Raw genomic sequence first — 113,174 nt, forward strand, 5'->3', positions numbered from 1 at the left:
AGTCATCGGGTTGTCTTTCGATCTCTTTGATCAGATAAGCGAGAATGTTTTGCTTGCTGATGGGTTGATTGGCGGAGAGCACCTGAATAATGCCCTTACCGAGCAAGTTGTAGATTTGTTCACGGTACGTCTCGATATCTTTATCGTTGAGACCGTAAAGGGTGTAATCGATCATGGAATTTTACCGCTGATGAAATTTAAAGCGCCAGCCGAAGCTGGCAGAGAAGCCATATAAAAAATAAAATCGTGCAAATTCCACTTAGGGTGATATCCAGGTGGAAGGTTAACGATAGCGTAGTAAGAATATTCCTATCAATAGGCAGCGGCAATCTGGATGGCTAATTAGGAAAATCCTCAGGTCGTTGCCCTGGCCTGACGGGCAGATCCTGAGGAAACCTGAACGGTGCGGCAGTGCGGATTTAATCTTCTGTTTGTGCGCCCAAACTCTCGGGCAGCAGCTGTGCCAGCAGCAGGTCCAGGGTCAGCATCAGCCCGTAGCGAGCAGCGCTGCCGCCACTGAGCGTCAATACCTTATCTGCCAGCGTCGCCAGCGTGCTACCTGCCGGGGTCAGGGCGATGCGATAAGCCCCCGTGGCGCCGGCCAGCCTGGCGGCATTGAGCAAATCGGTATTTTCCCCACTCATCGACAGCAATATCACGCACTGCTGTGTGCTCAGAGTAGAGGCGGTCATGCGCATCAGTGCCGCATCCTGGCAGGCAAAGGCAGGGTAGCCCAAACCCACCAGGCGTTGTTGCAGCTCGTTGACGTACAGCGCCATGCTGTTTACGCCAAAAATATGCACACTTTTGGACTGGCTCACCTGTTGGCTGGCGTCGATTAACGCCGAATGCTCTACCTGTTGCAGCTGTTGATGCAGCGTAGTCTCCACGTCGTTGACGCGTTGCAGCCACAAACGCGGAGGCCCATTGGGCGTGGATTGGATGCTCAAATAGCGTGAGCCACTGACGCTGGCCTGCGCCAGCTTCATACGCAGATCGCGAATATCATCACAACCGATGGTTTTGGCGAAGCGGGTGATAGTCGCCGGACTGACCCCAGCCTGACTGGCCAGCAGCTCTATAGTGGCGGAAGAGGCGAAGGCGATATCGTCCAGAATGGTTTGTGCGACCTTGGCTTCCTGCTGACTGAATTGGTTTTGCCGCGCGCGGATCTGATAGACGATGTCGCCGATATCTTCACAGCCGATGGATTTGGCAAAGCGACTTAAAGTCGTGGGGCTGACGCCGGGCAGTTTGCCAATACCGGCGGCTGAGGCGAAGGCGATATCCATGCCGCCCAGCACGGGTTGTGCTACTGCTGCCGGCTGGTTTGCCGGCACAGGTTGGGTACGCATCAGCGAGATAAAGTCGTTAAGATCCTGGCAGCCCAGGGTTTTAGCAAAATGAGCGACGATCTCGGTACTGACGCCCGCTCGCTCCGCCAGCTGTTCAATGGTCGCCGTTGAAGTGAAGCTGAGGTTGTCCAGGATGGTCCGGGCAATTTTCGCCTCCTGGCGGCTGAACGGACTCTGGCGAAACTGAATGTGGTAAACGAGATCCATGACTGCAGTGTCCCTTCTGTTATGCCAACCGGCACCTGTGCTTCAAGCTAGCCTGTTTTTCGCACGGCATAAAGCGATAACCCGTAGAATAAGCCAATGAAAATAATTTTCAATATACCCAGTGGGAAAACACGACGCTGCTCTCAATGTTTATTTGCTGGTTATTTATCCTGCTGTTTTTAAACGATAAAACTCTAAATTGAAATTTTTCGTCGGGCATAACTCGATCGCTGATCACAGTGTTGAAAAAAATTTTCATGACGATTTTTCTATAATGGTATGTTTTTAAACAATTAAATAAAAATCATAATCAAATCGTATGGATCTAAGGTATTTACAAGCGTGTTACATAGCTGTTTTATATTTGAACAGCCGTGGTGGCTAACAACCGGGACACTGAAAAATGCAAACAATCGTCTTATGCTGCGCCGCAGGAATGTCTACCAGCATGCTGGTACAAAAAATGAAAATCGAAGCCCAAAAACGGGCGCTGGATATCGAGATTGAAGCTGTACCGGTAGCGGATTTTGAACGTATCGTCGGCCGGGCGGATATCGTCCTGTTGGGGCCGCAGGTTAAATATGAACATGCGCGGCTTGCTGAACTGGCGGCGCCCTTGGGCAAAACCGTGGCGGTTATCGACATGATGGATTACGGCACCATGCGCGGCGACAAGGTACTGGACAAGGCGCTCGGCCTGCTGGCCTGAAAATCCTTCGGGAACCAGGCTTCTCACATTCGTTTATTTATTGATTTATTGCGGGTTATATCACTGACCCGCAGTGGGATCACCGTGCCTGTCATCAGGCGGGGGAGGGAATGATGGATTTGGAAACTAGCGTGATGGAATTGCTGGTTCATGCCGGCAGTGCGCGAAGTTCGCTGCTTTCTGCATTGCAATTAGCGCGTCGCGGTGAATTTGAGGCCGCTGGCGACAGGCTGGAAGAGGCGAAGGCCGCTATCGGCCGGGCACATGGCATGCAGATGGAGCTGATTGGTATGGATGAAGGCTGTGGAAAGGTACCGGTCAGTCTAATTCTGGTGCACGCGCAGGATCATTTGATGAATGCGATGCTGATCCAGGATCTGGCCACCGACATGATCGAACTTTATCGTCGTTTACCCCAGGGGACAGGCAATGACTAAAATCACCGTAATCGGCGGGGGCAGCAGCTACACGCCGGAGCTGGTCGAAGGATTGATCGCGCATTATCAGGATGTTCCGTTAACCGAGCTGGCACTGGTCGACGTGGAATCCGGCCGTGAGAAAGTGGGCATCATTGCCGAATTGACCAAAAGAATGCTCAAGCGCAACGGGCTGGAGCAGGTAGTGGTTTCGGTGCATTTCACACTGGAGCCGGCCATTCGCGGCGCCAGTTTTGTACTGACCCAACTGCGGGTGGGGCAACTGGCCGCCCGTGCTGCCGATGAGCGTCTGGGGCTGAAATACCAGCGGCTGGGGCAGGAAACCACCGGTATTGGCGGCTTCGCCAAGGCACTGCGTACCATTCCGGTCATGCTGGAAGTGGCGCGCATGGTAGAAGCTGTGGCGCCGGATGCCTGGATTATCAACTTCACCAATCCGGCCGGGATCGTCACCGAAGCGGTCTCACGTTACAGCAAGGCGAAGATTATTGGTCTGTGCAACGTGCCGATTACCATGCACCACATGATCGCCGATATGTTGAAAGCACCGCACGATCAGGTGGATCTGCGTTTCGCTGGGCTGAACCATATGGTGTGGGTGCATCAGGTCACACAAAGCGGCAAGGATGTGACCGCCAAAGTGCTGGAGATGCTGAGCAATGGCGAAACGCTGTCAATGAACAACATCAAAGACCTGCCTTGGCCACCGGCATTTTTGCAGGCGCTGGGAGCGATCCCTTGTCCGTATCACCGCTATTTTTATCAAACCGCCGGCATGCTGGAAGAAGAGATGGAAGCGGCCGCGGCTCAGGGCACTCGCGCCGAACAGGTAATGAAGGTTGAGGCGGAGCTGTTTGTCTTGTATGCCGACCCGACACTGGATAAAAAACCGGAGCAACTGAGCTTTCGTGGCGGTGCCTTCTATTCTGAGGTGGCGGTCGAATTGATCCGCGCCATTCACAATAACAGCGGCAAGGTGCTGGTGGTGAATACCCGTAATAACGGCGCCATTCAGGGCCTGCCGGATGATGCGGTGATTGAAACCAACTGTGTGATCGATGCGCAAGGCGCTCACCCGCTGAGTTTCGGCCCGTTGCCACTGGCCATGAACGGCTTGACCCAGCAGGTTAAAGATTTTGAACGGCTGACCATAGAGGCGGCGGTGCATGGCGATCGTCAGAGTGCGCTGTTGGCGCTGGTGGTGAACCCGCTGATTGGCGGTGTCGGCATCGCACAACCCTTGCTGGACGAAGTGTTGAGCCTTAACCAGGCCTATTTACCGCAGTTTAATTAAGTCGATATTCCATAATAACAATCACGACAGCCGGCTTTGCCGGGCAGGGGGGATGATGGCGGGTCTAAATAGCATTCTGGAACGTTACGTGTTGCCGACGGCGTTAAAAATCGCCGGGCAAAAACATATTTTGTCAGTGCGGGACGGCATAATTCTCAACATGCCGTTTATGTTAATCGGGTCATTTTTCCTGATCTTCGCTTATTTACCGATCCCCAGCTACGCCAATCTGATGGGCGAGGTGTTTGGTGCAGCATGGCGGGACAAGTTGCTGTATCCGGTCAAGGCGACTTACGACATCATGGCGATTATCTCCAGCTTTGGTATTGCCTATCGGCTGGCGGAGAAATACCGCGGGATGGATCCGCTCAGTACCGGTGCAGTTTCGCTGGTGGCGTTTATCATGACCATTCCCCAGCATACGCTGTTTGCGCCGGTGAAAGGGGCTGCGGAGCAAATTGTTAAAGGCGTGCTGCCGATGAATTTTATCGGTAGTCAGGGACTGTTTGTGGCAATCGTTGTGGCACTACTGTCGACGGAAATCTACCGTTTTGTGCATAACCGTAATCTGGTGATCAACATGCCGGAAGGGGTACCGCCGGCGGTGGCGAAATCTTTCCTGGCGCTGATCCCGGGGTTCTGCGTGCTGGCAGTGATCTTGTTGTTGCGGTTGATCGTTGAGGCCACGCCGTTTGGCGATATCAATACCATGATCGCCACCCTGATCGGCATTCCAATGCATCACGTGGGGGGAACGCTGCCGGGGATGATTTTCTCGGTGATCCTGATCGGCCTGCTGTGGACGCTGGGGCTGCATGGTGACGCCATTGTACTGGTGTTTATTCAACCGGTGTGGCTGGCGAATATGTCAGAAAACCTGGTGGCGTTTCAGAGCAATCAGCCGATCCCACACATTATTACCCAGCAATTTTACGACCTGTGGATTGCGCCCGGCGGCACGGGTGCTCTGTTGGGGTTGGTGATCTTTATGCTGTTGCGCAGCCGTAGTGCACAGATGAAACAGTTGGGGAAAATCGCCGCACCGGGTTGTCTGTTTAATATCAGCGAACCTATGGTGTTCGGGATCCCGCTGGTGATGAACCCGTACTTCTTCCTGCCGTTTATCCTGACCCCGGTGGTGCTGGTGATCGTGACCTACAGCGCGATGGCGACCGGATTGGTAACACCTCCGGTGGGGATTGCCTTGCCGTTCACCACACCGATTTTCATCAGTGGCTATCTGGCGACCGGTGGCCATATTTCGGGAACGGTGATCCAGGTGGTCAATCTATTGATTTCAATGGCAATTTACTATCCCTTCTTCCGTGCCTGGGATAAGCAAAAATACCGTGAAGAAAATCAGGCGGCGGTGCCAGTACCAAACGCCGTGGCTGATGAGCAACCGCAGACACCATAAAATAGGCACTTTCTGCGGCGGTGATCGTACAGGTCGCCGTCGCAGCAAGGGAATGAAAAAGGGTTTACACACGACTTGTTACATTATAACAACGTTAATTTTTGCCACCGCAGCAACGCCCGCCTAAATTGCCTGTCAGATAACCATCCAGCAGCAGGAGAGAGAAAACTCTCAACAATAACCTGTATCTGGCAAACGGTTATGAATTCACTTTGGCAAGAATGGTATCAACAATGCAGAAGTTCCGACGCTGGACCCAGTTACAGGTCTCTTTCTTTATCGCTTTCTATCTCGGTGTGTTGCTCAATATCCCCATATTTTACCGCCGGTATCAGCAACTTCATTATGACAATTTATTGTCGATCGGCATTGAAGTGGTCGCCGCCTTCTGCCTGGTGTGTTTCATCACGCTACTGATCTCGTTTTTGGGGCGCAGACTGTTCCGTATTTTGGCTTCGCTATTGGTACTGAGTTCGGTTGCTGCCAGCTACTACATGGTGCTATTCCATGTCGATATTGGTTACGGCATTCTGGCGGCGGTGATGACCACTGACGTTGACTTGTCCAGGGAGTCGGTGGGCTGGCATTTTGGCGTGTGGGTGGTGCTGGTTAGCCTGTTGCCGTTGCTGCTGATTTGGTTGGTGCCGATGCATGAGGCCAGTTATAAGCGCGGTAACCACCTGGCTTGGTTCAAAAAGGGCGGAGTTATGCTGAGCGCTGCACTGCTGTGCTGGTTACCACTGAAACTCATGGGCCAGGTGCAGGACCGCCACGATCGGGATAATAATCAAATGATGGCCAGCTATGGTGGCGTGGTGGCCGGCAGTTATTCACCGTCCAACTGGCTCTCGGCGTTGGGGCTGTTGACCTACAGCTCATACAGTCAGGCAGAGGACAGCCGTAATCTGTTTGATCCGGCGGCACATTTTACCTATCAAGCGCCAAAAGACGTGAATGATCTGTATGTGGTGTTTGTGATCGGCGAAAGCGCCAGACGTGACCATATGGGCATTTACGGTTACCAGCGTGACAACACGCCGAATCTGGATAAGGAAACCAACCTTGCGGTGTTGCAAGGGTATTCCTGCGACACCTCGACCAAACTCTCGCTACGTTGCATGTTCGTGCGAGAAGGCGGTGCGTCGGAAGCCCCCGAGCGGACGCTGAAGGAAATGAACGTGTTCTCAGTGCTGAAAAAGCAGGGCTTTTCCTCAGAGCTGTTCTCGATGCAGAGTGAAGCCTGGTTTTATAACAAAACCCAGGCGGATGATTACGCGCTCAGAGAAAGTATTCAGGCGGAAAAACGCAATGCCGGCAAACCTGTGGATGATATTGCGTTGATTGATGAGTTGCGGGATTCGTTAGATCGTCACCCGCAGGGCAAGCACTTGGTGATCCTGCATACCAAAGGCTCGCACTATATATACACCGAGCGCTACCCTCGCGCTTTCGCCCGCCACCAGCCGGAATGCCAGGGTATTGACGACACTTGCTCTACGCAATCGATGGTTAACTCTTACGACAACAGCCTGCTGTATACCGATTACGTCCTTGAGCAGGTTTTCAATCAGTTGCGTAATCGTAATGCCATCGTGTTCTACGCTTCGGATCACGGTGAGTCGATCTCGGAAAATATGCATTTTCACGGTACCCCGCGTGATCATGCACCAAAGGCGCAGCGCACCGTTCCGATCATGGTCTGGGCATCTGACAAGTTTCTCAGCCAGCCGGATCATCAGGCGGCCTTTAAGCAGTTGAAAGCGCTGCAGCAGGCAAAAACGCCGGTTTTCCACGAGAAGCTGTTCGACAGTATTCTCGGCTGCATCGGCTATACCTCACCGGACGGCGGCATTGTGAAACAGCATAACTGGTGTCAGGTTAACTGAGCCCATTGCAGAATGACTAACCGCCGCAAGGCGGTTTTTTTACATTTGAATAAGGCCGGTTTTTATTGGCTAAGCTATGCTGAGGTCGGGTTAAAAGTGAGGTATGACGGTGAAAGCATTAACTATCGTGGGAAATGACCTACGTCTAAAGATCCTGACGGACGAGAATACGGACATTGTTCATCGTTACTTCCAGGAGAACCAGCAGCACCTTTCCCCCTGGGAGCCGAAGCGACCTGCCGATTTTTACAGTGCAGAGGTGATCCACCAGCGGTTGTGGCACGCGCAGCGGGATGCCGAGCAGGGAGTGGCTTATCAGTTTGGCATTATCAATGGCACCGGCACGGAGATGTTGGGCGCCTGCAACTTTTCCAATATAGCTCGTGGTCCCTTTCAGGCCTGCCATCTGGGGTATTCAATAGCTGCCTGCCATCAAGGCAAGGGGATAATGACCCTGGCGCTCACTACGGCCCTTGACTACATGTTGGCTGAACTGGATCTGCATCGCATTATGGCCGCTTATATTCCGACCAATGCTCGCAGCGAAAAGCTGTTGTTGCGCCTGGGGTTTGAGAAAGAAGGTTACGCGAAATCCTATCTTAAAATTGCCGGCCGCTGGCAAGATCACGTATTGACCTCGTTGATTAACCCACGGCACGCAGAGTAACCCTCCGGCGTTGATAGCCAAAAAAAAGCCACCCGCAGGTGGCTTGTTGTCAGAACGTTGTTTAGTCCAGTTTTGGATGCTGGTCGATCAACGTCTGTTTTTTCTTTTCCAACTCGGAAATCTGCTCGTTGATGTCATCGACTTTCTGTTCGATGTTATCGTAGTTTTCCTGCAGCAGCTCTTTGGCTTCCGAACGATCCGAGGCGGCCGGGGTAGCACCACGCAGCGGCTTATTGGCGGTTTCCTTCATATACAGGCCGGTGATCAAACCGATCACGGCGACCACCATCAGGTAGTAGGCCGGCATATACAGGTTCCCGGAAGATTCGACCAACCAGGCGGCTACCGTGGGTGTCGCACCGGCAACCAGTACCGAAATGTTAAACGAAATTGCCAACGCGCTGTAACGAATGTGTGTTGGGAACATCGCCGGCAGGATCGAAGCCATGACGCCGGTGAAGCAGTTCAACAGCACCGCCAGCACCAACAGGCCGACGAAGATCAGGCCGATCACATTACTGTTGATCAAAATAAAGCACGGAATAGCCAGCGCCAGCAGGCCGATACTGCCGCCAATAATAAACGGCTTACGGCCGATACGGTCACTGGTCAGGCCGATGACCGGTTGCACAAACAACATGCCGATCATGACGGCGATAATGATCAGGACGCCGTGGTCTTCCGAGTAGTGCAGGTTATGCGACAGGTAGCTCGGCATGTAGGTCAGCAACATGTAATAGGTCACGTTGGTCGAAATCACGATACCGACGCACACCAGCAGGCTTCTCCAGTGCTTGGCCGCGATCTCTTTAAACGAGGTTCTCGGCGGATTTTCGATGGCGTTGCGGTCTTCTTTCTCCATCTTTTCCACGTGCTGCTGGAACGCCGGAGTTTCTTCCAGCGCATGACGCAGGTACAGGCCGATCAGACCTAATGGTGCGGCGATGAAGAACGGAATACGCCAGCCCCAGTCGAGGAAGTTAGCTTCACCGACGATACTGGAAATCAGCACCACGACGCCGGCACCCAGCACGAAGCCGGCAATCGAGCCGAAATCAAGCCAACTGCCCATAAAACCACGCTTTCGGTCCGGGGAGTATTCGGCGACAAAGATCGCTGCGCCGGAGTATTCGCCACCGACCGAGAAGCCCTGTGCCAGCTTGGCTACCAACAGCAGCACCGGTGCCCAAATACCGATCGACGCATAAGAGGGGATCAGACCGATACAGAAGGTGCTCACCGCCATAATAATAATGGTGATGGAAAGGACTTTTTGTCGACCGAACTTATCGCCCATCGAACCAAAGAAGATGCCACCTAACGGACGTACCAGGAAGGGAACGGAAAAGGTTGCCAGTGCGGCAATCATCTGTACGCCGGGAGTGGCGCCAGGGAAAAAGACTTGCCCAAGGGCGTAGGCGACAAAGCCGTAAACACCAAAGTCGAACCATTCCATTGCGTTGCCCAATGCAGCCGCGGTGATCGCCTTTTTCAGTTTGCTGTCGTCAATAATGGTGATGTCATTAATCAACATCGGCTTATGTCGTTTTTTTCTTAACTTCATATAATCATCCCTTAATCAATTCTAGTCGTACGTGAATTCGCGATCCTTCTGCCCAGTTATCAGTTTGGTTAATCTAAACGCTATGCGCAGAGATCCCCCATTGCCATTTTTTGTGTGATGCGAATCACGTAATGTTTCAATTTTCACCGGGAATATGTCATTTAGGTGACTAATTATTTTGCATCTATAGCTTAACGTTATATCTGATGGCGATCAAATTTAGCAGTTTATCTTATGGATTTGCACCAATTTAGCGCATAAACAGGTTAACTATTGTGCATTTTGCTGGTTTTTTGTCTGGTGGGGGATGCGTTAAGTATAGGAACAACTGCAGCAAAAAACGGCAAAATTAATGCATTTTTCGGGCGAAGAAAAAGGCCTGACGCAGACGCCAGGCCGGCGAATTATTGCGGGGAACCGCCAAATTCTAAATAGAGTTGTGCCAGATTTTGGTATTGGCTAAAGCGATTTTCATCCAGCGTCTGCTCCGCCTGCCTGCGACGGTTTTGTGCATCCAGCCAGAAGGTGATAGGGACGGCACCTTGCCGGTAACGGCTCTCATTTAAGCGCTCAGATTTGCGTGCCAACGCCAACGAAGCCTGCAAGTGTTTTTCCTGTGCCATCAGTTGCGTACGCAACGACAAGGCATCGTCTACATCGGCCATGGCTTTATACAGCGCCTGTTTGAATTCCAGCACCTGCAGATCGTAGTCGCTGCGGGCGATTTTGATATCAACGTCCATTTTCCGCCACTCAAGGAACGGTAACGTTAGTCCTGCGCTCACCGAGGCCAACGGATTGCGCAGAAATTCCAGCAATGCGCTACTGCTGCTACCCAATGAACCTGTCAGGCTAAAGGCCGGATAGTACTGAGTGCGTTTCACATCGACGTTGGCCAGTGCTTCGCGCAATCGCAGTTCTTTGGCGCTGATATCCGGGCGGTGGCGCAGCACGCTGGCCGGGATACCGGCGTTGATTTGCGGCAGCGGACCGGTCGGCAAACCACCGGGTTCCACCAGCGCATTGCCCGGGGGGGTGCCCAGTAATACCGTCTGTTCGTTCAACGCCTGCTGACGCTCACGCAGCAGAGCCAGATGACTGCTTTCCTGATTGATCAGATTTTGCTCGGCATCCACCACGTCCAGTGAAGAGATGCTGCCGGCACGATAGCGGGCATTGACCAACTGTAAGGTCTGCCGGGTATAAGCGATATTTTGCTGACTGACGCTGATCCGTTGGTTGATAAAGCCTATGCGCCAGTAATTTTTGCTGGCGTTGGCGAGCAAGGCCAAACGCGCACTTTGCAAATCCTGTTGGGTGGCCTGACTGGCCCATTCTGCGGCGTCACGCTGTCGCGCCAGTTTGCCCCACAGATCGACCTCGTAGCTGACGCCAAGGTTGGCGCTGCTGCTTTTATTCCAGGGTGATGAATTGGCAAGGGCGTTGCTGGCTTGGCTATTGAGCGTAGCATTGACGCTTGGCTCGGTGGCGATATCGGTCTGTTGTGCCGTCAATTGGGCGCGGTAAACGCGCAGCGCGGCAGCGGCCAGGTCGTTATTGGCCAGCATGACCTGTTGCAACCAACGGTCTAACTGGGGATCGTGGAAATCGTGCCAGTCAAAAGGCACCGGCGTAGCGGCGGCATCGCTGCTGCCCGGCCATTGGGACGGGTAGTCTACCTTCACTGGCGGATATTCGCTTTTCAGCGCGTTGCCGCAGCCGGTACTGAGCAGGGCGGCGAGGCATAACGCCAGGGGGGATAAAATTTTCATAAGTTACTCGCTGGCCAGTGAAATGACCGGATCCATCCGCGCCGCTTTGCGGGCCGGGAGATAACCGAAGATCATGCCGATCAAGGTGGAGCAGAAGAAGGCTACCGCGGCGGCCTGCCAGGAATAGATAGCGGTGAGCATGCCGCCCGCCAGCAGGGTAAACAGCGAGCCGGCGGCGAAGGACAGCAAAATGCCCAGCACCCCGCCGATCAGGCAGACCAGCACGGCCTCAATCATAAATTGCTGCATAATGTCGCTGCGACGTGCGCCTACAGCCATACGCACGCCAATTTCATGCGTCCGTTCGGTCACCGAGACCAGCATGATGTTCATCACGCCAAGGCTGCCGATAATCAGAGAAATTGAGGCCACCATCAGGATCAGCAGGCTGAGGGTCATTGAGGTGTGTTCGATCGATTTACGGTACTTGTCGAGGTTGAACAGCATAAAGTCTTTAACGCCGTGGCGCTGGGTCAGCAACTGGCTAATGGCGGCGACGGCAGCCTCGTTGGCGACGTCATCTTTCAACCGGACACTGATGCTGCTCAGCGTGGTTTTGCCCACCATGCGATACATCACGGTGCTATAGGGCATCCACACTCTGATACGGTTGGGGGCCGAGTCCTGGTTACTTTGCACCACGCCAATCACCCGGGCCGGCACGGCACCAAGAAACACAATTTGGCCCAGCGGCTCTACGCCGAAATCACCGAACAATGACTGACGGGCGTTTTCGTCAATGATCACTTCCTGCAGCGCATTACGATCATCCCGGAAGTTGCGACCTTGCACCAGCGTGAAACCGTTAACACGTAAATAATCGCGTCCAACGCCGCTGATCGACGCATTGGCTGACTTGCTGCGAAAGTGAATGCTGTCCGAGGCCGTGACTTCAGGACTGACGCTGTCGACAAAGCTTTGACTGGCCAGCGCGTCGGCATCTGCCGGAACCAGAGTACGGATGCTGTCGATGGCGTCATCAAAAAAATCACGGCCGGGGTAGATGCTGACCACGTTGGTGCCGAGACTTTTAATACTCTCCAGCGTGCGTTGTTTGGCGCCTTCGCCCAGCGCGACCACCGTCACGACCGCAGCAATGCCGAAAATAATGCCGGTCATGGTCAGAGCGGTACGCAGGCGGTGGGCATTCATGGCTTTCAGCGCCATTTGCAGCGACTCACGGGTACGATCGAGCAGACTCTGCCAGTAGCCTTGTGCCGCCGGTGGGGTCTTTTGCATCTTAGGCAGTGGGGCCGTCGTTTGACGGCCGCTGTCGGCGACGATCTCACCGTCCTGCAGTTCGATGATGCGTTGTGCGTGCTGCGCCACCTTCATATCGTGGGTGACGATCACGACGGTATGGCCACGCTGATTAAGTTCGCTGAGGATCTCCAGTACTTCCTGGCCGGAACGGGAGTCCAGGGCACCGGTGGGCTCATCCGCCAGGATGATTTCAGCACCGTTGATTAGCGAACGAGCGATACTGACGCGCTGTTGCTGGCCACCGGAGAGCTGCCCAGGTTTATGGTGCTCACGGCCTTCCAGCCCCAGTCGGGCCAACAGTTGCGCCGCGTGCAGACGGCGTTGATCACGCTTGCTGTTGGCGTAAATCGCGGGGATTTCGACGTTGCCCAGCGCACTGATATCCGGCATCAGATGATAACGCTGGAAGATAAAACCGATATGCTCACGACGTAGCCTGGCCAATTGATCCGGCGACAGGTGAGCCGCATTTTGGCCGTTGATGTAATAGTCACCCTGGTCCGGTACGTCCAGACAGCCGATGATGTTCATCAGCGTGGATTTGCCAGAGCCTGAAGCGCCTATGATAGCGACCAACTCCCCGGCAGCGATACTCAGGTTGATGTTTTTCAACACGGTCAGCGGCTGGCTGCTGTTGGTGTAGGTGCGGCCGATGCCTTTCAGCTCAATGATAGTGTTCACAGTGAGAGGCCTTCCTCGCTTGGCCTGGCACTTTCCTGCACCAGCACCACGTTTTCACCCGCCTTCAACCCGGACAGGATTTGAATATCGACGTTATTGGTGATGCCGGTTTTCACCTCGCGCATTTCCAACCGATTGTCCGCGGTCAGCACCTGCACCTGCTGTTTTTTATCCGCGGTTTTATGCACCGCCTGGATCGGTACTAACAGCGCGTTTTTTGCCTCACCGAGCAGTAATGAAACCTGAGCCGTCATGGCGATCCGCAAGCGATTATCCGGGTTAGGTACGTCCAGCAGTGCGTTGTAATACACCGAGGCGTTGGAGGTGCCGGAGCCGGAGGACGAACTGCCGCCGGAGATTGAGTCGTCTTTCATCACCGATTCCGGCGCCAGCTCGACGGTGCGCAGCGTGGCGTCGTAACGTTTGTCCGGTTCGGAGAAAATGGTGAAGTAGGCTTTTTGCCCCTGCGAAACGCGGGTAATGTCGGCCTCGGAAATCTGCGCCTTAATGGTCATCACATCCAACTGCGCCAGTTTGACGATGGTGGGGGCGCTCTGGTTGGCATTCACCGTTTGGCCCTGTTGAGTAATCACCGCAATGACGATGCCGTCCATCGGAGCCAGGATTCGGGTGTAACTCAGGTCGACCTTTTTCTTGTCCACCTCAATCTGCGCTTGCACGATGCGTGCATTTAACGCGATCAGTTCGGCGCGGGTGGCGGCGAGTGTGGCTTCCGCCGCCTCAAAATCTTCGCGGGAGCCGGCTTCATCACTCAACATGCGTTTCTGGCGCTTAAAGCGAGACTCGACCTGTTTCAATAGCGCCTGTTTAGCCTGTAAATCCGCCTTGGCGACGTTCAGCGCCGCTTCGGCATTACGCAGATCGTTACGTTGCGGCAGATCGTCGATGTCGGCGATAGGCTGGCCCTTGGTGACCCGGTCGCCCAGTTTAACCTTCAGGGATTTGACCTGGCCGGAAACCTGCGCCCCGACATTGACCCGTTCTATTGCATCAAGCTTGCCGGTGGCCAGTACAGCATTTTCTATATCGCCCAGACGAGCCGGTGCCGTGACCGAGGCGGTCTGAGAGGGGCTTTGCAAAGAGAACACGGCCACCAGGGCAAGTATGACCAGCAAGGCGCCGGCCAGGATAAACGCCAAACGGCGCGGAGTGACTTTCATAGTGTTATCCATAACAGAAAACGATGATCCCAGAAGGCGCTATAGTGGCATCCAGCGCTTTAACTAACAATAAACACGCTGCAGACGGGCGATAAAATGGCGATGGTTAATGATCACTATCTGAAAGCAATCCCACGCTGCAGGTTAAATAGGCGAAAATATAAGATTTCTCTGCAAAATCAGCCATTCATAGGTCAATAACTTGAACCCGTAGCATTAATATGGATAATACCAACCCGAAGCAACGGAATGCGCTATTAACTCAGTTGGCAGAGTGGTTGGTTTTAAAATGCTTTTTTGGCTACAAAATTGATAGACGCGGGTTCGAGTCCTGCATAGCGCGCCAGCTTCCTTTCGTGAACTGTTACCGTAAAGTGCACCCGGGTTGATTTGCACTATCGGCTCCTTATTGGGTTTTTCGGGTGTGCTTTGCCGTAACCGTTTCCTCTCCTTTCTTTATGTTTTCTTCTGTTCCATCGATCTTTGCTAAACTGTAATCAGGCAGGTATGCTGCCCGGCAACAGGGAGATCGCTATGTCTGAGTCCGATCAACTGCAGGAATTATTGCAACGCGTAGCGGCACTTGAAGCCCGCGAACAGTCGCTGACCGCCGCCTCCAATGCCTATCAGGCGATTATCACTACCATGCTCGGCAACCTGGAGAAACAGGACCGTGACAAGATTATTGCGATGATCGACCAGGCGCATGAACTTGCCTATGCTCGCGCCATTCAGCGCTGCAATGAGCCGCAAAAGCAAAAAATCAAGCAGGCTGACGATATCGCTCAGCGGATGTTTATGTTTGCCCAAGGTAAAAACTCCCTGCAACGTTAGCCAGCACAGGTATAACAGTTGTCGATTTTAAATTGCATAACTGATCTACCTGGGCAAACTGTACCTGTGTTAGTTTGAGGAATGATTATTGATAGCAATAATGTCCCCCAGGCATAAGGTTGTAGCGATGGACGCGATTAAAAGCATCTTGGTAAAAGAAATCGAGCGGATCAATCGGCAGGAAGGGCGCGACGGCAAGCTGCGTTTTAACAGCGAATTTGCCCGCGATCACCGTTACCTGTGCCTCGCCATGTTTGCCGGCTATTTTGCCGTGATCGCCGTGATGTATCAGGTCCCCTACATGGGTTTCATCTCCTTTTTGGCTTTTACCGCCTTCGTGTTGTTCATGTTCGCTATGCTGCTGATTGAAATCAAACCGGTGTATCGTTTCGAGGACATCGGCGTGCTGGATCTGCGCGTATGTTATAACGGCGAGTGGTATTTCACTCGCGCACTGTCGCCGCAGTCGGTGAAGGCGCTTTTGGATGAGCCGTCGATCGGTGCTGCGATGAAAACCCGGATGCAGGAAATCATCGCCAATAAGGGCGAGATTGATTTCTATGACGTTTACGATCTGGCGTATTCAAAGAAGCCACAGGATGAGCAGCCGCAGGTGGCGGTGCTTAACTGAAGGGTTTCCGCCTGCGCGGTTGTCGATTATACTCACGCATTGAAGCCCGTTAAGCGTGAGGAATTTACGATGAGTGATGACATTTTCGATTTTGATATCGATGCCGAATTGGCGCAAGCAGAAGAGAAAGCGGCGCAGAAAGTCAAAGAACTGCCAGAAATCCTTGAGGATGAGGCGGACTGCGAAGGCTGCAAGATCTGATTGCCATCGTTAATAAAGAACCGCTGCGGCGGTTTTTTTATGCCCAAAATCCGTGTTTCAGGCAAAAAAAAAGCCCGTTTCAGGCGGGCCAACACTTAAGTAGTATGAGGGTTTATTTTTATTACCGACTGCGCTTAGCATACGCGTAATGGTCGGCAAGAGATGTGGGCGTATTGTAACAAAATAGTTGTTGTTGTGTTCCCGTGTTACGCCCACCAGGTCAACGATTAATCCAGCACAAATCCCCAAATCAGCAGCGCCGCCACGGTAACCAGGCAGAGCGTGGAGACGGTTATCAGTATTTTTCCCAGAATGTCTTTTTCTTGTTGCTGCTGTGCCACGTTAAAATTATCCAATTAAGAGCCTGTGGACCAAATCGGCGATACCCAGATCCAGCACTATGACCGTCAGTGCAATCCCCAGCATGGCTGATAGAAATCGAGTTTTACTGTTCAAATCAATACCCATCACCGCGATGCAGTGTTCCCAGAGTAAAGGTTAAACCGCCGGGGCTGAACGCCCGCTTTTGATAATTACAGAGTTTAAGAACCTTTCCAGGACCATAAGTTCCGTCTGTTTTGAGGGGGCCGCTGCGTGTGTTGCTCCGCAGCGGCTGGTGATGCGGAAAAATCAGTCAGTAACAATTCTTACGCCAATTTTACTGATGGCGTTGCCATCCATTTCGGCGATGGTCCAGGTCAGACCATCCCATTCTACCTGGTCGCCGACCACGGGCTCGCCGCCAATCAGTTTAAGGACGAATTGCCCCAGTGTTTGTTGTTCGTCCACGCCTTCCTGCAGGTTAAGCCCATACACCTGTGAAATATCGCTCAGGCGTGCGTCCGACTGCAGGATAAAGTCACCGAAGAAACGCTCATCCATGGTGACCACCGGCGCCTGGCTAAACAGTTTGCCCAGCACCGGTAAGTCATGTTCGTGGCCGATAACGCACAGAATGTCATCTTCACGCAGTCGCGTACTACCGCTGGGGTGCAACAACTCTTTGCCACGGAACAATGCGGCAATGCGCGTGCCCGGCGGCATTTTCAGCTCACGCAGTGCAGCACCCACACACCAGTTTTCTGACGACAGCTGATAAACAAACTGTTCCCATTGGTTTTCAGGGTGTACGTCCAACCCAACCCGCGAAATTGGCGCCAGTGCCGGCGGCACGATTACCTTGGCTTTCTTCGCGGCGAACGACAGCGTGGTGCCTTGCAGTAACAGTGAGACCAGTACCACAAAGAAGGCCACGTTGAAGAACAGCTGAGCATTCGGCAATCCGGCCATCATCGGGAAGACGGCCAGAATGACCGGCACGGCACCGCGCAGGCCAACCCATGAGATAAAGCTGCGTTCACGCAGGGTAAAACTGCGGAACGGCAACAGCCCGATAAACACCGAAAGCGGTCGGGCGAACAAAATCATCCACAGCGACAGCAGCAGGGCAGGGATGGCGATAGGCAACAACTCGTGCGGATTGAGCAGCAGCCCCAGCACCAGGAACATGCCGATTTGGCTCAGCCAGGCCAGTCCGTCGAAGGTCTGGACAATACCGTGCCGGTTGCGGATCGGGCGATTGCCCAGCATCAGGCCGCACAGGTAGACCGCCAGAATGCCGCTGCCGTCCAGCGCGGTGGTCAGGGCAAAAATCAAAATGCCACCGCTGACGGCCAACAGCGGATACAGGCCTTCCGCCAGTTTTATGTGGTTGATTAGCGTCAACAGCAGCCAACCGCCGCCGAGGCCAAAGACAATCCCCATGCCGAACTGCTGCAGCAAATGGAGCGGGAACATCCAGCTCAGCGTGGTTTCGCCGGCGGAGATCATCGCAATCAGGGTGATGGTAAGAAACACCGCCATCGGATCGTTGCTACCGGATTCGATTTCCAGCGTGGCGCTGACGCGGTCGTTAAGCCCTTTACCGCCCAGCAGTGAAAATACCGCGGCGGCATCGGTAGAACCGATAATGGCGCCAATCAGCATGCCCTGCAGCAAGTCGAGGTTGAACAGCCAGGCGGCAGCCAGCCCGGTAAGCCCGGCGGTGATCACCACGCCGACGGTGGCGAGGGAAAGTGCCGGCCAGAGTGCCACGCGGAATGAGCTGACACGGGTGCGCATACCACCGTCCAGCAGGATCACGGCCAGTGCCAGGTTACTGACCAGATAGGCCACAGGGTAATTGCTGAAAACGATACCGCCAGGGCCATCGACCCCCGCCAGCATGCCGATAGCCAGGAAGATCACCAGAATGGGGATCCCCAGGCGTGAGGAAAATGAACTGAGAAGAATACTTGCTCCCACCAACACGGCACCGATGATGAACAAACTGTTAATGGTGCTGGCATCCAAAATAACGTTCTCCTGCAGGCTGGGGGAAAGGCGTTGCGCGCGGGCGCAGATACCCCATGATGATAGCCTGTTTTTTAGGTAAAACGCCAAGGCTGATTTACAAAACAGTTTGGCATTTATTGTCATTTAAGAAGGAAAGCGTGAGGAAGTGGGGATAAATCGGTGAACTTCTTACTTTTATCTATATTTATCAGCTTGCTGTGGTTCTGTCCTGACAATAAATCTCAATTTCCATTGCGATGGTGGAGGAAAAACCATTAAACCCCCGTCAGGAGGCTTAATGGTTTGCAGGCGTGGTGTGATTAATGATCGAGTGATTGCAAAGCCCGCTTGATCAGCTCGGCAGCCAGTTTGCGTTCTGACTCCGAAATACCGTCAAGGTTAAGGCTGGAAAGCTCGGTGACCAGAATACTGCGGTCCTTGCCGCCGATCGACGCATCCAGTGCGGACAGCAATCGGCCAAGAATTTTTAGCAGGGTGGCGTTTTCTGGTACGGCTTCCGGAGCCGAAGTGTCTTTATCAGTCATTAAAAATCCTCTCTGTCGTGACGGAAGGGAGATACTGCAAACATTGTCGTAATGATAGCGACAACGCCGTCCCTCAGGGTTCATTGAGCCCAATCGCTACCGTAAGGCAGGGATGTGGATTTCCACTTATGCGTTGTAGTTATAACAACTAGCGGCAATATGCTCCAGCATAACTTTGCCTTAACTTTCACCTTCAGGGTGAGCAATGTGTGCTCAGTGGCTCAAATAGGCTGAGGTACGGGTATGCGAAATCATGATATCGGTTAAGGCGTACAGACGTATGACAGCAAACGGCCCAGCATACTGGGCCATTGGCTTATTGCGGTTTTCCGGAGAACAGGAACCGCAGCAGGGGAATGCGTTTGTGCAGCTCATATAAGACGAAGGCACAGGAGAAGACAAACACCAGGCCGAGCACGAAACCCAGCAGATTATTGTCGATATACGGCGTCACAAAAGCGCCATATATCAAGGTCAGTGGGTGGTGCACCAGATATATAAAGAGCGATGCATTGACCAGATAAGTGATTCGGGGTGAGTGATAGTTCAGCAGGTTATGTCCGAATGAGAAAACCACGTTCGCCATCAGGATCCCCAGCAGGGTTTTGATCACCACTTCCAGCTCGAACATATAGCTGCTGTGGGCCAGATACTTCTGATTTAGCATGTAGGCAATGAACAACAGCAGCGAACCGAGCAGCGACCAGAGTGAGGGTTTGAGAAAAATCTCTTTCAGCCACACATACTTAAAGGCGTAAGCACCCAGGATGAAGAACGGCAGGTAGAACATGGTCTCCATCACCACGAAATTGAACAGGCCATTGGAGAGTAAATGCGGTGCGAAAATTAAAATAATGCGGTGCGCGGCCGAATAGAATAAAGCATAAATAAGAAAGAGCAGTGAGATATTTCCTAATCCAGTCATTTTATTTATTGGATAGGGAAGGGTATTGCTTTTAATCGCCTTGATTTTTTTGAACAGATAAAAACAAAGGGTGGTCAGCAATGTCAGGGTTAATAAAAACCACAGATGAGAAACCAGTTCCCAAACTGTGACATTTATTTTCTGATAGAGCGAAAAATTTTCCCAGCCGTTTAATTTATCGGTGAAGTATTTCAGCATGAAAAACTGTGGCACCGTAATTAACGGGATCGAGCTCAGCAGCGGGATCGCCACCCGTTCCAGCCTGACCTTCAACCACTTATGGCGCTCATAGCGCTCGTAGAGCATGTACGAGAAGTAGCCGGAAATCACGAAGAACACCTGCATGCGGAAGGCATGGATGAAGTCGTTCAGCACCGTTAGCGAGAAGGAAGGCGTAGCGCTGTTTACCGCCCAGGCGTGGCTGGAATAGATCAGGGACAGATGAAAAGGGATGCCGAGCAACATCAAATAAGCCCGGATCGAATCGAGGAAAAACTCTCGTTGGTTGCTGCCTTTAGTCATAGGTTACCGCTGGTGATTTTATCGAATGGTCATTAACACGCTTAATAAGTCGGCAATGGTTAAATCGAACCTCAAACCCTACTATAGCGTTTCACATTTTTCCATAGCGTCTTGTTGCGGGGCTTGCTACGCTGGTGTTTAGTCAGCTGCTTAAACTATGAGCCATAAACATGAACCATCCATTTATCATGTTGTCGGAAAGCTGAATAATCCATTAATATGGATTTAAATGATTTGAGCACACGAATAGGGGGGGATGTGCTAGTTAATATATTATCCAAGAAACCACGCGCCGCGAGCGTACGTTGGTTAGGTGCGACCGTATTGTTCACGCTGTTTACTTCGCCGGCATGGGCTTTTTCTATTGATGATGTGGCCAAGCAGGCACAGGATCTGGCAGGAAAAGGCTTTGAGGCTCCGAAGAGCAACCTTCCTTCTCAATTCCGTGAGATGAAATTCGCGGACTATCAGCAAATTCAGTTCAATCACGATAAAGCCTATTGGAGCAAGCTGAAAACCCCATTCAAGCTTGAGTTTTATCATCAGGGGATGTACTTCGACACGCCGGTGAAAATCAATGAAGTCACCTCGACCACCGTGAAGCAGATTAAGTACAACCCGGACTACTTCAACTTTGGTTCGGTGAAGCACGATCCGGATTCGGTAAAAAACCTCGGCTTTGCCGGTTTCAAGGTGATTTATCCGATCAACAGTGCGGACAAGAACGACGAAATTATGAGCCTGCTGGGCGCGAGTTACTTCCGCGTGGTGGGTAAAGGGCAGGTTTACGGTATTTCCGCACGTGGCCTGGCGATTGATACTGCATTGCCGTCCGGTGAAGAGTTCCCGCGTTTCCGCGAATTCTGGGTTGAACGTCCGAAGCAGGGCGACAAACATCTGGTGATTTACGCGCTGCTGGATTCACCGCGTGCTACCGGGGCTTACCGTTTTGTGGTCTATCCGGGCCGCGATACCACGGTGGACGTCGAGTCTAAAGTGTTCCTGCGCGACAAGGTCGGCAAACTGGGTATGGCACCGCTGACCAGCATGTACCTGTTCGGGCCAAACCAGCCTTCGCCGACGCTGAACTATCGTCCGGCGCTGCATGACTCTAACGGTCTGTCTATCCATGCCGGCAACGGCGAATGGATCTGGCGTCCGCTGAATAATCCGAAGCACCTGTCCGTCAGCACCTATCAGGTCGAGAACCCGAAAGGTTTCGGTCTGCTGCAGCGTGGCCGTAACTTCAAGGATTACGAAGATCTGGACGACCGTTACGATCTGCGTCCAAGCGCCTGGATCGAACCGCGTGGCGACTGGGGCAAGGGGAAAGTTGAGCTGGTGGAGATCCCAACGGCGGATGAGACCAATGACAACATCGTGGCCTTCTGGACTCCGGACGTGTTGCCGGATGCCAAAACGCCGCTGGCACTAAACTATCGCCTGCATTTCACCCGTGACGAAGACAAACTGCATTCGCAGGACATTGCCTACGTCAGCCAGACCATGCGTTCTACCGGTGATGTGAAGCAGTCTAACCTGATCCGCGAGCCAGACGGCAGCGTGGCATTCCTGGTTGACTTCGTTGGCCCGGTACTGAAAGGTCTGGACGCGGCGACACCGGTTGCCGCTCAGGTGAGCATCGGTGACAACGGTGAAATGGTAGAAAACAATGTCCGCTATAATCCAGTGACCAAAGGCTGGCGTCTGACGGTGCGTCTGAAAGTGAAAGACGACAAGAAGCCGGTAGAAATGCGCGCAGCGCTGGTCAATGGTGATAAGACCCTGTCGGAAACCTGGAGCTATCAGCTACCTGCCAATGAATAAGCCTACTCAACTTGCCCAGGATTATCTTGCGGCAATGCCTCTGACTGCTCAGCAGTCAGAGGCGCTTAAACCCCAGCCGGGAGCGGATGACGCCCAGGCACTGGAGGCGCTGCATCGCAAGATGGGCGCCGCCGATGCCAACGTCAATACGCTGTCGGCGGATGACGTGGCGCTGGCCTCGGTCAAGGCGCGTATCGAAAGCGCCTGGCCAGATGCGGTCAGCGACGACGATTTTGACAATGACGTGGAAGGCCGCAGTATTCTGAAGGCCACGCCGCCGATTAAACGCACCAGCATGTTCCCGGAAGCCTGGCGCACCAACCCGGTGGCGCGCTTCTGGGATTCTCTGCTGGGGCGCTCGCCGCACAACCGTCATGCTTCCAAAGAGGAAGCCGCCGCGGAAAACCGCTGGCGCGTGGTCGGTTCGATGCGCCGTTATGTGCTGTTGGTGCTGATGCTGGTGCAGACCGGTATCGCTACCTGGTACATGAAAACCATCTTGCCATATCAGGGCTGGGCGCTGATCGATCCGCTGGCGATGCTGGACCAGGATCTGATGCAATCGGTGCTGCAACTGCTGCCTTACGTGTTGCAAACCGGCATTCTGATCCTGTTCGCCATTCTGTTCTGTTGGGTATCGGCCGGGTTCTGGACCGCGCTGATGGGCTTCCTGCAGTTGCTGATCGGCAAAGACAAATACAGTATCTCTTCCACCATCAAGGGCGATGAGCCAATCAATCCGGCGCACCGCACCGCGTTGATCATGCCGATCTGTAACGAAGACGTCGAACGGGTGTTTGCCGGCCTGCGTGCGACCTATGAGTCGGTTGCCGTCACCGGTCAGCTCGAACATTTCGATATCTACGTGCTGAGCGACAGCTACGACCCGGATATTTGCATGGCGGAACAGAAGGCCTGGATGGAACTGTGCCGTGACGTAGAAGGTCATGGCCGTATCTTCTATCGCCGCCGTCGTCGCCGTGTGAAACGTAAAAGCGGAAACATCGACGACTTCTGCCGTCGCTGGGGTGGCGAGTACAGCTACATGGTGATCCTGGATGCCGACAGCGTGATGAGCGGTGAGTGTCTCACCGGTCTGGTGCGCCTGATGGAAGCCAATCCGAACGCCGGTATCATCCAGTCTGCGCCGAAAGCCTCAGGTATGGATACGTTGTATGCTCGCGTGCAGCAGTTTGCTACCCGCGTTTACGGGCCGCTGTTTACCGCCGGTCTGCACTTCTGGCAGTTGGGTGAGTCGCACTACTGGGGTCACAACGCGATTATCCGCGTGAAGCCGTTTATCGAACACTGTGCGCTGGCACCGCTGCCGGGCGAAGGCTCCTTTGCCGGTTCCATCTTGTCGCATGACTTTGTGGAAGCCGCGCTGATGCGCCGTGCCGGTTGGGGCGTGTGGATTGCTTATGATCTGCCGGGCAGCTATGAAGAATTGCCGCCGAACCTGCTGGACGAACTGAAGCGTGACCGTCGCTGGTGCCACGGTAACCTGATGAACTTCCGCCTGTTCCTGGTGAAAGGCATGCACCCGGTGCACCGTGCGGTGTTCCTGACCGGCGTGATGTCATACCTGTCTGCACCGCTGTGGTTTATGTTCCTGGCGTTGTCCACTGCGTTGCAGGTGGTGCATACCCTGATGGAACCGCAGTACTTCCTGCAGCCACGTCAGCTGTTCCCGGTCTGGCCGCAGTGGCGTCCTGAACTGGCGATAGCGCTGTTCTCTACCACTCTGGTGCTGTTGTTCCTGCCTAAGCTGCTCAGTATCGTGCTGATCTGGGCGAAAGGTGCCAAGGAATACGGTGGGGGCGTGCGTCTGTTCCTGTCAATGCTGCTGGAAATGCTGTTCTCGGTGCTGTTGGCACCGGTACGTATGCTATTCCATACGGTGTTCGTGGTCAGTGCCTTCCTCGGTTGGGAAGTGGTGTGGAACTCTCCGCAGCGTGACGACGATGACACGCCATGGAGCGAAGCCTTCAAACGCCACGGTTCACAGATGCTGCTCGGTCTGGTTTGGGCCGGTGGTATGGCCTGGCTGGATCTGCGCTTCCTGTGGTGGTTGTCGCCGATCGTGTTCTCGCTGATCCTGTCACCGATCGTTTCGTCTCTGTCGAGCCGGGCGACGCTGGGTATCAAAAGCAAGCGAGCCAAACTGTTCCTGATCCCGGAAGAGTACTCTCCGCCGCGCGAACTGCTGGCGACCGAAGAGTATTTGCAGCTTAACCGTGAACGTGCTCTGGCCAATGGCTTTATGCACGCGGTGGTTAACCCGTCGTTCAATGCTTTGGCGGCTGCGCTGGCGACCGCGCGTCACCACCTGCGGGGTGCTATCGAGCACAATCGTGAAGAGCGGGTGAACGAGGCATTGCAACTGGGGCCGGAGAAGCTGGTGAAGGGCAAACGCCTGGAGCTGTTAAGCGATCCCGTTGCGTTATCGCGCTTGCATCAGCGTGTTTGGTTACTGCCGGAAGGGGCCGCCTGGCGCGAGCACTACCAGCAACTGCCGCACAATGAACGGGCTCATCCGCAGGGTCAACGTTAAGCCTTGACCGGGTAGCCGAAACGGGGAATGCGCATTGCGTGTTCCCCGTTTTTTTTGGCGCTTCGCTTACGCCATGCTGACAATCTGAATAGAAAAAACTATGTTAACATTCGCGGCGGGCGTTGTTTACTTTCAGAACAACCAGGATCAAGAGTCAATTTGGTGAATCTTTCTGCTTTTCTTCGGCTGGCATTATTGGCAGCAGGCGTGACGCTGTTAACCGGCTGCGGCAGTATTATCAGCCGCACAGTACCGGGTGCCGGCCACGGCCATCAATATTACCCGGGTGTGCAATGGGATCTGCGCGATACGCCCTGGCGTTATGTCACGGTGATCGATGTGCCGCTGTCGATGGTGGTAGATACCTTTATGCTGCCGTTTGATGCGCAGCACGGGCCTTACGAATAAGCCTGGTCCCGGGTGGCAAACACCAGCAGTTGGTATCCATGCGGGCCGCAGTGGAAGGGAGCCAGCACCGTCATCTTCAATCCCTGCTGATGGGCCGCCAGTGAGTGCGGGTTGCTGTCGTCAATAAACAGAGCGCCAACGTCGAATTCCTCCCGGGTGTGTGCCTTGACGGCGGCGAACAGTTGCTTCAGCACGCTTTTGCCACGCCAGGCGGTATCCAGACACACCGGGCCATACATAAACACCCGCTGTTCATTCAACGGTTGCCCGTTGAACGACTCGCCGGCAAGTTTTTCCAGCATGGCATCCACCACCGGCGGGCGGGGCTGCGCGTCCGTGGTCATCAGGCAAACAAAACCGGCCAACGCCTGATCTTCAACTGCCACCAGAATACCCAGACCCTGGTTAATGCGGGTTAATTGGGCTTCGTTCATACTCGAAACAATAAAACCCTGACGTTTCTGGCTGTCGCTTAAATTGGCCGGGGTATTTTGTGTTTGCAGCTGCAGAATGGCGGGGTAATCCTCGGGGCGTGCCTGGCGGATAATCATGATGCCTCTCTGAAAATGATGGGGAGTTTATGGGCGGGAAGTTTCGCTCCCGCCCGCTATCATTCAACGTTCATCCCACTCGTCGGCGGCGGTTTGGCCCTCTTCGGTATCCAGTGGGGGATCGAGTTGGAAATCCCCTTCTTCCCACTCGTGCAGCGTGTTTTCCTCGATCCATTCGGCGCTGATTTCGACTTCGTCATAATCACCGTCGAAAATGGCCTGTGCGGCGGCACCGCTGCGTAACGTCAGACACTCGACCGATTCCCCTTCTTGCTCAAAGAACTCGGCCTGCCACAGGATATCACCATCCTGCATCACGTACTTTTGCAGATTGAACTGTTGTGGCACCGGCGGTTGATCATCGTTACCGCTTTCGGCGGACTCAATAAATTCCTCGCGCGCTGCTTCAATTGCTTCTTCCAGGGTTGCATACAGGCTCATGGTTATCTCCAGTAGTGAGGGTAACGAAAGGATTTTGGCCGTGCCAAAACGCCATGACTGACATCAAAAGTAATTGTTGCTGTACTGGCGCAGGATGCAAATTTTTTTGTTGTCCGTTTCGCGACGATGGTTGTCCGCCAGGCGGGAGCAGGTCATCTTCCGGCAGGAAATAATAAGGCATCGCTTATGACAGCCCAGGAGATCGCCATGTTAGCCAACCCTTCAATCAAATATCGTCCTTTCCCGCCGGTGGTATTGCCGGAGCGTCAATGGCCCGGTCGTACCCTGCAGCAGGCGCCGCGTTGGTGCTCCAGCGATCTTCGTGATGGCAATCAGGCGCTGGCGGAGCCGATGGATAACGACCGTAAGCGCCAGTTCTACCAACTGCTGTTGCAGTGTGGGTTTAAAGAGATTGAGGTGGCGTTTCCTTCGGCGTCGCAAACCGACTTTGATTTTGTTCGCTCATTGATTGATGAGCAACTGATCCCGAACGACGTCAGCATTCAGGTCTTGACCCAGTCGCGTGATGACCTGATCGATCGCACCTTTGAGGCATTGCGGGGGGTGCCACGAGCTATTGTGCATTTGTATAACGCCACCGCGCCGATGTTCCGTGAAATTGTGTTTAAGCAGGATAAGGCGGCAACGGTGGCGCTGGCAGTCAACGGGGCGCTGCGTATTCGCCAGCAGTGCGAGCAGCAGCCGGAGACTGCCTGGACCTTTGAGTATTCGCCGGAGACCTTCTGCTTTACCGAGCTGGAGTTTGCGTTGGAAATTTGCGAAGCGGTAGCGGATGTCTGGCAGCCTGGCCCCGGGCGGCCGATGATCATCAACCTGCCGGCGACGGTAGAAGTCAGTACACCGAACGTTTACGCCGACCAGATTGAATGGTTTTGCCGTCGCTTCAGTCAGCGAAATCGGGTGACAATCAGCGTGCATCCGCATAACGATCGCGGTACCGGAGTCGCCTGCGCCGAACTGGCGATGCTGGCCGGCGCCGATCGGGTGGAAGGCTGCCTGTTCGGTAACGGTGAGCGCACCGGCAATGTTGACCTGGTGACGCTGGCGCTCAATCTGTATACCCAGGGTATTGCGCCGGGGCTGGACTTTAGCCAGTTGAAGCAGGTGGTGGAGGTGGTCGAGCAATGCAACCAACTGCCGGTGCACCCACGTCACCCTTATGCCGGTGAACTGGTTTTCACCGCCTTTTCCGGCTCGCATCAGGATGCGATCAAAAAGGGGTTCGCCGCCCAGCAGCAGCGACAGGATGGCCTGTGGCAGGTGCCTTATCTGCCGCTCGATCCGGCGGACGTCGGCTGCAGTTATGAAGCGGTGATCCGGGTTAACAGCCAGTCGGGTAAAAGTGGGGCGGCCTGGCTGCTGGAACAGAACCATGGATTGTCGTTACCCCGCGGGCTGCAGATTGATTTCAGCAAAGTAGTGCAGCGATCCACCGACGGCAGCGACAAAGAGATGACCACCGCCGAGTTGTGGCGGCTGTTTCGCGTCAGTTATGGCCTGGTCGAGCAACCGCGCTTGCAATTGCTGAGCTATCAGACCGAGAGTCACAGCGTCGAGGCCTACAGCTTCAGTGCTCGGGTGTTGTTCGAAGGGCAACAGCAGCGGTTGCTGGGCGTAGGGAACGGCCTGTTGTCCAGTGCCGTGGATGCGCTGCGTCAGAGTTTTGGACTGAATCTGGCGATAGAGGACTACCACGAGCATACATTAGGGCATCAGAGCCACAGCCGCGCCGTAGCCTACATTCGTTGTACGCTGGCGCACGGTGAGGCGGCTTATGGCGTGGGCATCGACGTCGATTCCGCCAGTGCCTCGTTGCAGGCACTGTTCAACGTTGCCGCACGTTATTTGGCGAAATAAGCACTGGGCGCGACGCCGAGCAGGCGACGGAACATGGCGCTGAAAGCACTGGGGCTGTCGTAACCCAGATCCAGTGCCACTTCCAACACCGAATGCCCGGCGGCCAGCGCGTTCAATGCCGCCAGTAACCGGGCACGTCGCACCCAGTCACCAAAGCGCAGCCCGGTCTCACGCTGAAAGCGCCGTGACAGCGTGCGGCCACTGACATTGATGTAACGGGCCGCCTGCTCCAACTCCCAAGGGTGTGCCAGCGATTGCTGAATATGCCGACACAGTGTCAGCAGCGCCTCAGTGCGCGGCTCGGGTAGATTCAGTGGCAAAATAGGCAGCACGCGCAGCTCATCCAGGATCAGCTCCATGATCCGCTCTTCACGTCCTCCGGTGGGGTAGTCCGCCGTAATATCCATCGCACAGATAATCAGTTCGCGTAGCAACGGGGAAACCTGCACCACTTCACAACGTGCCGGCAGATCGGCGCGCGCCAGCGGATCGACCAGCAGAGCTCTTGCCGCGACCTTGCCGGTGATGCGCAGGCTGTGCTCAACCCGTGCCGGCAGCCAGACGCCGCGCCCTGGCGGGACCACCCAACTGCCCAGACGGGTATTGACCTGCACCACGCCACTGAGGCTATGAATCAATTGCGCGCAGTCATGGTAGTGGGGCGGCTCGAAGTCGCCGTGCTGGTAATCTTTGGCAATCGGTACAATCGACCGGTTGGCGGGCACAGCGTCATGGAAAAGCAGCATTGTTTGGGGCATCCCCAGTCTGCGGAAAGTTATAACGGCAGCATGCCATGCTGAAACCTTTCGCACCAGCCTATGGTGCGGTGGGGAAATATAGTTTATAAATATACAATATATTATTTTATAAACTATATGGAGGGGTGATGGATATCGACAGCATGCGGCAGGCGGCAGCGCAGGCCGGAACATTACTGCGGACGCTGGGCAATGAGGATCGCTTACTGTTGCTGTGTCAGCTCAGCCAGGGCGAGATGTCGGTAGGGGAATTGGCTCAGGCGTTGGCGATCCGCCAGCCGACACTTTCACAACAGCTTGGCGTATTGCGTCAGGAAGGGTTGGTAGCCACACGCCGTGACGGCAAACAAATTTACTACGCGGTCAGTGATGAAAAGGCGCTGGCAATACTGGGCATCCTGTATCAACTCTACTGCCCAAAACCGGTAGAGACACAATGACCATTGACTGGCTGCATTTTACGCCGTTATCGGCCCTGGCTGGCGGAGGGATTATTGGTATCGCGGTCACGCTGCTGCTGGTGTTTAACGGCCGTATTGCCGGCATCAGCGGGATTACCGGGGGGTTGCTGACGCCGCGGGGCAAAGAGAAAGCCTGGCGGGCCGCATTTCTTGTCGGGCTGTTGGTATCGCCCTGGCTGTATGGTATTGGCGCACCCTTACCGGCAATGCCAGTGAGTGGCAGCAGCCTGTGGCTGATCGTGGCCGGATTGTTGGTGGGGGTGGGTACCCGGTTGGGCGGCGGCTGTACCAGCGGCCATGGCGTTTGCGGTACGGCAAGACTGGCACCGCGTTCGCTGGCGGCCACGGCGGTATTCATGCTGCTGGGCTTTGCCACGGTCTGGGCAGTTCGTCACTGGGTGGGAGGCTAACACCATGTTCAGATACCTGTTTGCTTTACTGAGCGGTGCGATTTTTGGCCTTGGCCTGATCGTTGCCGGTATGGCCAATCCGGCCAAGGTCTTGGCATTTCTCGATATTACCGGCCATTGGGATCCGTCGCTGGCATTGGTGATGGTGGGGGCAATTGCGGTGGCGGCACCGGCGTTTCTTTGGGCTCGCCACCGACAGCGCAGTTTGTTGGGGGAGGAGATGCAGATCCCAACCAACCGTCGTCTCGATGGTCGTTTACTGGCAGGCAGCGCGTTGTTTGGCATTGGCTGGGGCATGGCGGGCATTTGCCCTGGGCCGGCCTGGGTACTCGCCGGGGCGGGCTCTTCGGCGGGCTGGCTGTTCGTGGCGGCGATGCTGGTGGGCATGGCACTGTATGAAATCATTATGATGCGGAGAAAATAATGCCGATAGCTAATGCGGTACTGCGCATTGCGCGCCCGACCGATCGTCTGCAAGAAATTGCGGCTATGTACTGTCAGGGGCTGGGTTTCGAACGGTTGGGCGAGTTCGACGATCATCAGGGTTTTGACGGCGTGATGGTCGGGCACCCACAGCACGGTTATCACCTGGAGTTCACTCACCATCGTGGCGTCAAAGTGGGGCAGGCGCCGACGCAAGATCATTTACTGGTGTTTTATTTACCGGATGAAGCGGACTGGCTGATGGGATGCCAGCGAATGCTGGCCGCCGGTTTTCGGCGTGTCGCCGCCTACAACCCTTATTGGGACACCAGCGGACAGACGTTCGAGGATCTGGACGGTTACCGGGTGGTGTTGCAACAGCGGGTCTGGGATGCATAAAAAAGCCAGCGCACCGGGCGCTGGCTGAAGGGTAAACGAAACAGTAATCAGGCGTTGGCAGCCGGTTTCTGTGCGCTTTTGCCCTGAGTGTTTTCCATCATGCGGCGGATCGGGACGATCAGCAGGGTCAATACTGCGGCGCAGATCAACAGCGCAATTGAGCAGCGTGCGAACAGGTCAGGCAGCATACCCAGTTGGTCGGCTTTCACATGGCCACCGATCAGACCGGCCGCCAGGTTACCCAGCGCGCTGGCGCAGAACCACAGGCCCATCATCTGGCCACGCATTCTTTCCGGCGCCAACAGGGTCATGGTCGCCAGGCCGATAGGGCTAAGGCACAGCTCACCCAGCGTCAGCATTAAAATACTGCCGACCAGCCACAGCGGAGACACGCCCGCGCCGCCGTTGCTCAGCACGTTCTGCGCAGCCAGCATCATCAGCCCGAAGCCCGCAGCGGCAAACAGAATACCGATAACGAACTTGGTGATGCTGCTCAGACGGATTTTGTTACGCGCCAGTGCCGGCCATGCCCAGCTAAATACCGGTGCCAGCAGGATGATAAACAGGGCGTTGATCGACTGGAACCACACCGCCGGGATCTCGAAGTCGCCAATCATACGGTTGGTATAGTCGTTGGCAAACAGGTTGAACGAGGTCGGTTTCTGTTCGAAGGCTGACCAGAAGAAGGCCGCGGACACCAGTAGGATGAAGCAGACCAACAGGCGGGCGCGTTCTTTACGGCTCAGGCCGGCAAACACGAACAGGTAAATGAAGTACAGGGTGACTGAGGCGGCAATCACGTAAACCAGCGTACTGGCCACGGCGACCGGGTTAATCACGATGATGCCCTGGGCAATCAGGGTGATAATCACCGCCGCACCGACGGCCAGCGCAATCAGCCAGGCACCGACGCCGTTTTTCTTGGCGACCGGGCTGTTCCAGGTGGAGTCCAGGCCCACTTCGCTGTCATAGCGTTTCATCGCCGGGACGGCAAAGACGCGGAAGATCACCAGCGCCACCAGCATGCCGATACCCCCGATACCGAAGCCCCAGTGCCAGCCGTGGGAACGGATCAACCAGCCGGAGATCAGCGGGGCGATAAACGAGCCCATGTTGATGCCCATATAGAACAGCGAGAAACCACCGTCACGGCGGTTGTCGCCTTTCTTGTACAGCGTACCGACCATCACCGAGATACAGGTTTTGAACAGGCCGGAACCCAGCACGATAAACATCAGGCCGATGAAGAACAGGTTGTTGCCCATAAAGGCAGACAGCGCGATCGACAGGTGGCCGAGGGCGATCAGAATCGAGCCGTACCAAACCGCCTTTTGCTGACCCAGCCAGTTATCTGCCAACCAGCCGCCCGGCAGGGCAGCCAGATACATGCTGCCGGCAAAAATACCGACAATCGCCGAAGCATTTTCACGTGCCAACCCCATGCCGCCGTCGTAGACCGTGGCGGCCATAAACAGGATCAGTAATGGGCGAATGCCGTAAAACGAGAACCGCTCCCACATTTCGGTAAAGAACAGGGATCCCAGCGGATAAGGATGGCCGAAGAAGGTCCGGCTTTCTTGGTTATTAACAGAGGATTGCATAACGTCTTCCCAATAAAATGCGCCGCATTGATGCAGCTTATATTGTGGTATGTATGTGTATTTAAGGAAGGTGATCCACCCAGTGCGGATTACCCGACAAAACCGCAGCCGCAGCGCCCGTTAACCGTGGAAAGCGCGTCGGCCTTTTTTCACTTGGCCAATGCTTTACATTGGGCGTGATATTATTTAACCATTTGATAACTGGATGGTGGTTTTGTCTAGTCCCTGTATCCCATTTTTTAGATGAAAAGTCGACAAACATCTCCTTTCCTGGTTTTTATGTTGGTTACGGCGGGAATGTTATTGACAGGTGGTTTATTGCACTAAAAGTTAATAACTTTTTTAAAAACAAGCAATTGCATTAAGAATTATCTGATGAGCACTGGCTGAGGGATACTGAGGGGTATCAATACTAAAAGTAGGGTAAACGGGCCGTCAGCCCATTTAAGTGAGGGAACTGGTGATAAATACGGCTATTACTCTTCCTGCAGGGTGTCTTCCCTCATCCGCGCCGGTCGGCGTTGCAAACACCACCAGGAATAAATCGCGTTGAACAGCACCACCACGGCGGTGACGCAGAATACCGCGCGAAAGCCATAGCTGGCGGAGACGGCGGCACCCATCAATGGGCCACTGACGTTGCCTATATCGCGGAATGATTGGTTATAGCTGAAAATCCGCCCGGCTACCTGATTGGTGCAGTTATAGATCAGCAAGGTTTGTACCGCCGGCAACAGCGCACCGTCGGCCGCACCCAGCAGGAAGCGCAGTACGCCGAGTTGCCACGGGGTTTGCACAAAGGCCATCGGGATCAGCAATAGCACCGATACGATCAGCATAAACACCAAAATGCGCTCCGGGCCGATCCTGTCGCCCAGCTTGCCCAGCCGTGGCGCACTCATTAGCGCGGCGACGCCCGGCACCGAGGCGATCAGGCCACTGACAAAGGCCAGATTATGAATATTACCGGCCAGATCACGCACGTACAGCGTCAGGATCGGCGCTATGGATCCGGTAGCGACTTGAATAATCATGGTGGTGACAAACAGACTGAGGATCAGCTTGGGGCTCTTGAGCGCCGCAAACACCTGACGGGCGTGCAGCATGTCTTTTTTCTGCACCGGGGTGAATTGTTCTTTGACATACAGCAGCGTCAGAACAAAGCAGGCCAGCAGCACACCGGCGGTAATGTAGAACACCGGACGCAGGCCATATTGGTCGGCTAGCAGGCCACCAATCAGTGGCCCAATCAAGGCACCACTGACCCCGCCGGTGGACAGGGTACCCAGCGCCCAGCCGCTGCGATTGCGCGGCACCTGAGTGGCGATCAGCGCGTTGGCGTTGGGGATAAAACCGCCGAGCAGGCCCAGTACCGCGCGCAGCGCCAAAAATTGCCAGATATTCTGCGCCATGCCCATCAGCAGCATCACAATCGCCATACCCAGTGCCGAGCGCAACAGCATCAGCTTACGTCCGCGCCGGTCAGCCAGCCCGCCCCAGAATGGGGAGGCAATCGCAGAAAACAGGAAGGTGATACTGAAAACCAGGCCAGACCACATGTTCAGCGCCTGGTGGCCGGTGACGCCAAGGGTTTCTACATAAAGCGGCAGGAATGGCATGATCAGGCTGAAGGCGGCACCGGTGAGGAAACACCCCAGCCAGGTGACAAAAAGATTGCGTTTCCAGTTGATGGGTTCTGGTGCCGAAGCCATATTTTCCTGCTGCATAAGGTGGGGCGCTTTGCGGACGTGCACAAGCAAGGGGGCAAAGCAAAAAAGTTAGCCTGATAAGTATGCGCTTAATTATAGGCGGCATCAATTGATGTGGGGAGGGATAGACGGAAAATGAAATAAAGTTTTAAAAATAGAATATTGGCAGTATTCCGCGCTGTGCGCGCGGAAAATCGGCAGATTTAAAGCCCGGCGAGCAGTTCAAAACCACTGGCGGTGGTGGAGAGGGCGACATCGGTAATCTCATAGTGCGCTACGGCGTTGAAGGGATCCTGCGCGACAATGGCGTCCAGTTGGGCGCGATCTATGCCCTTCACCAGGATCACACCGCCGGTGCGCGGATTCTTACGGCCGGAGGCGATGAAGGTGCCGTCCTGGAAATATTTCTTCAGCCAGGTAATGTGCCCTTCAAGGTGGCCGTCGACTTCTGCTATCGGGCGGTGGTAGGTCAGGTTAACGATGTACATAACAACTCCAGGATTAGCGACGAAGGCTTTACCATCCCACCGTTACCGCCGATTCTCAAGATCAGCGGAATAAAAAACCCGCCGTGCGGCGGGTTAGCGGTCAGTACAGTGAGGGCTCGCCTTCCGGACGAGTTTTAAAGCGGCGATGCAGCCACATGTACTGATCCGGTGCCATCAGGATCTCCTTCTCCACCACCTTGTTCATAAAGGCTGCGGCCTCGAACTCATTATCCAGCGGGAAGTTTTCCACCGCCGGCTGCATGATCAGTTCGTACCCTTTGGCGTCCGGCAGGCGGCGTGGGGTAAAAGGAATAATCGCGGGTTTACCCATTCTCGCCAGTATGTAGCTGCCGGTGGTGGTGGCGGCTTTCTCCACGGCGAACAGCGGGGCGAACACGCTGCTGCGCGGGCCGTAGTCGTGATCCGGGGCGTACCAGATGATGTCGCCCTGTTTCAACGCGCGGATCATGCCTTTCACGTCTTTACGGTCCAGCATCGATTTGTTGGAACGCATGCGACCCCAGGTTTGCAGCCAGTCCATCAGCTTGTTGTCGTGCGGCCGGTAAACGCCGATACCTGGGTTATGAATGCCAAAGATCCGGGCACCGAGCTCCAGCGTCAGGAAGTGCAGGCCGATCAGCAGTACACCCTGATGGTTGTCTCGAGCCTTCTGAATATGTTCCAGCCCGCTGACCTGGAACCAACGCTCGATACGCCAGTTTGGCCAAAACCACGCCATGCCGGTTTCAAATAACCCCATGCCGACGGACTCAAAGTTCTGAACCACCAGCGCATCACGCTCGGCCTGTGGCATATCAGGGAAGCACAGCATCAGGTTACGCTGGGCAATCTCCACGCGGCGTCTGAGAAAACGCATGGAAAAACGACCCAGCGAGGTGCCAAGGCGATAGATAATCGGGTAAGGCAGCAAGACCAGCAGATAGAGCAAACCGATGCCGATCCAGGTAAGCCAGTAACGCGGATGCAGTAAAGAGCGATTAAAAGAAGGAACTTGAGTCATGTGTTCTCAGCTTAGAAGCAGTCATTTAATGATAATAACAGAATGATGGGAGGGCCAGTTCTGCACCGGAGCCTGGACCCTGCACGATTTTCTGCCGTTTATAACCGACTATTGTGGCATTTTTATCGCACAACGTGAAAAGGCACCGCATTAAAACATCATTTTTAATGATAAACGGATATAAGTTGGCCAATAATTCGACAGAACCGCTCTAAAGGATAAAATCCGTAAGCGACAGACGCGTATTATACCGCGCAATTATTCAGGGGGTTTTATGTTGGCATCATGGTTAAGTGCGGGACTATTGGTTACCGGGGCATTGCTGGGCAGCCTGGGGGCCCACCTGCAATTTAATCCGTTGCTGGCGGTGTCGGGCGTCGCCCTGTTGGCGGGGATCGTGATTTCCGGTTTTACCGAATGCCGGGGCGGGCGCTGAGCCTCACCCCGGTTTCCTCAGCCGTTTTTAAACAAGCCTTTTAATACGTGCGGTTCAGAGCGCCAATATTGCGGCGGTGCACTGACCTTTTCACCCAGTTTAGCGGCGGCGTGCCAAGGCCAGCGTGGGTTGTATAGGATGCCGCGAGCCAGCGCGATCATATCCGCCTGCCCGGTGGCGACAATCGCTTCCGCCTGCTCCGGCTCGGTAATCAGCCCGACCGCGATGGTGGGCAGCCCGCTTTCCCGCTTGATGGTTTCGGCGAACGGTACCTGATAATTAGGACCCACCGGGATCTTCTGCTGTGGTGAAAGGCCGCCGCTGGAAACGTGAATATAGTCGCAGCCCAGCTGTTTCAGCGTTTTTGCCAGCGCAACCGACTGCTGCTCATCCCAACCCCCCTCGACCCAGTCACTGGCGGAAATACGTACGCCGAGTGCCTTGTGCGCCGGGAACACGGCACGCACTTCAGTGTAAATTTCCAGCAGCAGGCGCATGCGGTTTTGCAATGAGCCGCCGTACTGGTCGTTGCGCTGGTTAGCCAACGGTGAAAGGAACTGGTGCAGCAGATAGCCGTGCGCGCCATGCAGCTCAATCAATTCAAAACCGAGCCGATCGGCGCGTTTTGCTGCGTCAACAAACTGGGCTTTCAAGCGTTCAATCTGTTCCAGGCTCATTGCCGCGGGAGACTCATCCTGCTGGGCAAAGGGGACCGCGGAGGCGGAGAGCGTCTGCCAGCCACCGTTGGCGGCATCAAGTTGACCACCGCCTGCCCAGGGGACTGCGCAAGAAGCTTTGCGTCCGGCATGGCCAAGCTGAATACCCAGTGGCATGGTGGCGTGTTTTTTCACTGCCTGTACCACCTCCGCTAACGCCTGTTCGGTTGTGTCGTCCCACAGGCCGAGATCGTTGGGGGTAATACGCCCTTCAGGCGCTACCGAAGTCGCCTCTACAATCAGCAAACCGGCACCGGACAATGACAGGTGCCCGAGATGCAGGGTATGCCATTCGGTGGCTTTGCCGTGATCGGCGGAATATTGGCACATGGGTGCGATAATAATACGGTTGGGTAAACTCAGTTTTCCCAGCGTTATCGGGGTAAATAGCTGACTCATGACGTCCTCCAGATCCGTGGTAAATAGGGGATAAGCTCCCACTAGGAGTATCGGGATTTGTGAACAGCGTCAAGTTTCCAGCGCTTCACCTCATCGACGGGTTAATGCTGTTTTGAGCCACATTTTCGGGTATTATGTGCGCCGCGCGTGGGCCTGCGGTCGGCGCGTGTTCAAATCAGTCACCTCCCGAAAGACAGGAAAGTACACCATGCCAGTGTTACATAACCGAATTTCTAATGAGGAACTGAAGGCGCGCATGATGGCGGAAACCGAGCCGCGCACCACAGTTTCTTTTTATAAATATTTCACCATCGAAGATCCCAAAGCGTTTCGCGACAGCCTGTACGTTCAGTTCGACAAGCTGAAGGTGTTTGGCCGCATTTATGTGGCGAAAGAGGGGATCAACGCGCAAATCAGCGTGCCGCAGAATAAGTTTGAGGCGTTCAAAGCCGCGCTGTTTGCCTCGCATCCGGCGCTGGATCAGGTGCGTCTGAATATCGCTCTGGAAGACGATGGAAAATCCTTCTGGGTGCTGCGCCTGAAGGTGCGCGAACGCATCGTTGCCGACGGTCTGGATGATGAGAGTTTCAACCCGGCAAACGTCGGTGAGTATCTGCAGGCCGATCGCGTTAACCAGATGATTGACGATCCGGATACGCTGTTTGTCGATATGCGTAACCATTACGAGTATGAAGTCGGCCACTTTGAAAACGCTATCGAAGTGCCTTCAGACACTTTCCGTGACCAACTGCCGATGGCGGTTGAGATGCTGCAGGACAATAAAGACAAAAATATTGTCATGTACTGCACCGGCGGTATCCGCTGTGAAAAAGCCAGTGCCTATATGTTGCATAACGGCTTCAAGAACGTCTATCACGTGGAAGGCGGGATTATCGAGTATGCACGCAAGGCTAAAGAGCAGGGGTTACCGCTGAAGTTTGTCGGCAAAAACTTTGTGTTTGATGAGCGCATGGGCGAGCGGATTTCCGACGACGTGATCGCCAATTGCCACCAGTGCGGTGCGCCTTGCGATACTCACACCAACTGCCTGAATGACGGCTGTCACCTGCTGTTTATTCAGTGTCCGAGCTGTGCGGCCAAATTTGAAGGCTGTTGCAGCGAGATCTGCCGCGAAGAGTTGAAGTTGCCGCGTGAAGAACAGCGTGCGCGCCGTGCCGGCCGCGAAAATGGCGTCAAGATTTTCAATAAGTCGAAAGGGTTATTGCAGACCACGATGCACATTCCGGCACCGGAAGATGAAGGCCCGGCAAGCTGAGCCAACAGTAAGCGCGGCAGCCTTGCCGCCGCGCTTCGGTATTACTTCGCGCGAACGCCTTCCACAGAAATAATCAGCTCCACGTCCTGCGATGCCGGGCCGAGATCGGTGGTGATGCCAAAGTCTTTCAACTTGATTTTGCCGTTGGCTTCAAAGCCTGCACGGTAGCCGCCCCAGGGGTCATTGCCCTGGCCGATCAGTTTGGCGTCCAGCGTGACCGGTTTGGTCACGCCGTTCAGCGTCAGGTTACCGACCACCGCATAGCCTTCGCCGTTCTTTTTCACTTCAGTGGATTCAAATGTAGCCTGCTTGTTCTTTTCCACGTTCAGGAATTCGGCGCTGCGCAGGTGTTTGTCACGCTCAGCGTGGTTGGTATCGACGCTGGCGGTGTTGATCGTGACGTTAACCTTGTCCTTGGACGGATCTTTTTCGTCGAAGGTGAAGCCGCCGTCAAAATCCTTGAAGGTGCCGTACAGCCAGCTGTAACCCAGGTGTTGGATGCGGAACTCGATAAAGGCGTGTTGACCCTGTTTGTCGATCTTGTAGTCAGCAGCCAGCGCGGAACCAGCGCTCAGCAGCAGTGCGCCTGCGGTCAGGCCCAGTACGGTTTTCTTCAACATAGCAATCTCCATAAATCCAAAGGTTAATCGGCGCTGCTACCCAGCATCCGTTTCAAAGTAACATCACGATCAACAAAGTGATGTTTAAGCGCAGCCAGACCGTGCAATACCGAAAGCACTACCACGACCCAGGCCAGGTAAAGGTGGATGGTACCGGCCGTATCGGCCTGTTCCGCCATACCGGTGACGGTAGCGGGGATATCGAACCAGCCGAAAACGCTGATCGGTTGACCGTCGGCGGTCGAAATCAGGTAGCCGCTGATCAGGATACTGAACAGCACGACATACAACGCCAGATGGGCGAGGATTGCGCTCACGCGGGTAAACCGACTGTAGCTGGCCAAAGGTTTGGGCGGCGGCGAAACAAAACGCCAGACGACCCGGACCACCATGACGATAAACAGCAGCGTGCCGATGCTTTTATGTATCTCTGGTGCCTGGTGATACCAGACATCGTAATATCCCAGTGTGACCATCCATAGGCCCAGGGCAAACATGCCGTACACCGTCAGTGCAACCAGCCAGTGGATCAGCACTGAAATATGACCAAAACGGTTGGCGGTATTTTTCCAAAGCATCCTGTTTCCTTACCTTCCTGATTTTCTGGCTGCAATAATTAAACTTTAAGAAACATAAAATCAATAATAAATTTAACTATGTTACTTCTTAATAATATTAATCAGAGAATTTGGCCGAGATAGCGGTAAGTTAGTCAGTGAAATCGTCGAATTGATGACTGCGGGACGATTATTGATTTTATCTTATTGATTGAAATAAAAAGGTTTTATTTATTAGTGTCAGCTTTTGTCATTTTACGTAAATACCCTGAGTTTTTTCACAAATAAACCCTAGTCAAGATTGCCGATTATTTCCAGCCGAGGTTCAGTAAAACGGCGATTTTTATTCTCCCGGTAATAGCTCTGCGACGTGACCTCAGAGTTTGCTAACATACCACTCATCTGATGGCCCGCTGGGCCAGCGCTATTAACGCAAAGGACATGTATGGGCCGAACCCTGTTGACCGATCGCAGCCTGCGCCTGGCGATTATGCTGGCGATGTTGGTGATTATTCTTGCCGGTGTTAAAGCGGCGGTGGATGTTGTGGTGCCTTTCTTGTTGGCGCTGTTCCTGGCCATGGTGCTGAATCCGCTGGTGACACAGCTCGAACGCTGGCGAATACCTCGCGCACTGGGCGTGACTTTGTTGGTGGTGGCCGTGGTGGTGGTGCTGATGTTGTTTGTCGGCGTGTTGGGAGCATCACTGAACGAGTTTGCGCGCTCGCTGCCGCAGTACCGCGGCATGATGCTGGAAAAGCTGAGTGAACTGCAGCATTACGCCGATCGCTTCAAAATCACCATTTCCACCGAGGCGATGTTGCAGTATGTCGATCCCAGCGCGGCGATGAACCTGATCACTCGCCTGTTGAGTCGATTCTCCGGCGCGATGACCAATATCTTCCTGCTGCTGATGACCGTGGTATTTATGCTGTTTGAAGTACAACTGCTGCCCTACAAATTGCAGCAGGCGCTGGATAAACCGAGTGAAGGCATTGCCAACATTCAACGCGCGCTGGATGGGGTCACTCGTTATCTGTTGATCAAAACGGCGATCAGCCTGGCGACCGGCATCATTGTCTGGGCATTCCTGGCTGTTGTGGACGTGCGCTTTGCCTTTATCTGGGGGCTGCTGGCGTTTTTGCTGAATTATATTCCCAATATTGGCTCGGTGATCGCCGCCGTTCCTCCGTTGGTTCAGGCCCTGCTGTTCAACGGTTTTGGCGATGCACTGGTGGTGGCTGCGGGCTTTATCACTATCAATCTGGTGATTGGTAACATGCTGGAACCGCGGGTGATGGGACGCGGACTGGGGTTGTCCACGCTGGTGGTATTTCTGTCATTGATTTTCTGGGGCTGGCTGATGGGGCCGGTGGGGATGTTGTTGTCGGTTCCCCTGACCATTATTACCCGTATCGCGCTGGAGACCACCGAGGGTGGGCATAAACTGGCGGTGATCCTCGGTGACGGTCAGCCGGGCAAACAGGTTACTCCGGAGTAAAGAACACTTTCCCCTGGGTCTTGCTGGTGGCGGCATGTTGCAGCGCCAATTTATAGTGCCGCAGTGGGTAGATGGCTGCCGGGGGACGTAACTCCAGTTGTCCACGCCTCAGCAAGTGGAAAAGCTGTTGGAACGCCGCCTGCCACTGAGCTGGCGTTGCCTGTGCATTCCATTTGCGCAGGTGGAACAGTGAAGTACGCAAGCGCAGTTGCTGAGCAATGTACTGCCAGTCAACCTGTTGGTTACTCAGTAATCCCAGGGCAACAAAGTCACCATTGGCGCTGACTGAACGCGCCAGATGCAAACCCTCTTCTCCGCCGACACAGTCAATCGCCGCCCGTGCCGCATGGCCTGTGAGTTGTTGCAGGCTATACTGTTGCAGTAAATCCTCAGGAAGAACCCGCCAGGCACCGGCATTCAACAGCGCCTGTCGATGGGCTGTATTACGTACTACCACGGCCAATTTAATTCCGCGCAGCGCCGCCAACTGACAGAAAAGCAGGCTAATCGCCGATCCTCCACCGTTAATCAGCAGAATGTCGCCAACCTCTAGCGGTAGCCACTGCGTCAACAATACCCAGCAGGTGAGTGGATTGATGTAGATTTGCGCCGCGCTGACGTCATCAATATCGTCCGGTAGCCAAATGACTTTATCCTGGTCGAGCGTGATAAAGGTTTGCCAACTGCCATTCCCCCTGACAGCCAGTGCGCGTCTGCCGGTCGGTTGCCCACGGGGATCTACCACCACGCCAATGCCTTCATAGCCTGGGACCTGGGGCAGGGCGATACGGTGTGCATACTGACCGTAGATAGGGATCAGATCGGATGGATTGATCGGGGCATAGCGCATCTGCAGCAGCAGTTGATGGGATTGCGGCCTGGGAAGGTCGGTCTGTTCCAGGGCAATGACCTGTTCCGGGAGGCCAAAACGGCTAAAGCGTAAACGGGGAAAAGTGGGCGACATGAATTAAGGGATAAAGAAGAAATAGACGTCCAGCGCTAACAACACCAGCCACAGGCAGATATACAGCACCAGATGTTCACGTACATTGTTGACGATCGCCGACAGTATTTTGTTTAGCATTCTCAGCAGCCAAAAGATAAGGACAGGCAGAGTATAGATTTTTGCGAGCGGCGTTAATACCGTCGAGAGGGCAAAGCGTGCAGCAGAGGCAAATTAAAAGGAAAAATCAGCCTGCTTTGGCGCAGGCTTTGGATTATACCGCCAGCAGGGACAGTGACAGTGGGCTGGTGGGGACGCTTGGCGGATAGAAGTACCGCAGCACGTTATACAGCGAATAAAACTCCAGCCGATTGCGGGCGTTGATTTTTTCGGTGATATGACGCTTGTGAACATAAACCGTATGCGAACTGATTTGCAGCTTTTTCGCGATGCGGTAATTGGGCATTTCTGCCATCCAGTGCTTCATCACCGTCAGTTCTTGCGGGCTGAACAGTGAATGTTCAACGCTGCAATCCATCAGTGACACCGGTTTTTCGCGCATCATGCGCAACGTCACCGGCAAAGTGGCTTTATTGAACAGGAAAGCATGATCGGCGATGCGCATTGGCGTTTCGCTGTAGGGATAAGGCGTATCCAGATAAATAAACAACAGTGCCGATGAGGTGGCCTCAATAAAGGCCTGCAGTTGAGCATCATCTTCACTATGACGGCAATGTTTGGTCAGGTTTACCAGAATGTGACTTGGTCGGTAGTGGTCCAGCAGGGGGGTTGCCTGTTCCAGGCTGTGGCAACATTTTACCTGGGCGAAAACATTGTCAGTAAAATAGTTATCGATACCGACCCGAGTGAAGCAGCATTCGTCCACGACAAGCAGTTTCATGGTGACGTCCTTGTTGTTCGAAGAAATAGCAGGGGCATATCAGCTGTAAAATAGAACTTACACCAGGGGGGATCAATTCGGAAATCCGGATACTTACCCCAGAAATTTCCGTTGAAATATTTTTAACAATATATTTCAGATCGTTATGATAGTTTTGTCATGTAACTAAAAAATGTAACCGCAACCCGCGCGGGTGGGCGGGTGCGATTAAGTTAACGGGAAGGGGTTAAGCAAAGCGTTTCAGAGAGAAGGGAGCGATGTCCACCGGTGGGGTTTTATCTTCAGCAAACAGCGCAGCGATCTCACCTAACACACTGGCAAACTTGAAACCATGGCCGCTCAGACCGCTGATGACCATTAAGCGATCGCATTCTGGCAGAGTATCGATAATGAAATCTTCATCTGGACTCATATCATAACTGCATGCTTCACCGTGTAAACATACCCCTACACCCGGCAAAAATTGGCGCAGGAAGTGGAAAACTTCGGTTCCATCAGTGGTGAAACTGCCAAATGGTTTGCGTTGCTCCGGTGTCTCCATCGGTTGGCCACCATCGTGTTTGCCTATTTTCAACCCGTCTTTATCGGCAGGGAAACCGTAATAATGGTTGCCGTCCTGCGCTTCAACGGTAAATGCCGGGAAACGGTTGTTGACGCTGTAACGACCATCCGCCTGATGCCAGGAAAATACCTTACGCAGTGGGGCTATCGGTAACTCTGGCAGCAGCGCTTTTACCCAGGTTCCGGCGGTGACCACCGCTTTACGGCCCTGAAAACGGCCTTCAGGGGTGACCACTTCAACACCACCCTCGATCGGTTGCACTGCGCTGACAGGGCAATTGAATAATTGTCCGCAGCCGGCATCTTTAGCCAATTTAATCAGGCAGGCAATGGCCTGCTCAGAGCGCAGGAACCCGGCGTCTGGCTCAAATACGCCGACGTAACCTTCCGGTGCATTGAATTCTGGCCACCGCTGGTTAATCTGTTCTGCGTTAAGGTTTTGCGTATTGAGGTGGAATTTTTGCGCGCTGTGTTGGGCGTTGTTGATAAACTCAGAATTCTGCGGCCCCATGTTCAGAACGCCGCAGTCCTGGAACAACTCTTCACCGGTTTGTTTAATCAGGCCGTTCCATAAAGCCTGAGCGCGCAGGATCAACGGCACATATTTTTCGCCTTCGCCGTAGGCATGACGGATGATGCGGGTATCGCCGTGGTGGCTGCCGTTACGGTGTGGGGGCATCGAGCTGTCGATCATTAATACTTTCAGGCCGGACCGTGTTGCATAGTAACCTGCCGCCGCGCCTACCGAGCCGCTGCCCACAACAATTAAGTCATATTCCACGTGCCATCCCCTCTCTGTTATAGGTTTCTTATTTCTTTATGATAAAAGGTTGGGCGCTGCAATGCACCCGTTGCGCGGTTCGCAGGCAAAGAAAAAGGCGCCAGAGATAATCGCTGGCGCCTTAGGCATTTTGGTACAGTGAATTAGTGCTTTTTACGATCAAGGTCCTGGTAATCCGTTGCTTCAATCTTGGCGATGCCGGCTTCTAATATATTGATTAATTGACGTGCGACATCTGTGGTTAGCCAAAGCGTTCTGTCTACTTGGGCGTCTTCGGGTGTCTGATCTCGTGAAGACAGGTAATGAAGGCGTATCATCATGGCGTCATAAGCGTCGACAGTACTGATATCCCAACCAACAAGCGGGTGTGTCTGAATTACTTCATCATTTCTGTCCATAAAGACCCCTTATTGAGTAGTGACTACCGTGAGTGACTAACGAGGATCAATGCGGCCCATCATCATGTGAGCAATTACAGTATACGCATCTGGCTACGGCGGTGGAGAGTTTCCCACCTTCTTTTGTAAAATAATTATTTAATTGAGTGATTATTCTACACGTCGACTCGCAAAACCATGCGGAGGAACGAGATTAGATTCATTCAACATCAGGGGGCCGCGGAGTACCCTGTAGCCGTTTTTCCAGCTCGGCGGCCAGATGGGCAAAGTGCTGTTGGGTTTCGGCATCACGACTTTGATTTTGCGATTCGAGCTTCAGACTGTGAATTAATAATTGATTGGCTTTGTCATCCAGGCCAAAGGCCAGATAGGAAAATGCCACTTCCAGCACGCTCAAACGTCGCTTTTGATCGGCAATCAGCGCCAGTAGTTCGCCAAAGGTCATCGCTTCTTCGGTTTTTACCTTGTCCGGGGCCATGTCAAATACCTCCTGTTAAAGCATTCAGTACAGACCAGATAAAGCTTTTCTTCCAGCAGAAAATTAAACTGCGTTGTGCCGGGCTTTAAATACAAAAAAGCCGGAGAGCGACCCCCGGCAAAAACTACATTGCAGTATTATTCTGCGCTAAACCAATCGTCAGCACTTTCCCAGGTTTCCTGGAGGATGTCCGCGATCAGATCTTTATCTGTTTTCAGGCCGCCCAATACCGAGAGCCCGTTGGAACCGGCATAACGCACCTGCACCAGGGTGTCTGGAAATTGGCGGTTTACCCGCTTGCTCAGCTCGCCGGTCAGAGCCTCGATGGCTCCTGACGGTAGCGGTTTGGTTTTATCTATAGTGACTTCAACACGCATAATTGCCCCCGAAGCGATTTACTGGATATTTATACAGTTAAGCGTGCGCGGGGGCAAGAGGCTAGGTTAAAAAAAGATTATTCTGCTGTCACTGACCAGCTCAGGCTCTCTCCGGCCAGGAATGGCACTACCGTTTCGCTGCCCATGACGATCTCTTCCGGTTGGCTAGTGGGTATGCGCTGCAGCTCGATGAAGTCGGTATTAACCGGCAGGCCGTAAAAACGCGGGCCGTTCAGCGAGCAGAAGGCTTCCAGATGCTCCAGTGCACCCAACTGTTCGAATACGCTGGCGTAGGCAGGGATAGCATTGGGAGCGTTGAATACGCCGGCGCAGCCACAGCTTGATTCCTTGCGGTGTTTGGCATGGGGGGCGGAGTCGGTACCGAGGAAGAAGCGATCTGAACCACTGGCAACGGCCTTACGCAGCGCGTCCTGGTGAATATTACGCTTGAGGATCGGCAAGCAGAACAGGTGCGGACGGATGCCGCCAACCAGCATATGGTTACGGTTAAACATCAGATGCTGGGGGGTGATGGTCGCGCCAAGAAAACGATTGCCTTCCTGCACGTACTGCGCCGCTTCTTTGGTGGTGATGTGCTCGAAGACAATTTTCAGCTCCGGGAACTGCCGGCGAATCGGCTCCATAACCTGCTCGATAAAGCGTGCTTCACGGTCGAAAATATCGACGGCGGCATCGGTTACTTCCCCATGAATCAACAGCGGCATACCCATTTTCTGCATTTGTTCGAACAGCGGATAGATGGCTTTGACATCGCTGACGCCATGGCTGGAGTTGGTGGTGGCGTTGGCCGGATACAGCTTGGCGGCGGTGAACACCCCTTGCTCGAACCCGTTAACCAGTTCAGCAGCATCCAGTGAATTGGTCAGATAACAGGTCATCAGCGGGGTGAAATCATGCCCCTGAGGGACCGCTGCCAGAATACGGTCACGGTAAGCGCGAGCGGCGACGACGGTAGTAATTGGCGGAGCCAGGTTCGGCATCACAATCGCCCGGCCAAAGACCTGACTGGTATAGGGCAGAACCGTTTTCAGCATGTCGTCGTCACGCAGATGGATGTGCCAGTCGTCAGGGCGGCGGATTTTCAGGGCTTGAGGTTGTGCAGTCATGTTGCAAGGCTCCGGCGGTTAGATACGGGTCTACATAAAAGCGAATAATGGGGGTTATTCACGCCGGGGTGTAAGGATAAGCGGAAAGCGCTCCCGATGCATCTGTTTGTTCACGGCAAGTTGAAATCAATTGGCTATCAGGCGCATAGTGTCAGAGATTTTAATGATGCCTGCGCGATAACTGCCGGGTTATTAACATTAATCATGTGGAATGGGAGAGAGAAATGGAAGTACGTGTTATTGCCACCTTACAGGCGAAACCTGAATTTGTGTCCGCCGTCAGCGATGCGGTGCATGGGATTATCGATCCAAGCCGTCAGGAGCTGGGTAATCTGCAATATGATTTGCACCGCGATCTCGAAAAGCCGGGCACTTTCGTATTCTTTGAGCGTTGGGCAAGCGCCGAGGCGCTGGAAAAACACAATGCCACCGAGCATTTTAAGCATTTCGTTAGCCAGATAGAGGGCAAACTGGATTTGCTGGATATCAAACAGTTGAAGAAAATTGCCTGAGCCGATTTATCGGCAATAAAAAACCCGCCAAATGGCGGGTTTTTTTATCGAAGCAGATTAACTTAGTCGTTAATTGGCTGCGGTTTGGTTGCCGGAGCGGTGGCTTGATTTGCCGCCGCATGGCCACCTGCTGAACCTTTGCCTTCGAAGTTGAAGGAAGGGCGCTGCCAATCACTTTGCTGCTGCTGATCCGCTACATAGTCCGGTGCAGGAGCCTTGGTCATTGGCGCAGTGGCGATGTGTTTATACAGCACCTCTTGCACCGGCGCTGGCTGCTGTTGCACAACCGGCGCTTTTTCTTCAACCACCACCGGCGCAGCAACTTCCTGCACGGGGGCGACTTCAACTGCCGGCTCAACGAACGCCGGTGTTGGTTCAGCGACAGTTTCTTCAGCAACGATTGCTGCAGCCACTACCGGTGTTTCTTCAGCCACAGGGGCAGGTTCAACCGCAGGGGCTTCCTCTACCACCGGTGCAGCTTCAACTACCGCAGTTTCTTCAACTGTTGGCGCTTCAGCTACAGGGGCTGGTGTGGTTTCTTCGGCCTGGGCAGCGATCGCCGGTTCAACGGTTTCAACAACCGGTTGGACGGGTTCTACTGCGGTGACCACCACTTCCGGCTCGCTCACTGGCGCAACGGCTGGCATCGCGACTTCAGCAATCACCGGAGCGGCAACGCTGACGGCTTCCTGTGCCATGACATTATCAGCAGCGATTTCGACAGCTTCAGTCTGAACTTCTGCTTCTTCAATCAGTTGCGCGGTTTGTGTGACAGGGTAACTTACCCATACCTTGCCCGAAGCCATTTCCGGAGAGGCGAAAGCCCCTGCCAGTGGCATTGGTGACTGGGTAGGATAACGCTCGTCACGGTAGCGGCGACGACGTTGACCGCTAACACGCAGGTGACGCGGTGAACGACGTGAGCGGCGTGGCATGCCGTTTTCGCCATTAGCGCGATTGTCCTGTGCATCATCCTCAGTCTGTGCCTCAAGGGTTTCCGGCAGCAGTTTAACGCTGTCTTCAACCTGAGCAGGCTGCACGTCCTGGACTTTCGCTACCGGTGCTTTTGGCGCCAGCAGTTCTTCCGCTGCACGATGCAGTTCTTCTTCCGCAGACAGCACCCGAACTTTCTGCGTCAGAGGACGACGCTGACGACGCTGCATGTTCTGCATCTGACGTTCTTCGAGATCTTCGTCAACGCTGACATTGGTTGTGGTCGTGGTTGCGGTTTCTACGCTTTCCAGCGCGGCCACTTCCTGCTGAGCCTGACGTTTTTCTTCCTGGCGACGACGCTGACGATCGGCACGCTGGTCACGGCGCTGTTGCTGTTCTTCGCGCTGTGCCTTGGCGGCTTCTTCAGACAGTGGCTCTTCGACTACGGCTGCCGTGGCTTGTGGCGCATTGCGGCGGTTACGACGCTGTTCATCGCGTACTTCACGTGTTTCACGGCCTTCGCGGTTGTCACGAGGTTCGCGATTTTCACGTGGCTCACGATTTTCGCGATTGTCACGGCCTTCACCGCGCTCTTTACGCTCACCGCGTTCTGGACGATCGCTACGCTCACCACGTTCTCCGCGCTCACCGCGATCTTTACGACCGGTGCCCTGACGGCGTTGGCCACGACGATCCTGACGGCGGTTTTCACCGTTGCCTTCAGACTTCGGCGCTTCCACTACAGGTTTGGCTTCGACTACCGGCTGTTCTTCACCGGCAAACAGCGCTTTCAGACCACCGAACAGACGGCCCAACAGGCCCGGTTTGGCAGCGGCAGCAGGTGCGGTTTGCTTGGTCGCAGTAGCAGTGACGGTAGCTTGAGCCACAACCGGCTCTTCTGCCGGTGGTGGGGCGTCCGCAGCCAGAGAGAACGAAGCCAGAGCCGGTTGTTCAGGACGCTTGCGCTCCATCGGCGCATCTTCCAGCGGCTGGGCCATTTCTTCTTCGTGCAGTTTCGGCAGCAGGTAGCTCAGGGTCGGTGTTTCTTCGCCCTTACGCACGCGCAGTACAGAGTAGTGTGGGGTTTGCATCTGATCGTTCGGCACGATGATCGCTTTCACGCCACCCTGACGTTTTTCGATCGCGCTCACCGAGTCACGTTTTTCGTTCAGCAGGTAAGAAGCAACCTGAACCGGCACGATGGCGTGAACTTCTTTGGTATTTTCTTTCAGCGCTTCTTCTTCGATCAGACGAAGAATGGAAAGTGCCAGCGATTCGTTATCACGGATAGTGCCGGTGCCGTTACAGCGCGGACAGACGTGATGGCTGGACTCACCCAGTGATGGGCTGAGGCGCTGACGTGACATCTCAAGCAGGCCGAAACGGGAAATGCGACCGATTTGGATACGTGCGCGGTCCTGACGAACGGCGTCACGCAGGCGGTTTTCCACTTCACGTTGATGGCGAACCGGGGTCATATCGATAAAGTCGATAACGATCAGGCCGCCAAGGTCGCGCAGGCGCAGCTGACGAGCGATCTCGTCTGCCGCTTCCAGGTTGGTGTTGAACGCCGTCTCTTCGATATCGCCGCCGCGAGTTGCCCGCGCGGAGTTGATGTCGATAGCGGTCAGCGCTTCGGTGGAGTCGATAACGATCGAGCCACCGGAAGGCAGGCGAACTTCACGCTGGAAAGCGGATTCAATTTGGGATTCGATTTGGTAGTGGCTGAACAGAGGGATTTCGCCGCTGTACAGTTTGATTTTGCTGCTGAAATCCGGACGGCCCAGGGCAGAAATGTGCTCTTTGGCCAGATCGAGAACTTTTGGATTGTCGATCAGGATTTCGCCGATGTCCGGGCGCAGATAGTCGCGGAATGCACGCACGATAACGTTGCTTTCCTGATGGATCAGGAATGGCGCAGCGCGGCCTTCAGCGGCTTTTTTAATCGCTTCCCAGTGCTTCAGGCGGAATGACAGATCCCACTGCAGCGCATCGGCAGATTTGCCAACGCCGGCGGTACGAACAATCAGACCCATGCCGTCTGGCAGTTGCAGGGAAGAAAGCGCTTCTTTCAGTTCGGTGCGGTCGTCACCCTCAATGCGGCGTGAAATACCACCGGCACGTGGGTTGTTCGGCATCAGCACCAGATAACTGCCGGCCAGGCTGATGAAGGTGGTCAAGGCAGCGCCTTTGTTACCACGTTCTTCTTTATCAACCTGAACGATCACTTCCTGGCCTTCGCGCAGCACATCTTTGATGTTTGGGCGACCATGGGAAGAGTAGTTACTTGGGAAGTATTCGCGAGCGATTTCTTTAAGAGGGAGGAAACCATGTCGTTCGGCGCCGTAATCAACAAACGCTGCTTCAAGACTTGGTTCTATACGAGTGATTTTGCCTTTGTAAATATTCGCTTTTTTCTGTTCATGACCTGGACTTTCAATATCCAAATCATACAGCCGCTGTCCATCTACCAAGGCAACACGCAACTCTTCCTGCTGAGTTGCGTTAATCAACATTCTTTTCATCTTAACTTACTCGTTATTTTTACATTATCGACAAAGCTGCGGGCAAAATAACCTCATGGCCGGATTAAAACCGAAAACCCCGTGTCTTCTCGCAAAGCCGTCAACCTCACGGTTGTCGCCTGCATAGGGGCGCATTATCTCGGTAAGCCTGTATTTCTTTGTGAAAAACAGCACTTTTACTAGGGGAATAGCCTCTGATTTACGTCGACAGATCTGATTCCGTTTGCCGGCCAAGCTGCAACCCGCAGCCCGCTAATTGTTTGATTTCACATTACGTCTTACGCCATTGCTGCGTTTTTGTGCCATCAGACAAATTTTATAATTCCACAGTTTTCCCTGTTTAACGAGAATCAACGTGGAAAGTAAACGCATTATTCCACTGCTGATACTGTTATAGCAAGGTGACTTTTCCTTAACTGCGGAAGAAATCGCAAACGTTCAAACCGGCTTGCTGCCTTATTGTCCGCTGGAGTTTCGCCTGCAGTCAGAGAGACAGTTAAGCACATAAAAAGAAGTGGCGCTATTTACGCGCTCTATTTAGAATCCTGCCCCATGAAAACGAACATTCCTGCAGTACAACTAATCACGATTTCTGACGACGAAGCCGGTCAGCGAATCGACAACTTTCTGCTTGCCCGCCTGAAAGGCGTGCCGAAGAGCATGATTTATCGCATCGTACGTAAAGGCGAGGTGCGCGTTAATAAAGGACGCATCAAGGCGGAATACAAGCTGGCGCCCGGTGACGTGGTGCGTGTGCCGCCGGTACGCGTTGCCGAGCGTGAAGAGGCACCGGTCTCTGCCAAGCTGGATAAAGTGGCCGCGCTGGCCAATTGCATTCTGTATGAAGACGATCACCTGCTGCTGCTGAACAAACCTTCAGGCACTGCGGTGCATGGTGGCAGCGGTCTGAGTTTTGGCGTGATCGAAGCTTTGCGTGCGTTGCGTCCGGAAGCCCGCTTCCTGGAGTTGGTGCATCGCCTGGACCGCGACACTTCTGGCGTGCTGTTGGTGGCGAAAAAGCGTTCCGCGCTGCGCTCCTTGCATGAGCAACTGCGGATGAAAGGGATGCAGAAGGATTATCTGGCACTGGTTCGCGGTCAATGGCAGTCGCATTGCAAAGCGGTACAGGCGCCGCTGCTGAAAAATATTCTGCAGAGCGGTGAACGTATTGTGCGCGTTAACAGCGAGGGCAAACCGTCGGAAACCCGCTTCAAGGTGGAAGAGCGCTTTGAGCATGCGACGCTGGTCAAGGCCAGCCCGATCACCGGACGCACTCACCAGATCCGCGTTCACGCCCTGCACGCCGGACATCCAATAGCCTTTGACGACCGCTATGGCGATCGTGAATTTGATCGCCAATTGGCGGGAACCGGGCTCAAACGTTTGTTCCTGCATGCGGCAGCGCTGCGCTTTGAACACCCAGGCACTGGCGAAACGATGCGTATCGAAGCGCCGATGGACGCAGAGTTGCGCCACTGCCTGCAGGTATTGCGCAAGCAGTCTAAAGAACAGTAAGCCGTACCTTCATGCCAGCGGGTTGATGCCTTCAGCCCGCAGCATCTCCAGTAGCGCAATCAGCGGCAGACCGATCAACGCATTCGGATCCCGCCCCTCCAGCTTGTCGAATAACGCAATGCCCAAACCTTCACTTTTAAAGCTGCCTGCGCAGTTGAGCGGTTGCTCAAGGCGAACATAGGCGTCGATTTCAGCCTCATTCAACACACGGAAATGCACGTGAAAGGGTTCGCAAAGCAGTTGCAGGTGTTGGCTATGGCTGTTGTATAACGCCAGGCCGGTATAAAAAGTGACCTTTTGGCCGCTGGCCTGACGCAATTGCGCGCGGGCATTTTCTTCGGTGTGTGGTTTTCCGGTGATTTTACCGTCAATCACGCAGACCTGATCTGAGCCGATAATCAGGTGGTCGGGGTAGGCGCTGGCCAATGCCTGGGCCTTCGCCGCTGCCAGTCGTAGCACCAGCGCTTCGGCGTTTTCCCCGGCCAGCGGGGCTTCATCGACCTGCGGAGCGGCACAGATAAAAGGCAGATGCAGCTTTTCCAGCAGCGTCTTGCGGTAGGTCGAGGTGGAGGCAAGGAGCAGTCTTTGCATAATTTTTTTCGTAAACCGTAGCGTAAATAGAGTGGGCATTTTAAACTGTCCGCCGCTGAGGAAGCGAATATTGGTGAAAGGTGCCGTTTTACGGCCTTTTTCTTTGACTCTAAGTCGTTACAAAGTTAATATGCGCGCCCTATGCAAAAGGTAAAATTACCCTTGACCATTGATGCGGTACGTACCGCTCAGAAACGCCTGGACTATGTTGGTTCCTATGCGCCTGAGCAGGTTACACGTGTTGCCGCCTCTGTGGTCAGTGTGGACAGTGATGTTGAGGTCTCGTTATCCTTTGATATTGATAACCAGCGCCTCGCGGTAATAACAGGGCATGCGGACGTCCAGGTAATGCTGATGTGCCAACGCTGTGGAGTGCCGTTTGAACATCATGTTCACACAACATATTGTTTTAGCCCGGTCGTCAATGATGAGCAGGCTGAGGCATTACCGGGGGCGTACGAGCCGATCGAAGTCGATGAGTTTGGCGAAGTCGATCTGCTGGCAATGATTGAAGACGAAATTATTCTTTCACTGCCTGTCGTCCCGGTACATGAATCTGAACACTGTGAAGTGTCCGAAGCGGACATGGTATTTGGCAAACTGCCTGCAGAGGCGGAGAAACCAAATCCATTTGCCGTATTAGCCAGTTTAAAGCGTAAGTAATTAAGGAGTAAGGTCCATGGCCGTACAACAAAATAAACCAACCCGTTCCAAACGTGGCATGCGTCGTTCACACGATGCTCTGACCACCGCCACTTTGTCTGTAGATAAAGCATCTGGCGAGACTCACCTGCGTCACCATATCACTGCCGACGGTTTCTACCGCGGTCGCAAGGTTATCGGCTAAGTAGCGGTACCTTGACTCGTCTAACCCTGGCGTTAGATGCAATGGGCGGGGACTTCGGTCCCTGCGTCACAGTGCCTGCTTCATTGCAGGCACTGGCCTCTAATTTACAGCTTCATCTTCTGCTGGTCGGCAATCCCGACACCCTCTCTCCCTTACTTGCCAAAGCCGATCCGGTTCTTCTGGAACGTTTGCAAGTTGTGCCCGCTAAATCAGTGATTGCCGGCGACGCCAAACCCTCACAAGCGATACGTGCCAGCCGTGGTACCTCCATGCGCATTGCGCTGGAACTGACTAAAAACGGTGATGCGCAAGGCTGCGTCAGCGCAGGCAATACCGGCGCGTTGATGGGGTTGGCGAAAATGCTGATTAAGCCGCTGGACGGTATTGAACGGCCGGCGTTGATGACGGTGATCCCGAATCAGCTGGGTGGCAAAACCGTGGTGCTGGATCTGGGCGCCAACGTCGAATGCGACAGTACCATGCTGGTACAGTTTGCGGTGATGGGCGCGGTGATGGCCGAAGAGGTGGTGGGGATTGCGCAACCACGCGTGGCGCTGCTGAATATTGGTGAAGAAGAAACCAAAGGCCTGGATAACATCCGCGAAGCGGCCGCCGTGCTAAAAAATACTCCGGCAATCAACTATATTGGTTACCTGGAGGGCAACGATCTCCTCACCGGTAAAACCGATGTGTTGGTCTGCGACGGCTTTGTGGGTAACGTCACCCTGAAAACCATGGAAGGGGTGGTAAGAGTATTTTTATCGCTGCTGAAATCATCCGGAGACGGTGGCAAGCAGGCGTGGTGGTTAAAATTGTTGGGCCGTTGGTTGCAAAAACGGGTGGTAAAGCGGTTCGGCCACCTGAACCCCGACCAGTATAATGGCGCATGTCTGTTAGGATTGCGCAGCACCGTAATCAAGAGCCACGGCGCTGCGAACCCGCACGCGTTTGCAGTTGCAATCGAACAGGCTGTGCAGGCGGTGCAGCGGCAAGTCCCTGACAGGATTGCTGCGCGCCTTGAAGCTGTATTACCTAAGAGTGACTGATCGTACATGTATACAAAGATTCTCGGTACGGGGAGCTATTTACCCGTACAAGTGCGCACCAACGCTGACCTGGAAAAAATGGTGGATACCTCTGACGAGTGGATCGTCTCTCGTACCGGTATCCGTGAACGCCGTATTGCCGCCGCGGATGAAACCGTTGCGACGATGGGCTTCCATGCTGCTGAAAAAGCGCTGGAAATGGCGGGTGTGGCTAAAGAAGACATCGGGCTGATCGTGGTGGCTACCACCACCTCGAGCCACGCATTCCCAAGTTCTGCCTGCCAGGTGCAGCAGTTGCTGGGTATTAAGGACTGTGCGGCATTCGATCTGGCTGCGGCCTGCGCCGGTTTCACCTATGCGTTGAGCGTCGCCGATCAGTATGTTAAAAACGGCGCGGTGAAGCATGCTCTGGTGATTGGTGCTGACGTGTTGTCACGCACGCTGGATCCGGAAGATCGCGGCACTATCATTCTGTTTGGTGATGGTGCAGGTGCCGTGCTGTTGGGCGCTTCTGAAGAACCCGGCATCCTGTCGACCCATCTGCATGCCGATGGCAGCTACGGCGGTTTGTTGACCTTGCCGTTCAAAGATCGTCAGGATCAAGACAAGCCGGCCTATGTCACCATGGCGGGTAATGAAGTCTTCAAGGTTGCGGTTACCGAACTGGCTCACATCGTTGATGAAACCTTGCAGGCCAACAATCTGGACCGCAGCTCGCTGGACTGGCTGGTGCCACACCAGGCCAATCTGCGTATTATCAGCGCGACGGCGAAAAAATTGGGTATGGGGCTGGAGAAAGTGGTAGTGACGCTCGATCGTCACGGTAACACTTCGGCCGCCTCGGTCCCCGCAGCGTTCGATGAAGCGGTGCGTGATGGGCGAATTCAACGCGGCCAACTGGTGCTGCTGGAAGCCTTTGGCGGCGGCTTTACCTGGGGCTCGGCGCTGGTTCGTTTCTGATTAACAGGAAGAAAAAATGACGCAATTTGCTTTTGTTTTTCCAGGCCAGGGGTCACAGACTCTGGGCATGCTGGCCGATTTGGCCACTCAATATCCGATCGTTGAAGCGACCTTCAGCGAAGCCTCTTCCGTTCTGGGTTACGACCTGTGGCAACTGGTGCAGCAAGGGCCGGCGGAAGAGCTGAACAAAACCTGGCAGACGCAGCCGGCATTGCTGGCGGCTTCCGTAGCGATTTTCCGCGTCTGGCAGCAGCAGGGCGGTAAAGCGCCTGCAATCATGGCCGGCCATAGCCTGGGTGAATACTCGGCGCTGGTGTGTGCGGGCGTGCTGGATTTCCAGGCGGCAATCCGTCTGGTTGAGCTGCGCGGCAAACTGATGCAGGAAGCGGTGCCGGAAGGTACTGGCGCGATGTCCGCCATTATCGGCCTGGACAACGCGGCTATCGCCAAGGCTTGTGAAGAATCTGCCCAGGGGCAGGTTGTTTCGCCGGTGAACTTCAATTCACCAGGCCAGGTAGTGATCGCCGGCAATAAAGAAGCGGTTGAACGTGCAGGCGCGGCCTGTAAAGCCGCAGGTGCCAAGCGTGCGCTGCCGTTGCCGGTGAGCGTGCCTTCGCACTGCGCACTGATGAAACCGGCCGCAGACAAGCTGGCCATCGCGTTGCAGGAAATCACCTTCAGTGCGCCACAGGTGCCGGTGGTGAATAACGTCGACGTGCGCACCGAAACCGATCCAGAAGCGATCCGCAGTGCGCTGGTGCGTCAGTTGTACAGCCCGGTGCGTTGGACCGAGAGCGTAGAGTTTATGGCAGCACAGGGCGTTACGCTGCTGCTAGAGGTTGGTCCGGGTAAAGTTCTGACCGGTCTGACTAAACGTATTGTTGATACCCTGACGGCGGCGGCGGTTAATGACGCAGCCAGCCTGACAGCGGCGCTTGAACAATAAAGAGGAAAACAATGAGCTTCGAAGGTAAAGTTGTTCTGGTCACCGGCGCTAGCCGGGGTATTGGCCGGGCTATTGCAGAAACGTTTGTAGCACGTGGTGCTAAAGTTATCGGCACCGCCACCAGTGAAAGCGGCGCTGAGGCTATCAGCAGCTACCTGGGTGCAAGCGGCAAAGGGTTTGCGTTGAATGTGGTCGATGCTCAATCTATCGACAGCGTTCTGGCATCTATTCGTGCTGAATTTGGCGAAATCGACATTTTAGTGAATAATGCCGGTATTACGCGTGATAACCTCCTGATGCGTATGAAGGACGATGAGTGGCAGGATATCCTGAACACCAATCTGACTTCCGTATTCCGTCTGTCAAAAGCGGTAATGCGAGCTATGATGAAAAAGCGGTTTGGCCGTATCATCACCATCGGTTCTGTAGTCGGAACCATGGGGAACGCAGGGCAGGCTAATTACGCGGCGGCTAAAGCCGGTTTGATTGGTTTTAGTAAGTCTTTGGCACGTGAAGTTGCTTCGCGTGGCATTACGGTCAACGTCGTGGCACCTGGCTTTATTGAGACGGACATGACACGGGCGTTGACAGATGATCAGCGTGCAGGCATTTTGTCATCAGTTCCAGCCAATCGGCTGGGGGATGCTAAAGAAATCGCCAGCGCTGTTGCATTTTTAGCCTCTGATGAGGCTGGCTACATCACCGGTGAAACGTTGCATGTCAATGGCGGCATGTACATGATTTAAAAAATGCGAAAACTATTTGCGTTATTTGGGGTAAAAACCGCAGAATAGCGTAAAATCGTGGTTTGACCAGCCGGGATTTAGTTGCATCTTTTTCAACATTTTATACACTACGAAAACCATCGCGAAAGCGAGTTTTGATAGGAAATTTAAGAGTATGAGCACTATCGAAGAACGCGTTAAGAAAATCATTGTTGAGCAGTTGGGTGTTAAACAGGAAGAAGTTTTAAATAACGCTTCTTTCGTTGAAGATCTGGGTGCTGATTCTCTTGACACCGTTGAGCTGGTAATGGCTCTGGAAGAAGAGTTCGACACAGAGATTCCAGACGAAGAAGCTGAGAAAATCACTACTGTTCAGGCAGCTATTGATTTCATCAACGCCAGCCAGCAGTAAGAGAACATATCTAGGCGGTCACTCGACCGCCTAAGTTTTTTCTATCCCTAGTGTCATATTTTCCCTCCTTGGAGGACAAACGTGTCTAAGCGTCGAGTAGTTGTGACCGGACTGGGCATGTTGTCTCCTGTCGGCAATACGGTAGAGTCCACATGGACAGCTCTTCTTGCCGGTCAGAGTGGCATCAGCCTGATCGACCATTTCGATACCACAGCCTATGCGACCAAGTTTGCTGGCCTGGTAAAGGATTTTAATTCAGAGGATTTCATCTCACGCAAAGATGCGCGCAAGATGGACGCCTTCATCCAATACGGTATCGCGGCCGGCATGCAAGCTATGCAGGATGCGCAATTGGATATCACCGAGGCTAACGCCAGCCGCATTGGTGCCGCTATCGGCTCCGGTATTGGCGGCCTGGGTTTGATTGAAGAAAACCACAGTTCACTGGTTAACGGTGGCCCACGGAAAATCAGTCCGTTCTTTGTGCCGTCAACCATCGTTAACATGATTGCAGGCCACCTGACCATCATGTACGGCATGCGTGGCCCGAGCATTTCGATCGCCACCGCCTGTACTTCAGGTGTGCACAACATTGGCCATGCCGCGCGTATCATTGCTTACAATGATGCTGACGTCATGCTGGCCGGTGGGGCAGAGAAAGCCAGTACCCCGTTGGGTGTCGGTGGCTTTGGCGCAGCACGCGCATTGTCGACCCGTAACGAAAACCCGCAAGCGGCCAGCCGCCCATGGGACAAAGACCGTGACGGTTTTGTTCTGGGTGACGGTGCCGGCATGATGGTACTGGAAGAGTACGAGCACGCTAAAAAACGCGGCGCCAAGATTTATGCTGAAGTTGTCGGCTTTGGGATGAGCAGCGATGCTTATCACATGACGTCCCCTCCTGATAATGGGGCGGGCGCAGCGCTGGCGATGGAAAATGCGTTGCGTGATGCCGGTGTGACTACGTCACAAATCGGTTATATCAATGCGCACGGCACCTCAACGCCGGCCGGTGACAAAGCCGAAACGCAGGCGGTGAAGTCGGTATTTGGCAGCGATGCGCAGCGCGTGATGGTCAGTTCGACCAAATCGATGACCGGCCACCTGTTGGGTGCTGCGGGCGCGATCGAATCGATCTTCACCGTATTGGCATTGCGTGACCAAGCCGTTCCGCCAACCATCAACCTGGATAATCCGGATGAAGGTTGCGATCTGGACTTTGTTCCGCACGAAGCGCGCCAGGTGAGTGATATGCAGTACACACTGTGTAACTCCTTCGGCTTCGGTGGTACCAACGGTTCACTGATCTTCCGTAAGGTGTAATACCTCAGTTGGCAGATGCTATAAAAGCCCGGTTTTTTAAACCGGGCTTTTTTTATGGCGTTGACCCGTGACTCGGAAAGCTCTGCTTGCCGGTGTTATAGCCAAACGGCAAGCTGCTGCTAATGGCACCTGCGCCTGTTATTCTGTAGTGATACCAAAGCGGTCAGGGGGAGTCTATGTACTGGATTAATGGGTATCAGCATAATGCACTCGCGCCAAGCGATCGCGGTTTGCAGTTTGGCGACGGTTGTTTCACTACCGCCCGGGTGACCGAGGGTAAAATCGACCTGTTGCCCTGGCATATCGAGCGACTGCAGTTGGCGGCACAACGGCTGATGCTGCCAGCCTGTGACTGGAGCGCTTTGGAAGATGAAATGGTGCACGCGGCAGAATCTATCCCTCTGGGCGTGGTCAAAGCGATATTGACGCGCGGCAGCGGTGGCAGGGGTTACAGCCCGAAAGGCTGTGAGGCTCCTACCCGCATTGTCTCTCGCAGCAGCTACCCGATGCACTATCTGCCATGGCGTGAACAGGGCATCAGCCTGACGCTCAGTCCGGTAGCGCTGGGGCGTAATCCCCTGTTGGCTGGGCTGAAGCATTTGAACCGTTTGGAGCAGGTGTTGATCCGCACGCATCTTGACCAGACGGCCGCCGACGAGGCGCTGGTGCTTGACACTGCCGGTATGCTGGTGGAATGCTGTGCGGCTAATTTGTTCTGGCGTAAGGGAAAAGCAGTTTTTACTCCGGACTTGGGTCAGGCCGGGGTGGCCGGGTTGATGCGTCGTCGGGTGATTGAGCTGCTGACGGGCAGCGAATACTCGCTGCATTGCGTCAGTGAGCCGCTGGAGACGCTGGCCGATGCCGAAGAAGTGCTGGTGAGCAATGCGTTAATGCCGTTGCTGCCGGTCAATACTGCGCAATCATGGCGTTACCCTTCGCGCCAACTGTATGATTTTTTGCGCCCACACTGTTAACGATGGCTGATTGATGAAGAAAAGAAAGCTGAAGTTCGTTTCTATTATTGTTGTTCTGGTATTGGGCCTGCTGTTTTGGGGTTACCAGAAGGTTGAACGCTTCGCGGATACGCCATTGGCGATCCAGCAGGAAGCCATTTTTAAACTGCCGGCAGGGACCGGACGAGTGGCGCTGGAAGGATTGCTGGTACGCGACAAGCTGATCCACAACGGTAAGTGGTTCCCATGGTTGCTGCGTCTGGAGCCGCAATTGGCGGAGTTTAAGGCCGGGACCTACCGCTTTACGCCGGGCATGACGGTGCGTCAAATGCTTAAACTGTTGGCCAGCGGTAAAGAAGCCCAATTCAGCGCGCGGTTTATTGAAGGTTCCCGTCTGAGTGACTGGCTGATGGTGCTGCAACAGTCGAAATACCTCAAACATACGCTGGCCGGTAAAAGCGAGGCGGAAATCGCCGAAGCGCTGGGGCTGCCGGAAGGCACCAGCCCGGAAGGGCGCCTGTACCCGGATACCTATCTGTACACGGCAGGCATGAGCGATATGGCGCTGTTGAAACGAGCCCATCTGCGTATGATAAAAGCGCTTGAGAGCGCCTGGCAGGGCCGTGAGACAGACCTGCCGTACAAGACGCCGGAACAGTTGCTGACCATGGCCTCGATCATTGAGAAAGAGACCGCAGTGCCGGAGGAGCGCACTAAAGTGGCGTCGGTATTCATTAACCGCCTGCGTATTGGCATGCGTTTGCAGACCGACCCGACGGTGATCTACGGCATGGGTGATAGTTATAATGGCAACATTACCCGCAAAGATTTGGAAACACCGACGCCGTACAACACTTATGTGATCAACGGTCTGCCGCCAACGCCGATTGCCATGCCGGGTCAGGCCTCGCTGGAAGCTGCTGCCAATCCGGCGAAAACGCCTTATTTGTACTTTGTTGCCGACGGCAAGGGTGGGCATCAATTTACCACTAACCTGGCCAGCCATAATCAGGCAGTGCGCGCCTATCGACAGGCGTTAAAGGAAAAGAATGAAAAGTAAATTCGTGGTTATCGAAGGGCTTGAAGGTGCGGGTAAAACTACCGCACGCGATACCGTGGTCAACGTACTACGCGAGCATGGCATCAACGATATTACTTTTACCCGTGAACCGGGTGGCACGCCGCTGGCAGAAAAACTGCGTGACCTGTTCAAGCGCGGCGTGGATGGCGAACTGCCGACCATCAAGGCCGAGGTGCTGATGCTGTATGCAGCCCGCGTACAGCTGGTGGAAACGGTGATCAAACCGGCATTGGAGCGCGGTGCCTGGGTAGTTGGCGATCGTCACGACTTGTCTTCTCAAGCCTATCAGGGTGGTGGCCGGGGTGTGGATCAACAACTGATGGCGTCGCTGCGTGACACGGTACTGGGAGATTTTCGGCCGAACCTGACGCTTTACCTGGATTTGCCGCCGTTAGTGGGCCTGCAGCGGGCTCGTGCGCGCGGCGAACTGGATCGCATCGAGCAAGAGGCACTGCCATTCTTTGAACGCACCCGCGCGCGTTACCTGGAGTTGGCGGCACAGGATGACTCTATCGTCACCGTTGACGCTTCTCAATCGCTGGAGCAGGTGACGGCGGCGATCCGCCGTAGCGTCAGCCAATGGCTGCAGCAGCAGGAAGGCGTGTAATGAACTGGTATCCGTGGCTGAACACCCCTTATCGGCAATTGGTCGGACAATATGCGACCGGTCGCGGTCATCACGCACTGCTGTTGCATGCCGCTGCGGGCAATGGTGAGGATGCGCTGGCCTATGGGCTGAGTCGCTGGCTGATCTGCCAGCGCCGCAACGGTGAGAAAAGCTGCGGTGAATGTCATAGCTGTCGATTGATGCTGGCGGGTAACCATCCGGATTATCACGTGCTGACGCCGGAAAAAGGCAAAAGCAGCCTGGGGGTGGAACCCATCCGCCAGGTGATTGAAATCCTTTATACGCATGCGCAGCAGGGCGGCGCCAAGGTGATTTGGCTGCCACAGGCGGAATTGCTGACCGAGGCCGCCGCCAACGCTTTGTTGAAAACGCTGGAAGAACCGCCAGAAAAAACTTTTTTCCTGTTGAGTTGCCGTGAGCCTTCACGTTTGTTGGCGACGCTGCGCAGCCGTTGTTTATATTGGCACCTTGCCAGCCCGGATGAGCAGCTCAGCCTGCAATGGTTGAACCGTCAAACGCCGGGTAATCAGGTTGATCTCCTGACGGCCTTGCGCCTGCACGATGGCGCCCCGCTGGCTGCTGAACAGTTGCTGCAGCCAGAACGTTGGCAGCAGCGCAGCGCGCTGTGCAGCGCCCTGAGTGCCGCATTGCCGCAGCATGACATGCTGTCCTTGTTGCCGGTGTTGAATCACGAAGACGTTGCTGAACGGCTACACTGGTTATGCGCGTTATTGATGGACGCCATGAAGTGGCAACAGGGGGCCGCCAGCTTTGCATTGAATCAGGATCAGCAGCCGCTGGTGCACCAACTGGCCAGTCGCCTGAGCAGCACTTCGCTGCAGCAAGGGTTGCAGCAATGGCTTCATTGCCGTCATCAGTTGCTGAGCGTCGTCGGCGTTAACCGTGAACTGCTGCTGACCGAACAGTTACTTGGCTGGGAGCAGATGCTCGGCGCTACCGGCTATTCCCACCCTCATTCGCTGTAAAAGAGTTAAATATTATGTTGTTAGTAGATTCTCATTGTCACCTTGACGGCCTGGATTACCAAACGCTGCACCAAAACGTGGATGATGCCCTGGCGAAGGCCAAGGCGCGCGATGTGGGTTACGTACTGGCGGTCGCTACCACCTTACCGGGCTATCAGGCGATGACCCAACTGATTGGCTCTCGCGACGACGTGGCGTTCTCCTGTGGGGTACATCCACTCAATCTGGAAGGGGGTTACGATTACGCTGAGCTGCGCCGTCTGGCGGCGGCAGAGCAGGTAGTGGCACTGGGTGAAACCGGGCTGGATTACTTCTATCAGAAAGATAATCTCGAACTGCAACAAGCGTCGTTTCGTGAACATATCCGTATCGGCCGCGATCTGAACAAACCGGTGATCGTGCATACCCGCGATGCGCGTGAAGACACGCTGGCGATCCTGCGTGAAGAAAATGCCCAGGACTGCGGCGGTGTGCTGCATTGTTTTACTGAGGATTGTGCTACCGCGGAGGCCTTGCTGGATCTGGGGTTCTACATTTCCTTCTCCGGCATTTTGACCTTCCGCAACGCAGATCAACTGCGTGAGGTAGCGCGCTACGTGCCGCTGGATCGTATTTTGGTGGAAACCGACTCGCCGTATCTGGCTCCGGTGCCGCATCGTGGTAAAGAAAACCAACCTGCCTATGTGCGCGATGTGGCTGAATACATGGCGGTATTGAAGGGCGTGAGCCTGGAAACGCTGGCCGAAACCACCACCGCCAACTTTTCACGCTTATTTCACATCGAACTCTGATCTTTGGCCTAGGCTATAGCTGGGGTTAACGAAATCTGAATTTTTTTTAAGCTCGTAATTAATCGCCGAAACGGGTAATGTTCCCACCCGTTTTCGGGCGAGCTACGGGCGTTTTTTGCTCATTTTTAACAAAAAATAAGCGATATAAGAAAAATACCCGGTTTTGTTCATCGAAACGTGACTGTCATCAAACATTGCGCAGCCTATTTATTTTACTCTGCGTAATAATTCAAGGGGTGCTCAGACACCCTGAATTGCAGGGGTTTTTTCTCCCCCCCTTGCAACGCGAAGAATCGCGAAAAGTAGCAAAGCACTATTACTCAGGAGCACACTCAACTATGTTCAAGAACGCATTTGCAAACCTGCAAAAAGTAGGTAAGTCGCTAATGCTGCCGGTATCCGTATTGCCTATCGCAGGTATCCTGCTGGGCGTCGGTTCCGCCAACTTTAGCTGGCTACCTGCGGTAGTCTCACACGTGATGGCGGAAGCCGGCGGTTCCGTTTTCGCCAACATGCCGCTGATTTTTGCCATCGGTGTTGCCCTGGGCTTCACCAATAACGACGGTGTCTCCGCGTTAGCCGCAGTAGTGGCTTACGGCATCATGGTGAAAACCATGGCGGTGGTTGCGCCGCTGGTGCTGCACCTGCCGGCTGAAGAGATTGCGGCCAAACACCTGGCGGATACCGGTGTGCTTGGGGGGATTATCTCCGGCTCCATCGCTGCCTACATGTTTAACCGCTTCTTCCGCATTCAATTGCCGGAATATCTGGGCTTCTTTGCCGGTAAGCGTTTTGTGCCGATTATTTCCGGCCTGGCGGCAATCGTTCTGGGCGTAGTACTGTCCTTTATCTGGCCTCCAATCGGTACGGCTATCCAGACCTTCTCCCAGTGGGCGGCTTATCAGAACCCGGTAGTGGCGTTTGGTATTTACGGCGTGGTTGAACGTGCGCTGGTGCCGTTCGGTCTGCACCATATCTGGAACGTGCCGTTCCAAATGCAGATTGGTGAATACACCAACGCAGCGGGTCAGGTGTTCCACGGCGATATTCCACGTTATATGGCGGGTGACCCAACTGCGGGTAAACTGTCCGGTGGCTTCCTGTTTAAAATGTACGGTCTGCCTGCTGCTGCGATTGCCATCTGGCACTCAGCCAAGCCGGAAAACCGCGCAAAAGTCGGCGGTATCATGATCTCCGCTGCGCTGACCTCGTTCCTGACCGGTATCACCGAACCGATCGAGTTCTCCTTCATGTTCGTTGCGCCGATCCTGTACGCAATCCATGCCATCCTGGCTGGCCTGGCGTTCCCGATCTGTATCCTGTTGGGGATGCGTGACGGCACCAGCTTCTCACACGGTCTGATCGACTTTATCGTTCTGAGCGGCAACAGCAGCAAAATCTGGCTGTTCCCAATCGTCGGTATCATCTACGGTCTGGTGTACTACACCATCTTCCGCGTGCTAATTGCCAAGCTGGATCTGAAAACCCCAGGTCGTGAAGACACGATCTCTGAGCAAGTTGCACAGGGTGGTTCTGAAATGTCTGCGGCGCTGGTACAGGCTTTCGGCGGTAAAGACAACATCACCAACCTGGACGCCTGCATCACCCGTCTGCGCGTTAGCGTGGCGGACGTGAGCAAGGTTGACCAGGCTGGCTTGAAAAAACTGGGTGCTGCCGGCGTAGTCGTCGCAGGCTCGGGCGTTCAGGCTATCTTTGGTACCAAATCTGACAACCTGAAAACGGATATGGACGAATACATCCGTAATCATTAATTCAGGTAGGGGAGTTTCAAAGGGAGGTGAAAGCCTCCCTTTTTTATTTCTAACTGAATACCACGTCCTATGGACGTGGTTATCGACTTTTTGGCTCTGCCAGTAATGCTACTCATGGGAAAATCCGAATCCGTTATCCCCATAACTGATAAGGATTTAACCATGAGTAGGTTCGAAAAAGCATCGCATGTGCTCTGGCATTGTCAATACCATATAGTTTGGACGCCCAAGTGCCGATTTCGAATACTGAAAAACAATGTAGGGAAAGAGGTTTACAGGCAAATAAGAATATTAAGTGAACAACTCCATGTAGAAATAGTGGAGTTAAATGTTCAGTTAGATCATGTTCATTTACTGATAAAGATCCCGCCGAAACTGTCAGTATCAGAAGTGATGGGCCACCTTAAAGGCCGAACAGCTATCCGTTTGTTTAATAAATTCCCCTACTTGAGGAAGCACAAGTTGTGGGGAAATCACTTTTGGGCGAAGGGCTACTGTGTGGACACCGTAGGTGTAAACGCAGAGATGATCCGCAAGTACGTAAAGTACCAAGAGAAACACGAGCAAGAAGAAAACCAGCTGAGTTTACATGGAATGTGAAGTGAGGACCCTTAGGGTTCGAGCTTAGTACGCCCCTATGGGGCGCCCAAGCAATGCCGCCTTCTACGAAGGCGGATTTTTACTTATTTTTTCATTGATTTATAAGTGTTTTTTATTTTAAGCGTCCACATTTAGACCTTGATTTTCAGGCTGTGGATCTCTACGGGCATGAAAGTGAATGATAAAACCCCGCGCATAGGCGGGGCGGGTCACAGCGATAGATTGAGTTGATCACGCCCATAGTGGGAAGTAGGGAAGGCGTCTTGCGGGATAAAGTCGGGCGGTAACACTTCACTAGGGCCGCGCTTGGTTACCAATTTTTCAACGCTGTTTAGTGTCGTGAACGTGATGCTGCATTCGAAATTCTGACACTGGTGATATTGCCGTATCGTCATTTCACTGAGACGGCGACTGGTACGTGTACGAGCGACGGCACCGCAGATCGGACAAACAAACATGATGGCCTCCCATGGCGGGAGTTGAACTCCCTGACATTATGGCCGTCACTATCCACTTTCCGCAATCCATTCGGGTATTTTTGCTTCAAACTCAAGCCGAGTAGTAAAGCCGTTTCCATCAATGGAATGGCTTGCCCTGGCTATAATCCAGTCCTGATTATCGATATCCGTTTTAAATCCCGTTACGGTGCCGTGCATTTCCGGGTATAAATCGGCACGGCCGTAGGCCAGCGTGAGAATAAATTCAGCAGCCTCGCGTTTTAGCTGTTGCCACTTTGCAGCAGCGGCGCGCTTTGCGGCTATTTCGTTATTGTAGGTTTTGCGCAGCACATAAACATTGCCGTCCTCGCCGTCAAGATAATCACCTTCACGGTTGCTGCTGCGTTCCACCTTCTTTTTCTCAGGCTTGCGTTTTTTTACTGTGACTTTCTTCTTTTTCCCAAACTCCAGATCCAGCCAATAAGCGCGCACCCCCGTATAGGCGTCGCGGTCTGCGATACGGAACGAATGGCGGTCGCCGCTGCTGCGGGTGATGGCGAACGAAGGTAATGCTTTACCGGTTGCACTGACGCCGCCACCGGGCAGGATAAACAGCAGGCTGCCGTTCTTCACCGTGGCGATGGCGCCCAGCATTTCAGCCATGCGCGTCAGGAAAGACATATCACTTTCTTGCGTCTGGTCTGCGTGGTCGATCTCCAGCCCTATTAGTGACTCGGATAGCAGAAACGCAGACGGATCTGGCGGCCGAGCTACAAAAAGTCCCCGGCCTGAGTACCTTCTCGTTTGATGGCCCATGGCCGGTATCATCGTCCTATGATCTGCTGGACTCGATGTATTGCGCCGACAACGGTCGGTACTACGATACGCCGATCAGCTGGTACGGCCTTGCTCGCCAGTTCGGCCACGCAAGTTGGCACCAGTCGGCGCTGATCTTCAAACGCAATGTGCTGTCCGGTTGCTTTATCCCACACAGGCTACTGTCGCGCCAGGCGTTCTCGGCCTTCGCCATGGATTGGGTGGTGTTCGGTAATGCCTATCTGGAGTTGCGCCGCAATGTGCTCGGTGGGCCGCTGGCGCTGAATCACACGCTGGCGAAATACACCCGGCGTGGCTCCGACCTGGATACCTACTGGTTTATCCAGGCGGGTCTGGATGATTACCAGTTCCCGACTGGTGCCGTCTGCCATGTGATCAACCCGGACATTCACCAGGAGATCTACGGCATGCCGGAATACTTCGCCGGCCTGCTGTCCGCTAACTTGTCCCACTCGGCCGACACGTTCCGCAAGCTGTACTACGACAACGGCAGCCATGCCGGTTGTATCGTCTACGTCAACAGCGCTATCGCCGACCAGGAAAGTCTGGACAAGCTAAAGAAGACATTGACCGACACGCGGCGGGGTGGGGTATTCAAAAACATCCTGTTGCACGCGCCGAACGGCGGTAAGGACTCAGTGCAGATCCTGCCGTTCAGCCAGATATCGGCCAAGGATGAGTTTCTAGGTGTGAAGTCCGCGACGCGTGACGATATTCTCGCTGCCCACCGTGTTCCGCCGCAGCTGATGGGCGCCATGCCGGAAGGTAACGGCACGTTTGGTGATGTGGAGAAGGCGGCGAGGGTGTTCGCCATCAACGAGCTGACGCCGATCATGGAAGCCATGAAACACGTCAACGACTGGATAGGGGAGGAGGTGATCCGCTTTAACCCGTATGCGTTGCTGAACGTAGACTAACCCCCATCGCTGCAGCATGGCCGTCGCCGTCTATGGCGGCCACCTCTCTGATCTAACGCTGGCATTCACAGCATCAATCCTTTTGCCATCACCAGCCGCGTTATGCGGCCCTCTGGCGTGCTCTTCATGTATCACGGCGTCTACGCGCCATCACAGTACGCGCTTCACAGCGGCCCGCTCATGAAGTACATGGCCCCCTCCTCATGACCCAACGCGCGCGCTTACTCCCCCGCCTCGCCTGGGTGCCTCACACCCTCTTTATTGTGCAAGATCCAAAGTAGATAGAACCCGCGCCAGTGCTGGCTCAGGTTCGCGATAGGGGAGATCGAATTATTGTGCAAAATTGTGCAGAACTGTGCGGTTTAGCATTGGTTTTTTATTTCATATAACTCTGTTAAGTACTATTTTACTTAATGAATATTCAAATGCGCCATTTTATATCTATATAAAATATAAGGGTGCTAATAATCATGGTGTGTGAGGATTTTATGCGTATTGATTCATTGAAACTGGTAGGTTATAGAAACTATTCTAATGCGTTAATTAACTTTTCGGCTAATACACTTGTGATTGGTTCAAATGATATTGGTAAAACTAATATGATTCACGCATTAAGAATTTTATTAGATAAAAGTTTATCAGAGTTAGATATTGAGCCTAAAGAGATAGACTTTCATATCAATAAAGATGGAGATCAAGCCAATGAGATTGAGATAGTGATAACATTTTGCGAGGTAACAGAAGATGCAATTGTATCATTATTAAAAGGTTATATAAGTGATGAAGGGAGAACAGTCATACATTACAAAGCAGTACGGGATAATTTAAATTTTGAAATATCCATTGGGCAATCAGTCGATGATTTGGAGTTGATTAATGGTAGATATTATCTAAAATATTTAAATATGAAGTATATTCATTCGCAGCGTGACCTTGAAAAATTTATTCAGAGAGAAAAGAAATACCTATTAAAAATATCCAATGAAAATCTTGAAGAGAAAGAACGACAGGAAGATAAAAGAAGAGTTGCTGCTATATCTAGAATGCTAAGTAGGGTCAATAAAAATATTGGCCATCTAAATTATGTTTCTGATGCAACTAAAAATGTAAATTTAGAATTAAGTAAATTAGCCCATCATAATGTTGGATACTCAGTTCACCTTGGAGCTGGTTCAATACAAGTTAACTCTTTTATTGATAAACTGGATTTAGGAGCAAACTCTAATGGTGGAGAGGTAATGCTTGGAGGTGACGGGCGTAACAATCAAATACTACTAGCTTTATGGAAAGCCAAAAGTATCCAAGAACATGATATAGAAAATGAGGTTGTTATTTATTGTGTGGAAGAACCTGAGGCTCACTTACATCCACATCAACAAAGAAAGCTTGCTGATTATCTTTATACAGAACTTCCCGGTCAATCTATTATCACTACACACTCGCCACAAATAACATCTCAATATAAACCGAACTCCATTATTAGATTGCTGAGTGATGATGGTGCGACAAGAGCAGCTAGCCAGGGATGCTCTGATTGTATTTCAGATGCATGGGATGCAATGGGATATAGGATGAGTATTCTACCTTCAGAAGCTTTCTTCTCAAGTGCTGTTTTACTTGTGGAAGGACCATCTGAAAGACTGTTCTACACACAAATATCTAAAGATTTTGATATAGAGCTAGATCGCTTGAATATATCAATACTTTCTGTCGATGGTGTGCAATTTGAGGTTTATAGAAAGATTCTTGATGCAATGGAAATACCATGGGTGATGCGAACCGATAATGATGTTTCGAAAATCACTGCAGGTGGATTTTTATACTCTAACTTTGCTGGGATTAATAGATGCTATAAAATAGCGGGGGAGGAAGTATTAGCTCATGGCAAGGCTGGATTATGTGCAAATGATACTGTCGAAACTGGTCTTTGGAATGAAGCGTCTCAAAAATTAAATGTTAAAGGTATTTTCCTTTCAAAAGTGGATCTTGAAAGTGATTTGGCGGATGAGTTGCCTGCCTTAGTCTGTGAGTACAGTGGCAGCGGAACCGACCTTTCCGCTGCAATAAAATATTTACAAGATAAGAAGGCAATCAGAATGAGAGAGTTTTTAAAATTCACACAAGGTAGAAGAGAGCCGCTAAAAGACGGTGAATTAATTAAGCCAATATTGAAATGCAGACAAATTGTCACTGGAGTTTAATTTATGAACTTAAACTATACAGCAGAACAAGATGCGGCCATTAATTATAATGAAAGCATGGTTGTAACAGCTTGCCCTGGAAGTGGAAAAACCACTGTTATTGTAGAGAAAATAAGGCGCACAATTCCTACACTTAGAGACTATCAGGGAGTTATTGCAATAACGTTTACAGTTAAAGCTAGTGATGAGTTGAAAAATCGATGCAAAAAAAATGCATTTAATACAAGGCAAACCTTTTTTGGTACTATAGATAGTTTCTGCTTAAAAGAGATAATATATCCCTTCATCTCAAGGGTTTGGGGTAAAAGCGAGAAAGACATTCAAACTGTATATAATGATGATCTAGAGGAAGAGGATAAGGATGCCTATGCTGATATTACTTCAAGTTTATTAACTACAGAGGCGTTTACGACTGATATTATTAAGCGGCTTAAGGTTTTATATCAAAAGGGATGGTTGTTAATGAGTTCGGTTGGTGTGATAGCTAACCATATAATTGAAAATTCTGAATCTTGCCGCAAGTATCTTTCTGTCAAATATAAAGGAGTTTTTGTTGATGAATATCAAGACTCTTCGGAACCACAGCACAAATTGTTTTTAAAGCTAGTTGATTTAGGCATGATTGGTACTGCTGTTGGTGATGAAGAGCAATCTATTTATGAATTTCGTGGTGGAAACCCGGAGTATATAGAAGATTTGAAAAAAGTAGGAAGCGGATTCGCAAGTTTTAACATGAGCTTAAATCATAGGTGTCATCCTTCTATAAGTAATTATGCCAGGAGACTTTTTGATGAGCAGTGTGCATTAATTCAGACTGATGAAATTATGATGCGTCGTTATAATATCAAGGGAAATCAAACTGATGTAGCAAGGCAAATATCCAAGTGGATACCAGCTGCGAAAAATAAATTTGATATAAAAAACAATATTGACATCGCTATTTTAGTTAGGAATAACACCACGCTGGGGTACGTATCTCAGGGGTTGTTAGTTCCACATAGAATATATGAAGATAATCCACTAGCAAGTTATAGTGATGTTTTTTCGAAGTTATTCACTGGTTTGTTGCATTACAGATATAACACAAAGGTCACTTCTCAGGAGATAATATCCGACTATGTTAAATCATATTTTAGCGAAAAGAAATGCAGAGGTTTTCGACGTGTCATAAAGGAAGTTAGGCGTGCATCTGATGATGATTTAATAAGTTGCATGCAAAACGTGTCTTGTAGTATTTATGGTGTAGATGCTCCTGAAAAGATTATTCTTGCATTAAAAACCATACTATCTATGCCATCAATAAAAAAACAATTTGAAATTAAAGATGAAAATGAAATTCAGGTCATGACGTTACATAAAGCAAAGGGGCTAGAGTTTGACTTGGTATTTCATTTAGATCTATATGAATGGGTATTCCCATGGCGTAAACCCACTGGTAATTTCGATGATCCTCCATTGTATCCATCGTGGAAACAAGAGTTAGATTTACATTACGTTGGTATAACGAGAGCAAAAAAATTATGTGTGTTGATGACATCAAGTTCACGAATAAAAGATGGGGGGCTGAAAAATGGAGAGCCATCTAGATTTTTTGATTTACCAGGGTTAAAAGGTCTTTACTTGGCTAAGTAATATGATAAAACGGTCATTAATTTTAGTGATCGTTTTTTCTCTAGTTCTATAACTGTGAACGATGTTTTTCAGTTCAAACACCCGGTTCATAATAACGCTGCGCTTCTCCGCGTAACTCGCCGGCGCTTTGCGCATGACGCCAGCCCGCCAGCGTTTTCCGTTCAGCGACAATTCATCACCGCCGGCCAGCTTTTTCGCTTCCACTATTAGGTATTCATTGAAGGCACGCCGTTCTCGACCTCTCATCCCCTCAGAATCGCCTCCAGGCGGCCAGCTGGTATAGCCATTTGCATCTAATCAGGGGGCAAAAAACCGGCATTACTGCCCTGTCTGTCTTCTTCCTACAGCGTACCGCGTACAGTTATTGACAGAAATCTGAATTATTGTGTTGAATTGCGCAGTCGGTCACATGTGATATATCCGATAAAAATAGTAGCTTTGCTACAATCTAGTTAGTCACTGCTCAATGAAAATGGATTTACTGTAGTTAATCATGAATTGATAAAGTTAAAGAATTAGAATGTAAACGTTTTATTTTATCGGAGATTTTTCATGCTAAATGAGATTTTGTATCAGAGACTAGAAGCTGTGCTAGATATGCTTAATGCAAACTATCGTGCAGTAATAAAATCCCCCTCAGCTGTAAAAGGTGTATCTAGAAGTGATTTCATTAATAATTATTTAAAAAGCGTAGTTCCTCAAGGTCTTAGAGTTAGCACCTCTGGTGAGGTTATTGATAATCAAAATAACTGCACTGGAGAGTTGGATGTAATTCTCGAGAATGGTCACTTCCCTAATATTCCTAATGTTAATGTTGACTCGGCTAGACTATTTTTTGCTGAGGGAGTTGCTGCTGTGATCGAGGTTAAATCTAATTTGCAAGGTCAATGGAGCGAAGCCGTGTCAACAGGAATAAAATTGAATGGAATTACTCGTGATTTTGGGAATACTACAGTTTCCACTCATGGTGGTGGGCAAATGGTTATATTAAATACAGTCTTTAATAATCCCGATCTCCCTAAGGTTAAAATGCCTCCAGAAGCGAGGCTGCTAAAAAAAATACCATATTTCGTTGTTGGCTATACTGGTTGGGAAAAAGTCGAAACTTTGAAGGTTAAGCTTTCTGAAAACTATGGGGTGATATCAGGGATCTTGCAACTTGATAAAGGTTTTTTTGTTGGTGATGACAGTTTTAAACATCTAGAGGAACATGGGCCACTTAGTCTGTTAGCATTTATAAATGTAATATATGAATCATTTAATTATATAAAAAGCACGAATTCGGATATTCTTTCATACGGAAGAGGTTAAGTTAACGAATTAAACTAGCATTGGTAATTGCTCAGATGTTACAGCATGTAATATTAATAGGTTAGGTCATGATTTTTTTTATCGTGACCAATTTATTTAAAGCATTTTTAAATCGAACGATTAAGTCTTTGGTTGTCGGCTTACTTATATTCTTTAAAAGGTACAGCACACCATCCTGACCTGCGCGGTAACACTTGCCGTCAATATTGACCGTTTGCCCCATGACCAGCCGCCTCAGAGCTGCTCGACTGATGTCGAGCCCCAGAGTGAAGGCGTAATCGTCTAGTTTTTCGATCAATTCATCCTGTAACGGCGACATTGCGCGCTCGCCAGACGTCAGCGGTCGGTTCTGGCGTCGATCCGCAAATGTTTTCTGACTGGAGTCTCGTAATTTCTTCAGTAGCTCGCGCCGTTCTCTGTATCCCAACTGTTCAAAATCGACGCTTTGTGGCTCTTCATGCATGGCAATTCCCGCCTCTGAACTGTTTGAATCTTGTTCAATGGGACAGTTATTGCCACGAGTCCAAGGGGCGGAGGGGCCGCCCTGAAGGTCAAAGTCAAACCCGACATGTCCGCCACCAGTGGCCTCGGTCGCTGTGTTCGTGTGGTCGCTGGTCATCTTGCGCACCATTTGCCATTCGCTGGTATGGGTGCAGATGCGAGAGTCATTGCCCAGACGCGGCGACCAGATACCATAGATTTGCGTACCGTGATCGCCATAGGTGTTGGGCTTGTCTGCCAGGGTGTAAGCGGTACGGACAACATGGTGTTTGCGTGGAACCAAAACGCCGCCCTGTTTGTTTATGTAGGTAGCGAAGCAGCCGACGTCAGCGGCGGCTAACACTGCGTCCATTTGTTTATCGGCCAGAAGTTGACTACCGGGTTTTCTTGGTTGCTGTGGATCTTGCTTCCGGTTGAGCTGCCCGGCCAGCAAATCGACTCTTCCAACAGGTCACCAAATGGATAATCAGCCGGTAGCTGGTTTTCCCTTACCCCAATCACCTTTTTTTGTCGGTTTTTGTTCATAATGATACCCTTTGAGATCACGCAGTTTTCTATTATGTAGGGTACATATCCGTACCATTAACTGGATTATGGGTACAAATAATTACCATGTCAACCAACATAGGTTCAAAAATTCGTGAGATCCGTGAGGCTGAAGGATTAAGCCGCGAAGAATTTGCAGTATTAACAGGGGTTCCCGCAGGAAATTTGAAGCGATACGAAACAGATCGTATCAAGAGCGTTGGGAGTGAGTTTCTCTTGATGATCACTCAACATCAGCGGTTCAAAAAATATGCAATGTGGTTAATGACTGGCGACGTTGCACCGGAGGTTGGGCAAATATCTCCGGTTCTCTCCCCTAATGGGTATCCCAGTTCATCCAGCGACCAAAAAGGCAAAAAGGTTGGCTGACCGCATGGAAAATAATGCAGCGCTGGAAGCGGGGCGGCATTTGTTTCGAAAGGAATCTTTGGGATGAGTATTAAATCGCTGGGCACTGAAGGCTACATGGTGGACGTACGTCCCCAGGGTCGGACGGGTAAGCGAGTCCGCAAAAAATTCAAGACCAAGTCCGAGGCGCAGCAGTTTGAGCGTTGGGTCATCGCGACGCAGAACAACAAAGATTGGGTTGATAAACCCGCTGATCAGCGACCCCTCACGGAACTGATAGACATCTGGTTTAAGCATCATGGCCAGAACCTGAAAGATGGCGTGAAGATAGAGCATAAATTGCAGGTGATGGCGGCCAAAATGGGTAACCCAAAGGCTAGCCAGATCACTCGCGCCTCATTTTCTGACTATCGTGTGTTGCGGCTGGCCGAGGGTAAAAAGGCAAAAACCGTCAATCTCGACCAGGAAAAATTGGGTGGGGTGTTCTCCGTGCTTATCGATCTGGGCCATTACTATGGCGAGCACCCGCTCAAAGAGATGAAAAAAATTAAGCTGCCGGATCAGGAAATGGGTTTCTTAACTCATGACGAAATCTGGCAGTTGCTCGACCGGCTGGAAGGTGATCATCTGAAGGCGGTTAAGTTGTGCCTGGCAACAGGGGCACGCTGGGGCGAGGTGGTCAAACTTCGGCGGGAAGAAGTGATCGGCAATAAGGTGACTTACCTCAACACCAAGAACAGCAAAAACAGAACTGTCCCGATCTCAATCGAACTCTGCAAAGAAATCACTTCTGGGATCAAGGCTGGGCCAATATTCGCCGAACTCAATTATTCGTATGTGAGAACGTGTATCAAAGAGGTTACCCCTGGCTTGCCGGCAGGGCAGGCCGTTCATGTTCTGCGCCATACCTTTGCCAGTCACTTTATGATGAATGGCGGAAATATTCTGGCGTTACAGCGAATTTTGGGACACTCAAGTATTTTGCAAACAATGGCTTACGCGCATTTTGCGCCAGATTATTTGGAAGATGCAGTTAGGTTTAATCCTATAGCTGAGTGATTTTTATTAAAATTAAAAATGGGTAATATTAATGGCTGAGTTAATTAAAGATAGACCGGTAGCTTTGGATGAAATTCCTTTCTATAAAGAAATACCACAAAAGCCTTTGACTTTTGATATTGGAAGTACAGTGCATGATTTTTTGAAGATAGATTTGGACGATCTTGACGGGCTTCAGCCAATTGAGGCGAGAAGAATACCTGAGGATTCACCAGTATTTGGAGTGAATCCTTCAGAGGAATTATTGGCTTCATATGAAAGAGATAATATTGATTTTCAAATGATTAATGTCATAGTTAATATTTATGGCATAAAAGAGGTTGAGGGCGTTCTCGTAGGGAAACCTTATTCTATATCATTAAAACCCATGGAAAAAAGGGGTAAGGCTACATTAAAGTCTCCAGGTTATTTTAGGGATTTTGATATGGAAAACCTTAAGGGAATCGACTATATCTATAAAGGATTTAACCCGTTTACACTCGGCTATGAAGTCTTTGGTAACTACAGTTCACTTATATCTGGCGGGTTTTTAACAGGTCATACTGATATGCTAGGTTTCGTAGTTAATACATATGCTTTAGCAAGCAAATGGGATTTTAAAGATGTATGTTTGCCTGAAGTTCCCGATTGTAATAAATTTTTAAGAGAGAAGTTTTTCAAGTATAGAACCCGAAGGTATTTTAAGCATTTTGATAATGTAAAACCAAGAAAAATATGGGGCTGTGACTCCCCGATAGAACTATTTCTTTTGCATGCTATGAATGATAGGGGGCTGTCCCCTGAAATACAAACAGCTCTGTTTGCTGATGGGAGCACCCACCCGTCACTTCATCAGATGATATCATCGAATGCAAAAGAATCAGAAGTTAAACAAATAACGGATGCGGATTTTTATTTTCCAGAGAAAAGATTGGCTGTTTTTTGTGATTCAAATTCATTCCATCGAGGGAAGGGAGTAAAAAATAAAGATATAAAAATTGATGATGAGCTAAAGGCGCTTGATATTAAAACTCTAAGGGTTATGGGGCGTGAAATTATTGATGATCCATACGGCTGCGTTGGGAGAATAATGAATTATTTAGAGTAAGAGAATGTGTTTTTTGAAGTGGATATGTGTTTTACCAAATGGTTAGTATGAGATTTATGCACTAAGACCATCTATCTAGTATTATTAAAATTACGACGCTGAGCACGCCATAGGCTAGCTCATTATTATATTAAAAGGAGTTTCTATGTCGACAATTAATAACAATATTCATGCAATCCCATTTCGCGTTGATGGGTGGAATTCAACACCATTGCTTAAAGATCTTAATGATGCTGGTTTCGAAACGGAAATCACAGCGCGTCACTTCAGTGTTGGTGGAGGTGACTATTTTAACCTGGCACTTGAGCTAGCCCCATACGCATTCGCGACGTTGTCTGCTGTTTTGGTCGCATATGTTAAGAAAGGCAAAAAAGTTAGTGTCAGCTTTAAGGATGGGCAGATCACCGATCTTAAGACCATCAACTGTAATGTTGAAGAGGTTGCGAAAATCCTACAGTCGATTGAGTCTGTAAAACGCGTGGATGTGTCAAACGACTGATCCACAAATTGACCCAAACACCCACGCTATACCCATTTTAGGCAGGCAGTTACAAGTATCTAACTCATTGATATTGTTGTAACTGCTTGTTTTTATTAGCGTCAGGATGGCGGCGAAAGCCTCCCTTTTTTATTGGCGAGGATTTATTTTACCGCGTGCTTTTGCAGGTACTGTTCAAACACCGCCAGGGTGTCGTTAGAAATGTGATGTTCAATCCCTTCGCTGTCCAGCTCCGCCGTATCATTCGGCACTCCGAGACACACCAGCAGATCAACCACGATACGGTGACGGCGGCGTACCTTCTGCGCCAGTTGTTCACCTTCTTCCGTCAGAAAAACCCCACGATAAGGACGTGATTCCACCAGGCCGGCACTTTTCAGCCGGGCGATATTTTTGATCGCGGTAGGATGCGAAACGCCAAAGCGTTTGGCGATATCGGTGGTTCTGGCTTCGCGGGTGGTCATCAACAGGTCGGCAATCAGCTCGACATAATCCTCGATCAGCGCATTAGACTGCGCCTCACGAGCGCGGGTGAAGCGCAGGGCATGTTCAGTCTCGTCCGGCATTTCAGCCACCACGGGGCGTTCGGCGTCGTCTGGTGCGCTTGTTGCCATATTCTGAGACGTCCTTTAAACGTTAAACCAGTAAGTTGCAGGTTAATGCAGTTCCGCCATACGTTAGTCCAAAGGCGACGCATTATCAATTCGGCTGGTGCATTCGATGACAATAAGAAATATTTGTACACAAAGGCAGTGAATCTTCCATTTTGCATAAAGTGTAGCCGATGCTACATTGCTGTGAGTGTTGGGTGAAAAATAACCAGAAAAAGATTGAGGGTAAATCATGCGTGATGCGGCAACCACCACATCGTTAACCGAACGAACCAATACGGCAATTGGTAACGCACTTGCCGGGCGCAAGCGGGGTGCTTTTACACCGCTGCTGTTCGCCGGCCCCGCGGTGATTGCTTCTATTGCTTATATGGACCCCGGTAATTTCGCCACCAATATTCAAGCCGGTTCGAAATACGGCTATAGCCTGTTATGGGTGGTGGTGATGGCAAACCTGATCGCCATGCTGTTTCAGGCGCTGTCGGCCAAGCTGGGTATTGTCACCAATCGCAATTTGGCGGAAATGTGCCGTGACCAATTTTCCCGCCCGGTAGTGATCGGCATGTGGATACTCAGCGAAGTGGCGGCAATGGCTACCGATCTGGCTGAGTTCCTCGGTGGCGCAATAGCTCTGGCGTTACTGTTCCATATGCCGCTGTTGCCAGGGATGGGGGTGACGGCAGTGATCACCTATGCCTTGCTGATGGTGGAGAAGAAAGGCTTTCGTCCGGTGGAACTGATGATCGGTGGGTTGGTCGCGGTGATTGCCCTGTGTTACCTGGTCGAGATGTTTATCGTGCCGGTCGATTGGGCGGCCGCGGGCATGGGCATGGTCACGCCGCAATTGCCGGATGCGCAGGCACTGACCATTGCCGTCGGCATCATTGGTGCTACCGTGATGCCGCACGCTATTTTCCTGCACTCTGGCCTGACCCAGCACCGTGCGCCGGCCAGTGACAAGGGCGAACGTCGCAAACTGCTGCGTTTTTCCAATATTGAGGTGGTCATTGCGCTGTCTATCGCCGGGCTGGTGAATATTGCCATGGTGATTATGGCCTCCAGCGCCTTCCATGCCGGGAATAGTGATGTGGCAGAAATTGGCACGGCATACCATACGCTGACCCCATTGTTTGGTGCGGCTGCCGCCGGTATCTTCCTGATGTCGCTGATTGCCTCCGGTATTTCCAGCTCGGTGGTGGGCACCATGGCGGGCCAGATGATCATGCAGGGGTTTGTCGGTTTCCGCATCCCGGTGTGGGTACGTCGTATGGTGACCATGATCCCGGCATTTATCGTGGTCGCGTTAGGGGTTAATGCCACCGATGCTCTGGTTTACAGCCAGGTGGTACTGAGCCTGGCACTGCCAGCCCCGATGATTGCGCTGGTGATGTTTACCCGTCGCCGCGACATTATGGGTGAGTTTGTGAATGGCCGCCTGACCAGCCTGCTGTCAATCATAGGTACGGTGATCATTCTTTTGCTCAATATGGTGTTACTGCTGCAGACCTTCGGCGTTGCTATCCCCGGTCTGGGCTGATCGGTAAGCCGTGCAGTGGTTGCTGTCACGGCTTATCGCCTCGTGATAAATCCCGTTAAGGCGTCGTTTTCTGCTGTGTGTTCTGACCACCGGTCAGGGCCTTCTCGTCGGCGGAAATGCTGCCGGTATTTGCCGCCCACACACCTTCCTGGGTTTTGGTCACTTTCTGATGTGTGGCATTCAGATTCTGACCAACAGCAGCAATGTGGTTGGATTCCACCCCGCCGGTATTTTCCCCCCAGGGGATGGTCTGATCGTTGGCCTGGGCCAGGCCGCCCAAAGCCAGCGGAATCAACAGCAGTGCGACATTAATCAGGTTTTGTAGTCTCATCGTCTTAATCTCCACTTATGTCCATGGCACCCGGTTAGGAAATGCATGGCGTTATCAGGAAAATATAACGAGGGGGAGGGATAGCTAGGGTCAGTCGGGTTCTGGCTGGCGATAAGGGATCCACAATGCACCCTGTTTGATCAGTGTAGGCAGTGGCACCAGCCAGAGTGGCCGCAGTAATGTAAGCGGAGCCCGCAATTGCTTACGGGGTATGTGAGTTTGTTGCAAATGAAATAATTAACACCATTAGTTTAATGTCTCGCGAGTAAGCCCCGGATATTTACCCTGTGCTATTACAAATTCCCCACACCGCCGTCGATCAACAATTCGCTGCCGACCATAAAGGCGGACTCGTCAGAGGCCAAAAACACCGCTGCCTTCGCCAATTCCAGCGCCGTGCCCATGCGGCCAATCGGCACCAGGGCGCGGATCTCGTCGCGTAGTGCCTGTTCATCGGCATCCTTCAGGCCGAGTTTACCCAGCGCCGGGGTTTCTGTCGGGCCGGGGCTGAGGCCGTTAACCCGGATACCGCGTGGATGCAACTCACCGGACAGTGTTCTGGCCAAAGACAACAAGCCGGCCTTACTGGCGGCGTAAACGTTGCTTAACGGCAGGCCAATATGTGCGCTGACCGAGCCACATAAAATAATCGACGCCGGATTAGCCAACTGTGGCAACAGTGACTGGATCAGAAAGAACGGCCCTTTGAGATTGATGTCCATCAGCCGCTGATAGCTTTGCTCATCCCACTCCTGCAACGGGTGGTGAGTGACGTCACCAGCGTTGATGTACAGTACATCGAGACGCGGCCAATGGCTGGCCAACTGCTGCGCCAAACTACGCTGCTGAGCAATATCCCCGGCATCGCTGCGCAACAGCAACACGTTGCCCAGCGCTTCACCCGCCGCATCGAGGCCGCTTTGGCTGCGACCGGTGATCGCCACGGTGGCGCCTTCGGCAATAAACTGGCGCGCCGTTTCCAGACCAATCCCACTGGTGCCGCCGGTGATCAACGCGTATTTACCTTTAAGTCGTGACATAACCCACCCCCGTTTGTTGTCGATGCAGCCATTATTTGCGCTATAGTATCTTTTGCATAGTAGGCACCCTTTGGATACTAAAGGACAAGGTGGGATGAAATGACCAACTCCGGGCTTTCGACAACGGAAAAAAATTTAGCGGCGTTGCCGGCAGCGGGCGAACCTTGTCCAATGGTGGGCTTTGTGAATCTGGTGGCGGGGAAATGGGCGATTCCGATCCTCTACCGACTGATACTGATCGACAGTCCGGTGCGATTCAGCGAGCTGCAACGCGCAGTGGCACCGATCGCCCAGAAAGAGCTAACGCGGCAACTGCGGCAGTTTGAGCAACGCGGTCTGGTCACGCGGCAGGTGTTCCCGGAGGTTCCCCCGCGTGTTGAATACCAGATTACACCGCTGGGCAAAACGTTGCGTCCGACGCTCGACTCGTTGGCGAATTGGATGCGTACACACGCACCGCAGTTGATTGCGGATTAGTCGCCAATGCCCGGCGGGTTGATGGTGGAACGTGGGACTTTTTCATCGTGTTCACCCCAACGGTCCAGCACCTGGGCATATTCGCCGCTGACGATCACCCCATTGATGGCGGCGTTGATGGCTGCAACCAGACCGTTATCTTTTTTGGTTGTCACCGCCACGTAGGCCACGTTTGGACCAATCCCAACCATTTTGGTTTTGCCGGTCAGCGCCGCCTTATAGGCACCGGTGGAGTGTGGGCCGAAGAATGCGTCGGTGCGTCCGGACTGAATGCTCAGGTTGGCGGCGGCGTCATCGGTGACATAAATCGGCTGCACCGGTGCCAGGCCGTTGGCGCGGTTCTGCTTATCCCAGCCAAGCAGGATGTTTTCCTGATTGGTCCCCGAGCCGACAATAATCCGCAGCCCGGCAATGTCCGCGGGCTGGTTGATTGAGGTGATTTTGCTGGTGGATTTCACATAAAAGCCCAGCGTATCCACGCGGTAGGTGGCGAAATCAAACTTGGTTTTGCGCAGCTTGGTCACGGCAATATTGAAAATGGCGGCATCGTACTTGCCCGAGCTGATCCCGAGTGGCCAGTCTTCCCAGGAGGTGGGTACCAGATTAAGCTCCAGCCCCAGGCTGTCCGCCACCAGTTGTGCAATATCCGGGTCGCTGCCAATCAGCGTTTTATTGTCTTCGGCAAACAGCGCCAGTGGCGGGGAATTTTCAGACGCCACCGCTACGGTTAGCTTGCCCGGTACGGCAAAAGGATAATTAGCCGGGATCAGTGCCACCGCGGCTGGATTCTTCGCCGCACGCAAATGTTGCTGATTGGCCTGCAGGTCAATAATACTTTTGGTTTCAGCTGCGACATGGCCGCACAGCAGCAGCGTGCACAACGCCAGGGTTTTGAATCGCATGTTGTTCTCTATCCGTTGTTAATCATAGGGTTACTATTGGCGGTGGCAACAGGCAAGTAAAGCAACAATAGTGAATAACCAAAGTGAAAAAAATCAGATGATTGCCGCCGGGCAACTCTGACAACGGCGCGATGACCCTGACCGGTTGTCTGATTCTGCATCACTCAACACGGAAAGTGCGCAATCAGGTTGAAAGCAGTAGAATTTGTCACTCATACTGCGTACAGCTTATTTTCCTCTACAAGGAACGCCAGATGGCCGAAGAAACGATTTTCAGTAAAATTATCCGCCGCGAAATCCCTGCTGATGTGGTCTACCAGGACGAACTGGTCACCGCTTTCCGTGATATCTCACCTCAGGCTCCGACCCATATTCTGATCGTCCCCAATGTGCTGATCCCCACCATCAATGATGTCACCGTCGAGCATGAAGCTGCACTCGGCCGCATGATCACTGCCGCGGCGAAAATTGCCGAGCAGGAAGGCATCGCCGAAGACGGTTACCGCCTGATTGTTAACTGCAATCGCCATGCTGGCCAGGAGGTCTATCATATTCATATGCATTTGGTCGGTGGTCGTTCGTTGGGGCCGCTGCTGTCCCGCTAACCGAGGAAAATCATGCGCTCTAGCAAAACCCTGCGTTGTCTGATGGCGCTGACGTTACCCGCCGTCATACTGATGGGCTGCAGTAGCCCGCGCGGCATTGCGGTCAACGATCGACAGACGGTAGTGATGGACTCGCCGGTGCTGACTGCGGGCATTCTGGCCGACAATCCGTCGATTTCGAATGCCTCCGGGCGCGTGATGGCGACTTCGGAACTCAGCAACAGTCAACCCACGCCGGTAACGGTGCACTATCGTTTTTACTGGTATGACGATCAGGGGCTGGATATTCGGCCTTTTGAAGCGCCGCGTAGCATCACTATTGCGCCAAATTCAGACGCTACCATTTATTCGCTCAATGGCAACCTCGATGCCAAACGCGTGCGTCTGTATCTATTCTTGTAAACTCTTGGTTCAGTGAGAGAGGGATTAATGAAAAAGTATCTATTTGTAGCGCTGGCCGCATTGGTGTTAACCGGCTGTCTGTCGCGCCCGCCGGAGCCGGAACAACCGCAACCGCCGGTGACCGTTGAGCCGGTGAAGCCACCGGTCGAAGAGCCACAACCGCCGGTCACCGAACCGGTACCGCAGCCGCCAAAAATTCAGCAGCTCGACTGGTTGAGCAGTGTACAGCCGCTGGTGAACCAGATGCTGAAAGCCGACGGCGTCAATCCGGGCAGCGTACTGCTGCTGGACAGCGTGAAAAACAACACCAACGGCGCACTGCAGACTTCGAAAGCGACATCCGCACTGCACAAAGCGTTGGCATCGAATCAGACCTTCTCCATCGTACCGGAAGCGCAGTTGGCAAGCGCCAAACAGACGCTGGGCCTGTCGGTGGATGACAGCCTGGGGTCACGCAGCAAGGCGATTGGCCTGGCGCGGATCGTCAGCGCACAGTACGTGCTGTACAGCGACGTCAGCGGCGACGTGAAGTCACCTACGCTGGATATGCAACTGATGCTGGTACAAAGCGGTGAAATCGTCTGGTCAGGCAATGGCGCCGTTACACACTGAAGCCGCCCTGCGAAGACTGATTGAGAACCAACTGCCGGCGGTGAAAACCGCCGGTTGTCGTTTCAGCCCGGTGCAGGGCCTGACCGGTGAAAGCTGGCGCATTGAAGGCGAGGGTGTACAACTCTTGGCCCGCCAGCAAAGCGCAGAGAAAAGCGCGTTGGGCGTCAGTCGTCGACGTGAAGCGCGGATGCTGTGCCGTGCGGGCAAGGGAATTGGTCCGCAGGTTTTAGCGCAGAATAATCAGTGGATTATCTTGCAGTGGCTCGATGGTGACGTTGTCACAGAGGCTGGGTTCGCTCAACTGAATGAGTGCGGAGATTTAGCGGAGTTAATGGCGGGCTTGCATCGGCAGCCGCTGAGTGGCTACTCCCTGAACCTGCAGCGGCAATTTGCACACTATTGGCCGCAGTTGGATCCACAGCGCCTGACACCCGCCTGGTTGCGGCTGCATCAACACTTCCTGCATCGCCGCCCGCCAATGCCGCTGAAACGGGCACCGCTGCATATGGATATTCACCCTGGCAATCTGATCGCCGATGGCGATCGCCTGCGTTTGATTGATTGGGAGTATGCGGCCGACGGAGATATCGCGCTGGACATCGCCGCGCTGTTCCGTGGCAACGCCTGGATGCCCGCCGACCAACAGCGTTATTTGCAGCATTATGTCCGCACTGGCTACTCAGATTTACCCTTGCTGCGCGCACAGGTACAGCGCTGGCTGCCATGGGTAGATTATCTGATGTTGCTATGGTTTGAAGTACGCTGGCAACAAACCGGCGATCCTGAATTTTTGCGCTGGGGCGCAGTGTTGCACCGGCGTTTTTGTTTAATATCCCCATGTTCTGAATGAATAATGAAGTGAGGTGGCCGTGGGCCCAGTAATGTTAGATGTCGCCAGCCATGAGCTGGACGCAGAAGAACGTGAGATCCTGAAACACCCGCTGGTGGGCGGTCTGATCCTGTTCACCCGTAATTTCCACGATGCACAGCAGTTGCGTGAACTGGTGCGTCAGATCCGCGAAGCTTCGCACCATCGGTTGGTGGTGGCAGTGGATCAGGAAGGCGGCCGCGTGCAGCGTTTCCGCGAAGGTTTCACCCGTTTGCCGGCGGCGCAGTCATTTGCCGCATTAAACGAAGCGCATGAGGGCGGACGTCTGGCACAGGAAGCCGGCTGGTTGATGGCGGCGGAAATGATCGCGCAGGATATCGACATCAGCTTCGCGCCAGTGTTGGATATTGGCCACGTCAGCGCGGCGATTGGCGAACGCTCTTTCCACAGCGATCCGCAGCAGGCGTTGGCGATGGCCGAGCGTTTCATTCTGGGCATGCACAGCGCCGGGATGAAAACTACCGGCAAGCATTTCCCGGGACACGGTGCCGTCAGTGCGGATTCGCATAAAGAAACCCCACGCGATCCGCGTCCGCTGGCGGAGATCCGCGAACATGATATGACGATCTTCCGTGAGTTGATTAATCGTCAGTTGCTGGACGCCGTGATGCCGGCGCATGTCATCTATACTGAAGCAGACCCACGTCCCGCCAGTGGCTCGCCTTACTGGCTAAAACAGATCCTGCGCCAGGAGTTGGGGTTTGACGGCGTTATCTTCTCGGACGATCTGTCGATGGAAGGGGCGGCGATTATGGGCAGTTATGCCGAACGCGGCCAGGCTGCATTGGATGCCGGTTGTGACATGATCCTGGTGTGTAATAACCGTGCAGGGGCGGTCAGCGTGCTGGATAACCTGTCCCCGGTCAAAGCAGACCGGGTGAAGCAGTTATATCATCGCGGTCAGTTCACCCGTCAGGAGCTGCGTGATTCTGCGCGCTGGCAGCAGGCGCATAAAGAGCTGAATGCGCTCAGCGAGCGCTGGGAAGAGCACAAACAGCGTAATGCGGGGTGAACCCAGGGCGTCGTAATGCGGCGTAAACGATGAGGGCTGCGGCGCGGCCCTCAGCTTGTTGCGAGGATCCATATGATTATCTATTTACATGGCTTTGATTCCACCAGCCCCGGCAATCATGAAAAGGTATTACAGCTACAGTTTATCGATCCAGACGTGCGCTTTATCAGTTACAGCACCTTGCATCCACGCCATGACATGCAGCATTTGTTGAAAGAAGTGGACAAGGCGGTTCAGCAGGGAGGAGATCCACACCCGCTGATTTGCGGAGTGGGCTTGGGCGGCTTTTGGGCCGAACGTATCGGCTTTCTGTGCGGCATCCGGCAGGTGATCTTCAACCCCAATCTGTCCCCTGAACAACATATGCAAGGCAAAATCGATCGGCCGGAAGAGTACCGCGATATCGCCACCAAGTGCGTGGAAGATTTCCGTGAGAAAAACCGCGATCGCTGCCTGGCGGTGCTTTCCCGCCACGACGAGGTGCTGGACAGTCAACTCAGTGCCGACCTGCTGCACAAGTACTATGAAATTGTCTGGGATGAGCAGCAGACCCACAAGTTCAAAAACCTCTCACCGCACTTGCAACGCATCAAAGCCTTCAAGACCCTGGCTTAACAGTTTCATAACGCCCGAAAGTGCCGCAATGATTGCTTTGAACAGGCAAAATTTGCGGCATTTCTTTGCCAAAGAGCGGTTTTTTTCCCGTTGGGCGACAAAATCCAAAACTGTGACCCAGCGCTAACTATTTGAATCACAATCCTCAAAATTCCCCTTCGTCCAGGCTTTAACCAAAAAAGTTTGATGTACATCAATTTTGGTATGACCAAATAACCCCACATGCTATTCTGGCTTTAGATAGCAGGTTTATTTTAAGCGAACCCTATGTATTCTAAGGATATTATTTGTTTACCCTTAGGCAACAATTGGTTCACATTTAGGGGGTTATTTTGACAACGCCAAAGAAAAAAATCGTCATTGTGGGCGGTGGTGCCGGTGGTCTGGAACTGGCAACCAGCCTGGGCCATAAGCTCGGTCGCAAGCACAAGGCAGACATCACGCTGGTGGATCGTAATCACAGCCATCTGTGGAAACCCTTGCTGCATGAAGTAGCAACCGGCTCCCTGGATGACGGTGTCGACGCGCTGAGCTACCTGGCGCACGCGCGTAATCACTCTTTCAGCTTCCAACTGGGTTCGCTGACCAACATTAACCGTGAAGCACAAACTCTGCATTTGGCGCAAATCTGCGACGAGCAGGGCGGCGAACTGGTGCCGGAGCGTGAGCTGTCTTACGACATCCTGGTAATGGCGCTGGGCAGTACTTCGAACGATTTCGGTACCGCTGGCGTAAAAGATCACTGCATCTTCCTGGATAACCCACACCAGGCGCGTCGTTTCCACAACGAAATGCTGAATCTGTTCCTCAAGTTCTCGGCACAGCCGGGGCAAAAAGAGCGGGTGAACATTGCTATCGTCGGGGGCGGTGCCACTGGTGTGGAACTGTCCGCCGAGCTGCATAATGCGGTGAAGCAACTGCACAGCTATGGTTTTGAAGGCCTGGATAACAGCGCGCTGAACGTGACTCTGGTTGAGGCGGGTGAACGTATTCTGCCTGCGTTGCCGCCGCGTATTTCCGCCGCTGCACATCAGGAACTGAATAAACTGGGTGTGCGCGTGCTGACCAACACCATGGTGACCAGCGCGGATGCCAAGGGTCTGAACACCAAGGGTGGCGAATTTATCGATGCCGATCTGATGGTGTGGGCCGCCGGTATCAAGGCGCCGGACTTTATGAAAGACATCGCCGGGCTGGAAACCAACCGCATTAATCAGCTGGTGGTAGAACCCACGTTGCAGACCACGCGCGATCCGAACATTTTTGCCATTGGTGACTGTGCCTCTTGTCCGAAAGAAGGCGGTGGTTTTGTTCCACCGCGCGCCCAGTCGGCGCACCAGATGGCGTCACGCTGCTTTACCAACATTCTGGCGCTGATGAACGGTCAGACGCTGAAGCCGTACGTATATAAAGACCACGGCTCGCTGGTATCTCTGTCCCGTTTCAGCACCGTTGGCAGCCTGATGGGCAACCTGATGCGTGGCTCGATGATGGTAGAAGGGCGCATTGCGCGCTTTGTCTACATCTCGCTGTACCGTATGCACCAGGTGGCTTTGCACGGCTATATCAAAACCGGCCTGATGATGTTGGTCGGCGGCATCAACCGGGTGATCCGCCCGCGTTTGAAAATGCACTAACAGCCTCCGATCTAGCCCCACCCACGCCGGTTCGCCCGCGTGGGTTTTTTTATGCCCGCACCCGTGCGATAGGGTAGCGATGGGCTGATTGTTCAGCACAATGTCCCGTGGCTATGGGTAAAAGTCTTAAGATTCTTCCTAAACACTGGGGGTAAGCGTGATTTCCGGCATCTTTGGTCACATTGTCTTATTGCGAGGATCTGGAACATTGTGCAGACTTTATCTTGTTTACAGACGGCGCGTCGCGCACGCCGTAAACCGGAATACCACGTGCCGCCAATGCGCAAAATAATAAGCGCGGTGCAATGTCGGTAAAGTCCCCGGTACAAATGCGTGGTAACACTTTCAGGAGGATTTCCTGTGAACAAGTCAATGTTAGCCGGTGTGGGTATTGGTATTGCAGCAGCTCTGGGTATTGCTGCGGTGGCCAGTCTTGATGTTTTTTCTTCCGGTCCGCAATACGCGCAGGTTCTTGCTGCAACGCCGATCAAAGAAACCATCAAAACCCCGCGTCAGGAATGCCGAAATGTGACCGTCACTCACCGTGCGCCAGTTCAGGATGAGAATCGCATTGCCGGTTCGGTTCTGGGGGCAGTCGCCGGTGGCGTTATTGGCCATCAGTTCGGTGGTGGTCGTGGCCGTGATGTAGCGACGGTGGTCGGTGCCCTTGGCGGTGGTTATGCCGGTAACCAGGTGCAGGGTGCGATGCAGAATAACGACAGCACCACCAGCACGCAGCAGCGTTGCAAAACGGTCTACGACAAGTCACAGAAAATGCTGGGTTACGATGTGACCTACAAGATTGGCACTCAGCAGGGCAAGATCCGTATGGATCACGATCCAGGCACTCAGATCCCGCTGGATAAAAGCGGCCAACTGGTGCTGAACAAAGCTTAATCAACAGATAAGAATTAAACCCGCGGGCAGTGTTAGTTCTGATCGTTTAACGCAGTTAAGCGAGCGGCATTAATATTGACGCGGGTTTCTGCATTCTATAAGCCAGTGATTTTCCCCGCAGGCCAGTATTGACGCGATTTTCGAACTAATGTATCCGTGCGATTTATCCGGGCATACCTTCAATAGTGCAACAGTGTTTGTTATATTATTGTGCAGTTGAGTGGGTGTGATGGCGCAATGCCGCACCGACCAAACCCGAGTATTTGGTCTCCCGGAGACAGAGATAATAATATGTTAGATTTTCGCTTTCCGACTGCGATGCAAATGGTACTTAGCGTGGCCGTGGCTGAGAAGCTGGGTGTGCGTTCGACCAGCGCGGTACTTGCCGCCGGTCTGGAAGCCAACCCCAGTTTTATTCGCAAGCTGATGGTGCCCTTGACCAAAAATGGCATCATTGTCTCGACCCTGGGCCGTAACGGCTCGATTCATCTGGGTCGCCCGGCGGAACAGATCACCCTGCGGGATATCTATTTGTCGGTGATTGACGATAAACGTATCTGGGCTGCCCGACCTGAAGGGCCGGCGCGTTGCCTGGTCAGCGCCAACGCCTGCTGGTATTTCAAGTCGGTGGTAAATGAGGCGGAAGAAGCATCGCTGGACGTGCTGGCACGCCACACGGTAGCCGATGCCCTGGCCGAGCTGGAGCGGGGCGATAAACGTGCCTGCGCAGAATATACCGCCCTTGCGGCCAAAGACGCAGAGACGGCAGAAAAATAAGCGGCGCTAAACGCCAAGACGAAAAAAAGCCCGGTTTTTTAAACCGGGCTTTTTTATGGCGGTTGGCAGGCGAATTACTCTGCTGCGGGTTGTCGTGTTTTACGTGTCACCATACGGCGCAGGGTGACGTAGAACACCGGCGTGAGGAACAGCCCGAACAGCGTAACCCCGAGCATGCCGGAAAACACCGTGATGCCAGTGACACCACGGACTTCAGCCCCGGCGCCGTGCCCCAGGATCAGTGGGATAGTCCCGGCGATAAAGGCGATGGAGGTCATCACGATTGGCCGCAGTCGCAGGCGACAGGCTTCCAGTGCCGCTTCCATGATGCTTTTGCCCTGTAGCTCCAGTTCGCGAGCGAACTCGACGATCAAAATGGCATTTTTACAGGCCAGCCCCATCAATACCACCAGCCCCACCTGCACGAACACATTGTTGTCACCGCCGGTCAGCCAGACACCGAACAGGGCCGACAGCATGGTCATCGGCACGATCAGGATCACCGCCAATGGCAGCGTCCAGCTTTCGTACAGCGCGGCCAGCGCCAGGAAGGCCAACAGCACCGCTACCGGGAACACAATAATCGCCGCATTGCCCTGGGTAGACTGCTGGTAGCTCAGATCGGTCCACTGAATGTTCATGCCGTTCGGCAACAGCTTGTTGGCCATCACCGTCAGTTCGCTCATCGCCTGTGACGATGACAGCACTCGAGGATCGGCATCACCAATCAGATCCGCCGCCGGGAAACCGTTGTAGCGGATCACCGGGTCCGGGCCATAAGTGGTGCTGATACTGACCATGCTGCCAATCGGCACCATTTCCCCCTTATCGTTACGGGTGCGCAGGTTGGCGATATCCTCCACGCTGTCACGGAACTGGCCGTCAGCCTGCGCCATTACCTTCCAGGTGCGGCCATAGCGGTTGAAGTCATTGATATAAGACGAACCGAGATAGGTTTGTAACGTACTGAACAGGGCATTGAGCGGTACCCCTTGAGCCTTGGCCTTGTCGCGGTCAATTTTCGCGTCCAGCTGCGGCACGTTAGCCTGATAAGACGAGATCGGGAAACCCATGCCCGGCGTTTGCATGATCGCGCCCGACATGGTGTTGATTGCGGTTTGCAGCGCACCATACCCCAGACCGGCGCGGTCCTGAATATACAGCGAGTAACCCGAGCCCTGGCCAATACCGAGGATCGGCGGTGGCATAATCGAGAAGGCGAATCCTTCCTGGATCTGCGAAATCTTGGCGTTGATCTCGGCATTGATCTGCGCCGCGCTACGGGTACGGGTGCTTAATGATTCAAGCGCAAAGAACACGGTGCCGGTGTTGGGCGTATTGGTAAACTGCAGTGCATTCAACCCGGGGAAGGAGACTGCATCGGTTACCCCGTCGACGCTCAGGCCGATGGCGCTCATCTTGCGGATCACCGCATCGGTGCGTTCCAGTGACGCGCCTTCCGGCATTTTCACCCCGCCAATCAGGTAAAGCTTGTCCTGAGTCGGGATAAATCCGCCGGGCACGGTTTTAAACATCACCCCGGCGGCGCACAGCAGCAGCACATACACCACGAATACCGCGCCGCGTTTGCCCAGCGCCCGAGAAACCCCACGCTGATAACGCTGTGAGCTGCTGGCAAAGAAGCGGTTAAACGGACGGAACAGCCAGCCGAACAACCGATCAATCAGGCGTGATGGCATATCTTTCGGCGCGCCATGTGGCTTCAACAGCAACGCCGCCAACGCCGGTGACAGGGTCAACGAGTTGATAGCGGAGATCACGGTTGAAATGGCGATAGTCACGGCAAACTGTTTATAGAACTGGCCGGTCACGCCGGACAGGAAGGCCATGGGCACGAACACCGCACACAGCACGACGGCGATGGCGATAATCGGGCCGGATACTTCGCGCATGGCCTGATGTGCTGCCGCCAGCGGTGACAGACCCTCTTCGATATTACGCTCGACGTTCTCCACCACCACGATGGCATCATCGACCACGATACCGATGGCCAGCACCAGCCCAAACAGGCTCAGCGTATTGAGCGAAAAGCCCAACAAATAGAGCGCCGCAAAGGTACCGACGATCGAGATTGGCACCGCCAGCAGTGGAATGATCGACGCACGCCAGGTTTGCAGAAACAGAATCACTACCAGAACGACCAGCAGCACCGCTTCGAGCAGGGTATCGACTACCGAACTGATCGAGTCGCGCACAAACACCGTCGGGTCGTACGGCGATTGCCAGCTCATGCCGTCCGGGAAACGGGTCGACAACTCGGCCATTTTGGCCCGCACCGCATTGGACAGCTCAATGGCATTGGCGCCCGGCGCCTGGAAGATACCGATCCCTACCGCATCCTTATTATTGAGCTGGGCACGCAGCGCGTAGCTGCCGGAGCCCATTTCAATGCGTGCCACGTCGCGCAGACGCACGACCTCGCCGTTGTCACCGCTTTTGAGAATGATATTACCGAACTCTTCCTCGGTCTGCAGACGGCCTTGCGCATTGATCGACAGCAAATAATCGCTGCGGGTCGGCATCGGTTCTGCACCCAGTTGCCCGGCGGAAACCTGCACGTTTTGCTCCTGCATGGCGGAGACCACATCAGAGGCCGTCAGCCCGCGTGAGGCGACCTTGTTCGGATCCAGCCAGATGCGCATCGCGTACTCACCGGCACCGAAAATCTGTACCTGGCCGATGCCCGGCAGGCGGGCCAGCTCATCCTTGACCTTCAGGGTGGCGTAGTTACGCAGGTAGAGTGAATCGTATTTGCCGGAAGGGGAGACCAGATGCACCACCAGCGTCAGGGCCGGGGATTGTTTCTGGGTGGTCACCCCTTGGCGTCGTACGTCTTCCGGCAGGCGCGCTTCTGCCTGCGCCACGCGGTTTTGCACCTGTACCTGCGCCTGGTCCGGATCGGTGCCTGGGCGGAAGGTCACGGTGGTCACCAGCACGCCGTCAGAACCGGCGACCGACTTCATGTACATCATGTTTTCGACGCCGTTGATCGCCTCTTCCAGCGGCGTTGCCACGGTTTCGGCGATCTCTTTCGGGTTAGCGCCCGGGTATTGGGCACGCACCTGCACACTGGGCGGCACCACGTCCGGGTATTCGCTGATCGGCAGCAGCGGGATGGCGATAACACCGCCAACAAAAATCAGGATCGACAGCACCGCGGCAAATATCGGTCGGTCGATGAAAAAACGGGAAAAGTCCATGGCTCAGGATCCTCTGCTGGGGCTTAGTTAAGCGCGGAGGCGGTGTTCGCCACGGTTTTAGCATTGACCGGCATGCCCGGCATAAACACTTTTTGCATACCGTCGACGATCACCCGGTCGCCTGCAGCCAGACCTTTTTGCACAATACGTAACCCGTCGGCCACCCGGCCCACTTCGATATCGCGTCGCTGTGCCTTGCCGTCTTTATCGACGATATAAACAAATTTGCGGTCCTGATCGGTCAAGACCGATTTATCGTTGATCAGCATGGCGTTAAACACGGCGCTGCCGGGCATTTGCACCCGTGCAAACAGTCCAGGGGTAAAGCGACGCTCAGCGTTTTCCAGCAGGGCGCGCATGCGGATGGTGCCGGTACCGGCATTAAGCTGGTTGTCGGTGAAATCAACGGTGCCCTGATGCGGATAGCCGTCTTCGCCGACCAGCCCGACCTTCACCGGCAGTTTTGCCGTGCGTCGGCCATCATTCTGATAACGCAAGAAAGTGGCTTCATCGACGTCGAAATAGACATAGACCTTGTCGAGCGACACCAGAGTGGTGAGCACACTGGCGCTGTCGCCGGTGGTGACCAGGTTCCCGGCGGTGATCATTGCCCGGCTGGCGCGTCCGTCAATCGGCGCAATCACCCGGGTAAAGTCGAGGTTCAGCTGCGCCAGATCGAACTGGGCCTGAGCCGCCAATACGTTGCTTTGTGCCTGCGCGGCGGAAGAGCGGCGCTGTTCCCATACCTCGGTTGAAATCGCCTGGCTGCCGATCAGTTTTTCGGTGCGCCCGGATTCGCTGCGGGCCAGTGCTGCCTGATTGCGTGCCCGTACCAGTTCGGCCTGTGCCTGTTCACGAGCGGCGCGATAGGTACGATCGTCGATGGTGAACAGCACCTGGCCTTTCTTCACCTCATCGCCCTCGGTGTAATTCACTTTATCGATATAACCGGAGACCCGTGGCCTTAGCTGGACGCTTTGCACCGCCTCGATGCGACCGTTGAAAGCATCCCATTGGCTGATGGGTTTTATCACCACGTCGGCGGTGCTGACGGCCGGTGGAGGCGGCGCGGCATTTTGCGCGACGCTGTTGTCACACCCGGCCAGCAGCACCGTCAGCAGCGCGGCGGCTGAGAGGCGCAGGTTGAAACCGATACCGCTTGGGCGGCGGTGTGAATAGAACAATGAGTCAGGCTGGCTTGGCATTATTTTTATTTCCAGTAGTGAGCACGATCAGGCGATATACCCGGCCCTGTTATCCGGGTAACTTCTCCGGCCTGTGACCGGCGGCAGAGCGGTTGCACCCGTCATTGGCACAACGGTTAGGTTTTGAAACATATTGTTGTCACATTAATGTATCAATATCGGTTACATTAATTGGCTGGATTATAGAAGTGCCTATCCGTTAAATGCAATAATAAAAATTGCATTTAATGCGAAACTGCTGCAACGTAATGACATCGGGCAGCGGATCTCTCTGCCAATGTCATGGGAGCGTCAGCATGAACAGCACGGGTTTTATTACTGATTTGATTGAGTGGATTGACAATAATCTGGAAGAGAAGCTGGATATCAACACCGTGGCGGGGCGAGCGGGATATTCCAAATGGCACCTGCAACGGATGTTCAAACGCCAGACCGGCTATGCGCTGGGGGAATATATCCGCATGCAGAAGCTGAGAGTTTCGGCGGAACGGCTGGCCAACAGCGGTGAACCGATCGTCAGCGTGGCAATCTCACTCGGCTTTGACTCGCAACAATCCTTCAATCGCAGTTTTAAACGCCACTATGGCCAGACTCCGGGTGACTGGCGCCGCGCCGTGATGCAACCCTCTATGGCGGCTAACCGCACGCACTGAGGCGGATTACAGACAAAAAAAAGTCTGGAGGTTAATCCAGACTTTCTCTTTAAAATATGGCGGTGAGGGAGGGCTTGATTCGCTGCGCTCACCCTGCGGGCCGCCTTTGGCGGTCCAAAACGCATGCGTTTTGTCAAACCCTGTCGAGGGTTCTCACCCTCCCAGTCGGTATGACATGCAAAAAAAAAGTCTGGAGGTTAATCCAGACTTTCTCTTTAAAATATGGCGGTGAGGGAGGGGTTCGAACCCTCGATACACTTACGCGTATACACACTTTCCAGGCGTGCTCCTTCAGCCACTCAGACACCTCACCGTATTTTGTTGTTGCGTACTCACTGGTGCAACGGGGCGCTACTATAGGGAGAGAGGGCGATCCGGTCAAGCAGAATTTCTGCGTTTCGGCGCGTCCGCTTAAGCCGTGTTCGCTTTGCTGAAAACTGCGGCGAACAGCATGGATGGGGACTTTGTATCGCAATTCCCTGGGCTGCAGACAACAAAAAAGCCTGAACTTGCGTTCAGGCTTTCTCGTGGAATATGGCGGTGAGAGAGGGGTTCGAACCCTCGATACACTTACGCGTATACACACTTTCCAGGCGTGCTCCTTCAGCCACTCAGACACCTCACCGTTTTACTTCATCGCTAACGCATTGCGCTGTCGACGGGCGCTAATGTAGGAGAATCTGATCCCAGCGTCAACCCTCTTGTGACATAACCATGACTGTTTAGCTAAACTTCCAGCAATTTGCTGATTTCCCGAGCGATCGGCCGCCGTCTCGGATGAATCGATGGGGAGACATGGCGTAAAATTATATAGCTGACTAATATTTGAACGCTCCAGTAGGTGTTAGCTCAATATATCAGCAATGATGATGTTAGTAGTGCTTTTATATGCATTAATACTGGATTATTAGTCATATGTGTCGCTAAATGGAAGGGTGCTGGCGCGGGGTTTTGGCAAGGATTATCACACCGCCGCGCAGGTTGCCGGGCATTGCTCCGGTGATAAAGCAGACAGGGATTGATCTATCAAATAATAATGCAGCAGAGGTTCACTTTGACTTTATCGGATCCTACGGCAGGGCCGCAGCGGCATGCCATTCCCCCGGGGGCCGGGGCACTGTTCTTTATCCAAATCTTCGCCACGTTGGGTTTTGCCGTGCTGTACTCCACATTGGTGCTTTACGCCACCAAGCGTCTGGGGTTCAGCGAGAGTAATGCCAATGCCATGATGGGCGTCTTCGGCGCGTTCAATTACGGTCTGCATATGTTCGGGGGTTATCTGGGAGGGCGTTTCCTCAGTAACCGCAACCTGTTCGTATTGGGCATGGTGCTACAGGTGATCGGCTGCGCGTTGATCGCCGTCGCGGGCGTCTGGGGGCTCTACTGGGGCCTGGCGATGTTCCTGACCGGCAGTGGACTGAATGTCACCTGCATTAATATGATGCTCACCCAGCGCTTCAAGCCGGATGACGATCGGCGCGAGTCGGCCTTTTTGTGGAACTATGCCGGGATGAACCTGGGGTTCTTTGTCGGCTTTACCGTGGCCGGCTATTATCAACTGACCGAAAACTACCGTGCACTGTTCCTGTTCGCCACCCTGGGTAACGCGGCGGCGATCATCGTCGCCGTAAGCCGTTGGCGCATCCTGGCCGATCTCAACACGCCGCTGCACGACGCCAACCGTTCACAATACCGCTGGCGCATGCTGGTCGGGTTGGCGGTGCTGGTCGCGCTGGTGCCCATCATCCGCGTGATGCTGACCCATGCGGAGTTCAGCGGACACTTCGTGATTGGCCTCGGCGTGCTGATTTTCCTGATGCTGTGCGTGGTCACATTACGCCATCATCCGCGTGATGAACGTCGCCGGATGACCGCTTATCTGATCCTGGCGTTGGGGTCGCTGGTGTTTTGGGCGCTGTACCAGTTGGCTCCAATGGGGCTGATGCTGTTCTCCGAGCACAATATCGATCTGAATGTTTATGGTATTCAGGTGGCACCGCAGTGGATCCAGAACATCAATACGCTGGTGATCGTGGTCGGTGGACCGCTGATGGCCTGGTGGTTTAACCGCCTGCGAGCGCGCGGCTGCAAGATCGACATTCCGATGCAGTTCTCCGGTTCGCTGTTTTGTATTGGGCTGGGCATGCTGGTGTTGCCGTTGGGCATCAGCCTGGCGGGCGGTGACGGGCTGGTGGCATTTAAATGGATTGTCATTAGTTACGTATTGCAGAGCATCGGTGAACTGATGATTTCCCCGATCGGCTACGCGATGATAGGCAAACTGGTACCGCCGCGCTATCAGGGAATAATGATGGGCTGCTGGATGATGGTCACTGGCGTCGCTTCGGTATTGGCGGGCTATGTCTCCGGTCTGATGCCGGAAAACAGCGGCAGCACCCCGGTGCTAACCAACCCCGGCTACAGCGAAGTATTCAGTGCGCTGGGCTGGGGAGCCGCAGGCGTCGGCGTGGTGATGTTGATACTGATCCCACTGCTGCGCCGGCTAATCCGGCACGACACGCCTGTCGCCGCCTGAGATCCGGCAGTATAAAAACAGCCCCACTGGTCGGGGCTGTTTTCATTTTGGGTTTTAACACTTGCATCTGTCGGCGAATCGCGGAAGTCTGGTTGGAAATACATAAAAACAGACGGGAGTCGCGCAGATGGACATCATTTTTTACCACCCTTTCTTTAATGCCGGGGAGTGGCTGTCAGGTTTATCGCAGCGCCTGCCGCAGGCGAAGGTTCGTGCCTGGCAACCTGGCGATGACCGTCCGGCGGATTATGCACTGGTGTGGCGGCCACCACACGAGATGCTGGCTAACCGTGGGCAGATGAAAGGGGTGTTTGCCCTGGGGGCCGGCGTCGACGCTATTCTCGATCAAGAGCGTCAGTACCCCGGTATCCTGCCGGCAGGCGTTCCGCTGCTGCGCCTTGAGGATACCGGCATGGCGCAACAGATGCAGGAATATGCCCTGAGCTACGTGCTGCGCTATTTCCGCCGTTTTGACGAGTATCAACTGCTGCAACAGCAGCAGGAATGGCGGCCGCTCGATCTCCATCAGCAGGATAATTTCACCATTGGCATCCTTGGGGCCGGGGTGTTGGGCAAAAGCGTTGCGCTGAAGCTGACGGCATTGGGTTTTAACGTACGTTGCTGGAGCCGCAGCCCGAAACAAATTGACGGCGTGCAGAGCTTTGCCGGAGACGGGCAGCGTGCCGCGTTTCTCGATGGCGTGCAACTGCTGATCAACCTGTTGCCCAACACGCCGGAAACCGCCGGGATCCTTAATCAACAACTATTCGCGCATCTGGCGCCGGGCGCTTACCTGATCAATCTGGCCCGAGGTGCACACCTGGTTGAAGACGATTTACTGCAGGCGCTGGAGCAGGGGCAGCTTGCCGCCGCCACGCTGGACGTGTTCGTCACTGAACCGCTGCCGCAGGCGCATCCATTCTGGCGTCATCCGCGTGTCACCATTACCCCGCATATTGCTGCCATCACCTTGCCGGAAGCGGCGATGGATCAGATAGCGGCGAACATCCTCGCACTTGAAGCCGGGCAAACGCCGGCCGGGGTGGTGGATGTGCAGCTCGGTTACTGATCTTCCGGTGATGCACCTGCTAAGCTAAATAAATAAGAAACCGCGCCTGCCGCCATACTTTGGCAGGCCGCCCAGAAGGAGAAGCAATGTACCCCGTTGATTTACATATGCACACCGTCGCCAGCACCCACGCCTACAGCACGCTGCATGATTACATCGTCGAAGCCCGGCAAAAGGGCATCAAACTGTTCGCCATCACCGACCACGGCCCGGACATGGCCGATGCACCGCATTATTGGCACTTTATGAACATGCACGTGTGGCCGCGTCTGGTGGACGGCGTGGGCATCCTGCGTGGCATCGAGGCCAACATCAAAAATCGGCAGGGCGATATCGACTGCACCGGTCCGATGCTGGATAAAATCGACGTGATTATCGCCGGTTTCCACGAGCCGGTGTTTGCGCCGCAGGACAAGGCCGCCAATACCGAAGCGATGATTGCTGCGATGGCACAAGGGGATGTGCACATTATCAGCCACCCCGGTAACCCAAGATACCCGATTGATATTGCCGCGGTTGCCGCTGCGGCGGCCAGGTATGAAGTGGCGCTGGAGTTGAACAATTCGTCGTTCACCCATTCGCGCAAAGGCAGTGAAGACAACTGCCGGGCGATTGCGGCTGCGGTGCGTGATGCCGGCGGCTGGCTGGCACTGGGCTCGGATTCACATATTGCCTTCTCACTCGGCGGCTTTGAACACTGCGAGCGCATTATTGCCGAAGTGGCATTCCCGCAGGAACGCATCCTTAACGTTAGCCCACGGCGCCTGCTGGACTTTCTCGAACGGCGCGGCAAGCCGGCGATTGCGGAACTGGCCGATTTGTGACATCGTCCCGGCAAATTTTTTCCGTATTGTATAAGGCATTATCATGAATGAGTTTTCCATTGTTTGCCGCGTGCTGGGTACGCTGTTTTACCGTCAGCCGCAAGATCCATTGCTGGTGCCGTTGTTCACGCTGATCAAAGAAGGCAAGCTGCAACAACACTGGCCGCTGGAGCAGGACGAACTGTTGGTTCGGCTGCAGCAGGGTTGTGATGTCAACCAGCTTTCCAGCGATTTCAACGCGATGTTTGTCGGCAGTGAGTGCAGCGTGTCACCGTTCCGTTCTGCCTATGTTGAAGGCGCGACGGAAGCGGAAGTGCGTACTTTCCTGCAGCAGCGTGGCATGCCACTCAGCGATGCGCCGGCCGATCACTTCGGTTCTTTGCTGTTGGCCGCTTCCTGGCTGGAAGATCAGGCGCAGGAAGACGAAGCGCAGGCGCAAATCACCCTGTTTGACGAGTATCTGCTGCCCTGGTGCGGCCGTTTCCTCGGCAAAGTGGAAGCTCACGCCACCACCGGCTTTTACCGTACGTTGTCGCTGCTGGCTCGCGAGTCTATCCAGGCGATGCGTGACGAACTGGCGGAGTACGAACAAGACCAATCGGGTGAAGAGGGTGAACAGCCTTAATGCCCTGCTGGCCGGCTTGCGCTTAACCGCGGAGCCGGCCAATTCCTTACCGATTTCCCCGCTACACAGGTTTTCATCCCCCATACGTAAATTGACAAATAATCCCCTAATCTGACGGTTCCCCGGCGGTTTGGCTTTTAGTGTGCCTACACGCCTCGTTTCCTTAGGCAAAGGGTAAAGTATGAAAAATAACTGGATGCAGCAGATCCAATCAATGATTGGGCAAAAGGCCGGTGCAATCGGCGGGTCGGAAGGCATCGGCAAACTGCTGGCCCCGACCGCACTGGGTGGCCTGGTAGGCGTCTTGCTGGCGAATAAGTCTTCGCGCAAGCTGGTGGGCAAATTTGGCAAGAATGCGTTGATTATCGGCGGCAGCGCGGCGGTGGGCGCGGTGTTGTGGAATAAGTACAAGCAACGGGTGAAAGAAACCCATCAGAATGAACCGCAGTTCGGTCTGCAAACCACGCCGGTGGATTTGCGCGCCAAACGGCTGGTGCAGGCGCTGGTGTTCGCCGCCAAGAGCGATGGCCACATTGATGCGGAAGAAAAACTCGCTATCGACCACAGCCTGGAGCAACTGCAGGTGGGAGAGGAAGCGCAAAAATGGGTACAGGAAGCCATTGAGCAGCCGCTGAACCCGGATCTGCTGGCCCAGAGCGTGAAGAATGAAGACGAAGCGCTTGAAGTTTATTACCTGAGCTGCATGGTGATCGACGTCGATCACTTTATGGAGCGCGGCTATCTCGACGCACTGGCGCAGTCGTTGAAGATCCCGGCGGACGTTAAGCAGGGCATAGAAAACGACGTGAACGAGAAAAAACGCGAGCTGGCCTAGCGCCGCTTGGCAAGCCGGGGGGAATCGTGTCACTCTTGCCTTAATCAAGGTAAGCGGATGATTTAGCAATGATGACACCCCCTAAGGCAGAAAAACGTCCTTATCCCATCACGATCCATGGCGACACGCGTGTAGATGACTATTATTGGCTGCGCGACGACGAGCGCGCAGACCCCCAGGTGCTGGACTATCTGCAGGCGGAAAACGCCTTTACCGATGCAGCATTGAAGCCGCAGCAGGCATTGCGCGAAGCCCTGTACGAAGAGATGGTAGCGCGCATTCCTCAGCAGGAGCATTCGGTGCCTTATGTCCGGCACGGCTACCGCTATCAGACGCGCTTCGAACCGGGTAATGAATACGCGATTTACGTCCGTCAGCCCCAGGCCGAGAGCGAGCATTGGGATACTCTGATCGACGGCAATCAGCGTGCCGAGCAGCGTGAGTTTTATACTCTGGGCGGGCTGGAAGTCAGCCCAGACAACCAAAAGCTGGCGGTTGCGGAAGATTTCCTTTCCCGCCGCCAATACGACATTCGCTTCAAAAACCTCAGCGACGATAGTTGGGCCGATGAAGTGCTGGAAAACACCTCCGGCAGCTTTGAATGGGCCAACGACTCGGCTACCGTGTATTACGTACGCAAACACGCCAAAACACTGTTGCCTTATCAGGTCTACCGCCACGTGGTGGGTACCGATCCGCAGCTCGATGAGCTGATCTACGAAGAGCAGGACGACACCTTCTACGTCGGGCTGGAAAAGACTACCTCCGATCGTTTTATTCTGATCCACCTGAGCAGCACCACTACCTCGGAAATCCTGCTGCTGGACGCCGATCGCGCCGACAGCACGCCGCAGATGTTTGTGCCGCGCCGTAAGGATCATGAGTACGGTATCGATCACTATCACCAGCATTTCTATATCCGTTCCAACAAGGACGGCAAGAACTTCGGCCTGTATCAAAGCGAGCAGGCGGATGAAGCGCAGTGGCAGACGCTGATTGCCCCGCGCATCGAAGTGATGCTGGAGGGCTTTAGCCTGTTCCTCGATTGGCTGGTGGTGGAAGAGCGCAGCGAAGGCCTGACCCAACTGCGACAGATCCACTGGCAGAGTGGCGAAGTGAAGCGCATTGCCTTCGACGATCCGACCTACACCACCTGGCTGGCGTACAACCCGGAGCCGGAAACCGAGCTGCTGCGCTATGGCTACTCATCGATGACTACGCCGACCACGCTGTATGAGCTAAATCTCGACAGCGACGAACGCGTGATGCTCAAGCAGCAGGAAGTGAAAAACTTCACCCCGGAAAATTACCGCAGCGAGCGGGTATGGGTGAAGGCGCGTGATGGTGTTGAGGTCCCGGTTTCGCTGGTCTACCGCCACGATAGCTTCGCGCGCGGCACTAACCCGCTGATGGTGTACGGCTACGGCTCTTACGGCAGCAGCATGGATCCAGCCTTCAGCGCCAGCCGCTTAAGCCTGTTGGATCGCGGTTTTGTGTTTGTGCTGGCACACATTCGCGGCGGCGGTGAGCTGGGCCAACTGTGGTACGAAGACGGCAAACTGTTTAAAAAGCAAAATACCTTCAACGATTTCATCGATGTGACCGAAGCGTTAATCGCCCAGGGCTACGGTGATGCCAAACGAGTGTTCGCCATGGGCGGCAGCGCCGGTGGCTTGCTGATGGGGGCTGTGATTAATCAGGCGCCTGAGTTGTTCAACGGCATTGTGGCGCAGGTGCCGTTTGTCGACGTGGTCACCACCATGCTCGACGAGTCTATTCCGCTGACCACCGGGGAATACGACGAATGGGGCAACCCGAACCAGCAGGCCTATTACGACCACATTTTGCAATACAGCCCGTACGATCAGGTCAAGGCGCAGGATTATCCGCATATGCTGGTCACCACCGGCCTGCATGACTCTCAGGTGCAGTATTGGGAACCCGCCAAGTGGGTGGCCAAGCTGCGTGAGCTGAAGACCGACGATCGCCAACTGCTGCTGTATACCGATATGGATTCCGGCCACGGCGGCAAGTCCGGGCGTTTCAAAGCCTATGAGGACATCGCGCTGGAGTACGCCTTTATTCTGGCGCTGGCGGAGTAACCTTCAGGCGGGCGGCTGGCGCTGCCCGCTTTTTTCAACCGATCAAATAGTATTTCAGCGTGTGCTTCATGTCCGGGCTGAGATCCTCGATGGATTTCAGCATCCAGCGTAAATAGCCAGGGTCTTCCTGCGCGACGCGATCAATTTCCTGCCCACGATACTTGCCGAACTTAAACTTCTTCAGCAGCACCGGCTGGTCGGTGATTTGCGCCATCTGTTCCGGCGTCCAGCCTGAATCCTTGATGATGCGTTGTAACAGCGCAGCGGTCACGTAGCAGTCATATAACGCCCGGTGCGGATACAGCGTGGTGTCCTGTGGCAGTTGCACATCGAGATTCAGCGCATAGCGCAGGTATTGGTTGCCGTATTTGATGTCCGGGTACAGGTTACGCGCCAGTTTCATGGTGCATATCCAGGCACCGCGCATTTCCGGCAGCACACCGCGATCGAAAGCCGCATTGTGCGCAACATAATAGGGACTGCCCTGATAGCGGCCGATCGCCACCGCGATGCGCGGTTTCCCTTCAACCATCTGCTCGGTGATGTGGTGAATGGCCATGGCCTCAATGCCAATGGGGCGGTCGGGGCTGACCAGGTCGCTCATCGGGTTGGTGATTTGTCCGTCGATCAGATCAACAGAAGCCACTTCTACCACGCCGCCTTCCAGTCCGCAGGTTTCAGTGTCTATTACGCGTAAATTCATGGTTTCCTCAGAGTGGCTGCACAGGTTTAGCTTAACCGGCAGCCGTGCTCCTGCCAACCGTTGAAAGGGACCAAGGTATTGCAGGCAACAAAAAACCCGCCTTGGCGGGTTTAATTACGGTTAGAAGTTCGCTTACTCGCCGGTCGACTGGCCTTTCTTCGCGCGTTTGCCTGCACGTTTTTCTGCAGGGGTTTTCAACGGCTTCTTCTTCGCATTTTTTTTGCTATCCATTCCCTTACTCATGATGGCCTCTCAGTTACCTATGGTTGGGTGGGTTGCTCAGCCATTAACCCCCTTACGCCTGTTGGATGCAAGCATGAAAGCCGGTGGTTTTGTTAATTGATTGTTTATAGGCAGAATTTTGTTTTCGTATGAATGGCTGCTTAAATATTATGATATGTTATAATATAACAATTGAATGATAACCGGAGAGCACAATGAAGGTTGTGACCTTATTAAACCAACAGCAGCTCCTGGCCATGCCGGAGTCTGAATACATGAACCCGGCTCAGCAGGCGTTTTTCCGCCAGCGCTTGCTTGATGAGCAACAGAAACTGTTGCAGCACATTGAGGCGCTGAAACGGGATATCGACGGCGGCGAAGTGTCCGGTGATGAAGCGGACAAAGCGGCCCGCGAAGAGGACCTGCGATTGCTGTTCCGTCAGTTGGATCGTGAAAGCCGGTTGCTGCCGAAAATCAGCGCGGCCTTGACCCGATTATATAACGGCGAATACGGCTATTGCCGGGAAAGCGGGGAACCTATCGGCCTGGCGCGTCTGTTGCTGCGGCCGACGGCGGAGCTAAGCATTGAAGCGAAAACTGCCCAGGAAATGCGCGAACCGCATCTGCGTAAACGGGGCTAAGATCACGGCTGGCCACCCATAACCAGCCGGCATTTTGCTGGCTGGTCGTATTCATTTTAAGCAAACGCACCCTAACTTGTTGGGGAGTGTAGGAGTTTTCAGGATTTACCGTTGACCAAATGGGCCGCTTCGGCTTTGATGAGGGTATGACCCACAGAGAGACGGAAGCGCCATGGAACAATTACGAGGTTTGTACCCGCCGTTAGCAGCATATGACAGCGGTTGGCTGGACACTGGAGATGGCCACCGGATCTACTGGGAGCTGAGCGGCAACCCGAACGGTAAGCCGGCGGTCTTCATTCACGGCGGGCCAGGCGGCGGTATTTCCCCTTATCACCGCCAACTGTTCGATCCGCAGCGCTATAAGGTGTTGCTGTTTGATCAGCGCGGCTGTGGTCGCTCCAAACCGCACGCCAGCCTGGACAACAATACCACCTGGCATCTGGTACAGGATATTGAACGGCTACGCGAAATGGCCGGTGTCGACCAATGGCTGGTGTTTGGTGGTTCCTGGGGCTCGACGTTAGCGTTGGCCTATGCGCAAACCCATCCGCAGCACGTCAGCGAAATGGTGCTGCGTGGCATCTTCACACTGCGTAAGCAGGAGTTGCATTGGTACTATCAGGACGGCGCTTCACGCTTCTTCCCGGAGAAATGGGAGCGCGTATTGTCGATTCTGTCAGAAGAAGAGCGAAAGGACGTGATTGCGTCTTATCGCCAGCGCCTGACCTCAACGGATCTGCAGGTGCAGCTTGAAGCGGCAAAGCTGTGGAGCGTGTGGGAAGGGGAGACGGTGACCTTGCTGCCAAGCAGCGAGTCGGCTTCTTTTGGTGAGGATGACTTTGCGCTAGCTTTCGCCCGCATTGAAAACCACTACTTCACCCATCTGGGCTTCCTGGACAGCGATGACCAGTTACTGCGCAATGTCCCATTGATCCGCCATATTCCTGCGGTGATTATCCATGGCCGTTACGATATGGCTTGCCAGGTGCAAAACGCCTGGGATCTGGCGAAGGCCTGGCCGGAGGCAGAGCTGCATATTGTCGAGGGAGCAGGGCACTCCTTTGACGAACCGGGGATCCTGCATCAGTTGATGCTGGCCACCGACAGGTTTGCTGCCAAATGACACTGAGCCCGCCATGACGGCGGGTTTTTTTTATTTGGACTTCGGCTCGTACGGCAGACGCGAATACTTGTGCGATTCGGCACGGTAATGCGCCACGCGTTCGCGGAAATAATCACGCAGGTGCGCCGGTTGTTCGCGCTCAACCATTTCTGGGATCACCGGCATGTTGTAGCGTTCTTTAAACGCCACGCCGGAAGCCGCGAGATCAACGTTCACTTTGTCCATCTCTTCTTTGGAAAGCTCTGCCAGATTGTAACCCACCGTATTCTCCTTACTGTTACCGCATTGGATCAGCGCAGAAGGTAATGCACCCGGCGGCACTTGGCAAGCCTGAAGCGCAAAGGGGGCGGTGCATCAGTAATAACCCACTGTGGGTGAGGTTATTTATTACTCCAATAGCAATGCAATTTATTTATTATTTTAAATAAGAATGATTCGCCTTTTGATTAAATATACAGATGTAAATGGTTATCATAATAATTTAAATGAATAATTAATGTTTTTATAACTCATTGATTTTTAATTTATTTAAAATTAAATCGATAATGATGTGAATCAAGTGTGTTTATTTTGTTTTCACCAAGGCATAATGCGGAAAATTAAATTGATACCTGCAAAATAAAAGGAATAATTATGCTGACGCCAGAAATGACCAAAAAGCTGAATGAGCAACTGAACCTGGAGTTTTACTCCGCCAACCTGTATCTGCAAATGAGCGCGTGGTGCAGCGATAAAGGCTTTGAAGGTGCAGCTTCATTTCTTAAAGAGCATTCTCAGGAAGAGATGCAACACATGCAACGCCTGTTCGAATACCTGAGCGATACCGGTTCTCTGCCACTGTTGGGCAGCATCGCTGCACCACCGGTTGAGTTTGCCTCCCTGGCAGACGTGTTCCAGCAGACTTACGAACATGAACAACTGATTACCCGTCAGATCAACGAATTGGCACACGCGGCAATGACTGCCCACGATTACTCTACCTTCAACTTCCTGCAGTGGTATGTTGCCGAGCAGCACGAAGAAGAGAAGCTGTTCAAATCCGTGCTGGATAAACTGGCACTGGTGGGGACCAGCGGCAATGCACTGTTCTTCATTGATAAAGATCTGAAGAAAATGGGTGCGGCCGGCGAAAGCGCTAACGGCCAGGTTTAATCGCTTTTGTTAAAACCGCGTGTCGGCTTTGCCCGGTGCGCGGTTTTTTTATGCCCTGAGTTTATCGCGGTTATGCAGCGATATGTGCTACTGGATCGCAAAATGCCAGCGTTCTGCTCGACTTGCATAATGACACTCGTTATCATTTGACCCGATACGCTACAGGGATGGTAGAGAGTTAAAACAGTGGGTTACTCGCTAATCACTTCTTCTGTTTACCCGTGGCGCAATCATCTGCGGTGGGGTGGGCTGCTGATACATCGCCAAGGCGGTTAGCCTTACCCCTTATCACCCTCGATTATTGCTTTAAGGGATATCACTGTGATCGGTAAAATTCGTTCTTCTTATCGCCTGCTTTCCACTATTTTCGTGCTGTTTGTCGGTTTGTCTTCACAGCAGGCGCTGGCGCATGCTCATTTGAAAGTTGAAACGCCGGCGGCAGATGCCAGCGTGAGTCCGGCACCGAAAGTGCTGACGCTCAACTTCTCAGAAGGTATCGAGCCTAACTTTAGCGGCATTAAAATCACTGGCCCGGACAACGCCGAAGTGAAAACCGGCAAGTTGCAGCTTGATGCGAACAACAACACTCAGGTCAATCTGCCTATCGAAGGCGATCTGGCGGCCGGCAAATATAACGTCAGCTGGCATGTGGTTTCGGTCGACGGTCATAAAACCAAAGGCCAGTACAGCTTCACCGTAAACTAACCCATGAGTCTGGCGACCCTGTTTGTCCTGTGTCGCTTTGTGCACTTTGCGGCGGTGATGCTGATGTTTGGCTCCAGCCTGTTCACCGCCTTATTGTCGCCGCAGCGCCTTTCCCCGTATCTCACCCGTGACGTGCGTCCTTTGCTGGTCTCCTGTACCTGGCTTGCCGGGCTTTCTGCCGTGGCGTTGCTGGCTATTCAGGCCGGACAGATGGGTGACGGCTGGGCCGACACCTGGCAGTTGGACGTGTGGTGGGCGGTGCTGGGCACCACCTTTGGCGAAGTCTGGCGTTGGCACCTGGGCATTTCATTACTGGCACTGCTGAGCCTGTGGCTGGCAGAACCTCGCCGCACGCAGCTTTTGGCGCTGCTTTCCACACTGTTGCTGGTCAGCATGGCATTTATCGGCCATGCGGCAATGCATGAAGGGGCGCTGGGCGCACTGCACCGTGTTAACCATGCGTTGCACCTATTGGCAGCCGGTTACTGGTTTGGCAGTCTGCTGCCGTTGCTGGTTTGCCTGCGCTACCTGGCTCAACCACAGAGCCGCAGCGATGCAGTGACTACATTGATACGCTTCTCGCGTTGGGGCCACCTGGCGGTAGTGCTGGTGGTGTTGACCGGCGTGATTAACAGTTTGATTATTCTGGGCAGTTGGCCGCTGGATGTGGATTCTCCTTACCAGCGCCTGCTGTTGTTCAAAACCGCGCTGGTGGCGCTGATGGTGATGGTCGCATTGGCTAATCGTTACGCCATCGTCCCGGCGATGAGCAGTATGCCGCAACTGGCACAGCGAGGATTGGTGCTGGCCTGCTGGATTGAAGTGGGGCTGGGCGCGGGCGTGCTGCTGTTGGTCAGTTTATTTGCAACCTATGCGCCGGTGTAACATTGCGGCTTGCCGGATGCCCCCAAACTGCGAGAAAATTGGATCAAATAGCAACCTTAAGGCCATAACATGAAATCGGTATTACTCGGCATGACGCTGCTGGCGACCGCGACCGGTGCGCTGGCGGCAGATCAACTGGTCAACATCACCAAGCTGGAATACGGCAAGCAGTGGGCATTCACTAAAGAAGAGGTGACGCTGCAGTGCCGCAGTGGCGGCGCGCTGTTCGTACTCAACAACAGCACACTGATGCAATACCCACTCAATGCTGCCGCAGACGCGCAGGTGAAAGCAGGGCAGCAACGCGCCCTGCCGCTGGACGTGATCCTGCTGGATGACGCCGCCAATCCTGGCCATAAAATGAGTGTTGAGCCGTACCGTGAACGTGCCGAGAAGCTGTGCGCCAACTAATCACTTATCCGACAATGGTTTAGTTTGGGGTTAACCGGTGAAGAAAAATCATGCGGAATTAATTTCTTCATGAAACTATCACTGGCCGTGTGGCTGGCTGGCAAAAATAGCGCGGTAAGCTACTCTTAAAGTGCACGGCTGAACAAGCCTTGCACAAAATGCCAACTTTTAGCGCACGGCTCTCTCCCAAGAGCCATTTCCCTAGACCGAATATAGGAATCGTATTCGGTCTTTTTTTTGTTTTTTATTTTTAAGAGAAAAAACTAATTTTCCGCGAAAATTCACGCTATTCTTCAACGACGATAAAGCAATGTCCTTGCATCTTAATCACTTGTGTCAGAGTGTTTCCTGCGTGAACTTCTTCTCATATTTTTGTCGTATAACCGTGACCACTGCTTCATATTTAAGTCACATTACCCATGAGTTTTTAACGAGATGCGCGACCATAGGATGGACGTGGTAGATGCTCATGGGTGTTAAAGGTTTGTTTTTATATCTGAAGCAATAATCTTATGAACTCTTCCTTTATTTGGGAGTAATATGCTTTCTAAATTATCAATAGCCTCCTGTTTATTATCAAGGGTCCCATGCTCAAATTTATTAATCATACTAATAACATCGCTGGTGTTTTTTGCTATATGGCTACATTGAACAGCAATTCGTCCCAATTCATTAAATTTTGCATGGCTGTCATTTTCAATGAAAATAACAGGTTTATGGAAAAGAGGATATTCAACGAGGAATGATATTCCATCAGTCACCAAAATATCTGACCATTTGAACGAATCTATATAGTCATGGTCATAATCAATGCTTGTATTTTCTAATTCTCCCCAGCGAATAACGAAATCTTCAACCTTATTTTTCATCTCATCTGACTTTGCTTTCATAAAATCAAACAGGGCAGGGTGCGGCCTCAGTCTAATATTAATTTTTTTGTTTTCTTCTGCAAATTTTAAAAAATCCAGATAATTGACATCGAAAGTTCCAAAAGATAGCCAGCCTTCATCAATACTATGGTGTGGGGCCCATAGAATATTTACTCCTTCGTGTATTGTTACATCTCCAGCAGACTCAATCATTTTTGTATGGATGTAGTCTAATTTTGGATGTCCAAAATATCTGGCATTAATCCCTCGCAAGAGCGAATTTCGGCATATTTCATTATATGCGTATTCTGTGTCGCAATAAATTCTCCAGCAATTATTGTGCAGAGATTGATTCGACTGGAAGTCAAAGTCAGTTCCTGAAGACATACTCTCCACTATGTTTATAGCGTAGTAAGGGACATAGCATATTTTTGCAAAGTTGATTTTTTCAGCGCTAAAACCATCAGGAATATCATTATCCCATGGTGATTGTCGGAAAATTATGTCAGGTGACAAGGTTGTCAGTATTGTGGCTATCTGATTATCATCACTTGTAGTTATCCTCATGTGATGAATTCCTATTCTTGCTAGTGAATTGCTTGTTTCATCCTCGCCCATATACCCATCAACCCCAGGAAACGATCGTGGGATACTGGCGATTATTACTTGAAGATCTGCGTCAGCAGATAACTCATGATATAAGTTTGCAACAGAGTGCCAAGTATTCATGTTATGGATCAAGAATAAAATAGTAGGTGTCTTTTTGTTGTAAGTCTGTTTTTTAGATATTATGTTTAAAGTTCTTGTCGTTGTTGTTATATAATTCTTGATATTTATTTCTGCTTTGTTTATTTTTTCATTTAATTCTAATTTAATGATTTCTATTTCTTCTTGTAATTTTACGGGAGTGTCGCTCTTCGTTTCTGTATTATCTAGGATGGCCAAGGCTTTCTTGTTGACGTCTAACATGGCCTCTAATAAATACGCGGTTAACTCTTGGTTTTTTTTGTTTTCATCGCACAGTTCAACCTGTAGTTTATGAATTGATTTATCTAAGTTTATAATATTACTTTTGCTCTCATTAACGTCGTTATTGAGCATTTCAATTTTTTTTAAAAAAGGCGCTAGTAAATAATTGATTATTATTTTCATTCTATTTCCTTTGCACAATTACAATATTTCATACCACTCTACAGAGAGCAATATAACATAAAATAAAATAGATGCAAAAGTATGAATGCTAAGAAAAAGTAATTATAAACAAGAGTTTTCTTGTGTGGCTATTAATATCCTCAGAAAGGAATGTTGTTGGTTTCAGCGTTCTCTTGGCGTTTTGTAATTTTACGTAAAAATCACAAGCCACGAGTATTATTCTGACTACTAATTGCACTGTATCATAGGAGGTTGGCTCGAGGGGGTACGGATCAATATTAGCAGCAATATGAGAAAGAGCGTCCAAGATTGAGGCGCTCAATATCGTAATTACTCAAAATAATCAGCGGCTTGCCGGGCCGGCCTGGAAAGAGTAAGTGGCAAACAGCGCGGTTACTGCCTGTTGGATCTGGGCCTGGCTGGCCGCTTTACCATCCGAACTCAGCGTGTTGCTGGCGGTTCCACGCCAGACCAGCTGCTTCTTCTTGCTGTCTACCAGGTCTACCGTCAGGGTGCCTTCGGTATAGCTCCAAACGGTTTGATTATAGCCCCCCCAGCCAGCATAACCTCTGCGGCCGACCGGCACCGGAGCGTCGTTCACCTGCACCTTGTTTTGTTTCATCGCGGTGCTGTACACCAGAAGGTCAGGGGTTGCGCTGACTTTATACCCGCGTTGTTCCATCTGTTGTTTAATCGCCGATTGAATGTACTTGCCCGTCAGCGTCTGATATTGCCCGGCAGTTTCTGTGGCAAAACCGTAGGTATGGTATTGGGTGAAGTTGGCGCTGTGGTCATAATCGCTGGTCACCTGCGGCTGGCTGGCGCAGCCCGACAATAAAGCCATCGAACCCGCGATAAAAAGGCAAGGAAGTAAACGCATAGAAAACCCCTTTAGGATTATTGGTTTCATAAAGTTAGACCCAGAAGTTGTGGTTAGCAAATGGTGAATTAACACCGAGTTTGCTTTGGCTTAAGGGAAAAATTAGCAATCAAATTATTGCTTGAGGTTTCAGTTAATATGCTGGTCTCCCGGCCTCCAGGTGATAATGCTGGCGGGTCACGGTGAGAGTAAAATTCCGCTACATGGAGTGTTCACCATGACCCACCAGCATTAGTCGGCGTTGAGTGTAAGGTAATGCCTGCCGTTATTTTTGTCTTAATGAGCCACCGGAACAAAGAAAAGCGGGTCTGATTTTGTGCTTTACTGTCACGATATCTTCCGCAGGCCGGTCCATTTCCCCCAAATTCGGAACACGCCGCTGGCCCCGATGGCCGTAGCTTTGTTACTATCAGCGCACCCAAAGACTCAATGGTGCATTACATTGAAAATCAAAGCGTTGTTATTTGTTGCCTTAGCCGGTTTGGCCGGCTGCAGCCAGGAGGGAGCGATCGTGAGCCAACCCGTGAGTAAAGACGGCGACCATACGGAAGTGTTGCTGGTGAACAGTGCGCTGGTGGATTGTATGGGCGTCGCCCCAATGAAATGCATGCAGGTACGTCACTCCGTGCAGGGGCAGTGGGAATTGTTTTACAGCCAAATTGAAGGCTTTAACTTCGAACCGGGCTACCGTTACCGCCTGAAGGTCAAGGTAACCGAGTTGGAAAACGTACCGGCCGACGCCTCTTCACTGCGCTATACGCTGGTTGAACAGTTGGAAAAGAAAAAAGTCTGATTGGTTTTTGTCGGGCCGGGTGCACAGTAGCCTGGCCTTGAAACCCACTCAAAGATCCTCGCGTTTATCCCCATACCCCTGCCGCGGCAGCAAGATTTCACCGGTGTAACTGGTCTGTTCACTGCACTTGTTGCGATTCTGCAATGCACCCAGCTTAAGTATATTGAGAAAATCAGGTATATTGTCCTTCGGTTTTTAGCTACCAAGAAAAAATTACTATGATTATCAAACCTAAAATTCGTGGTTTTATCTGCACTACCGCTCACCCGGCAGGCTGTGAAGCCAATGTCCGTGAGCAAATTGCCTACGTTAAATCACGTGGCGAACTGAAAAACGGCCCGAAAAAAGTGCTGGTGATCGGTGCTTCCACCGGTTATGGCCTGGCATCACGCGTCAATGCTGCATTCGGCAGCGGTGCGGCCACCATCGGCGTATTTTTTGAAAAGCCGGGCAGCGAAGCCAAAACTGGTTCTGCCGGCTGGTACAACTCTGCTGGTTTTGACAAGGCAGCTAAAGAAGAAGGCCTGTACGCGAAAAGCGTTAACGGCGATGCATTCTCTAATGAATGCCGCCAAACGGTTATCGACCTGATCAAACAGGACCTGGGCCAGATCGACATGGTGGTTTACTCACTGGCTTCGCCGGTACGTAAAATGCCGGAAACCGGTGAAGTGGTGCGCTCTGCGCTGAAACCTATCGGCGAACCGTACAAATCCGTGGCACTCGATACCAATAAAGACGTGCTGGTTGAAGCCGTGGTTGAGCCGGCCAACGAGCAAGAAATTGCCGACACTGTCAAAGTGATGGGCGGCCAGGACTGGCAGCTGTGGATGGATGCACTGGAAGAAGCCGGCGTGCTGGCAGATAACGTGCAGGCAGTGGCTTACTCCTATATCGGTACCGATCTGACCTGGCCAATCTACTGGCACGGTACGTTGGGCAAAGCAAAAGAAGATCTGGATCGTGCGGCGCTGGCCATCGATCAGAAACTGAAAGCCAAAGGCGGCGCGGCTTACGTTGCCGTGCTGAAGTCGGTGGTGACTCAGGCTTCTTCTGCTATCCCGGTAATGCCGTTGTATATCTCTATCGTCTTCAAAATCATGAAGGCGCAGGGGATCCACGAAGGCTGCATCGAGCAAATCCAGCGTCTGTTCGCCACCAAGCTGTACAGTGGTACCGCACCGGATACCGATGAGAAGCACCGCCTGCGTCTGGACGACTGGGAACTGCGCGACGACGTACAGAACACCTGCCGTGAAATCTGGGCACAGATCGACG

The 113,174-nt window shown here is 53.0% G+C and carries 114 protein-coding genes, 3 tRNA genes, 1 other RNA gene and 1 pseudogene (2 of these 119 only partly in view); 72 read left to right on the top strand and 47 right to left on the bottom strand.

The features are described from left to right. Both QOT07_RS09390 and QOT07_RS09395 read right to left on the bottom strand, forming a co-directional pair. A protein-coding gene (locus QOT07_RS09390; protein ID WP_099061659.1) for a biofilm development regulator YmgB/AriR family protein crosses the window boundary here: on the bottom strand, positions 1-175 show its 5' portion. It extends 56 nt beyond the left edge of the window; only the first 175 of its 231 coding nucleotides appear in the window; the start codon lies at positions 173-175; the stop codon falls past the left edge of the window. A gap of 244 nt (positions 176-419) precedes the next feature. After that, complete coding sequence (locus QOT07_RS09395) at positions 420-1,562, bottom strand: MurR/RpiR family transcriptional regulator (RefSeq protein WP_283602974.1); 1,143 nt, start codon at positions 1,560-1,562, stop codon at positions 420-422. Positions 1,563-1,965: 403 nt separating this feature from the next. Between QOT07_RS09395 and QOT07_RS09400 the strand changes: the two genes are divergently transcribed. The 6 genes from QOT07_RS09400 (at position 1,966) to QOT07_RS09425 (ending at position 7,972) form a co-directional block, all read left to right on the top strand. Further along, the gene (locus QOT07_RS09400; RefSeq protein ID WP_099061657.1) at positions 1,966-2,271 is read left to right on the top strand and encodes a PTS sugar transporter subunit IIB; all 306 of its coding nucleotides are present in this window, start codon (positions 1,966-1,968) and stop codon (positions 2,269-2,271) included. A gap of 110 nt (positions 2,272-2,381) precedes the next feature. Further along, a complete protein-coding gene (locus QOT07_RS09405; RefSeq protein ID WP_283602975.1) occupies positions 2,382-2,708 on the top strand; it encodes a PTS lactose/cellobiose transporter subunit IIA in 327 nt (108 codons plus the stop codon). Continuing rightward, entirely contained in the window at positions 2,701-4,002 is a 1,302-nt protein-coding gene (locus tag QOT07_RS09410) for a 6-phospho-beta-glucosidase (RefSeq protein ID WP_283602976.1), read from the top strand. The genes QOT07_RS09405 and QOT07_RS09410 overlap by 8 nt, the downstream gene beginning before the upstream one ends. Before the next feature lie 55 nt (positions 4,003-4,057). After that, positions 4,058-5,419, top strand: a complete 1,362-nt coding sequence (gene celB / locus QOT07_RS09415) for a PTS cellobiose transporter subunit IIC (protein WP_099061654.1) — start codon at positions 4,058-4,060, stop codon at positions 5,417-5,419. Positions 5,420-5,652: 233 nt separating this feature from the next. Further along, a complete protein-coding gene (gene eptB / locus QOT07_RS09420) occupies positions 5,653-7,305 on the top strand; it encodes a kdo(2)-lipid A phosphoethanolamine 7''-transferase (RefSeq protein WP_283602977.1) in 1,653 nt (550 codons plus the stop codon). Positions 7,306-7,414: 109 nt separating this feature from the next. Next, the gene (locus QOT07_RS09425; protein ID WP_430523272.1) at positions 7,415-7,972 is read left to right on the top strand and encodes a GNAT family N-acetyltransferase; all 558 of its coding nucleotides are present in this window, start codon (positions 7,415-7,417) and stop codon (positions 7,970-7,972) included. Between the two features lie 61 nt (positions 7,973-8,033). Here QOT07_RS09425 and proP read toward each other — a convergent pair whose 3' ends face one another. From proP to etsA, 4 genes are all read right to left on the bottom strand, one after another. Then, positions 8,034-9,536: a glycine betaine/L-proline transporter ProP gene (proP, locus tag QOT07_RS09430; RefSeq protein ID WP_129934991.1), complete on the bottom strand. Its 1,503-nt coding sequence runs from the start codon at positions 9,534-9,536 to the stop codon at positions 8,034-8,036. Between the two features lie 404 nt (positions 9,537-9,940). Then, entirely contained in the window at positions 9,941-11,308 is a 1,368-nt protein-coding gene (gene etsC / locus QOT07_RS09435) for a macrolide efflux RND transporter outer membrane subunit EtsC (protein WP_283602979.1), read from the bottom strand. Between the two features lie 3 nt (positions 11,309-11,311). After that, a complete protein-coding gene (locus QOT07_RS09440; protein ID WP_261415776.1) occupies positions 11,312-13,252 on the bottom strand; it encodes a MacB family efflux pump subunit in 1,941 nt (646 codons plus the stop codon). Then, positions 13,249-14,433, bottom strand: a complete 1,185-nt coding sequence (gene etsA / locus QOT07_RS09445; RefSeq protein ID WP_283602980.1) for a macrolide efflux RND transporter periplasmic adaptor subunit EtsA — start codon at positions 14,431-14,433, stop codon at positions 13,249-13,251. The genes QOT07_RS09440 and etsA overlap by 4 nt, the downstream gene beginning before the upstream one ends. Positions 14,434-14,684: 251 nt before the next feature. On the opposite strand from etsA, the gene QOT07_RS09450 reads away from it, so the two are divergent. The 4 genes from QOT07_RS09450 to QOT07_RS09465 all read left to right on the top strand — a co-directional run bounded on the left by QOT07_RS09450 (position 14,685) and on the right by QOT07_RS09465 (position 16,099). Continuing rightward, positions 14,685-14,779 (top strand) — tRNA-OTHER (locus QOT07_RS09450). 188 nt (positions 14,780-14,967) lie between these two features. Continuing rightward, positions 14,968-15,267: a hypothetical protein gene (locus tag QOT07_RS09455; RefSeq protein WP_085116200.1), complete on the top strand. Its 300-nt coding sequence runs from the start codon at positions 14,968-14,970 to the stop codon at positions 15,265-15,267. Between the two features lie 127 nt (positions 15,268-15,394). Continuing rightward, entirely contained in the window at positions 15,395-15,898 is a 504-nt protein-coding gene (locus QOT07_RS09460; RefSeq protein WP_085116201.1) for a YlaC family protein, read from the top strand. A 69-nt stretch (positions 15,899-15,967) separates the two neighbouring features. After that, positions 15,968-16,099 carry a hypothetical protein gene (locus QOT07_RS09465; protein WP_012006291.1) on the top strand — a complete coding sequence of 44 codons (132 nt, stop codon included), beginning with the start codon at positions 15,968-15,970 and terminating at the stop codon, positions 16,097-16,099. Between the two features lie 227 nt (positions 16,100-16,326). Here the strand turns inward: QOT07_RS09465 and QOT07_RS09470 are convergent, their stop codons facing one another. The 4 genes from QOT07_RS09470 to mdoC all read right to left on the bottom strand — a co-directional run bounded on the left by QOT07_RS09470 (position 16,327) and on the right by mdoC (position 20,425). Next, positions 16,327-16,455 carry a hypothetical protein gene (locus QOT07_RS09470; protein WP_255408972.1) on the bottom strand — a complete coding sequence of 43 codons (129 nt, stop codon included), beginning with the start codon at positions 16,453-16,455 and terminating at the stop codon, positions 16,327-16,329. Between the two features lie 274 nt (positions 16,456-16,729). Then, positions 16,730-18,451, bottom strand: coding sequence for a potassium/proton antiporter (locus QOT07_RS09475; RefSeq protein WP_099061648.1), 1,722 nt, complete (start codon positions 18,449-18,451; stop codon positions 16,730-16,732). Between the two features lie 302 nt (positions 18,452-18,753). Beyond that, entirely contained in the window at positions 18,754-18,978 is a 225-nt protein-coding gene (locus tag QOT07_RS09480; RefSeq protein WP_085116203.1) for a hypothetical protein, read from the bottom strand. Between the two features lie 316 nt (positions 18,979-19,294). Continuing rightward, the gene (mdoC, locus tag QOT07_RS09485; protein ID WP_099061647.1) at positions 19,295-20,425 is read right to left on the bottom strand and encodes a glucans biosynthesis protein MdoC; all 1,131 of its coding nucleotides are present in this window, start codon (positions 20,423-20,425) and stop codon (positions 19,295-19,297) included. 258 nt (positions 20,426-20,683) lie between these two features. Here mdoC and QOT07_RS09490 point away from each other — a divergent pair, with 258 nt between their 5' ends. The 3 genes from QOT07_RS09490 (at position 20,684) to QOT07_RS09500 (ending at position 25,214) form a co-directional block, all read left to right on the top strand. Then, on the top strand, positions 20,684-22,252 hold the full coding sequence (locus QOT07_RS09490) for a glucan biosynthesis protein G (protein ID WP_176980288.1): 1,569 nt from the start codon (positions 20,684-20,686) through the stop codon (positions 22,250-22,252). Beyond that, entirely contained in the window at positions 22,245-24,806 is a 2,562-nt protein-coding gene (gene mdoH, locus QOT07_RS09495) for a glucans biosynthesis glucosyltransferase MdoH (RefSeq protein ID WP_283602981.1), read from the top strand. Before QOT07_RS09490 ends, mdoH begins: the two co-directional genes overlap by 8 nt. Before the next feature lie 162 nt (positions 24,807-24,968). Then, entirely contained in the window at positions 24,969-25,214 is a 246-nt protein-coding gene (locus QOT07_RS09500) for a YceK/YidQ family lipoprotein (protein ID WP_099065689.1), read from the top strand. Here the strand turns inward: QOT07_RS09500 and QOT07_RS09505 are convergent. Together QOT07_RS09505 and QOT07_RS09510 are read right to left on the bottom strand one after the other, a co-directional pair. After that, the gene (locus QOT07_RS09505; protein ID WP_283602982.1) at positions 25,205-25,765 is read right to left on the bottom strand and encodes a GNAT family N-acetyltransferase; all 561 of its coding nucleotides are present in this window, start codon (positions 25,763-25,765) and stop codon (positions 25,205-25,207) included. The genes QOT07_RS09500 and QOT07_RS09505 overlap by 10 nt on opposite strands. A gap of 63 nt (positions 25,766-25,828) precedes the next feature. Continuing rightward, positions 25,829-26,206 (bottom strand): MysB family protein, encoded by a 378-nt coding sequence (locus QOT07_RS09510; protein WP_085116209.1) that lies wholly within the window; start codon positions 26,204-26,206, stop codon positions 25,829-25,831. A gap of 207 nt (positions 26,207-26,413) precedes the next feature. On the opposite strand from QOT07_RS09510, the gene leuA reads away from it, so the two are divergent. Continuing rightward, on the top strand, positions 26,414-28,084 hold the full coding sequence (gene leuA / locus QOT07_RS09515) for a 2-isopropylmalate synthase (protein ID WP_283602983.1): 1,671 nt from the start codon (positions 26,414-26,416) through the stop codon (positions 28,082-28,084). On the opposite strand, the gene QOT07_RS09520 is transcribed toward leuA, so the two are convergent. Beyond that, complete coding sequence (locus QOT07_RS09520; protein WP_085116211.1) at positions 28,069-28,830, bottom strand: AraC family transcriptional regulator; 762 nt, start codon at positions 28,828-28,830, stop codon at positions 28,069-28,071. The two genes, leuA and QOT07_RS09520, sit on opposite strands and share 16 nt — an antisense overlap. A gap of 140 nt (positions 28,831-28,970) precedes the next feature. Between QOT07_RS09520 and QOT07_RS09525 the strand changes: the two genes are divergently transcribed. Genes QOT07_RS09525 through QOT07_RS09540 form a run of 4 tightly spaced genes read left to right on the top strand, consistent with a single transcriptional unit; the run spans position 28,971 to position 30,535 of the window. Beyond that, positions 28,971-29,282 (top strand): ArsR/SmtB family transcription factor, encoded by a 312-nt coding sequence (locus QOT07_RS09525; RefSeq protein WP_283602984.1) that lies wholly within the window; start codon positions 28,971-28,973, stop codon positions 29,280-29,282. Further along, on the top strand, positions 29,279-29,713 hold the full coding sequence (locus QOT07_RS09530) for a YeeE/YedE family protein (protein WP_262260875.1): 435 nt from the start codon (positions 29,279-29,281) through the stop codon (positions 29,711-29,713). Before QOT07_RS09525 ends, QOT07_RS09530 begins: the two co-directional genes overlap by 4 nt. A gap of 4 nt (positions 29,714-29,717) precedes the next feature. After that, on the top strand, positions 29,718-30,137 hold the full coding sequence (locus tag QOT07_RS09535; protein ID WP_085116214.1) for a YeeE/YedE family protein: 420 nt from the start codon (positions 29,718-29,720) through the stop codon (positions 30,135-30,137). After that, a complete protein-coding gene (locus tag QOT07_RS09540; protein WP_283602985.1) occupies positions 30,137-30,535 on the top strand; it encodes a VOC family protein in 399 nt (132 codons plus the stop codon). The genes QOT07_RS09535 and QOT07_RS09540 overlap by 1 nt, the downstream gene beginning before the upstream one ends. A gap of 47 nt (positions 30,536-30,582) precedes the next feature. On the opposite strand, the gene QOT07_RS09545 is transcribed toward QOT07_RS09540, so the two are convergent. The 4 genes from QOT07_RS09545 to QOT07_RS09560 all read right to left on the bottom strand — a co-directional run bounded on the left by QOT07_RS09545 (position 30,583) and on the right by QOT07_RS09560 (position 35,354). Beyond that, positions 30,583-32,136: a peptide MFS transporter gene (locus tag QOT07_RS09545; protein WP_099065683.1), complete on the bottom strand. Its 1,554-nt coding sequence runs from the start codon at positions 32,134-32,136 to the stop codon at positions 30,583-30,585. Between the two features lie 476 nt (positions 32,137-32,612). Further along, positions 32,613-33,848: a multidrug efflux MFS transporter MdtG gene (gene mdtG, locus QOT07_RS09550; RefSeq protein WP_261415783.1), complete on the bottom strand. Its 1,236-nt coding sequence runs from the start codon at positions 33,846-33,848 to the stop codon at positions 32,613-32,615. 200 nt (positions 33,849-34,048) lie between these two features. Further along, the gene (locus QOT07_RS09555) at positions 34,049-34,333 is read right to left on the bottom strand and encodes a YciI family protein (protein ID WP_176980294.1); all 285 of its coding nucleotides are present in this window, start codon (positions 34,331-34,333) and stop codon (positions 34,049-34,051) included. A gap of 100 nt (positions 34,334-34,433) precedes the next feature. Beyond that, positions 34,434-35,354, bottom strand: a complete 921-nt coding sequence (locus QOT07_RS09560; RefSeq protein WP_099064821.1) for a Kdo(2)-lipid IV(A) acyltransferase — start codon at positions 35,352-35,354, stop codon at positions 34,434-34,436. Between the two features lie 274 nt (positions 35,355-35,628). On the opposite strand from QOT07_RS09560, the gene QOT07_RS09565 reads away from it, so the two are divergent. After that, positions 35,629-35,790, top strand: coding sequence for a histidine kinase (locus tag QOT07_RS09565; protein WP_099064822.1), 162 nt, complete (start codon positions 35,629-35,631; stop codon positions 35,788-35,790). A 17-nt stretch (positions 35,791-35,807) separates the two neighbouring features. Here QOT07_RS09565 and QOT07_RS09570 read toward each other — a convergent pair whose 3' ends face one another. Then, a complete protein-coding gene (locus tag QOT07_RS09570; protein WP_283602986.1) occupies positions 35,808-36,905 on the bottom strand; it encodes an NADH:flavin oxidoreductase/NADH oxidase in 1,098 nt (365 codons plus the stop codon). 208 nt (positions 36,906-37,113) lie between these two features. On the opposite strand from QOT07_RS09570, the gene trhO reads away from it, so the two are divergent. Continuing rightward, on the top strand, positions 37,114-38,181 hold the full coding sequence (trhO, locus tag QOT07_RS09575; RefSeq protein ID WP_283602987.1) for an oxygen-dependent tRNA uridine(34) hydroxylase TrhO: 1,068 nt from the start codon (positions 37,114-37,116) through the stop codon (positions 38,179-38,181). A gap of 41 nt (positions 38,182-38,222) precedes the next feature. Here the strand turns inward: trhO and QOT07_RS09580 are convergent, their stop codons facing one another. Beyond that, positions 38,223-38,801 (bottom strand): YceI family protein, encoded by a 579-nt coding sequence (locus QOT07_RS09580; protein ID WP_099064825.1) that lies wholly within the window; start codon positions 38,799-38,801, stop codon positions 38,223-38,225. A gap of 23 nt (positions 38,802-38,824) precedes the next feature. Continuing rightward, positions 38,825-39,379 (bottom strand): cytochrome b, encoded by a 555-nt coding sequence (locus tag QOT07_RS09585; RefSeq protein ID WP_099064826.1) that lies wholly within the window; start codon positions 39,377-39,379, stop codon positions 38,825-38,827. A gap of 424 nt (positions 39,380-39,803) precedes the next feature. Here QOT07_RS09585 and QOT07_RS09590 point away from each other — a divergent pair, with 424 nt between their 5' ends. Further along, positions 39,804-40,856 (top strand): AI-2E family transporter, encoded by a 1,053-nt coding sequence (locus QOT07_RS09590; protein WP_099064827.1) that lies wholly within the window; start codon positions 39,804-39,806, stop codon positions 40,854-40,856. Here the strand turns inward: QOT07_RS09590 and QOT07_RS09595 are convergent. From QOT07_RS09595 to pyrC, 8 genes are all read right to left on the bottom strand, one after another. After that, positions 40,843-41,820, bottom strand: coding sequence for a zinc-dependent alcohol dehydrogenase family protein (locus QOT07_RS09595; protein WP_283602989.1), 978 nt, complete (start codon positions 41,818-41,820; stop codon positions 40,843-40,845). The two genes, QOT07_RS09590 and QOT07_RS09595, sit on opposite strands and share 14 nt — an antisense overlap. Positions 41,821-41,823: 3 nt before the next feature. After that, positions 41,824-41,940 (bottom strand): DUF2770 family protein, encoded by a 117-nt coding sequence (locus QOT07_RS09600; RefSeq protein WP_037423894.1) that lies wholly within the window; start codon positions 41,938-41,940, stop codon positions 41,824-41,826. Positions 41,941-42,073: 133 nt separating this feature from the next. Then, positions 42,074-42,700 (bottom strand): helix-turn-helix transcriptional regulator, encoded by a 627-nt coding sequence (locus tag QOT07_RS09605; protein ID WP_099064829.1) that lies wholly within the window; start codon positions 42,698-42,700, stop codon positions 42,074-42,076. A gap of 226 nt (positions 42,701-42,926) precedes the next feature. Further along, positions 42,927-44,042 (bottom strand): N-methyl-L-tryptophan oxidase, encoded by a 1,116-nt coding sequence (solA, locus tag QOT07_RS09610; protein WP_283602990.1) that lies wholly within the window; start codon positions 44,040-44,042, stop codon positions 42,927-42,929. Positions 44,043-44,185: 143 nt separating this feature from the next. After that, positions 44,186-44,440, bottom strand: a complete 255-nt coding sequence (gene bssS / locus QOT07_RS09615) for a biofilm formation regulator BssS (RefSeq protein ID WP_012006318.1) — start codon at positions 44,438-44,440, stop codon at positions 44,186-44,188. A 199-nt stretch (positions 44,441-44,639) separates the two neighbouring features. Then, positions 44,640-44,918 carry a hypothetical protein gene (locus QOT07_RS09620; protein ID WP_099064831.1) on the bottom strand — a complete coding sequence of 93 codons (279 nt, stop codon included), beginning with the start codon at positions 44,916-44,918 and terminating at the stop codon, positions 44,640-44,642. A gap of 137 nt (positions 44,919-45,055) precedes the next feature. After that, positions 45,056-45,295 carry a DNA damage-inducible protein I gene (gene dinI / locus QOT07_RS09625; RefSeq protein ID WP_099064832.1) on the bottom strand — a complete coding sequence of 80 codons (240 nt, stop codon included), beginning with the start codon at positions 45,293-45,295 and terminating at the stop codon, positions 45,056-45,058. Between the two features lie 77 nt (positions 45,296-45,372). Then, positions 45,373-46,422 (bottom strand): dihydroorotase, encoded by a 1,050-nt coding sequence (pyrC, locus tag QOT07_RS09630; protein WP_283602993.1) that lies wholly within the window; start codon positions 46,420-46,422, stop codon positions 45,373-45,375. Between the two features lie 224 nt (positions 46,423-46,646). Between pyrC and QOT07_RS09635 the strand changes: the two genes are divergently transcribed. Continuing rightward, the gene (locus tag QOT07_RS09635) at positions 46,647-46,934 is read left to right on the top strand and encodes a putative quinol monooxygenase (protein ID WP_207977723.1); all 288 of its coding nucleotides are present in this window, start codon (positions 46,647-46,649) and stop codon (positions 46,932-46,934) included. Positions 46,935-46,996: 62 nt separating this feature from the next. Here the strand turns inward: QOT07_RS09635 and rne are convergent, their stop codons facing one another. Then, positions 46,997-50,392, bottom strand: coding sequence for a ribonuclease E (gene rne, locus QOT07_RS09640; RefSeq protein WP_283602995.1), 3,396 nt, complete (start codon positions 50,390-50,392; stop codon positions 46,997-46,999). Between the two features lie 552 nt (positions 50,393-50,944). Between rne and rluC the strand changes: the two genes are divergently transcribed. Further along, positions 50,945-51,907 carry a 23S rRNA pseudouridine(955/2504/2580) synthase RluC gene (rluC, locus tag QOT07_RS09645; RefSeq protein ID WP_085116231.1) on the top strand — a complete coding sequence of 321 codons (963 nt, stop codon included), beginning with the start codon at positions 50,945-50,947 and terminating at the stop codon, positions 51,905-51,907. A 9-nt stretch (positions 51,908-51,916) separates the two neighbouring features. On the opposite strand, the gene QOT07_RS09650 is transcribed toward rluC, so the two are convergent. After that, positions 51,917-52,498 carry a Maf family protein gene (locus QOT07_RS09650; RefSeq protein WP_207977728.1) on the bottom strand — a complete coding sequence of 194 codons (582 nt, stop codon included), beginning with the start codon at positions 52,496-52,498 and terminating at the stop codon, positions 51,917-51,919. Between the two features lie 141 nt (positions 52,499-52,639). On the opposite strand from QOT07_RS09650, the gene yceD reads away from it, so the two are divergent. From yceD to tnpA, 15 genes are all read left to right on the top strand, one after another. Next, on the top strand, positions 52,640-53,161 hold the full coding sequence (gene yceD, locus QOT07_RS09655; RefSeq protein ID WP_099062537.1) for a 23S rRNA accumulation protein YceD: 522 nt from the start codon (positions 52,640-52,642) through the stop codon (positions 53,159-53,161). Between the two features lie 16 nt (positions 53,162-53,177). After that, a complete protein-coding gene (gene rpmF / locus QOT07_RS09660; RefSeq protein ID WP_012006327.1) occupies positions 53,178-53,345 on the top strand; it encodes a 50S ribosomal protein L32 in 168 nt (55 codons plus the stop codon). 11 nt (positions 53,346-53,356) lie between these two features. Further along, positions 53,357-54,391, top strand: a complete 1,035-nt coding sequence (gene plsX / locus QOT07_RS09665; protein WP_283602996.1) for a phosphate acyltransferase PlsX — start codon at positions 53,357-53,359, stop codon at positions 54,389-54,391. Positions 54,392-54,397: 6 nt separating this feature from the next. Then, a complete protein-coding gene (locus QOT07_RS09670) occupies positions 54,398-55,351 on the top strand; it encodes a beta-ketoacyl-ACP synthase III (RefSeq protein ID WP_085116235.1) in 954 nt (317 codons plus the stop codon). 16 nt (positions 55,352-55,367) lie between these two features. Beyond that, the gene (gene fabD, locus QOT07_RS09675) at positions 55,368-56,297 is read left to right on the top strand and encodes an ACP S-malonyltransferase (RefSeq protein WP_112348142.1); all 930 of its coding nucleotides are present in this window, start codon (positions 55,368-55,370) and stop codon (positions 56,295-56,297) included. An 11-nt stretch (positions 56,298-56,308) separates the two neighbouring features. Beyond that, complete coding sequence (gene fabG / locus QOT07_RS09680) at positions 56,309-57,043, top strand: 3-oxoacyl-ACP reductase FabG (RefSeq protein ID WP_012006331.1); 735 nt, start codon at positions 56,309-56,311, stop codon at positions 57,041-57,043. 154 nt (positions 57,044-57,197) lie between these two features. After that, positions 57,198-57,434 (top strand): acyl carrier protein, encoded by a 237-nt coding sequence (gene acpP / locus QOT07_RS09685; protein ID WP_004719003.1) that lies wholly within the window; start codon positions 57,198-57,200, stop codon positions 57,432-57,434. A gap of 81 nt (positions 57,435-57,515) precedes the next feature. After that, positions 57,516-58,757 (top strand): beta-ketoacyl-ACP synthase II, encoded by a 1,242-nt coding sequence (gene fabF / locus QOT07_RS09690; RefSeq protein WP_283602997.1) that lies wholly within the window; start codon positions 57,516-57,518, stop codon positions 58,755-58,757. A 176-nt stretch (positions 58,758-58,933) separates the two neighbouring features. Further along, entirely contained in the window at positions 58,934-59,731 is a 798-nt protein-coding gene (gene pabC, locus QOT07_RS09695; protein WP_261426897.1) for an aminodeoxychorismate lyase, read from the top strand. A gap of 13 nt (positions 59,732-59,744) precedes the next feature. After that, a complete protein-coding gene (gene mltG, locus QOT07_RS09700; protein ID WP_283602998.1) occupies positions 59,745-60,770 on the top strand; it encodes an endolytic transglycosylase MltG in 1,026 nt (341 codons plus the stop codon). Next, positions 60,760-61,398, top strand: coding sequence for a dTMP kinase (gene tmk, locus QOT07_RS09705; RefSeq protein ID WP_099062531.1), 639 nt, complete (start codon positions 60,760-60,762; stop codon positions 61,396-61,398). Before mltG ends, tmk begins: the two co-directional genes overlap by 11 nt. Then, on the top strand, positions 61,398-62,405 hold the full coding sequence (gene holB / locus QOT07_RS09710) for a DNA polymerase III subunit delta' (protein ID WP_261426892.1): 1,008 nt from the start codon (positions 61,398-61,400) through the stop codon (positions 62,403-62,405). Before tmk ends, holB begins: the two co-directional genes overlap by 1 nt. A 14-nt stretch (positions 62,406-62,419) precedes the next feature. Next, positions 62,420-63,196: a metal-dependent hydrolase gene (locus QOT07_RS09715; RefSeq protein ID WP_099062530.1), complete on the top strand. Its 777-nt coding sequence runs from the start codon at positions 62,420-62,422 to the stop codon at positions 63,194-63,196. A gap of 338 nt (positions 63,197-63,534) precedes the next feature. Beyond that, entirely contained in the window at positions 63,535-64,968 is a 1,434-nt protein-coding gene (ptsG, locus tag QOT07_RS09720; RefSeq protein ID WP_099062529.1) for a PTS glucose transporter subunit IIBC, read from the top strand. A 162-nt stretch (positions 64,969-65,130) separates the two neighbouring features. Next, the gene (gene tnpA / locus QOT07_RS09725; RefSeq protein WP_283602402.1) at positions 65,131-65,568 is read left to right on the top strand and encodes an IS200/IS605 family transposase; all 438 of its coding nucleotides are present in this window, start codon (positions 65,131-65,133) and stop codon (positions 65,566-65,568) included. Positions 65,569-65,777: 209 nt separating this feature from the next. Here the strand turns inward: tnpA and QOT07_RS09730 are convergent, their stop codons facing one another. Then, positions 65,778-66,026, bottom strand: a complete 249-nt coding sequence (locus QOT07_RS09730) for an ogr/Delta-like zinc finger family protein (protein WP_283602999.1) — start codon at positions 66,024-66,026, stop codon at positions 65,778-65,780. Between the two features lie 48 nt (positions 66,027-66,074). Further along, positions 66,075-66,749: pseudogene (locus tag QOT07_RS09735) on the bottom strand (contractile injection system protein, VgrG/Pvc8 family); the annotation flags it as partial. On the opposite strand from QOT07_RS09735, the gene QOT07_RS09740 reads away from it, so the two are divergent. The 3 genes from QOT07_RS09740 to QOT07_RS09750 all read left to right on the top strand — a co-directional run bounded on the left by QOT07_RS09740 (position 66,734) and on the right by QOT07_RS09750 (position 71,592). Then, a complete protein-coding gene (locus QOT07_RS09740) occupies positions 66,734-67,759 on the top strand; it encodes a phage portal protein (RefSeq protein WP_283603000.1) in 1,026 nt (341 codons plus the stop codon). The pseudogene QOT07_RS09735 and the gene QOT07_RS09740 overlap by 16 nt on opposite strands. Before the next feature lie 488 nt (positions 67,760-68,247). Beyond that, entirely contained in the window at positions 68,248-69,960 is a 1,713-nt protein-coding gene (locus tag QOT07_RS09745) for an ATP-dependent nuclease (RefSeq protein WP_283603001.1), read from the top strand. A 3-nt stretch (positions 69,961-69,963) separates the two neighbouring features. Beyond that, the gene (locus QOT07_RS09750; RefSeq protein ID WP_283603002.1) at positions 69,964-71,592 is read left to right on the top strand and encodes a UvrD-helicase domain-containing protein; all 1,629 of its coding nucleotides are present in this window, start codon (positions 69,964-69,966) and stop codon (positions 71,590-71,592) included. On the opposite strand, the gene QOT07_RS09755 is transcribed toward QOT07_RS09750, so the two are convergent. Further along, the gene (locus QOT07_RS09755) at positions 71,566-71,796 is read right to left on the bottom strand and encodes a hypothetical protein (protein WP_283603003.1); all 231 of its coding nucleotides are present in this window, start codon (positions 71,794-71,796) and stop codon (positions 71,566-71,568) included. The genes QOT07_RS09750 and QOT07_RS09755 overlap by 27 nt on opposite strands. A gap of 348 nt (positions 71,797-72,144) precedes the next feature. Between QOT07_RS09755 and QOT07_RS09760 the strand changes: the two genes are divergently transcribed. Next, a complete protein-coding gene (locus QOT07_RS09760; protein ID WP_283603004.1) occupies positions 72,145-72,903 on the top strand; it encodes a DUF6602 domain-containing protein in 759 nt (252 codons plus the stop codon). Positions 72,904-72,964: 61 nt separating this feature from the next. Here the strand turns inward: QOT07_RS09760 and QOT07_RS09765 are convergent, their stop codons facing one another. Then, on the bottom strand, positions 72,965-73,837 hold the full coding sequence (locus QOT07_RS09765; RefSeq protein WP_430523273.1) for a hypothetical protein: 873 nt from the start codon (positions 73,835-73,837) through the stop codon (positions 72,965-72,967). Between the two features lie 179 nt (positions 73,838-74,016). Between QOT07_RS09765 and QOT07_RS09770 the strand changes: the two genes are divergently transcribed. The 4 genes from QOT07_RS09770 to QOT07_RS09785 all read left to right on the top strand — a co-directional run bounded on the left by QOT07_RS09770 (position 74,017) and on the right by QOT07_RS09785 (position 76,943). Next, a complete protein-coding gene (locus tag QOT07_RS09770) occupies positions 74,017-74,319 on the top strand; it encodes a helix-turn-helix domain-containing protein (protein WP_283603005.1) in 303 nt (100 codons plus the stop codon). 63 nt (positions 74,320-74,382) lie between these two features. Further along, entirely contained in the window at positions 74,383-75,357 is a 975-nt protein-coding gene (locus tag QOT07_RS09775) for a phage integrase (RefSeq protein WP_283603006.1), read from the top strand. Between the two features lie 31 nt (positions 75,358-75,388). Then, on the top strand, positions 75,389-76,444 hold the full coding sequence (locus tag QOT07_RS09780; RefSeq protein WP_283603007.1) for a PDDEXK family nuclease: 1,056 nt from the start codon (positions 75,389-75,391) through the stop codon (positions 76,442-76,444). 145 nt (positions 76,445-76,589) lie between these two features. Continuing rightward, positions 76,590-76,943, top strand: a complete 354-nt coding sequence (locus QOT07_RS09785) for a hypothetical protein (protein ID WP_283603008.1) — start codon at positions 76,590-76,592, stop codon at positions 76,941-76,943. A 143-nt stretch (positions 76,944-77,086) separates the two neighbouring features. Here QOT07_RS09785 and mntR read toward each other — a convergent pair whose 3' ends face one another. Beyond that, on the bottom strand, positions 77,087-77,557 hold the full coding sequence (mntR, locus tag QOT07_RS09790) for a manganese-binding transcriptional regulator MntR (protein ID WP_283603009.1): 471 nt from the start codon (positions 77,555-77,557) through the stop codon (positions 77,087-77,089). A 229-nt stretch (positions 77,558-77,786) separates the two neighbouring features. Between mntR and QOT07_RS09795 the strand changes: the two genes are divergently transcribed. After that, a complete protein-coding gene (locus QOT07_RS09795; protein ID WP_099062486.1) occupies positions 77,787-79,091 on the top strand; it encodes an Nramp family divalent metal transporter in 1,305 nt (434 codons plus the stop codon). A 55-nt stretch (positions 79,092-79,146) separates the two neighbouring features. On the opposite strand, the gene QOT07_RS09800 is transcribed toward QOT07_RS09795, so the two are convergent. Together QOT07_RS09800 and QOT07_RS09805 are read right to left on the bottom strand one after the other, a co-directional pair. After that, the gene (locus QOT07_RS09800; RefSeq protein ID WP_099062485.1) at positions 79,147-79,422 is read right to left on the bottom strand and encodes a hypothetical protein; all 276 of its coding nucleotides are present in this window, start codon (positions 79,420-79,422) and stop codon (positions 79,147-79,149) included. A gap of 293 nt (positions 79,423-79,715) precedes the next feature. Continuing rightward, positions 79,716-80,462: an SDR family oxidoreductase gene (locus tag QOT07_RS09805; protein ID WP_099062484.1), complete on the bottom strand. Its 747-nt coding sequence runs from the start codon at positions 80,460-80,462 to the stop codon at positions 79,716-79,718. Between the two features lie 99 nt (positions 80,463-80,561). On the opposite strand from QOT07_RS09805, the gene QOT07_RS09810 reads away from it, so the two are divergent. Further along, complete coding sequence (locus QOT07_RS09810) at positions 80,562-80,939, top strand: winged helix-turn-helix transcriptional regulator (RefSeq protein ID WP_099062483.1); 378 nt, start codon at positions 80,562-80,564, stop codon at positions 80,937-80,939. Here the strand turns inward: QOT07_RS09810 and QOT07_RS09815 are convergent. Then, positions 80,936-81,841, bottom strand: coding sequence for a transporter substrate-binding domain-containing protein (locus QOT07_RS09815; protein WP_099062482.1), 906 nt, complete (start codon positions 81,839-81,841; stop codon positions 80,936-80,938). The genes QOT07_RS09810 and QOT07_RS09815 overlap by 4 nt on opposite strands. Before the next feature lie 254 nt (positions 81,842-82,095). Between QOT07_RS09815 and hinT the strand changes: the two genes are divergently transcribed. The 9 genes from hinT (at position 82,096) to QOT07_RS09860 (ending at position 89,287) form a co-directional block, all read left to right on the top strand. Next, positions 82,096-82,446, top strand: coding sequence for a purine nucleoside phosphoramidase (gene hinT, locus QOT07_RS09820; RefSeq protein WP_020826355.1), 351 nt, complete (start codon positions 82,096-82,098; stop codon positions 82,444-82,446). Between the two features lie 12 nt (positions 82,447-82,458). Continuing rightward, entirely contained in the window at positions 82,459-82,848 is a 390-nt protein-coding gene (locus QOT07_RS09825) for a YcfL family putative periplasmic lipoprotein (protein WP_099062481.1), read from the top strand. Between the two features lie 27 nt (positions 82,849-82,875). Beyond that, complete coding sequence (gene lpoB, locus QOT07_RS09830) at positions 82,876-83,460, top strand: penicillin-binding protein activator LpoB (protein ID WP_099062480.1); 585 nt, start codon at positions 82,876-82,878, stop codon at positions 83,458-83,460. Continuing rightward, a complete protein-coding gene (locus QOT07_RS09835; RefSeq protein WP_283603010.1) occupies positions 83,441-84,310 on the top strand; it encodes a phosphotransferase in 870 nt (289 codons plus the stop codon). Before lpoB ends, QOT07_RS09835 begins: the two co-directional genes overlap by 20 nt. Before the next feature lie 31 nt (positions 84,311-84,341). Further along, on the top strand, positions 84,342-85,361 hold the full coding sequence (nagZ, locus tag QOT07_RS09840) for a beta-N-acetylhexosaminidase (RefSeq protein WP_283603011.1): 1,020 nt from the start codon (positions 84,342-84,344) through the stop codon (positions 85,359-85,361). Between the two features lie 72 nt (positions 85,362-85,433). Then, on the top strand, positions 85,434-85,976 hold the full coding sequence (ycfP, locus tag QOT07_RS09845) for an alpha/beta hydrolase YcfP (protein ID WP_099062477.1): 543 nt from the start codon (positions 85,434-85,436) through the stop codon (positions 85,974-85,976). Between the two features lie 332 nt (positions 85,977-86,308). Then, on the top strand, positions 86,309-87,613 hold the full coding sequence (locus QOT07_RS09850) for an NAD(P)/FAD-dependent oxidoreductase (RefSeq protein WP_099062476.1): 1,305 nt from the start codon (positions 86,309-86,311) through the stop codon (positions 87,611-87,613). Positions 87,614-87,973: 360 nt separating this feature from the next. Continuing rightward, positions 87,974-88,510 (top strand): glycine zipper 2TM domain-containing protein, encoded by a 537-nt coding sequence (locus QOT07_RS09855; protein WP_170287969.1) that lies wholly within the window; start codon positions 87,974-87,976, stop codon positions 88,508-88,510. Between the two features lie 291 nt (positions 88,511-88,801). Next, a complete protein-coding gene (locus QOT07_RS09860; RefSeq protein WP_099062475.1) occupies positions 88,802-89,287 on the top strand; it encodes an RrF2 family transcriptional regulator in 486 nt (161 codons plus the stop codon). A 74-nt stretch (positions 89,288-89,361) separates the two neighbouring features. Here the strand turns inward: QOT07_RS09860 and sdeB are convergent, their stop codons facing one another. Both sdeB and QOT07_RS09870 read right to left on the bottom strand, forming a co-directional pair. After that, a complete protein-coding gene (gene sdeB, locus QOT07_RS09865; protein WP_099062474.1) occupies positions 89,362-92,508 on the bottom strand; it encodes a multidrug efflux RND transporter permease subunit SdeB in 3,147 nt (1,048 codons plus the stop codon). A gap of 23 nt (positions 92,509-92,531) precedes the next feature. Next, positions 92,532-93,713, bottom strand: a complete 1,182-nt coding sequence (locus QOT07_RS09870; RefSeq protein ID WP_283603012.1) for an efflux RND transporter periplasmic adaptor subunit — start codon at positions 93,711-93,713, stop codon at positions 92,532-92,534. A 296-nt stretch (positions 93,714-94,009) separates the two neighbouring features. On the opposite strand from QOT07_RS09870, the gene QOT07_RS09875 reads away from it, so the two are divergent. Beyond that, positions 94,010-94,366, top strand: coding sequence for a helix-turn-helix domain-containing protein (locus tag QOT07_RS09875; protein WP_112348122.1), 357 nt, complete (start codon positions 94,010-94,012; stop codon positions 94,364-94,366). 57 nt (positions 94,367-94,423) lie between these two features. Here QOT07_RS09875 and QOT07_RS09880 read toward each other — a convergent pair. The 3 genes from QOT07_RS09880 to QOT07_RS09890 all read right to left on the bottom strand — a co-directional run bounded on the left by QOT07_RS09880 (position 94,424) and on the right by QOT07_RS09890 (position 94,991). Next, positions 94,424-94,543, bottom strand: a non-coding RNA gene (locus tag QOT07_RS09880) — RtT sRNA. Between the two features lie 46 nt (positions 94,544-94,589). Further along, positions 94,590-94,679: transfer RNA gene (locus QOT07_RS09885), tRNA-Ser, on the bottom strand. Positions 94,680-94,901: 222 nt separating this feature from the next. After that, positions 94,902-94,991 (bottom strand) — tRNA-Ser (locus QOT07_RS09890). Positions 94,992-95,402: 411 nt separating this feature from the next. Here QOT07_RS09890 and QOT07_RS09895 point away from each other — a divergent pair. From QOT07_RS09895 to QOT07_RS09920, 6 genes are all read left to right on the top strand, one after another. Next, a complete protein-coding gene (locus QOT07_RS09895) occupies positions 95,403-96,902 on the top strand; it encodes a peptide MFS transporter (RefSeq protein WP_099062472.1) in 1,500 nt (499 codons plus the stop codon). Positions 96,903-97,029: 127 nt separating this feature from the next. Continuing rightward, positions 97,030-97,971: a glyoxylate/hydroxypyruvate reductase GhrA gene (ghrA, locus tag QOT07_RS09900; RefSeq protein ID WP_283603013.1), complete on the top strand. Its 942-nt coding sequence runs from the start codon at positions 97,030-97,032 to the stop codon at positions 97,969-97,971. Between the two features lie 86 nt (positions 97,972-98,057). After that, on the top strand, positions 98,058-98,795 hold the full coding sequence (locus QOT07_RS09905; RefSeq protein ID WP_085116263.1) for a phosphatase: 738 nt from the start codon (positions 98,058-98,060) through the stop codon (positions 98,793-98,795). Between the two features lie 43 nt (positions 98,796-98,838). Beyond that, entirely contained in the window at positions 98,839-99,420 is a 582-nt protein-coding gene (locus QOT07_RS09910) for a TorD/DmsD family molecular chaperone (protein WP_099062470.1), read from the top strand. A 181-nt stretch (positions 99,421-99,601) separates the two neighbouring features. After that, positions 99,602-100,255, top strand: coding sequence for a tellurite resistance TerB family protein (locus QOT07_RS09915; RefSeq protein ID WP_099062469.1), 654 nt, complete (start codon positions 99,602-99,604; stop codon positions 100,253-100,255). Between the two features lie 68 nt (positions 100,256-100,323). Further along, on the top strand, positions 100,324-102,357 hold the full coding sequence (locus tag QOT07_RS09920) for a S9 family peptidase (RefSeq protein ID WP_283603016.1): 2,034 nt from the start codon (positions 100,324-100,326) through the stop codon (positions 102,355-102,357). Between the two features lie 34 nt (positions 102,358-102,391). Here the strand turns inward: QOT07_RS09920 and exoX are convergent, their stop codons facing one another. Continuing rightward, positions 102,392-103,060, bottom strand: a complete 669-nt coding sequence (gene exoX / locus QOT07_RS09925; protein ID WP_261424394.1) for an exodeoxyribonuclease X — start codon at positions 103,058-103,060, stop codon at positions 102,392-102,394. A gap of 437 nt (positions 103,061-103,497) precedes the next feature. Here exoX and QOT07_RS09930 point away from each other — a divergent pair, with 437 nt between their 5' ends. Both QOT07_RS09930 and pip read left to right on the top strand, forming a co-directional pair. Further along, positions 103,498-103,923 carry a TraR/DksA C4-type zinc finger protein gene (locus QOT07_RS09930; RefSeq protein ID WP_099062466.1) on the top strand — a complete coding sequence of 142 codons (426 nt, stop codon included), beginning with the start codon at positions 103,498-103,500 and terminating at the stop codon, positions 103,921-103,923. A gap of 172 nt (positions 103,924-104,095) precedes the next feature. After that, positions 104,096-105,049 carry a prolyl aminopeptidase gene (pip, locus tag QOT07_RS09935; protein WP_261284255.1) on the top strand — a complete coding sequence of 318 codons (954 nt, stop codon included), beginning with the start codon at positions 104,096-104,098 and terminating at the stop codon, positions 105,047-105,049. A gap of 30 nt (positions 105,050-105,079) precedes the next feature. Here pip and QOT07_RS09940 read toward each other — a convergent pair whose 3' ends face one another. Next, positions 105,080-105,310, bottom strand: coding sequence for a DNA polymerase III subunit theta (locus QOT07_RS09940; protein ID WP_085116270.1), 231 nt, complete (start codon positions 105,308-105,310; stop codon positions 105,080-105,082). A gap of 372 nt (positions 105,311-105,682) precedes the next feature. Here QOT07_RS09940 and ftnA point away from each other — a divergent pair, with 372 nt between their 5' ends. The 4 genes from ftnA (at position 105,683) to QOT07_RS09960 (ending at position 108,202) form a co-directional block, all read left to right on the top strand. Continuing rightward, a complete protein-coding gene (gene ftnA, locus QOT07_RS09945) occupies positions 105,683-106,201 on the top strand; it encodes a non-heme ferritin (RefSeq protein ID WP_099062464.1) in 519 nt (172 codons plus the stop codon). 321 nt (positions 106,202-106,522) lie between these two features. Next, positions 106,523-106,906 (top strand): CopC domain-containing protein YobA, encoded by a 384-nt coding sequence (yobA, locus tag QOT07_RS09950; protein ID WP_012006367.1) that lies wholly within the window; start codon positions 106,523-106,525, stop codon positions 106,904-106,906. Positions 106,907-106,909: 3 nt separating this feature from the next. Next, positions 106,910-107,791: a copper homeostasis membrane protein CopD gene (gene copD / locus QOT07_RS09955; protein ID WP_283603018.1), complete on the top strand. Its 882-nt coding sequence runs from the start codon at positions 106,910-106,912 to the stop codon at positions 107,789-107,791. 69 nt (positions 107,792-107,860) lie between these two features. Next, complete coding sequence (locus QOT07_RS09960) at positions 107,861-108,202, top strand: YebY family protein (protein ID WP_283603019.1); 342 nt, start codon at positions 107,861-107,863, stop codon at positions 108,200-108,202. A 476-nt stretch (positions 108,203-108,678) separates the two neighbouring features. Here the strand turns inward: QOT07_RS09960 and QOT07_RS09965 are convergent, their stop codons facing one another. Then, the gene (locus QOT07_RS09965) at positions 108,679-110,223 is read right to left on the bottom strand and encodes a CDP-glycerol glycerophosphotransferase family protein (RefSeq protein ID WP_283603020.1); all 1,545 of its coding nucleotides are present in this window, start codon (positions 110,221-110,223) and stop codon (positions 108,679-108,681) included. 343 nt (positions 110,224-110,566) lie between these two features. Beyond that, positions 110,567-111,103: a DUF4136 domain-containing protein gene (locus tag QOT07_RS09970; RefSeq protein ID WP_283603021.1), complete on the bottom strand. Its 537-nt coding sequence runs from the start codon at positions 111,101-111,103 to the stop codon at positions 110,567-110,569. Positions 111,104-111,545: 442 nt separating this feature from the next. Here QOT07_RS09970 and QOT07_RS09975 point away from each other — a divergent pair, with 442 nt between their 5' ends. Then, positions 111,546-111,896 carry a DUF4377 domain-containing protein gene (locus QOT07_RS09975; RefSeq protein WP_099062394.1) on the top strand — a complete coding sequence of 117 codons (351 nt, stop codon included), beginning with the start codon at positions 111,546-111,548 and terminating at the stop codon, positions 111,894-111,896. 218 nt (positions 111,897-112,114) lie between these two features. After that, positions 112,115-113,174 carry the 5' portion of an enoyl-ACP reductase FabV gene (gene fabV, locus QOT07_RS09980; RefSeq protein WP_085116277.1) on the top strand. Its footprint extends 140 nt past the window's final position, so the window shows 1,060 of its 1,200 coding nt (coding positions 1-1,060); its start codon is at positions 112,115-112,117; the stop codon falls past the right edge of the window.

The organism is Serratia proteamaculans (assembly GCF_949794035.1).
Classification (GTDB): domain Bacteria; phylum Pseudomonadota; class Gammaproteobacteria; order Enterobacterales; family Enterobacteriaceae; genus Serratia; species Serratia proteamaculans.

Excerpts from the sequence above, each read along its gene's own strand:
- QOT07_RS09395 (WP_283602974.1), bottom strand. The coding sequence starts at position 1,562 with ATGGATCTCGTTTACCACATTCAGTTTCGCCAGAGTCCGTTCAGCCGC.
- QOT07_RS09400 (WP_099061657.1), top strand. The coding sequence starts at position 1,966 with ATGCAAACAATCGTCTTATGCTGCGCCGCAGGAATGTCTACCAGCATG.
- QOT07_RS09405 (WP_283602975.1), top strand. The coding sequence starts at position 2,382 with ATGATGGATTTGGAAACTAGCGTGATGGAATTGCTGGTTCATGCCGGC.
- QOT07_RS09410 (WP_283602976.1), top strand. The coding sequence starts at position 2,701 with ATGACTAAAATCACCGTAATCGGCGGGGGCAGCAGCTACACGCCGGAG.
- celB (WP_099061654.1), top strand. The coding sequence starts at position 4,058 with ATGGCGGGTCTAAATAGCATTCTGGAACGTTACGTGTTGCCGACGGCG.
- eptB (WP_283602977.1), top strand. The coding sequence starts at position 5,653 with ATGCAGAAGTTCCGACGCTGGACCCAGTTACAGGTCTCTTTCTTTATC.
- proP (WP_129934991.1), bottom strand. The coding sequence starts at position 9,536 with ATGAAGTTAAGAAAAAAACGACATAAGCCGATGTTGATTAATGACATC.
- etsC (WP_283602979.1), bottom strand. The coding sequence starts at position 11,308 with ATGAAAATTTTATCCCCCCTGGCGTTATGCCTCGCCGCCCTGCTCAGT.
- etsA (WP_283602980.1), bottom strand. The coding sequence starts at position 14,433 with ATGAAAGTCACTCCGCGCCGTTTGGCGTTTATCCTGGCCGGCGCCTTG.
- QOT07_RS09455 (WP_085116200.1), top strand. The coding sequence starts at position 14,968 with ATGTCTGAGTCCGATCAACTGCAGGAATTATTGCAACGCGTAGCGGCA.
- QOT07_RS09460 (WP_085116201.1), top strand. The coding sequence starts at position 15,395 with ATGGACGCGATTAAAAGCATCTTGGTAAAAGAAATCGAGCGGATCAAT.
- QOT07_RS09465 (WP_012006291.1), top strand. The coding sequence starts at position 15,968 with ATGAGTGATGACATTTTCGATTTTGATATCGATGCCGAATTGGCGCAA.
- QOT07_RS09480 (WP_085116203.1), bottom strand. The coding sequence starts at position 18,978 with ATGACTGATAAAGACACTTCGGCTCCGGAAGCCGTACCAGAAAACGCC.
- mdoC (WP_099061647.1), bottom strand. The coding sequence starts at position 20,425 with ATGACTAAAGGCAGCAACCAACGAGAGTTTTTCCTCGATTCGATCCGG.
- mdoH (WP_283602981.1), top strand. The coding sequence starts at position 22,245 with ATGAATAAGCCTACTCAACTTGCCCAGGATTATCTTGCGGCAATGCCT.
- QOT07_RS09505 (WP_283602982.1), bottom strand. The coding sequence starts at position 25,765 with ATGATTATCCGCCAGGCACGCCCCGAGGATTACCCCGCCATTCTGCAG.
- QOT07_RS09510 (WP_085116209.1), bottom strand. The coding sequence starts at position 26,206 with ATGAGCCTGTATGCAACCCTGGAAGAAGCAATTGAAGCAGCGCGCGAG.
- leuA (WP_283602983.1), top strand. The coding sequence starts at position 26,414 with ATGTTAGCCAACCCTTCAATCAAATATCGTCCTTTCCCGCCGGTGGTA.
- QOT07_RS09520 (WP_085116211.1), bottom strand. The coding sequence starts at position 28,830 with ATGCTGCTTTTCCATGACGCTGTGCCCGCCAACCGGTCGATTGTACCG.
- QOT07_RS09525 (WP_283602984.1), top strand. The coding sequence starts at position 28,971 with ATGGATATCGACAGCATGCGGCAGGCGGCAGCGCAGGCCGGAACATTA.
- QOT07_RS09530 (WP_262260875.1), top strand. The coding sequence starts at position 29,279 with ATGACCATTGACTGGCTGCATTTTACGCCGTTATCGGCCCTGGCTGGC.
- QOT07_RS09535 (WP_085116214.1), top strand. The coding sequence starts at position 29,718 with ATGTTCAGATACCTGTTTGCTTTACTGAGCGGTGCGATTTTTGGCCTT.
- QOT07_RS09540 (WP_283602985.1), top strand. The coding sequence starts at position 30,137 with ATGCCGATAGCTAATGCGGTACTGCGCATTGCGCGCCCGACCGATCGT.
- QOT07_RS09545 (WP_099065683.1), bottom strand. The coding sequence starts at position 32,136 with ATGCAATCCTCTGTTAATAACCAAGAAAGCCGGACCTTCTTCGGCCAT.
- mdtG (WP_261415783.1), bottom strand. The coding sequence starts at position 33,848 with ATGGCTTCGGCACCAGAACCCATCAACTGGAAACGCAATCTTTTTGTC.
- QOT07_RS09555 (WP_176980294.1), bottom strand. The coding sequence starts at position 34,333 with ATGTACATCGTTAACCTGACCTACCACCGCCCGATAGCAGAAGTCGAC.
- QOT07_RS09560 (WP_099064821.1), bottom strand. The coding sequence starts at position 35,354 with ATGACTCAAGTTCCTTCTTTTAATCGCTCTTTACTGCATCCGCGTTAC.
- QOT07_RS09565 (WP_099064822.1), top strand. The coding sequence starts at position 35,629 with ATGTTGGCATCATGGTTAAGTGCGGGACTATTGGTTACCGGGGCATTG.
- QOT07_RS09570 (WP_283602986.1), bottom strand. The coding sequence starts at position 36,905 with ATGAGTCAGCTATTTACCCCGATAACGCTGGGAAAACTGAGTTTACCC.
- trhO (WP_283602987.1), top strand. The coding sequence starts at position 37,114 with ATGCCAGTGTTACATAACCGAATTTCTAATGAGGAACTGAAGGCGCGC.
- QOT07_RS09580 (WP_099064825.1), bottom strand. The coding sequence starts at position 38,801 with ATGTTGAAGAAAACCGTACTGGGCCTGACCGCAGGCGCACTGCTGCTG.
- QOT07_RS09585 (WP_099064826.1), bottom strand. The coding sequence starts at position 39,379 with ATGCTTTGGAAAAATACCGCCAACCGTTTTGGTCATATTTCAGTGCTG.
- QOT07_RS09590 (WP_099064827.1), top strand. The coding sequence starts at position 39,804 with ATGGGCCGAACCCTGTTGACCGATCGCAGCCTGCGCCTGGCGATTATG.
- QOT07_RS09595 (WP_283602989.1), bottom strand. The coding sequence starts at position 41,820 with ATGTCGCCCACTTTTCCCCGTTTACGCTTTAGCCGTTTTGGCCTCCCG.
- QOT07_RS09600 (WP_037423894.1), bottom strand. The coding sequence starts at position 41,940 with ATGCTAAACAAAATACTGTCGGCGATCGTCAACAATGTACGTGAACAT.
- QOT07_RS09605 (WP_099064829.1), bottom strand. The coding sequence starts at position 42,700 with ATGAAACTGCTTGTCGTGGACGAATGCTGCTTCACTCGGGTCGGTATC.
- bssS (WP_012006318.1), bottom strand. The coding sequence starts at position 44,440 with ATGGACAGAAATGATGAAGTAATTCAGACACACCCGCTTGTTGGTTGG.
- QOT07_RS09620 (WP_099064831.1), bottom strand. The coding sequence starts at position 44,918 with ATGGCCCCGGACAAGGTAAAAACCGAAGAAGCGATGACCTTTGGCGAA.
- dinI (WP_099064832.1), bottom strand. The coding sequence starts at position 45,295 with ATGCGTGTTGAAGTCACTATAGATAAAACCAAACCGCTACCGTCAGGA.
- pyrC (WP_283602993.1), bottom strand. The coding sequence starts at position 46,422 with ATGACTGCACAACCTCAAGCCCTGAAAATCCGCCGCCCTGACGACTGG.
- QOT07_RS09635 (WP_207977723.1), top strand. The coding sequence starts at position 46,647 with ATGGAAGTACGTGTTATTGCCACCTTACAGGCGAAACCTGAATTTGTG.
- rne (WP_283602995.1), bottom strand. The coding sequence starts at position 50,392 with ATGAAAAGAATGTTGATTAACGCAACTCAGCAGGAAGAGTTGCGTGTT.
- rluC (WP_085116231.1), top strand. The coding sequence starts at position 50,945 with ATGAAAACGAACATTCCTGCAGTACAACTAATCACGATTTCTGACGAC.
- QOT07_RS09650 (WP_207977728.1), bottom strand. The coding sequence starts at position 52,498 with ATGCAAAGACTGCTCCTTGCCTCCACCTCGACCTACCGCAAGACGCTG.
- yceD (WP_099062537.1), top strand. The coding sequence starts at position 52,640 with ATGCAAAAGGTAAAATTACCCTTGACCATTGATGCGGTACGTACCGCT.
- rpmF (WP_012006327.1), top strand. The coding sequence starts at position 53,178 with ATGGCCGTACAACAAAATAAACCAACCCGTTCCAAACGTGGCATGCGT.
- QOT07_RS09670 (WP_085116235.1), top strand. The coding sequence starts at position 54,398 with ATGTATACAAAGATTCTCGGTACGGGGAGCTATTTACCCGTACAAGTG.
- fabD (WP_112348142.1), top strand. The coding sequence starts at position 55,368 with ATGACGCAATTTGCTTTTGTTTTTCCAGGCCAGGGGTCACAGACTCTG.
- fabG (WP_012006331.1), top strand. The coding sequence starts at position 56,309 with ATGAGCTTCGAAGGTAAAGTTGTTCTGGTCACCGGCGCTAGCCGGGGT.
- acpP (WP_004719003.1), top strand. The coding sequence starts at position 57,198 with ATGAGCACTATCGAAGAACGCGTTAAGAAAATCATTGTTGAGCAGTTG.
- pabC (WP_261426897.1), top strand. The coding sequence starts at position 58,934 with ATGTACTGGATTAATGGGTATCAGCATAATGCACTCGCGCCAAGCGAT.
- mltG (WP_283602998.1), top strand. The coding sequence starts at position 59,745 with ATGAAGAAAAGAAAGCTGAAGTTCGTTTCTATTATTGTTGTTCTGGTA.
- tmk (WP_099062531.1), top strand. The coding sequence starts at position 60,760 with ATGAAAAGTAAATTCGTGGTTATCGAAGGGCTTGAAGGTGCGGGTAAA.
- holB (WP_261426892.1), top strand. The coding sequence starts at position 61,398 with ATGAACTGGTATCCGTGGCTGAACACCCCTTATCGGCAATTGGTCGGA.
- QOT07_RS09715 (WP_099062530.1), top strand. The coding sequence starts at position 62,420 with ATGTTGTTAGTAGATTCTCATTGTCACCTTGACGGCCTGGATTACCAA.
- ptsG (WP_099062529.1), top strand. The coding sequence starts at position 63,535 with ATGTTCAAGAACGCATTTGCAAACCTGCAAAAAGTAGGTAAGTCGCTA.
- tnpA (WP_283602402.1), top strand. The coding sequence starts at position 65,131 with ATGAGTAGGTTCGAAAAAGCATCGCATGTGCTCTGGCATTGTCAATAC.
- QOT07_RS09730 (WP_283602999.1), bottom strand. The coding sequence starts at position 66,026 with ATGTTTGTTTGTCCGATCTGCGGTGCCGTCGCTCGTACACGTACCAGT.
- QOT07_RS09745 (WP_283603001.1), top strand. The coding sequence starts at position 68,248 with ATGCGTATTGATTCATTGAAACTGGTAGGTTATAGAAACTATTCTAAT.
- QOT07_RS09750 (WP_283603002.1), top strand. The coding sequence starts at position 69,964 with ATGAACTTAAACTATACAGCAGAACAAGATGCGGCCATTAATTATAAT.
- QOT07_RS09760 (WP_283603004.1), top strand. The coding sequence starts at position 72,145 with ATGCTAAATGAGATTTTGTATCAGAGACTAGAAGCTGTGCTAGATATG.
- QOT07_RS09770 (WP_283603005.1), top strand. The coding sequence starts at position 74,017 with ATGTCAACCAACATAGGTTCAAAAATTCGTGAGATCCGTGAGGCTGAA.
- QOT07_RS09775 (WP_283603006.1), top strand. The coding sequence starts at position 74,383 with ATGAGTATTAAATCGCTGGGCACTGAAGGCTACATGGTGGACGTACGT.
- QOT07_RS09780 (WP_283603007.1), top strand. The coding sequence starts at position 75,389 with ATGGCTGAGTTAATTAAAGATAGACCGGTAGCTTTGGATGAAATTCCT.
- QOT07_RS09785 (WP_283603008.1), top strand. The coding sequence starts at position 76,590 with ATGTCGACAATTAATAACAATATTCATGCAATCCCATTTCGCGTTGAT.
- mntR (WP_283603009.1), bottom strand. The coding sequence starts at position 77,557 with ATGGCAACAAGCGCACCAGACGACGCCGAACGCCCCGTGGTGGCTGAA.
- QOT07_RS09795 (WP_099062486.1), top strand. The coding sequence starts at position 77,787 with ATGCGTGATGCGGCAACCACCACATCGTTAACCGAACGAACCAATACG.
- QOT07_RS09800 (WP_099062485.1), bottom strand. The coding sequence starts at position 79,422 with ATGAGACTACAAAACCTGATTAATGTCGCACTGCTGTTGATTCCGCTG.
- QOT07_RS09805 (WP_099062484.1), bottom strand. The coding sequence starts at position 80,462 with ATGTCACGACTTAAAGGTAAATACGCGTTGATCACCGGCGGCACCAGT.
- QOT07_RS09810 (WP_099062483.1), top strand. The coding sequence starts at position 80,562 with ATGACCAACTCCGGGCTTTCGACAACGGAAAAAAATTTAGCGGCGTTG.
- QOT07_RS09815 (WP_099062482.1), bottom strand. The coding sequence starts at position 81,841 with ATGCGATTCAAAACCCTGGCGTTGTGCACGCTGCTGCTGTGCGGCCAT.
- hinT (WP_020826355.1), top strand. The coding sequence starts at position 82,096 with ATGGCCGAAGAAACGATTTTCAGTAAAATTATCCGCCGCGAAATCCCT.
- QOT07_RS09825 (WP_099062481.1), top strand. The coding sequence starts at position 82,459 with ATGCGCTCTAGCAAAACCCTGCGTTGTCTGATGGCGCTGACGTTACCC.
- lpoB (WP_099062480.1), top strand. The coding sequence starts at position 82,876 with ATGAAAAAGTATCTATTTGTAGCGCTGGCCGCATTGGTGTTAACCGGC.
- QOT07_RS09835 (WP_283603010.1), top strand. The coding sequence starts at position 83,441 with ATGGCGCCGTTACACACTGAAGCCGCCCTGCGAAGACTGATTGAGAAC.
- nagZ (WP_283603011.1), top strand. The coding sequence starts at position 84,342 with ATGTTAGATGTCGCCAGCCATGAGCTGGACGCAGAAGAACGTGAGATC.
- ycfP (WP_099062477.1), top strand. The coding sequence starts at position 85,434 with ATGATTATCTATTTACATGGCTTTGATTCCACCAGCCCCGGCAATCAT.
- QOT07_RS09860 (WP_099062475.1), top strand. The coding sequence starts at position 88,802 with ATGTTAGATTTTCGCTTTCCGACTGCGATGCAAATGGTACTTAGCGTG.
- sdeB (WP_099062474.1), bottom strand. The coding sequence starts at position 92,508 with ATGGACTTTTCCCGTTTTTTCATCGACCGACCGATATTTGCCGCGGTG.
- QOT07_RS09870 (WP_283603012.1), bottom strand. The coding sequence starts at position 93,713 with ATGCCAAGCCAGCCTGACTCATTGTTCTATTCACACCGCCGCCCAAGC.
- QOT07_RS09875 (WP_112348122.1), top strand. The coding sequence starts at position 94,010 with ATGAACAGCACGGGTTTTATTACTGATTTGATTGAGTGGATTGACAAT.
- QOT07_RS09895 (WP_099062472.1), top strand. The coding sequence starts at position 95,403 with ATGCAGCAGAGGTTCACTTTGACTTTATCGGATCCTACGGCAGGGCCG.
- ghrA (WP_283603013.1), top strand. The coding sequence starts at position 97,030 with ATGGACATCATTTTTTACCACCCTTTCTTTAATGCCGGGGAGTGGCTG.
- QOT07_RS09905 (WP_085116263.1), top strand. The coding sequence starts at position 98,058 with ATGTACCCCGTTGATTTACATATGCACACCGTCGCCAGCACCCACGCC.
- QOT07_RS09910 (WP_099062470.1), top strand. The coding sequence starts at position 98,839 with ATGAATGAGTTTTCCATTGTTTGCCGCGTGCTGGGTACGCTGTTTTAC.
- QOT07_RS09915 (WP_099062469.1), top strand. The coding sequence starts at position 99,602 with ATGAAAAATAACTGGATGCAGCAGATCCAATCAATGATTGGGCAAAAG.
- QOT07_RS09920 (WP_283603016.1), top strand. The coding sequence starts at position 100,324 with ATGATGACACCCCCTAAGGCAGAAAAACGTCCTTATCCCATCACGATC.
- exoX (WP_261424394.1), bottom strand. The coding sequence starts at position 103,060 with ATGAATTTACGCGTAATAGACACTGAAACCTGCGGACTGGAAGGCGGC.
- QOT07_RS09930 (WP_099062466.1), top strand. The coding sequence starts at position 103,498 with ATGAAGGTTGTGACCTTATTAAACCAACAGCAGCTCCTGGCCATGCCG.
- pip (WP_261284255.1), top strand. The coding sequence starts at position 104,096 with ATGGAACAATTACGAGGTTTGTACCCGCCGTTAGCAGCATATGACAGC.
- ftnA (WP_099062464.1), top strand. The coding sequence starts at position 105,683 with ATGCTGACGCCAGAAATGACCAAAAAGCTGAATGAGCAACTGAACCTG.
- copD (WP_283603018.1), top strand. The coding sequence starts at position 106,910 with ATGAGTCTGGCGACCCTGTTTGTCCTGTGTCGCTTTGTGCACTTTGCG.
- QOT07_RS09960 (WP_283603019.1), top strand. The coding sequence starts at position 107,861 with ATGAAATCGGTATTACTCGGCATGACGCTGCTGGCGACCGCGACCGGT.
- QOT07_RS09965 (WP_283603020.1), bottom strand. The coding sequence starts at position 110,223 with ATGAAAATAATAATCAATTATTTACTAGCGCCTTTTTTAAAAAAAATT.
- QOT07_RS09970 (WP_283603021.1), bottom strand. The coding sequence starts at position 111,103 with ATGCGTTTACTTCCTTGCCTTTTTATCGCGGGTTCGATGGCTTTATTG.